This is a genomic window from Paraburkholderia sediminicola, assembly GCF_902859805.1.
GTDB classification, from domain to species: Bacteria; Pseudomonadota; Gammaproteobacteria; order Burkholderiales; family Burkholderiaceae; genus Paraburkholderia; species Paraburkholderia sediminicola.
Map to the genome: position 1 here is coordinate 1,549,750 of NZ_CADIKC010000001.1, position 115,343 is coordinate 1,665,092.

At 61.5% G+C, this 115,343-nt stretch carries 87 protein-coding genes and 2 pseudogenes (2 of these 89 only partly in view); 59 read left to right on the forward strand and 30 right to left on the reverse strand.

What is annotated here, in order from left to right; translation table 11 throughout:
• Window positions 1-1,048 carry the 5' portion of an MFS transporter gene (locus R8871_RS06970; RefSeq protein ID WP_175049650.1) on the reverse strand. It extends 374 nt beyond the left edge of the window, so the window shows 1,048 of its 1,422 coding nt (coding positions 1-1,048); it begins with the start codon at window positions 1,046-1,048; its stop codon lies off the left edge, out of view.
• 127 nt (window positions 1,049-1,175) lie between these two features.
• Here R8871_RS06970 and R8871_RS06975 point away from each other — a divergent pair, with 127 nt between their 5' ends.
• Window positions 1,176-2,045, forward strand: a complete 870-nt coding sequence (locus R8871_RS06975) for a LysR family transcriptional regulator (protein WP_175050026.1) — start codon at window positions 1,176-1,178, stop codon at window positions 2,043-2,045.
• 43 nt (window positions 2,046-2,088) lie between these two features.
• On the opposite strand, the gene R8871_RS06980 is transcribed toward R8871_RS06975, so the two are convergent.
• Together R8871_RS06980 and R8871_RS06985 are read right to left on the reverse strand one after the other, a co-directional pair.
• The gene (locus R8871_RS06980) at window positions 2,089-3,081 is read right to left on the reverse strand and encodes a LysR family transcriptional regulator (protein ID WP_175049651.1); all 993 of its coding nucleotides are present in this window, start codon (window positions 3,079-3,081) and stop codon (window positions 2,089-2,091) included.
• Window positions 3,078-4,505 carry an MFS transporter gene (locus R8871_RS06985; RefSeq protein ID WP_175049652.1) on the reverse strand — a complete coding sequence of 476 codons (1,428 nt, stop codon included), beginning with the start codon at window positions 4,503-4,505 and terminating at the stop codon, window positions 3,078-3,080. Before R8871_RS06985 ends, R8871_RS06980 begins: the two co-directional genes overlap by 4 nt.
• Window positions 4,506-4,570: 65 nt before the next feature.
• Here R8871_RS06985 and R8871_RS06990 point away from each other — a divergent pair, with 65 nt between their 5' ends.
• The 4 genes from R8871_RS06990 (at window position 4,571) to R8871_RS07005 (ending at window position 8,840) form a co-directional block, all read left to right on the forward strand.
• Entirely contained in the window at window positions 4,571-5,257 is a 687-nt protein-coding gene (locus R8871_RS06990) for a helix-turn-helix transcriptional regulator (RefSeq protein WP_175049653.1), read from the forward strand.
• A gap of 217 nt (window positions 5,258-5,474) precedes the next feature.
• Window positions 5,475-7,658 (forward strand): NHL repeat-containing protein, encoded by a 2,184-nt coding sequence (locus R8871_RS06995; RefSeq protein WP_175049654.1) that lies wholly within the window; start codon window positions 5,475-5,477, stop codon window positions 7,656-7,658.
• Window positions 7,659-7,863: 205 nt separating this feature from the next.
• Window positions 7,864-8,121 (forward strand): hypothetical protein, encoded by a 258-nt coding sequence (locus R8871_RS07000; RefSeq protein WP_175049655.1) that lies wholly within the window; start codon window positions 7,864-7,866, stop codon window positions 8,119-8,121.
• 119 nt (window positions 8,122-8,240) lie between these two features.
• Window positions 8,241-8,840 (forward strand): LysE family translocator, encoded by a 600-nt coding sequence (locus R8871_RS07005; protein WP_175049656.1) that lies wholly within the window; start codon window positions 8,241-8,243, stop codon window positions 8,838-8,840.
• A 22-nt stretch (window positions 8,841-8,862) separates the two neighbouring features.
• On the opposite strand, the gene R8871_RS07010 is transcribed toward R8871_RS07005, so the two are convergent.
• The 6 genes from R8871_RS07010 to R8871_RS38695 all read right to left on the reverse strand — a co-directional run bounded on the left by R8871_RS07010 (window position 8,863) and on the right by R8871_RS38695 (window position 14,879).
• Entirely contained in the window at window positions 8,863-10,086 is a 1,224-nt protein-coding gene (locus R8871_RS07010; RefSeq protein WP_175049657.1) for a winged helix-turn-helix domain-containing protein, read from the reverse strand.
• A gap of 200 nt (window positions 10,087-10,286) precedes the next feature.
• Window positions 10,287-10,565, reverse strand: coding sequence for a hypothetical protein (locus R8871_RS07015; protein ID WP_175049658.1), 279 nt, complete (start codon window positions 10,563-10,565; stop codon window positions 10,287-10,289).
• A gap of 151 nt (window positions 10,566-10,716) precedes the next feature.
• Window positions 10,717-12,429 carry an FAD-dependent oxidoreductase gene (locus tag R8871_RS07020; RefSeq protein ID WP_175049659.1) on the reverse strand — a complete coding sequence of 571 codons (1,713 nt, stop codon included), beginning with the start codon at window positions 12,427-12,429 and terminating at the stop codon, window positions 10,717-10,719.
• 93 nt (window positions 12,430-12,522) lie between these two features.
• Complete coding sequence (locus R8871_RS07025; protein WP_175049660.1) at window positions 12,523-13,518, reverse strand: DedA family protein/thiosulfate sulfurtransferase GlpE; 996 nt, start codon at window positions 13,516-13,518, stop codon at window positions 12,523-12,525.
• Window positions 13,519-13,853: 335 nt separating this feature from the next.
• Window positions 13,854-14,105: a hypothetical protein gene (locus R8871_RS07030; RefSeq protein ID WP_035560791.1), complete on the reverse strand. Its 252-nt coding sequence runs from the start codon at window positions 14,103-14,105 to the stop codon at window positions 13,854-13,856.
• Window positions 14,106-14,576: 471 nt separating this feature from the next.
• Window positions 14,577-14,879 (reverse strand): methyl-accepting chemotaxis protein, encoded by a 303-nt coding sequence (locus tag R8871_RS38695; protein WP_281370222.1) that lies wholly within the window; start codon window positions 14,877-14,879, stop codon window positions 14,577-14,579.
• Between the two features lie 12 nt (window positions 14,880-14,891).
• Between R8871_RS38695 and R8871_RS07040 the strand changes: the two genes are divergently transcribed.
• Window positions 14,892-18,419 (forward strand): ATP-binding protein, encoded by a 3,528-nt coding sequence (locus R8871_RS07040; RefSeq protein WP_175049661.1) that lies wholly within the window; start codon window positions 14,892-14,894, stop codon window positions 18,417-18,419.
• Between the two features lie 40 nt (window positions 18,420-18,459).
• Here the strand turns inward: R8871_RS07040 and R8871_RS07045 are convergent, their stop codons facing one another.
• The 3 genes from R8871_RS07045 to R8871_RS07055 all read right to left on the reverse strand — a co-directional run bounded on the left by R8871_RS07045 (window position 18,460) and on the right by R8871_RS07055 (window position 21,470).
• The gene (locus R8871_RS07045; RefSeq protein ID WP_175049662.1) at window positions 18,460-18,861 is read right to left on the reverse strand and encodes a RidA family protein; all 402 of its coding nucleotides are present in this window, start codon (window positions 18,859-18,861) and stop codon (window positions 18,460-18,462) included.
• A 79-nt stretch (window positions 18,862-18,940) separates the two neighbouring features.
• On the reverse strand, window positions 18,941-19,912 hold the full coding sequence (locus R8871_RS07050; RefSeq protein ID WP_175049663.1) for an alpha/beta hydrolase family protein: 972 nt from the start codon (window positions 19,910-19,912) through the stop codon (window positions 18,941-18,943).
• Window positions 19,913-20,069: 157 nt separating this feature from the next.
• On the reverse strand, window positions 20,070-21,470 hold the full coding sequence (locus R8871_RS07055) for a GntP family permease (RefSeq protein WP_175049664.1): 1,401 nt from the start codon (window positions 21,468-21,470) through the stop codon (window positions 20,070-20,072).
• Window positions 21,471-21,783: 313 nt separating this feature from the next.
• Between R8871_RS07055 and R8871_RS07060 the strand changes: the two genes are divergently transcribed.
• Both R8871_RS07060 and R8871_RS07065 read left to right on the forward strand, forming a co-directional pair.
• Window positions 21,784-23,250 carry a sigma-54 interaction domain-containing protein gene (locus tag R8871_RS07060; protein ID WP_175049665.1) on the forward strand — a complete coding sequence of 489 codons (1,467 nt, stop codon included), beginning with the start codon at window positions 21,784-21,786 and terminating at the stop codon, window positions 23,248-23,250.
• An 87-nt stretch (window positions 23,251-23,337) separates the two neighbouring features.
• Window positions 23,338-23,598: a hypothetical protein gene (locus R8871_RS07065; protein ID WP_175049666.1), complete on the forward strand. Its 261-nt coding sequence runs from the start codon at window positions 23,338-23,340 to the stop codon at window positions 23,596-23,598.
• 252 nt (window positions 23,599-23,850) lie between these two features.
• Here R8871_RS07065 and R8871_RS07070 read toward each other — a convergent pair whose 3' ends face one another.
• The gene (locus tag R8871_RS07070; RefSeq protein WP_175049667.1) at window positions 23,851-24,099 is read right to left on the reverse strand and encodes a hypothetical protein; all 249 of its coding nucleotides are present in this window, start codon (window positions 24,097-24,099) and stop codon (window positions 23,851-23,853) included.
• A gap of 21 nt (window positions 24,100-24,120) precedes the next feature.
• Between R8871_RS07070 and R8871_RS07075 the strand changes: the two genes are divergently transcribed.
• The 12 genes from R8871_RS07075 (at window position 24,121) to R8871_RS07130 (ending at window position 38,961) form a co-directional block, all read left to right on the forward strand.
• Entirely contained in the window at window positions 24,121-24,324 is a 204-nt protein-coding gene (locus R8871_RS07075; RefSeq protein ID WP_175049668.1) for a hypothetical protein, read from the forward strand.
• Between the two features lie 93 nt (window positions 24,325-24,417).
• Window positions 24,418-25,617, forward strand: coding sequence for a serine hydrolase domain-containing protein (locus tag R8871_RS07080; RefSeq protein WP_175049669.1), 1,200 nt, complete (start codon window positions 24,418-24,420; stop codon window positions 25,615-25,617).
• 153 nt (window positions 25,618-25,770) lie between these two features.
• Complete coding sequence (locus R8871_RS07085) at window positions 25,771-26,061, forward strand: H-NS histone family protein (RefSeq protein WP_054034751.1); 291 nt, start codon at window positions 25,771-25,773, stop codon at window positions 26,059-26,061.
• 629 nt (window positions 26,062-26,690) lie between these two features.
• A complete protein-coding gene (gene fae, locus R8871_RS07090) occupies window positions 26,691-27,215 on the forward strand; it encodes a formaldehyde-activating enzyme (protein ID WP_175049670.1) in 525 nt (174 codons plus the stop codon).
• An 85-nt stretch (window positions 27,216-27,300) separates the two neighbouring features.
• Complete coding sequence (locus R8871_RS07095) at window positions 27,301-28,338, forward strand: aldo/keto reductase (protein ID WP_175049671.1); 1,038 nt, start codon at window positions 27,301-27,303, stop codon at window positions 28,336-28,338.
• Window positions 28,335-29,774, forward strand: a complete 1,440-nt coding sequence (locus tag R8871_RS07100) for an NAD-dependent succinate-semialdehyde dehydrogenase (protein ID WP_175049672.1) — start codon at window positions 28,335-28,337, stop codon at window positions 29,772-29,774. The genes R8871_RS07095 and R8871_RS07100 overlap by 4 nt, the downstream gene beginning before the upstream one ends.
• Window positions 29,775-29,960: 186 nt before the next feature.
• Window positions 29,961-31,346, forward strand: a complete 1,386-nt coding sequence (locus tag R8871_RS07105) for an MFS transporter (RefSeq protein ID WP_175049673.1) — start codon at window positions 29,961-29,963, stop codon at window positions 31,344-31,346.
• A 387-nt stretch (window positions 31,347-31,733) separates the two neighbouring features.
• Entirely contained in the window at window positions 31,734-32,318 is a 585-nt protein-coding gene (locus R8871_RS07110) for a fimbrial protein (protein ID WP_175049674.1), read from the forward strand.
• 75 nt (window positions 32,319-32,393) lie between these two features.
• Window positions 32,394-33,137, forward strand: coding sequence for a fimbria/pilus periplasmic chaperone (locus R8871_RS07115; RefSeq protein WP_175049675.1), 744 nt, complete (start codon window positions 32,394-32,396; stop codon window positions 33,135-33,137).
• Window positions 33,138-33,270: 133 nt separating this feature from the next.
• Complete coding sequence (locus R8871_RS07120) at window positions 33,271-35,973, forward strand: fimbria/pilus outer membrane usher protein (RefSeq protein ID WP_246287433.1); 2,703 nt, start codon at window positions 33,271-33,273, stop codon at window positions 35,971-35,973.
• A 146-nt stretch (window positions 35,974-36,119) separates the two neighbouring features.
• Window positions 36,120-36,986 (forward strand): fimbrial protein, encoded by an 867-nt coding sequence (locus R8871_RS07125; protein ID WP_175049676.1) that lies wholly within the window; start codon window positions 36,120-36,122, stop codon window positions 36,984-36,986.
• A 373-nt stretch (window positions 36,987-37,359) separates the two neighbouring features.
• Window positions 37,360-38,961 (forward strand): peptide chain release factor 3, encoded by a 1,602-nt coding sequence (locus tag R8871_RS07130; protein WP_175049677.1) that lies wholly within the window; start codon window positions 37,360-37,362, stop codon window positions 38,959-38,961.
• Between the two features lie 150 nt (window positions 38,962-39,111).
• Here R8871_RS07130 and R8871_RS07135 read toward each other — a convergent pair whose 3' ends face one another.
• Window positions 39,112-39,771: a fimbrial protein gene (locus tag R8871_RS07135; protein ID WP_175049678.1), complete on the reverse strand. Its 660-nt coding sequence runs from the start codon at window positions 39,769-39,771 to the stop codon at window positions 39,112-39,114.
• Between the two features lie 720 nt (window positions 39,772-40,491).
• Complete coding sequence (locus R8871_RS07140; RefSeq protein ID WP_175049679.1) at window positions 40,492-41,361, reverse strand: LysR family transcriptional regulator; 870 nt, start codon at window positions 41,359-41,361, stop codon at window positions 40,492-40,494.
• 353 nt (window positions 41,362-41,714) lie between these two features.
• Between R8871_RS07140 and R8871_RS07145 the strand changes: the two genes are divergently transcribed.
• Window positions 41,715-44,255 (forward strand): bifunctional acetate--CoA ligase family protein/GNAT family N-acetyltransferase, encoded by a 2,541-nt coding sequence (locus R8871_RS07145; RefSeq protein WP_175049680.1) that lies wholly within the window; start codon window positions 41,715-41,717, stop codon window positions 44,253-44,255.
• Between the two features lie 106 nt (window positions 44,256-44,361).
• Here the strand turns inward: R8871_RS07145 and R8871_RS07150 are convergent, their stop codons facing one another.
• Entirely contained in the window at window positions 44,362-44,907 is a 546-nt protein-coding gene (locus R8871_RS07150) for a hypothetical protein (protein ID WP_175049681.1), read from the reverse strand.
• A gap of 77 nt (window positions 44,908-44,984) precedes the next feature.
• A complete protein-coding gene (locus R8871_RS07155) occupies window positions 44,985-45,773 on the reverse strand; it encodes an IclR family transcriptional regulator (RefSeq protein ID WP_175049682.1) in 789 nt (262 codons plus the stop codon).
• A 310-nt stretch (window positions 45,774-46,083) separates the two neighbouring features.
• Between R8871_RS07155 and R8871_RS07160 the strand changes: the two genes are divergently transcribed.
• The 9 genes from R8871_RS07160 (at window position 46,084) to R8871_RS07200 (ending at window position 55,232) form a co-directional block, all read left to right on the forward strand.
• Window positions 46,084-47,133, forward strand: a complete 1,050-nt coding sequence (locus R8871_RS07160) for a sugar ABC transporter substrate-binding protein (RefSeq protein ID WP_175049683.1) — start codon at window positions 46,084-46,086, stop codon at window positions 47,131-47,133.
• Window positions 47,130-48,650 (forward strand): sugar ABC transporter ATP-binding protein, encoded by a 1,521-nt coding sequence (locus R8871_RS07165; RefSeq protein ID WP_175049684.1) that lies wholly within the window; start codon window positions 47,130-47,132, stop codon window positions 48,648-48,650. Before R8871_RS07160 ends, R8871_RS07165 begins: the two co-directional genes overlap by 4 nt.
• Complete coding sequence (locus tag R8871_RS07170; protein WP_175049685.1) at window positions 48,640-49,695, forward strand: ABC transporter permease; 1,056 nt, start codon at window positions 48,640-48,642, stop codon at window positions 49,693-49,695. Before R8871_RS07165 ends, R8871_RS07170 begins: the two co-directional genes overlap by 11 nt.
• Before the next feature lie 25 nt (window positions 49,696-49,720).
• Window positions 49,721-50,074, forward strand: coding sequence for a UxaA family hydrolase (locus tag R8871_RS07175; RefSeq protein WP_175049686.1), 354 nt, complete (start codon window positions 49,721-49,723; stop codon window positions 50,072-50,074).
• A 42-nt stretch (window positions 50,075-50,116) separates the two neighbouring features.
• Entirely contained in the window at window positions 50,117-51,433 is a 1,317-nt protein-coding gene (locus tag R8871_RS07180) for a UxaA family hydrolase (RefSeq protein ID WP_175049687.1), read from the forward strand.
• A gap of 223 nt (window positions 51,434-51,656) precedes the next feature.
• Window positions 51,657-52,697 (forward strand): aldo/keto reductase, encoded by a 1,041-nt coding sequence (locus R8871_RS07185; RefSeq protein WP_175049688.1) that lies wholly within the window; start codon window positions 51,657-51,659, stop codon window positions 52,695-52,697.
• 7 nt (window positions 52,698-52,704) lie between these two features.
• On the forward strand, window positions 52,705-53,535 hold the full coding sequence (locus tag R8871_RS07190; protein ID WP_175050029.1) for an amidohydrolase family protein: 831 nt from the start codon (window positions 52,705-52,707) through the stop codon (window positions 53,533-53,535).
• Window positions 53,536-53,577: 42 nt separating this feature from the next.
• Window positions 53,578-54,321 carry an SDR family oxidoreductase gene (locus R8871_RS07195; RefSeq protein WP_175049689.1) on the forward strand — a complete coding sequence of 248 codons (744 nt, stop codon included), beginning with the start codon at window positions 53,578-53,580 and terminating at the stop codon, window positions 54,319-54,321.
• A gap of 62 nt (window positions 54,322-54,383) precedes the next feature.
• The gene (locus tag R8871_RS07200) at window positions 54,384-55,232 is read left to right on the forward strand and encodes an ureidoglycolate lyase (protein ID WP_175049690.1); all 849 of its coding nucleotides are present in this window, start codon (window positions 54,384-54,386) and stop codon (window positions 55,230-55,232) included.
• Between the two features lie 163 nt (window positions 55,233-55,395).
• On the opposite strand, the gene R8871_RS07205 is transcribed toward R8871_RS07200, so the two are convergent.
• Window positions 55,396-55,830: a PaaI family thioesterase gene (locus R8871_RS07205; RefSeq protein WP_054034920.1), complete on the reverse strand. Its 435-nt coding sequence runs from the start codon at window positions 55,828-55,830 to the stop codon at window positions 55,396-55,398.
• Window positions 55,831-56,097: 267 nt separating this feature from the next.
• On the opposite strand from R8871_RS07205, the gene R8871_RS07210 reads away from it, so the two are divergent.
• A complete protein-coding gene (locus R8871_RS07210; RefSeq protein WP_175049691.1) occupies window positions 56,098-57,720 on the forward strand; it encodes a methyl-accepting chemotaxis protein in 1,623 nt (540 codons plus the stop codon).
• Between the two features lie 112 nt (window positions 57,721-57,832).
• Here the strand turns inward: R8871_RS07210 and R8871_RS07215 are convergent, their stop codons facing one another.
• Window positions 57,833-58,036 carry a cold-shock protein gene (locus tag R8871_RS07215; RefSeq protein WP_007178724.1) on the reverse strand — a complete coding sequence of 68 codons (204 nt, stop codon included), beginning with the start codon at window positions 58,034-58,036 and terminating at the stop codon, window positions 57,833-57,835.
• A 218-nt stretch (window positions 58,037-58,254) separates the two neighbouring features.
• Here R8871_RS07215 and R8871_RS07220 point away from each other — a divergent pair, with 218 nt between their 5' ends.
• The gene (locus R8871_RS07220; RefSeq protein WP_054034765.1) at window positions 58,255-58,530 is read left to right on the forward strand and encodes a hypothetical protein; all 276 of its coding nucleotides are present in this window, start codon (window positions 58,255-58,257) and stop codon (window positions 58,528-58,530) included.
• A 54-nt stretch (window positions 58,531-58,584) separates the two neighbouring features.
• On the opposite strand, the gene R8871_RS07225 is transcribed toward R8871_RS07220, so the two are convergent.
• On the reverse strand, window positions 58,585-59,694 hold the full coding sequence (locus R8871_RS07225; protein WP_175050030.1) for an AGE family epimerase/isomerase: 1,110 nt from the start codon (window positions 59,692-59,694) through the stop codon (window positions 58,585-58,587).
• 257 nt (window positions 59,695-59,951) lie between these two features.
• Here R8871_RS07225 and R8871_RS07230 point away from each other — a divergent pair, with 257 nt between their 5' ends.
• The 6 genes from R8871_RS07230 (at window position 59,952) to R8871_RS07255 (ending at window position 64,842) form a co-directional block, all read left to right on the forward strand.
• Window positions 59,952-60,638: an MgtC/SapB family protein gene (locus tag R8871_RS07230; RefSeq protein WP_175049692.1), complete on the forward strand. Its 687-nt coding sequence runs from the start codon at window positions 59,952-59,954 to the stop codon at window positions 60,636-60,638.
• A gap of 132 nt (window positions 60,639-60,770) precedes the next feature.
• Window positions 60,771-62,135 carry a hypothetical protein gene (locus R8871_RS07235; RefSeq protein WP_175049693.1) on the forward strand — a complete coding sequence of 455 codons (1,365 nt, stop codon included), beginning with the start codon at window positions 60,771-60,773 and terminating at the stop codon, window positions 62,133-62,135.
• A gap of 244 nt (window positions 62,136-62,379) precedes the next feature.
• Window positions 62,380-62,688: a hypothetical protein gene (locus tag R8871_RS07240; RefSeq protein ID WP_175049694.1), complete on the forward strand. Its 309-nt coding sequence runs from the start codon at window positions 62,380-62,382 to the stop codon at window positions 62,686-62,688.
• A 192-nt stretch (window positions 62,689-62,880) separates the two neighbouring features.
• Window positions 62,881-63,039 carry a hypothetical protein gene (locus R8871_RS07245; RefSeq protein ID WP_166618131.1) on the forward strand — a complete coding sequence of 53 codons (159 nt, stop codon included), beginning with the start codon at window positions 62,881-62,883 and terminating at the stop codon, window positions 63,037-63,039.
• Between the two features lie 437 nt (window positions 63,040-63,476).
• The gene (locus tag R8871_RS07250) at window positions 63,477-63,779 is read left to right on the forward strand and encodes a hypothetical protein (RefSeq protein WP_175049695.1); all 303 of its coding nucleotides are present in this window, start codon (window positions 63,477-63,479) and stop codon (window positions 63,777-63,779) included.
• Between the two features lie 109 nt (window positions 63,780-63,888).
• Entirely contained in the window at window positions 63,889-64,842 is a 954-nt protein-coding gene (locus R8871_RS07255) for a 3-hydroxyacyl-CoA dehydrogenase family protein (RefSeq protein WP_175049696.1), read from the forward strand.
• A gap of 76 nt (window positions 64,843-64,918) precedes the next feature.
• Here the strand turns inward: R8871_RS07255 and R8871_RS38405 are convergent, their stop codons facing one another.
• On the reverse strand, window positions 64,919-65,233 hold the full coding sequence (locus R8871_RS38405) for a hypothetical protein (protein WP_246287496.1): 315 nt from the start codon (window positions 65,231-65,233) through the stop codon (window positions 64,919-64,921).
• Here R8871_RS38405 and R8871_RS07260 point away from each other — a divergent pair.
• The 5 genes from R8871_RS07260 to R8871_RS07280 all read left to right on the forward strand — a co-directional run bounded on the left by R8871_RS07260 (window position 65,181) and on the right by R8871_RS07280 (window position 82,687).
• A complete protein-coding gene (locus R8871_RS07260; protein WP_246287489.1) occupies window positions 65,181-67,301 on the forward strand; it encodes a two-partner secretion domain-containing protein in 2,121 nt (706 codons plus the stop codon). The genes R8871_RS38405 and R8871_RS07260 overlap by 53 nt on opposite strands.
• Before the next feature lie 32 nt (window positions 67,302-67,333).
• The gene (locus tag R8871_RS07265) at window positions 67,334-69,163 is read left to right on the forward strand and encodes a ShlB/FhaC/HecB family hemolysin secretion/activation protein (protein WP_246287434.1); all 1,830 of its coding nucleotides are present in this window, start codon (window positions 67,334-67,336) and stop codon (window positions 69,161-69,163) included.
• A gap of 10 nt (window positions 69,164-69,173) precedes the next feature.
• The gene (locus tag R8871_RS07270; RefSeq protein ID WP_175049699.1) at window positions 69,174-70,082 is read left to right on the forward strand and encodes a peptidylprolyl isomerase; all 909 of its coding nucleotides are present in this window, start codon (window positions 69,174-69,176) and stop codon (window positions 70,080-70,082) included.
• Between the two features lie 129 nt (window positions 70,083-70,211).
• Window positions 70,212-82,124: a two-partner secretion domain-containing protein gene (locus R8871_RS07275; RefSeq protein ID WP_246287435.1), complete on the forward strand. Its 11,913-nt coding sequence runs from the start codon at window positions 70,212-70,214 to the stop codon at window positions 82,122-82,124.
• Entirely contained in the window at window positions 82,121-82,687 is a 567-nt protein-coding gene (locus tag R8871_RS07280) for a hypothetical protein (RefSeq protein WP_175049700.1), read from the forward strand. The genes R8871_RS07275 and R8871_RS07280 overlap by 4 nt, the downstream gene beginning before the upstream one ends.
• A gap of 48 nt (window positions 82,688-82,735) precedes the next feature.
• Here R8871_RS07280 and R8871_RS07285 read toward each other — a convergent pair.
• A pseudogene (locus R8871_RS07285) lies at window positions 82,736-82,930 on the reverse strand (IS110 family transposase); the annotation flags it as partial.
• Between R8871_RS07285 and R8871_RS38850 the strand changes: the two are divergent.
• The 3 genes and pseudogenes from R8871_RS38850 to R8871_RS07295 all read left to right on the forward strand — a co-directional run.
• A pseudogene (locus R8871_RS38850) lies at window positions 82,931-83,323 on the forward strand (DUF637 domain-containing protein); the annotation flags it as partial.
• A complete protein-coding gene (locus tag R8871_RS38410) occupies window positions 83,321-83,695 on the forward strand; it encodes a putative toxin (protein ID WP_407673125.1) in 375 nt (124 codons plus the stop codon). The pseudogene R8871_RS38850 and the gene R8871_RS38410, both read left to right, overlap by 3 nt.
• Before the next feature lie 10 nt (window positions 83,696-83,705).
• Entirely contained in the window at window positions 83,706-84,524 is an 819-nt protein-coding gene (locus tag R8871_RS07295) for a hypothetical protein (protein ID WP_175049701.1), read from the forward strand.
• Between the two features lie 281 nt (window positions 84,525-84,805).
• Here the strand turns inward: R8871_RS07295 and R8871_RS07300 are convergent, their stop codons facing one another.
• On the reverse strand, window positions 84,806-85,351 hold the full coding sequence (locus R8871_RS07300; RefSeq protein WP_175049702.1) for an RNA 2'-phosphotransferase: 546 nt from the start codon (window positions 85,349-85,351) through the stop codon (window positions 84,806-84,808).
• A 284-nt stretch (window positions 85,352-85,635) separates the two neighbouring features.
• Between R8871_RS07300 and R8871_RS07305 the strand changes: the two genes are divergently transcribed.
• Both R8871_RS07305 and R8871_RS07310 read left to right on the forward strand, forming a co-directional pair.
• Window positions 85,636-86,247 (forward strand): flavin reductase family protein, encoded by a 612-nt coding sequence (locus R8871_RS07305; protein WP_175049703.1) that lies wholly within the window; start codon window positions 85,636-85,638, stop codon window positions 86,245-86,247.
• Between the two features lie 182 nt (window positions 86,248-86,429).
• The gene (locus R8871_RS07310) at window positions 86,430-86,864 is read left to right on the forward strand and encodes a cupin domain-containing protein (RefSeq protein ID WP_175049704.1); all 435 of its coding nucleotides are present in this window, start codon (window positions 86,430-86,432) and stop codon (window positions 86,862-86,864) included.
• Between the two features lies 1 nt (window position 86,865).
• Here R8871_RS07310 and R8871_RS07315 read toward each other — a convergent pair whose 3' ends face one another.
• The gene (locus R8871_RS07315; protein WP_175049705.1) at window positions 86,866-88,323 is read right to left on the reverse strand and encodes a polyhydroxyalkanoate depolymerase; all 1,458 of its coding nucleotides are present in this window, start codon (window positions 88,321-88,323) and stop codon (window positions 86,866-86,868) included.
• Window positions 88,324-88,542: 219 nt separating this feature from the next.
• Between R8871_RS07315 and R8871_RS07320 the strand changes: the two genes are divergently transcribed.
• Window positions 88,543-89,196 (forward strand): glutathione S-transferase family protein, encoded by a 654-nt coding sequence (locus tag R8871_RS07320; protein WP_175049706.1) that lies wholly within the window; start codon window positions 88,543-88,545, stop codon window positions 89,194-89,196.
• A 67-nt stretch (window positions 89,197-89,263) separates the two neighbouring features.
• Here R8871_RS07320 and R8871_RS07325 read toward each other — a convergent pair whose 3' ends face one another.
• Window positions 89,264-91,237 carry a methyl-accepting chemotaxis protein gene (locus R8871_RS07325; protein ID WP_175049707.1) on the reverse strand — a complete coding sequence of 658 codons (1,974 nt, stop codon included), beginning with the start codon at window positions 91,235-91,237 and terminating at the stop codon, window positions 89,264-89,266.
• A 140-nt stretch (window positions 91,238-91,377) separates the two neighbouring features.
• Window positions 91,378-93,954, reverse strand: a complete 2,577-nt coding sequence (locus R8871_RS07330; RefSeq protein WP_175049708.1) for a heavy metal translocating P-type ATPase — start codon at window positions 93,952-93,954, stop codon at window positions 91,378-91,380.
• Between the two features lie 369 nt (window positions 93,955-94,323).
• Between R8871_RS07330 and R8871_RS07335 the strand changes: the two genes are divergently transcribed.
• Both R8871_RS07335 and R8871_RS07340 read left to right on the forward strand, forming a co-directional pair.
• Window positions 94,324-95,745, forward strand: coding sequence for a DUF1254 domain-containing protein (locus R8871_RS07335; RefSeq protein ID WP_175049709.1), 1,422 nt, complete (start codon window positions 94,324-94,326; stop codon window positions 95,743-95,745).
• 296 nt (window positions 95,746-96,041) lie between these two features.
• Entirely contained in the window at window positions 96,042-99,791 is a 3,750-nt protein-coding gene (locus tag R8871_RS07340; RefSeq protein ID WP_175049710.1) for a DUF748 domain-containing protein, read from the forward strand.
• 25 nt (window positions 99,792-99,816) lie between these two features.
• On the opposite strand, the gene pdxR is transcribed toward R8871_RS07340, so the two are convergent.
• Window positions 99,817-101,367, reverse strand: coding sequence for a MocR-like pyridoxine biosynthesis transcription factor PdxR (gene pdxR / locus R8871_RS07345; protein WP_175049711.1), 1,551 nt, complete (start codon window positions 101,365-101,367; stop codon window positions 99,817-99,819).
• Between the two features lie 130 nt (window positions 101,368-101,497).
• Here pdxR and R8871_RS07350 point away from each other — a divergent pair, with 130 nt between their 5' ends.
• The 8 genes from R8871_RS07350 (at window position 101,498) to R8871_RS07385 (ending at window position 110,830) form a co-directional block, all read left to right on the forward strand.
• Entirely contained in the window at window positions 101,498-102,595 is a 1,098-nt protein-coding gene (locus tag R8871_RS07350) for an ABC transporter ATP-binding protein (protein ID WP_175049712.1), read from the forward strand.
• 124 nt (window positions 102,596-102,719) lie between these two features.
• A complete protein-coding gene (locus R8871_RS07355; protein WP_175049713.1) occupies window positions 102,720-103,769 on the forward strand; it encodes an ABC transporter substrate-binding protein in 1,050 nt (349 codons plus the stop codon).
• Between the two features lie 274 nt (window positions 103,770-104,043).
• A complete protein-coding gene (locus tag R8871_RS07360; RefSeq protein ID WP_175050031.1) occupies window positions 104,044-105,312 on the forward strand; it encodes an ABC transporter permease in 1,269 nt (422 codons plus the stop codon).
• Window positions 105,313-105,336: 24 nt separating this feature from the next.
• Window positions 105,337-106,176 (forward strand): ABC transporter permease, encoded by an 840-nt coding sequence (locus tag R8871_RS07365; RefSeq protein WP_175049714.1) that lies wholly within the window; start codon window positions 105,337-105,339, stop codon window positions 106,174-106,176.
• 149 nt (window positions 106,177-106,325) lie between these two features.
• Window positions 106,326-107,381 carry an OmpA family protein gene (locus R8871_RS07370; protein WP_175049715.1) on the forward strand — a complete coding sequence of 352 codons (1,056 nt, stop codon included), beginning with the start codon at window positions 106,326-106,328 and terminating at the stop codon, window positions 107,379-107,381.
• A gap of 169 nt (window positions 107,382-107,550) precedes the next feature.
• Window positions 107,551-108,186, forward strand: coding sequence for a response regulator transcription factor (locus R8871_RS07375; RefSeq protein ID WP_175049716.1), 636 nt, complete (start codon window positions 107,551-107,553; stop codon window positions 108,184-108,186).
• Window positions 108,187-108,197: 11 nt separating this feature from the next.
• Entirely contained in the window at window positions 108,198-109,877 is a 1,680-nt protein-coding gene (locus tag R8871_RS07380) for a sensor histidine kinase (RefSeq protein ID WP_175049717.1), read from the forward strand.
• Window positions 109,874-110,830, forward strand: a complete 957-nt coding sequence (locus tag R8871_RS07385; protein WP_175049718.1) for a hypothetical protein — start codon at window positions 109,874-109,876, stop codon at window positions 110,828-110,830. The genes R8871_RS07380 and R8871_RS07385 overlap by 4 nt, the downstream gene beginning before the upstream one ends.
• 119 nt (window positions 110,831-110,949) lie before the next feature.
• Here R8871_RS07385 and acnA read toward each other — a convergent pair whose 3' ends face one another.
• The 3 genes in view from acnA to R8871_RS07400 are tightly spaced (at most 40 nt apart) and all read right to left on the reverse strand, a layout consistent with a single transcriptional unit that may run on beyond the window.
• Window positions 110,950-113,667 carry an aconitate hydratase AcnA gene (gene acnA, locus R8871_RS07390; RefSeq protein WP_175049719.1) on the reverse strand — a complete coding sequence of 906 codons (2,718 nt, stop codon included), beginning with the start codon at window positions 113,665-113,667 and terminating at the stop codon, window positions 110,950-110,952.
• A gap of 40 nt (window positions 113,668-113,707) precedes the next feature.
• Entirely contained in the window at window positions 113,708-115,159 is a 1,452-nt protein-coding gene (locus tag R8871_RS07395; protein WP_175049720.1) for a bifunctional 2-methylcitrate dehydratase/aconitate hydratase, read from the reverse strand.
• Window positions 115,160-115,184: 25 nt separating this feature from the next.
• A protein-coding gene (locus tag R8871_RS07400) for a hypothetical protein (RefSeq protein WP_175049721.1) crosses the window boundary here: on the reverse strand, window positions 115,185-115,343 show its end. Its footprint extends 342 nt past the window's final position; 159 of the gene's 501 nt are visible here — the last part of the coding sequence; its start codon lies beyond the right edge, outside the window — the gene reads right to left on this strand; the stop codon is at window positions 115,185-115,187.

The following is a 115,343-nucleotide window of genomic DNA, read 5'->3' on the forward strand; positions in this document are numbered from 1 at the left end:
TAAACTGCGTCGCAGTAAACCGCCCATGCAACCTGCCCACCACCACATTCCCGATCGACAAACTCCCTGCAAGCGGCAAAAGCGTAAGCCCAATCTCCCTCGCGTTAAACCCAAACTCGCCATGCAGATAAAGACTCAACTCAAACAACAATCCAAAGTAGCCAACATAAACGAGCGTCCCCATAGCGTTCATCGTCACGAACATCCGATTACGGAACCATTCAACCGGCACCATCGGATGCTGCGCACGCCGCTCGACAACAACAAGCGTCAGCGCAGCCAGTGCGGCAAGCAACGCCGCAACCCACACTTCGCGCGCAGCGATCCCACGTGACGGCAACTCAATCGCCGCATAACAGAGCGCGCCCAATGCGACGATGCTCGCCAACTGCCCACCCCAATCGAAATGACGCCCAACGCTACGCGTCGAATGACGCACCACGACCCATGCGCCCGCGAACGCAGCCAGCCCGGTCGGTACGTTGATCAGAAACGCACTGCGCCAGCCAAACCCCTGCACGAGGAGGCCGCCCAACACCGGCCCGATCGCCGCCGCGACCGACGCAATCCCTGCCCACGTCGCGATGGCGCGTCCACGCTCGACGGGGTCGTCGAACGTGCTGCGCACGATGGCGAGTGACGCCGGCAGGAACAACGCTGCACCGCTGCCCTGCACGAAGCGCGCGACCACCAGTGCGCCGACGTTCGGCGCCAGTCCGCAAGCCGCCGAGGCCGCGACGAACAATGCGAGGCCCCACAGATACACCGCCTTCGCGCCGAAACGGTCTGACGCGACGCCGCCCGCGAGGATCAACGCGGCAAAGCTCAGCGTGTACGCATCGACGATCCACGCGAGACCGCCCACGGACGCCCCCAGGCTGACGTGCATCGCAGGCAGGGCGACGTTGACGATGGTGGTGTCGAGCACGGCCATGAACATGCCGCTTGCCACCAGCGCGAGCGTCAGGCGCGGACGCTTGGCGATCCGCACCGTGTCGGCAAGCTCGAGCTCGGTGGGCAGCGATTGTTCAGCGGTGCATTCGGTCATTACACGTCCCTAGGCTAGAACCGAAATCGGTTTGATCGACGAAGTCTAGTCACATACGTGAATGCAATAAAGCAGTGATTGCGCATGTGTATGATGCAAATATGCATGACGGACGGCGCAGCCAATGATCAACTGGGACAACGCACGATTTTTTCTCGCCGTGGCGCGTACGGGCACGCTGCGCGGCGCAGCGGCGCAACTCGATGTCGATCAGGCGACGGTCGGCCGGCGGATCGCCGCGCTGGAAGAAACGCTTTCGGCGACGCTGTTTCTGCGCACCCCCGCCTTGTTCGTGCTGACGCCTGCCGGCGAAGCCCTTCTCGGGGCGGCCGAGACGATGGAGCTGGCCGCCTTGTCGATCGAACGGCGCATTGCGGGACTCGACGATCAACTGGCCGGCACGATCCGCGTCGCCACGACGGATTCACTCGGCAAACGCTTCGTGGTGCCGGCCATTGCCAAAGTGCGGCGTGCGCATCCGGGCATCGAGATTGTCTGTGTGACGTCCGCGCAGATCGCCAATCTGACGCGGCGCGAAGCCGATGTGGCAATCCGCACGCTGCGGCCCGATGCACCCGACCTGATCGCGCGCAAGCTCGCGCAACTGGAGATGGGTATTTACGCGTCGCACGAATACATCGCGGCACGCGGCGAGCCGCGCGAAGGCGAGGCGTTCGATGGACACGATCTGGTGATGTATCAACAGTCGGTCTCGCCGTCGATGCGGGCGGCGTTGTGCGGCGAGCCGACTTCGCGTGGGCGTCTCGTGTTCCAGACGCAATCTACCGCGATGCTGTTCGAGGCGGTCCTTGCCGGCTTCGGTATCGCCGAACTGCCGTGTTTCCGCGCGGATTACGAACCGGAGCTGATGCGCGTGATGCCGCATCGCACGGAGCCATTCGATGTCTGGTTGGTCGCGCACGCCGATCTCTACAAGACCGCGCGAATGCAGGTGCTGATTGCGGCGGTGGCGGAAGAATTCGCGCAAGCGCGTTGAGGCGCGCTAGTGCGCGTCAATCCGCATTCGCACGTCGCTGCGTTTAGTGCGACGCCGTATTGAGTTCGTTCAGACATTGCGTATCCAGCACCGGCCACAACGGCGGATCGGCCAGCGACGGCGCTGCCTTGACCATTCCCGGCGCGTTGTCGAACACATCGGCGAGCCAGTCGACAAAGGCTCGCACGCGCGGCGAAATCTGCCGGCTTTTCACATACGTCACTGAGACGGCGACCGGCGTCGGCTTGCATTTCGGCAGGACCTCGATCAACTGTCCGGATGCAAGGTACGGCGCAGCGGCGGCGCGTCCAGGCTGAATCAGTCCCAGGCCTTCGAGCCCGCACGCGAGATACGTGTGTTCGTCGCTCACCTGAATGAAGCCGTCTACTTTGACCTTGCTCGTCCGCGCCGCCACGCTGAAGTCGAAGTCCACGCGCCGGCTGGTTTGCGTCGACAGCCAGTTCACCGCGACGTGATCTGAGAGATCGTCCAGGTGACGCGGTTCGCCGTACCGCGCGAGATACGCCGGGCTGGCGCAGGTGACGCGTTCGAGCAACCCAAGGCCGCGCGCGAGCAGCCGGGAATCGGGCAACTCGCCGAGCTCGATGCTGCAATCCACGCTCTCGCCGACCAGATCGAGCGTGCGCTGACCCACGCCGAGCGCCAGTTCGACATGCGGATGCAGCGCACGAAACGAGGCCAGAGCCGGCACCACGATCGACGCGGCGATCATGCCCGGGATCGCGACGCGTAGGCGGCCGCGCAAATTCTCCGGGCGGTTGAACAGACCCGATTCGACTTCCTCGATCGCGGCGAGAATTTGCGCGCAGCGTTCGTAGTACGCGGCGCCTTCCGCGGTCAGCGTGACCTTGCGCGTGGTGCGCACCAGCAGCTGCACGCCAAGCAGGGATTCAAGCGCCTGCACGGTGGTGGTTGCGGTGGCGCGCGGAATCTCAAGCGATTCGGCGGCGCGCGTGAAGCTGCTGGCATCGACGATCCGCACGAAGATCCGCATAGCTTGCACTCGATCTATCACAATGCTTCTCCGATAAGGCGCGGGTTGTGGCGGGTCAGCCCGGCTGCGAGCAGGGGCGCGAACGCGAACGTCGCGAACAGCCAGAGCGCGGTATGTTGCGCGCCGGGCAACGGGGCGAGGGCCGTGAGGCCGGCGCCGTTCGCGACGAGCCCCGCGAGCGCCGAGCCGAACGCCATCGCGAACAGTTGAATGGTGGTGATCGAGAGCGACGCGAGATTTTCTTCGCCCGGCTGCGCGGCGGTGAACACGCGAGTAAGCAGATGCGGCCAGCCGATCCCGACACCCAGCCCGACGCTCGCGAGCGCTGCGCACAATGCGGCCGTGCCCGGCAAGCCGTCGAACAAACCTGCTATCGGCATCAGCCATGCGAGTGCGGCGAGTCCAAGCGCAGCCACCACCGGACCCGCGCGGCTCAAGCGCTGAGCAGCGATGGTAGAGCGGCCGGCGCTGAACATCGAGCCGACCGACCAACCGGCCGCCATCAATGCGGTGAGATAGCCGGCGGCGAGCGGCGAACGTCCGTGGATCGTCTGCAAGAAATATGGCACGAAGATTTCACTGGTCACACCGATGCCGAGCAGACTCATGCAGGCGTAGATGCGCCCGATCCGCGTGCGAATCGAAAACGAACCGCTCGGCAACAAGCGCGTGCGGGCGTCGCTGCGTTCGAGTCTCGCAAGCAGCCAGACGAAGCCGAGGCCGGCGATAACGCCGAGTGCGTTCCAGCGCATGTTGTCGGTTAGCGCGGCGAGCGAAATCACCAGGACTGACGCGCCGAGCAAGCTGACCTTGAGTAACGGGATCGGTTGAGCCGTTTCACCGTGGGTGCGTTTGTCATCGACCTCGCGATTCACGATCACGGCGAGCAGCAGCACGACCGGCAGCAACACCCAGAACGCCAACCGCCAGTCGCCGAGCTGCGCAAAGATGCCGCCGACCGCCGGCCCGCATAACGTCGCAACGCCCCACATGCCCGACACCAGTCCCATCGCGCGTGGCCACAGGCGCTCTTCGAACACCACGCGAATCAGCGCGTAGCTCAGCGCGAGCAGAATGCCGCCGCCGAAACCTTGCAACGTGCGACCGGCCAGCATCCATAGCATGGAAGGTGCAGTCGCGCACACGACGGTGCCGAGCGCGAACACCGCCAGCGCGCTGAAGTACGCGGAGCGCGCGCCGAGCACCGCAAGCAGGCGCACCGATAACACGGAGCCGAGAATCGACGCGACCACGAACAAGGTGGTGTTCCACGCATACAGTTCGAGCCCGCCGATGTCATGCACGACCGACGGCAGAATCGTCGTCGCCACATACACGTTGGTGGCATGCAGCGCGACCCCGCCCGCGAGACCCAACGCCCGCCAGCCGTTACTGCCGCTGAGCAGATCGCTCCATGCCGGTACATCCGATTGCAGATTTTTCATGTCATGGACAGCCGTGCGAGGCTGGCTTATTATGCAAGTATTGGCTTGGATAATAATGCGCTCCGATGAGATATGCAAATGAAAGCTTGGAAAATTCACCGGCTCTTACGCAAGCCGCGTCAGCGGCTGCGCCGGTGGATCGCATACTGAATCTGTTGAAGACGCAGGGGTCTTTGTCGACGGCGTCGATTGCGGGCGAACTCGGCATCACGGTCGAGGCCGCGCGGCAGCAGATCCAGAAGCTGCTGACAGGTGGCTTGATCGAAGGGCGCCAGGCGTCGCAAGCGGGGCCTGGGCGGCCGGGTCAAAGCTGGGGTTTGACGGAAGCGGGCAACGCACGCTTTCCGGATACGCATCCGCAATTGACCGTGCAATTGCTTGGCTCGATCCGTCAGCTATTCGGCGAAGAGGGGCTCGACAAATTGATCGATCAGCGCGCAGTTGAAACGCGCGCGAACTATCTCGCGGCGCTCAAGCCGATCAAGAGCCTCAAGGCGCGGCTGACCAGGCTCGCGGAGATTCGCAGCGCCGAAGGCTATATGGCCGAGTTGCAGAAAGACGGGCGCGACTGGCTTCTGCTCGAGAACCACTGTCCGATCTGCGCGGCGGCGCGCACTTGCCAGGGCTTTTGCCGCACAGAGTTGCAACTGTTTGCGGAGATCGTCGGCGAGGAAGGATCGATTGAGCGAGAGGAGCATGTGCTCGCCGGCGCGCGACGGTGTGCCTATCGCGTGAGGCTCAAAAGCAAATAGCGCTGTATTGTGCAGTGCATGTTTATGCGCTTCGAATTGTTTAGGCGATTAACTGCTTATCGCGAATTTTTTGCGAATAAATTTCCGCTTTTTCCGTGCGAGGATAAAACGCCAACAACGTTCACGTATGTGCGATCGCTAGTCGATCCGCATACACGCGATAGCGCGCCGGACACGCCGGCCGGGCGTGCTTCGCATCTCGCAAGGAAAACCCGTCGTGAAATTCTCGTCTCGCCTTGGCGTGGCAGTTCTTGTCGTCCATAGTCTCCTTCCTCTCAGCGCATCCGCGCAATCGCAACTCACCTACACCACGTCGTGGATCGGCAATAGCTTTGGTTTCGGCGATGGCAAGTGGATGCAGCAGGACATTCAGGCCATCAGCGTCGGTGCCGATGGCACCGTTTATACCAACGCCCCCTGGGATGAAAGCGGTAGCGAAATCGCCGCGTACCGTGCGGGCGACAAGATCGCCGTGGCCGGTTCGACGCATGGCTGGGGCGCCGCCGGCGGCGATGCGGTCGCGACGAACCACACCTACCTGTACGCGGCGATGTCGATCGGCAACGAGAACAATGGACTTGTCGGCGCGGACTATCCGCCAGCCAATCAGACATGGTTCGGTGTGACGCGCCGCACGCTCGCGAATCTGGCAAACGGCGCGCCTTTCACGGGCGGCATCGGCAATAGCGCCAACGCGACGAAGAACAGCTTCCTGCCGCTGAACACGGTGACGACCGGTACCGATGCGGGCGTTCGCGGCATGGCTGCCACTGATACGGAACTGTATGTCGCGGATACCATCAACAGCCGCATCCTTGTGTTCGACGCGGCCTCGATGCAGCGTTTGCGCTCGTGGAATGTGCCTTCGCCAGGACGCATCGCTATCGACACGGATTCGACGTTGTGGGTGATGAGCGGTGTTTCGTCCGGAAACCTAAGCATTCTTCACTACGCCGCCAACGGCACCGCGCTTTCCGGTACCTTGACGCTGCCTGCCGGCGCAGTGCCAACCGACGTTGCGATTACACCTTCCGGACAAATCCTTGTCGCCGACAACGGACCGTCGCAGCAGATCCTCGTCTACAACAAGGACGCCAACGGTCAGCCGCAAGCTGCCGCTTCGATCGGCACACGTAACGGCATCTTTCACGCGGTTAAGGGCGTGCCGGGCAACTGGCGCTTCAACGGCATCACGGGCATCGGTCTCGATCCGGCGGGCAACCTGTACGTCGCGCAGAACGGCGAAGGGCCGCGGCCACTCGGCTCGGCATCGGTCGGTCAAGGTGCGGTGCTCGAGAGCTATGGGTACAGCACGCATGCACTCAACTGGCGCCTGTATGGACTGACTTTCGTCGATAGCGCCGCCTTCGATCCGGCAACGCCGAATTCCGTCTACACGGGCTCGAAGCGCTTCACGCTCGATTACAGCCAACCGGTCGGCCACGAATGGTCGTATGCGGGCTTCACGCTCGACCGCTTCGACTATCCCGACGACCCCGCCTTTCACGAACCGCGCGGTGTACGCGGCGAGCCGATGGTGCGGCGAATCAACGGGCTGCCGTTTCTCTATACGCTCGATTCTGGCGCGCATTATCTGAACGTTTATCGCTTCGATGCTGCGCACGCGGAGATGGCGATTCCGTCCGGCTTGCTGGCGCAAAATCCACTGCCGGGCACGTGGCCCGCAGCGCAGCCCACCTACGGCGAATGGTTATGGCGCGATAGCAATGGCAACGGCACTGTCGACGCCAGCGAGATCAGCAGCAATCCATCAACGGGCAGCACGGTCGGCAACGGTTTCTGGTGGGTCGATACGCCCGGCAACGTGTGGCTCGCCACACCGACGAGCGGCATTCGCGAGATGCCGCTGCAAGGTCTAGACTCGGCCGGCAATCCGATCTACACGTATGCGAGCTCGAAGATGTTCGCGATGCCGCAACCGTTCACGCGGATCGCGCGGATCGTCTACATCGCCGAGACCGACACGATGTATATATCGGGCTTTACCAGCGCGATCCCGTGGGATTCGACGCACTGGAAAGAGGCCGGCCCGGTGCTTGCGCGCTATGACAACTGGAGTTCCGGCACACCGACACAGCAATACACGGTCTCCTTGCCGTGGAACACGCAAACCAGTCCGCAGACGACGACGGTCGGCGTCGCGGTGGCGGGCAACTATGTCTTCATCGCCGAGTTGTACACCGCGAAGGTGGACGTGTACGACGCGCGCACGGGCCAGGCGGTCGGTTATATGACGCCGGGCGCGAGCGTCGGCAATACCACCGGCTGGGTGGATGTCTATCTCGGCATCAGCGCGGTGCAGCGCGCCAATGGCGAATACGTCGTTCTGCTGGAAGACGACGCGCGCGCAAAAATCCTGATGTATCGGTGGACGCCTTGACATGAATCACGCGGATCGCGCTGAGTCCGAGCACGAATAGACGCCAGCGCACGATCGGTATATAACAACGTGAAAGGATGACTTTGTTCAATGACGTGTGGGGCTGGAGTAAGAGCTTTGCATGGGACCGGAGTAAGAGCTGCAGCGCGAACTCCGGATCGACAGCTAAAGCGCTAACTCCGGATCGACAGGGAGAAGTTTGATCATGACGCAAGACGTAACGCCTCAGCCGCCCTCGGGCGACCGGCCTGATCTGGAACACCTCGACGCAGCGCTGAGTCACGTGGACCAGCAGGTGTCGTCCGGCAGCATTGCTTCCGGTGCCGCAAAGGGCATTCTGTATAGCCTGATCGAAACGCTTGGCGCGTTCGTCGGCGATCCCGATTTGCCGGAGCACGCGCGTTCGGGTTACGAGGGGCTGCTGGAAGCCGCTCGCGAATTGCGCGCGAAGCTGGACCACTGAAGGGGAATTGCGCGCCGCCTGCGGGCGGTGTGGTTCGCCCTTACGAATCGCCGTTGTATTTCGGCGGCGCGGATCTCTGTGATAAAAAGGCGCATTGTTTTCAACATTGCGCCTTTTTTATGCTTTCCACGTCCGCTATCGCGTTGCTGGCCATCGGCATTATCGTTGTGCTGATTACGCCGGGTCCGACCAATACGTTGCTTGCGGCTGCTGGTTTGCGTCAGGGCGTGCGTCGTTCTTTGCCGCTGATAGCCGCCGAACTCGCCGGCTATCTTCTGTCGATTTCTGTGTGGGGACATTTTCTCGCACAAGCCGCGCACGCGCTGCCGTGGTTGCCGTCGCTGCTACGCGTGGCGGCCGGCGTGTACATCGCATATCTCGCCGTCGATATGTGGCGCGCGGCAGTGGCTTTGCCCGATTCGACGCAGCGGGCGAGCGGCATGCGCACGCTATTCGTGGCGACGCTGCTCAATCCGAAAGGCCTGTTGTTCGCCGGTACGATCTTTCCCGCCGTCGCGTTCGCGCATCTACCTGCGTATGCCACGGCGATGCTGATGTTCGCCTGTCTGCTGGTGCCGATCGCGCTTGCATGGATCGCGTTCGGCGCGGCGCTCGGCAGCGGCAAACTCACCTGGCTGAATCCGGTGAAAATGCAGCGCGGCGCGTCGATCGTGCTGGGCGTGTTTTCCTTGTCGCTTGCGTGGGCGGCGTTGCATTAATTTCGCCCCGTGTGCCGCGAGCTTAAGCTTCCATGCGGCTGTCTACGCTCAACGCCTCGAGCCATTCCGGCGGCGCGGAGGTGATGTCTAGTTGCGGTGTGCCGTGCCAGTCCGCACAGCGTTGCAGAGCACGGCGCAGATCGCCGGCAAGCCTCGCACTCAGCCGCACGCCGGGTTCGATGTGCAGCGATTTCAGTTCGAACACGCCTGTGGTCCGATGCGCTTTCGCATCCACGCGGCCGACCAGGCGCCCCCGGCTCAACAGCGGCAACACAAAATAACCGTATTTGCGCTTCGCCGCCGGCGTATAGCATTCGATCGCATAGTCGAAGTCGAAGAGCGCGGCGGCGCGCTTGCGGTCCCACACTACCGGATCGAACGGCGACAGCACCGTGGTGACGGTTGACGCGAGCTTGCCGTTCGCTGCGTCGTCGATCATCGGAGCAAATTCGTGATGGACGAAGGTGTCCTGCTTCCAGCCTTCCACCTGAACCGGGATCAGCTCACCGCGATCGGCGAGCGCATGCAGTTCGTCGCGATAGGGGCGGCGCGGCAGCCGGTAGTAATCGGCGACCCAATCGGCCCGCACGACGCCGAGTGCGCGGCAGGTGCGCCGCAAGGCTTCCTCGGCGGCGGTTTCCCGCGGCGGCAGGTCGCGCGCGTCGTCCCAGTCCGGCAACACGCGTTCGGTCAGATCGTAGACGCGATGAAAATTGCGCCGCTCGGCCACCATCAATTGCCCGATGGCGAACAGCACTTCCAGATGGCGCTTTTCCGGCTTCCAGTCCCACCAGCCGTTGCCCTTGCCCGCCTCGCGTGCGAAGTCCGCTGAACGCACGGGGCCCGTTGCACGGATATGCGCGAGGAGTTTCTCGATGTCTTTGCGGTACTTCTTGTGCCATTCCGCCGCATATTTCCAGCCCATATCGCTCGGGTCGAGCATGCGATGGCGCAGCAGGCCGTAGTCTTCGATCGGGACGAAACAGGCTTCATGCGACCAGTATTCGAACAGCTTACCTTCGGCAAGATGCTCGTCGAGCCATTGCTGCGGATACGCGCCGAGCCGGCTGAACAGCACGAGATACGGACTGCGCGCAACGACGTGGATCGTGTCGATCTGCAATTGCGCCATGCGGCGAATCGCGTCGAGCACGTCGGCTTTGACGGCCTTGCGGCGCGGCGGTGTCAACAAACCTTGCGCGGCCAGATGCAGGGTGCGCGCGGCGGATAGCGGAAGAGTCTTCACGCGGGCGTCGGTCACGGGATTAGGAGCGGAAGCGAGGTCCGGTCTGGATCAGCAGCCGCTACTTTAGCGCGAATGCGGCAGACGAATCGGCGTGGGATGCAACCGGAGAATGGCAGCGCGGGAGGCGCGGTGGGTGTAATGACAACGGCGCCGCAACTCCGCAACGTGGCCCAACGGACACCAGCGGATACCAACGGACATTACCAGTCGCGCCTGTGGTGCTTATCCCAGCCGCGATGGCGGCCATGGTCATGCCGCTCGCGATACCCGCGGTAGTAATCGCCGCGATACCCATAGCCATACACCGGTTGCACCGGCGCATAGACGACCGGAGGGGGCGCATAGACCACGGGCGGCTGGGCGTAAATGGGGCCGGGGGTGTTGACGAACACGCCGACGTCTACCCGAGCCGAGGCAGAGGTCGATGCGCAGGCGGCGGCAAGGCTGAAGGCGGCGAAAACCATCGCACGTTGGATCATGCTTGTCTCCTCTGGTCACATGCAAGATTGCGGTCGAAAGAGTCAGCCATTCGCTGTCGAATAGCTGACGACAATCTTACGAGACAGAAAGAAAAGCAGGTGCAACCAGTTGAAGGCGTGTGTAACAGCAGATTACCCAAGGGAAAGGGGCTCAGGCCCCCAAAGCGACCGCCTCCCCCGCCGAAACGGCCAGCAGCTGATGGATCTGCGCAACTACCGCCGCACCTTCTCCAACCGCCGCCGCGACGCGTTTCGTCGACCCGGCGCGCGCGTCGCCGATCGCATACACGCCTTCGACCGTTGTAGCGAGATCGCAGACGGAGGCGCCGTCCACGCCGGCCCCGGTCAGCACAAAGCCCTTGTCGTCCAGTTGCACGCCGCAGGTGCGCAGCCAGTCGGTATTCGGATCAGCGCCGGTGAACAGGAACAGATGCCGCGTATCGAGGCTTGCGGTGCCATCCGGTAACGGCTTCTTCAACACGACCGATGACAACCCGATGTCGTCCGCCTCGAGCCGGCCGACCTCCGAATGCGGATGCACGAATACATTCGGCAGTGAACGGATGCGGTCGATCAGATAGCGCGACATGGTGGCTTCAAAGCCGCCCCGGCGGATCAGCACATGGACCTTGGCCGCGTGGGTCGCCAGATAGACGATCGCCTGGCCCGCCGAATTGCCGCCGCCCACCAGCACGATCTCCTGGCGTTTGCACAGCTTGGCCTCGACCGGCGACGCCCAGTAATACACGCCGCGCCCATCGAAACGGTCGAGCCCTTCGAGCGCGGGGCGCCGGTAGACCGCGCCGCTCGCGATCACGATGGTGCGGGCCGTGATCTTGCCGCCGCACTTGAGTTCCAGCCGGTACGGCGATTCCGCGCAATGCAACGCCTTGACGTGGACCGGAATCGCCACGTGCGCGCCGAATTTCTGCGCCTGCACGAACGCGCGGCCCGCCAGCGCCTGGCCGGAGATACCGGTCGGAAAGCCGAGATAGTTTTCGATCCGCGAACTGGCGCCTGCCTGGCCGCCTGGCGCACGGCTGTCGAGCACGATGACCGAGAGGCCTTCGGACGCCGCGTACACCGCGGTAGCGAGGCCGGCCGGACCTGCGCCGACGATCGCGACGTCGTACACATGCGAATCGTCGAGATCGGGCAGCAAGCCGAGGCAGGTGGCGAGTTCCGGCATGCTCGGATGACGCAGCACCGAGCCGTCCGGGCAGATCACCAGCGGCATGTCTTCTTTCTGCGCGGCGAATTGCTCGATCAGACGCAGCGCGTCTTCGTCGCGTTCGTCGATGACCGAGTGAGGATGGCCGTTGCGCGACAGGAAGCCTTGCAGCATGACGAGCCGTGCGTCGCTGCTGTTGCCGATCAGGATCGGACCACCCGCGCCCTTTTCGATCAGCGATACGCGCCGCAGGATCAGCGCCCGCATGATGCGCTCGCCCAGTTCGGCCTCGGCGACGATCAACGCGCGCAGCTTGTCCGGCGGAATCAGCAAAGCGTCGACCGGGGTGACGGCCATGCCGTTGACCAGCGCGGGCCGTCCGGACAACTGACCGACTTCAGCGAGAAAATGCTTGGCGCCGTGTTCCGCAATCAGAACCTCGCGCCCGATGCCATCGCGCTGATAAACCTTCACGCGCCCTTCCAGCAGCACGAACATGCCTGGGCCGGTGTAGCCGGTCTCGAACAGCAGCTCACCGGCTTCCCAGTGGCCCACTTCGCCGAACCGGCGCAGACGTTCGATTTCTGCGCACGTCAGTTCGGGGAACATCTGATGCATGCGCGTCGCAAGCGACGAAAACGGCGCGTCGGCGACGACGGCCTGTTGCCCTTCAACTTCTTGAGTCGACAGCATTGAACCGCTCCTTCTGTGTTCATCCTGAATGATCGACACGGGGGGCGAAGCGGCGCGGGCGCGCAAGGGCGCCGATATGAATGCGCTGCTGCGCTACACGGCCTTTGGCGCGATTTCGTCGCCGACCGCCACGTCGGGCGGCGGCATGCCGGGCAGCGCGTCCACCGCTTTGCCCGAGTCGCGCCAGGCTTCCATGCCGCCGCGTAACGGCAGCACGTCGGCGAAGCCGGCTTCGTTCATCTGTTTAGCCATCCATGCCGCGGATATTTCATTCGGGCACGAACAGTAAATCACTACCTTCTGATCGTGCGGGTATGTTGCGACGATCTCGTCGAGCTGCCGCTCGTCGGCGAATTGCGAGCCCGGAATCACGAACGGGTCGAGCGCGCGCTTTTCCTGCGAGCGGATATCGAACAGTACCGGCGTTTTGCCGGACGCGACCAGCGCCGCCAGCTCCTCGACTTCCATCCGCTGGGTTGCGAGCTTGGAAATCAGCTGGCGCCGGCGAATCCACCGATAGGTCGCATAAAGCAGCAGCAACGCGACGGCCACCAGCGCGGCCGTGCGCCCCAGGCGTCCGGCCATGGCGAACAGCATGTCGATCTGCCTGGCGAACAGCGCACCGATGATCAAACCGGTACCTGACCACAAGGCGGCGCCGATGCTGTCGTAAGTGAGAAACGTGCGGTAGCGCGTGCCCATTGCGCCGGCCATCGGAATCGACACGATCGACAGGCCCGGCACGAACTTCGCCACTGCCAGCACCCGCACACCCCAGCGGCCGAAAAAGCGTTCGGTCTTTTTTACACAGGTGTCGCGCGACAGCGAAAGACGGCAGATCGTTTTCAGCGTGTTGCCGCCGTACATACGGCCGGCGAGATACCAGGCGCTGTCGCCGATCAGGGTGGCGAAGATCGACAACACGAGGACCGGCATCAGTTGCGTACCCACGGAGCCGGGATGCATGGCCGCCATCGCTCCGAACAGCACGAGCGACGGCATCGCCGGCACCGGCAGCCCGATTGAGGCGGCCAGCACGTTGACGAAGACGAGCGCCGGTCCATATTGCTCGACGAGATCATGTAGCATCGGCTTACATCCGCAGCCCTTTCGGGCGCGGCGCAGGTAGGGAAAGCAACGGGGTATGTAAGGATTATGGACGCATTTTCAAGACGTGCAAATGTCGGAAATGCGGCCGGTTATTAGCGTGTTAAATGCGCGACTGTGGCTTGCCCGCGGGTTTAGGGCGCGGATAGAGGCGCGAATAGAACAAAGCGAACGGATTAATGCTTTCGCGGCAAGCGAGTGACGAATAACGGCCTACGGATGCCCGTAGGCCGTTATTGCTGTACGCAAACCAAAGGCGGCGGTGCAGAAACGGCGCACGGCATTCGCGCGTAAGCGCAATACCGTGTGCGACAGCTTTATTGACGATGGTTGTGCTGTTCGCCCGGCAATTCCGCGCCATGCGCGCGAATCGCCGCAATCAGTTCGGCAGGCGTGATTTCGTAGCGCACTTCGCGGTGAATGCCTGGCTTGCGCTCATCGACCTCGACCAGAAGAATGCCTTTGCCGTCTTCTGTCGATTCGAGGCGCAGCGAGCGGAGTTCGCGCGCCGTTGCGTCGTCGTATTCGGTGAGCAGGGCCATTGACCCGGAGGACCCGGTAGTGCGCATCGAGGTTGTCCTTGTTCCGTTGTTGATCGAACCATTGTACGGGCAGGTTGGCGCGCCGTCTGTCACACAGCGCTCACACGTGGGGAACCCGCCCGCCACCTATCTGCATGCCGGGACGCCGCGCTGCGCCGCATTGGCCAATGGCTGGCGAGGCCCGCCGGGCAATGCGAGCCTAGACGCCCGACTGTGACAACCAGTTTAACGCGACTCTCCGCGCCGACGGCTGCATTTTTCGTGCCCCGTGACGGTGCAGTCATTCTCTCCCGCCTGTCACGGTGCTGACGCGCGCGTCGGTTAGGGCGGCGCGACGAGAGAAACACGCGGTGAAAAAAATAGCCCGTCCTTTGGGAGGACGGGCTGCTAAACGCCGTTGTTACTCGGGTCAGCCTGCCCTTGCAACTAATTGGGCGCTGACGTTTGCATCGTGATGCGCCAATTCCGGGCTGTCGAGGTGGGAGTAACGCCGATCTATCAGATTAATGTCAAATCTTCCGGCTCAAGTTCGTGCGCCTCGTGCTCGAATCCGCGCGCAGCGTCGCGCCAGCATCCCGCGACGACCGCGAACGAGCCGCCCGCTTCGCCTGCGCGCGCCGTTTCGACTGTGGCATTCAGCGTGAGGATGTTGATCCGGAACGCAATGCCGTCGATGACGCCGATGATGTCCCCGATGCGTTTCGCCGTGCCTTCAAAAGCGTTACACTGCGCCGGACAAGGCCTGCAGACGCATTTCGTCACCTCGACACCCGCAGCGGTCTGCCTGCGCGAATCCGCCACTCGAGCGAGACGATGCAGAAGATCCTCGACCGTACTCAGGAGTCACTGGCTCACGCGTTTGCTTCGCTCGCGCAAAACGCGAAACGTCAACAGCGGGTGTACCTGGCGACGATCGCTTTGCTGATGCTGATCATCGTCTTGTCCGCGCTGTTGCTTGCGGCTCTTGCTGTGGGTAAGGAACTCGACTACCGGCGCGCCATCGCCGTCCAGAACGCCGCTGATATCTCTCTGGCGCTGCACCGTGAAGAGTCGGTTCTACGTCGCGCCGAATTCACTCTCGACTACTATCAAGACACGCATAGCGTGCTCAGTGTGCCGGACAGCGTCGAGCAATCGGTATTGCAGACCGGCGTCGGGCGCGGCACGGTGGACAGGGGCAGCGAGCAGTTCGACGTGCTGGTTAGCGAAGCAACGCGCAAGGCGTGGGGTCCGGCGTTCAGCGTGAAGCTATGGCGCCTGTACGACGCGGCCGAGTCCACACTGGTGACCCAGTTAGCCTTCGAATTGCGGCAACGCGCGGTGCTGATCGGGTTGAACGAAGACTATGCCGCGATCCTGCCGTCACTCGTGCCACCGGCGACAGGCGCGACCGCCCATGCCGCGATTCCGCCGGTGTTGCAGCCGACGCTCGTCAGCGTCCTGCGCGACGCACTCGAACGCGAGTTGCAGGCGCGAACCGGCAAGCGTGTGCCTGGCAAGGGTGAGCTTATCTGGATTGGTCCGTATCGCGATCCGCTGCAAGGCATCCCGGTGATCTCAGCGGTGGGTGTCCACTACAACGGCGATACACCGACCACGCTGATCGTGATGAGCATCCCTCTCGACGCGCTTTCTGCCCTTCTCGCCCGCCCCACCAATGAAGGAAGCTTGATGCTGATGGGGGTGGATCGCCGCTTGATCGTTGCATCGCCGCCAGTCGATGAGTCCACGGCGAAAATGCTGCAGGCCGCTTTCGCCGGCGTGACGCCCAACACCTATCACTACATTCGAAACGGCGTATTTCTGAGCAAGCCGCTTATATCGGGTCTCGGCTCGCTGGTCGGTTATATGTCGTGGTATGCACTGGCTGCCGCGCTCAGCTGGCATCTGGTGACGCTAGCCGCTCTCACGCTGCTGGTCCTGCTGGCGATCGCGTTGACGGCGCGTTTCTGGGGTCTGCGTCTGTTGCGCAATAGTGTCGCGGAAACAACGCGCGCTCTGGAAAGCGAAACAATCAATCACATTCTGGTTAGCGCGACGCCGATCGGGTTGTGCATCGTCCGGCAAAACGACTATTCGATCATCAACGCCAACGCCATAGCCGCCGAATTGCTGCATATCGAACCGGGCAGCAACCGCTTGCCGCCGCACATCGTCGGTGAGTTCTCGGCGCAGGCGCCAGACAAGCCTTCGGTGACCGCATTTGCGAAGGTCGCCGCTTTTGTCGTGCCTGCCCGATCCAATCGGCCGCAACCAGATGGGTCGCAACCGCAACCAGACGCGGGCGCGCCCGGGCAGTTCCTGCAGCTCACCTACGCCGCCGCGCGTTACGCCGGCGAAAACGTGCTGTTCTGCGCGATTCTCGATGTGACCACGCAGCATGCACTCGAACAGCAGCTGCGGCTCGCGCAGCAGAGTACGGAAACCATGATGCGGGCGCGCTCGAATTTCTTCGCGGCGATGAGCCACGAAATCCGCACGCCGTTGAATGCCTTGCTCGGCAACCTCGAACTGCTTGCGCGCACACCTGGACTCGATGCGCATGCGCAACGGCTCACCGCGCTGAACGTGGCGGCCGAGGCGTTGCGCCGCATCGTCAACGACATTCTCGACTTTTCGAAGATCGACGCCGGCGAGATGAAGCTCGCAAGCGAATTGTTCCGTCCGATCGACGACTTCGAAAACATCGCGCTCTCCTACGCACCGATGAAGGCGGATCGTGCGATTCGCTTTTATTCGCATCTGTCGCCGACACTCGACCAGATGGTGCTTGGCGACCGCACGCGCATCGCGCAGATCGTCAACAATCTTCTGAGCAATGCGTTCAAATTCACGTCGAGCGGCAAGATCACGCTGAACGGCGAAGTGCAGGACGATCTGCAAGGCCGCCCGATTCTGACCTTCCGGGTCTGCGATTCCGGTATCGGCATGGATCAGGCACTGGTAGCGCGCATTTTCAATCCGTTCGAACAGGGCGAGGCGAGTACCTCGAGCCGCTACGGTGGCACCGGGCTCGGTCTGTCGATCTGCGCGCGGCTGTGCGAACTCATGGGCGGGCATATTTCGGTTGAGAGCGTGCTGGGCGTGGGGAGCGCGTTTAGCGTTTCGATACCGCTTGCACCACCGCCTGGTGCATTGCGTGCGCCGGTTGTCGAGCCGGCGCGTCGAGGCAATGGGCTCGTTCTGTGCCAGGAGCGAGAGTCGGGCCAGATGCTCGAGCGCTGGTTCCACCGCGTTGGGCGGGTGGTGCAAACGGTGACATCGATGCACAGCGCGCAAGCATGGCTGCGAGTGAACCGGCCCGATGTGCTGGTGGTGACCGGTGAGTACGGCCTCGACGCGATCGCTGAGTTGCGCGCGACGCAGCCTGTCGGCGTGGTGTGGATCACCCGCAGCGGACCGCATCGTCCGGCTGTGCGTGCCGACGGTGTGATCGAAGCCAGTGAGTTCAGCCGTACGGCGATTCTGTCGGCAGTCGATCTGTCGACGGATAGCGCGGACGGTGCTGGCAATAGGGCGACGCTGTCCAGCGACGCCCCGGTGGCGCCGCAACCAACGGTCAATCCGGCGCTGCGTGATCTGACGATTCTGGTTGCAGAAGACAATCCGCTGATCCAGACCCTGATCGTCGAGCAGCTCGAGGCTCTCGGCTGCGTGCCGACGGTCGCCGGCGACGGTCGGCAAGCGCTGGCGGCATTCGAGCAGGGACACTTCGAGGTCGTGCTGACCGATATCCACATGCCGGTCATGGACGGCTACGAACTACTGGCGTCGTTGCGCAAAGCGCATACGGACTTGCCGGTGCTGGCCTTTAGCGCGGTCACCGACAATCAGCAGCAGGAAGGCTGGCGCGAACGCGGTTTTAGCGGCTATGTCGCGAAGCCGGCGTCGTTGAGCGAGCTGGAAACGGCGTTGCTCGCGGTGAGACCGGCGGGGTCGCGGGCGGCAACGTCACGGCCAACCGTGACGGCAGATGCGGCGGTGGCGCCGGTGACTTCGGCTGCGGCTGCGGCCGGCGCAACCGCCGATCCGGCCAATTCGCTCAGCGCGGACGACAAGACGCGTTACACGGCCTTGCTGAAGCAGCACTTGCAGAGCGATCTACCCAGGTTGATGGCGATTGTCGAGCAGGAAGACCGGGAAGCATTGGGCGGCTGGGCGCATAGCGCAGCCGGCGGGTTCCTCGTGGTGCAGGAACGGCAGTTCGCGCGGCAATGTCGCGAGCTGCAGCGGCTATGCGAGAGCAGCGAAAGTTGGACGACCGAAATGGACGAACGTGCGATCTCGCTGCACGAGGCGATGTGCGATCACTTCGGGCTGGATGAAGCGTCGATGCATTGATCCAGGCGCCGTTGCCAACGGCGTTTCGGTCGTGGCCGGATCAATCCGGCCGCTTCGCGATGAAGTCGATCTCGACCAGTGCCTCGCGCGCGAGCGCGGTGACGCCGATGCAGGTTCGGGCAGGTAGCGCGTCGGCGGGGAAATAGGCGCGGTAGGTCTCGTTCATCGCCGCGTAGTCGCGCTTGAACTCCGTCAGAAAGATGCGCACGGCGACCACGTGTTGCAGTCCTAGACCGACACCTTCTAGGACGAGTACGAGGTTATCCATCACCCGTTGAGTCTGCGCGACGACGCCGTCCGGAAGCGGCGCGCTGTCGTCGGTGGGCGAAGTCGGCATCTGACCGGTTAGGAAGACCCAGCCGTCGGCTTCGGTGGCATGTGAGAAGGGTCCGACGGGCGTCGGGGCGGACGGGATCATCCAGAAGGCGGGGCTTGAGCTCATGAGGGTAGTGGCCTGGCGAACTTCGAGTGGTGAAGCCCTAAACTAACTGACCAAAATCTGGAGCGTGGCGCGTCGTCGACTAGGGTGACGCGGCCGCACCGTCGGCGTGTGATGAAGGCACAAGGGCGGTTTGTTTCGCCTTAACGATCGGCGTGACGAATTGCTCGACATGCGGCAGCCAGATGGGTATGGCAGCGTCCACCGCGAACATGCCGTGACCGTCCCGGCCGAACGGCGGTTCGACAATCAGTTCGCCATGCCCACCGGCCGACTCGAACGCACTGAACCAGGTCTTGACGACCTCCGGTGCGAAGTACTGATCGTTTTCGACGTAATGCCATAGCTCGGGGACTTGTGTGGTCGAGGCGAAGTGCGCCATCGTCTTCGCCATCTGTTCCGGGGCGCAGGGCTGCCCCGGATGCCGGCTTGGGTCCCCACCGCGGCCACCGGAGAAGTTGACCACCGCGATGAGCCCTTTGGGGGCATAGCTCGCCGCTGCCAATGATGCAAAGCCGCCAGCGGATTGACCAACGAGTATCACTTTGTTGCGATCGACTTGCGGCAGCGTGTCCGCAAATTCGATGGTGGCGAGCAGGTCTTGAGCGGCCTCCCGTCCGGCGCTTTCGAAGTCCGGGTTCTTGCATGAACCGGTGTCCTCGGCGAACGAGCCGCCGGTCGCGCCATAGCCGCGCCGGATCGGCACGATCACCGCAAAGCCCATGCGGACGAACTCGCGAATCTGCGCGAGCTTACGGTAACGGCCGACCTTGAAGCGGTCGCGAGCATTCGGCGGATTGCCGTGGCTCAGGACGATCAGTGGAAATGGGCCGGTACCGTCGGGCATATAGGTTGTTGCGACGATGTCCCGCGTATGTTCGCCGAAGATGCCGTGCTCGGTCATCGGAACCTGAACGACGGTCTCGTGCAGATCGGCAGCAACGGGGTCCCGTTCGTCCGGCCAGGCGGCAGTGGCGTAGCCGGCGAACAGGACGGCAGCGAATAGACTGTGCGCCAGTGCGAGGACAGCGGTCGCTTTCGTTTTGTTGGACATTCGGATGCCCCGATTATGGGTCGCTATTTCTTGTGATTTATTTCACGCGTCCAAATCAAAACATTGAAATACTGCGGGGTCAAGCGTAGCGGATGTTCCGGACGCGCCGCTGTTTTGGCGCGTCCGGTTTGGAATCGGTTTTCCTCGTAAGGCGCTATTAAACCAACCCAGTCATGTAATACACCGAGATCACAAAGAAAACGGCCAGCGTCTTGATCACCGTCACCGCGAAGATATCGCGGTACGACTGGCGGTGCGTCAAACCCGTCACCGCCAGCAGCGTGATCACCGCGCCGTTATGCGGCAGCGTGTCCATGCCGCCGCTCGCCATCGCGACGACCCGGTGCAGCACTTCCATCGGAATATGCGCCGCTTCCGCGCCCTTGATGAACGTGTCGGACATGGCCGCGAGCGCGATGCTCATGCCACCCGATGCCGAACCCGTGATACCCGCCAGCGAGCTCACCGAAACCGCGGCATTGACGAGCGGATTCGGAATGCTCTTCAGTGCGTCGCTCACCACCAGGAAACCCGGCAAAGCCGCGATCACGCCACCGAAACCATACTCCGACGCCGTATTCAACGAAGCCAGCAGTGCGCCCGCAACCGCCGCCTTGGTGCCCACCGCGAAGCGTTCGCGCACGCGGCCGAACGCCGTCACCACGACCATCACGATACCCAGCAGGAGTGCGCCTTCCACCGCCCAGATCGCGACAACGCTCTTGATCGTCGTCGTGACCGGCGCATGGATGCCCGGCAGGATGTCCGGTGCGATGGTGTACGTCGCGCCGTACCAGTTCGGAATCCAGCGGGTGAGCAGGAAGTTCGCCACGCCGACCAGCACCAGCGGCGCGACAGCCAGCAGCGGATGGGGCAGTTGCTTCGACTCGACGCGCTCCGGTTCGTTGACGAGTTCCGTGCCGTAGCCTTCACCCGTCGCCATTGCCGCGCGGCGGCGCCATTCCAGATACGTGAGGCCAACCACGATGATGAACAGCGAGCCGATCACGCCGAGCGTGGGCGCGGCCCAGGACGTCGTCTTGAAGAAAGTGGTCGGGATGATGTTCTGGATCTGCGGCGTGCCCGGCAGCGAATCCATGGTGAACGAGAACGCGCCGAGCGCGATCGCGCCAGGCATCAGGCGTTTCGGAATATTGCTCTGGCGATACAGCTCGGCGGCGAACGGATACACCGCGAACACCACCACGAACAGCGACACGCCGCCGTAGGTGAGCAGCGCGCACACCGCGACGATCACCGCATTGGCGCGCGAGCGGCCAATGTAGCGGATGGCCGCGGCCACGATCGACTCAGAAAAGCCGGACAGTTCGATGACTTTACCGAACACCGCGCCCAGCAGAAACACGGGGAAGTAAAGTTTCACGAAGCCGACCATCTTCTCCATGAAGATGCCGGAAAAGACGGGTGCGACGGCGCCCGGGTCGGTCAGCAGCACCGCGCCGAGGGCGGCGATCGGCGCGAACAGAATGACGCTGTAGCCGCGATACGCGGCAAACATCAGAAACGCCAGCGCGGCGAGGACGATAACAAAGGACATTGAGTCTCCAAAGCTTGGTTGTTCTACGTGTACGCCGTCCCGATGAGTGCGGCGGCCCGGCGCCCGCAAATGCAGATTCCATGCCACGCACGCCGCAACGGCCTGTCCGTTGATTTCACAGGCCGAAGTTCGAAACGTGATGCGGCCGATTGTACCCAAACGTCTCTAAAACGGGACGCAAATCAGCTGAACATAGGCCTAACCGAGGTTAAACCCTTATGGAATCGGCTTGCTGGCGATCTCGCTGATGAGATAAGCTTGTCCACGAAATGAGATATGCATAAATAGAACGATAGCCGGAGACAGCGACACCATGATGAACGACTGGGCGGGGCTTCCTGCTACCTACGGCGACGTACTCCGCCGGGCGATGGATTCGCTCTTCCGCACGTTCGAAAACTTCAGCGAAGGCACCTTCATTGTTGACGCCGAGGCGCGCGTCGTCTGGATCAACAAGCGTTATGCGGCGCGCTTTGGGTTTTCTGACCCGGAACAGGCGATTGGCCGGGATTGCGAGGAGGTGATTCCCAACAGCCTGATGCGCGAGGTGGTGAAAACCGGCAAACCGATTTTGCTCGACATCCTCGAAACCGGACGCGAGCCGCTTGTCGTGACGCGGCTGCCGTTGAAAGACGATGCGGGTGAAACGGTCGGCGCGGTGGGTTTCGCGTTGTTCGATGAGCTGAAAGCGCTTACGCCGCTTTTTTCCCACTACTCGCGTGTGCAGGAAGAGTTGATCGCGACGCGTCAGTCGCTCGCGCAGGCAAGACGGGCGAAATACACATTCGGCAGTTTTGTCGGGACGAGCGCAGCCAGTCTCGAAGTGAAGCGCCAGGCGCGCCGTGCCGCGCAGCTCGAGTCGCCGGTGCTGTTGCTCGGCGAAACCGGCACGGGCAAGGAACTGCTGGCGCATGCCATTCACGGCGGATCGGCGCGGGCAAACTGGCCGCTCGTGACCGTCAACGTGGCGGCGATTCCTGACACGTTGCTCGAAGTCGAATTCTTCGGCGCCGCGCCGGGTGCCTATACCGGCGCCGACCGGAAAGGACGAGTCGGCAAGTTCGAACTGGCGAACGGCGGCACGCTGTTTCTCGATGAAATCGGCGACATGCCGCTGCCTTTGCAGGGCAAGCTGTTGCGCGTGCTGCAGGACAAGGAGTTCGAGCCACTGGGTTCGAACCGGATCGTGCGCGCGGATGTGCGGATCATCGCCGCGACCTCGGCCGATTTGCCGGCGCTGGTCGCGGCAGGACGCTTCCGCGCGGACCTGTTCTATCGGCTGAACGTGTTGACGATCCAGGCGCCGGCGCTGCGCGAGCGTTCGTCCGATATCGAAGCGCTTGCTTACGCCATGCTCGAGGACCTGTCGGCGCAAGCGCGCGGCGCCAGTCACTTCGAATTGCAGGACGATGCCCTGCGGCTGCTGTGTTCGTATGGGTGGCCCGGCAATGTGCGCGAGTTGCGTAACACGCTGGAGCGGGCGGTGGTGCTCTCGGACAACGAGCGCATCGATGCGCGTGCGTTGGCGCCGTTCATCGGCCCGGCGCGAAGCGGACTTCGTCCGTCCGTGTCCGCGGGTTCTGAAGCGCACGCTTCAGACGCTGCTTCGGAGACGACCGAAGCCACGTCGTGGAGCGACGCCATGGCTGCGTTCGAAAAACGCTTCCTGGGCGACGCTTTGCGCGCCAACGGCGGTCGTGTGATCGAGACGGCCATGCAGATCGGTATGGGCCGCGCGACGCTCTATAAGAAGATCGCGGCATACGGCATCGAGGTGTGACGAAGTCCCGCTACATCACGTGGCGTAGTGTAATTGCCGCGTGGCACAATCGCGTGATCGAAAAACAAGACGTGATCGGGGTTTCAAATGAAACGCAGTCTCTCCTCTTTCGCGCGCGGTGCCTGTGCCGCGCTGGCGCTTCCCGCAATCGCCATGCTGAGCAGTTGCAGCAGTAGCGCGCCGCTGTTTCTGTCGGACGGCCGCCCAACTACGCTGGTCCAATGTCCGGCGGGCTCGGACTCCTGCTCGCAGCAGGCAAGCGCTGCCTGCGGCGGCGCCTTCGACGTCGTGCGCCAGTCCCGCGACAACGGCACGCTCAGTCTGATTTACGCCTGCCGGGCGAAATGACGCCACGCCGGCCGATGGCTGGCGCGATGCGTGCGATTAACCCTTTCTTCCTTCCGTGCTCCCGCCGCCCGGCCACGACGGCGTCTGTCTTGTCTCCCTCTCTTCGCGGATACCGTTTAACCGGGACAAACCGGCGCATACGGCGAGCGCTGCCATGCGAAAAGCATATGACCGTCATAAATATCTGGCTCTAATGTGCGTTCGCCGAAATGGTTATCATGCACGATGAATATTGATCGAACTGCTTCGAGATTATTGGTTTAGTTGTTTGCTCTGACGAAAAAGCGCCCGGTTTTCGCCGTCAAGCCAAGTCGGTGCGGCATCTAACGGAACGCGAAGTTTCGCCGCAGTATCCTCATCTGGCCGGCTCACAATCAAAAAACAATGCGCAGGTTTTGCCGGTTTTGCGGCGGTCCACATTATCTGCTTCAGAAAAATTTTCCGTTTCAGCGGAGTTTCTGGAGTAATCAGGGCACGCTTTATGCTTTTAAACTGGCTCAATGAGTAATTCCGGGGAAAGCAATGAATCACCTCCAAATCGAGAAAGATATCCAACACCTTGAAAATGTAATCACGCATATTTCCGCTGAAGACCGCATCCCGCTGTCGTATTGGCGTAACCGCATTAACTCGGTGTCTGGAGCGGCACTGGTGCCGGCACAGGCCAATCGCGTCAAACGGCTCAATGCGGCCCTCGCCGCATTGGAGGACCGGCAGAAAGCGTAACTGTCCATAGCTGGAGGGTGACGTGTACCGTCTGATCGGGTAACGTTTCCGGCAGAAATTAGGGAACGTAACACCTAAGAATTCAGGAGGAGCATGCAACCAGCAGGACTTTCAGCCACGCGGCTGACGGCGCTCACGAACGCCATGCAGGGCTATGTGGAACGCGGCGAAGTAGCGGGGGTCGTTTCGCTGGTCTGGCGGCGCGGCGAAATCGGTTACTTCGAGCCGCTCGGCCTGCGCGACGAAGCGGCTCAATTGCCCATGGAGCGCGATACGCTGTTTCGCATTGCGTCAATGACCAAACCGGTGACGAGCGCGGCGATCCTGATGCTGATCGAAGAGGATCGACTCGCGCTCGACACGCCGATCTCATTGTGGCTGCCGGAGCTGGCTGCGCCATCCGTGCTGCGCGACCCCACCGGGCCGCTCGATGAAACCGACCCGGTCAGAGCGCCACTTACCGTGCTCGATCTGCTCACGCATCGCGCCGGCTTTGCTTATCACTTCACTGCCACTGGACCGTTGGCCGAAGCTTACGCGGCGGCCTTCAACGGCATTGAAGCGCGCGGAGATGCCAGCGCGTGGCTCGCGCGCATAGCCAGCTTGCCGTTGATGTTTCAGCCCGGTTCGCGCTGGCATTACGGCATCGCAACCGATGTCCTCGGCGTGCTGATCGAGCGCGTGAGCGGCATGCGGCTCGGTGACTTCTTCCGAACGCGGATTTTCGAACCGCTCGGCATGCGCGATACAGCGTTCTGGGTGCCCGACGCGCAACTCGCGCGTTTGGCGACGGCGTACGGCGTCGAGGCGGGCACACGGCGGCGCGTGGTGGAAGATCATCCGTCGGCGAGCCGCTGGGCGAATCCCGACCGCTTCCAGAGCGGCGGCGGCGGCCTTGTCTCGACAGCGCAGGATTATCTGCAGTTCGCGCAACTGTTGCTCGGGCGCGGACGCGTCGGCTCGACACGTCTGCTGTCGCATCGCTCGGTCGATTTGATGCGCTCGAATTTTCTGACCCGCGACCAGCGGCGCGTGCCGGCGTTCGGTCATGTGCTGTGGGCAGGCCAGGGCTTTGGCCTCGGCTTGTCCGTCGTCGACGACCCGGCGCAACAGTTGCCGCTTGGCTATCGCTCAATGGGTTCGTTCGGCTGGCCGGGTGCGTATGGCACGAGCTGGTTTGCTGATCCGGTGGAGGACTTGATCGGTCTCATGCTGATTCAGCGGCGTGCTGTCGAACCCTTCCCAATGTCGGTTGATTTCGAGCGCCGCGTGTACGATGCAATTGACGATTGAGTGCGTAGCCGGCAGCAGTTGAGCGGGCGGCCGTGAACGGCGGACAGTCATGGCGCACTCTGAGCGGGCCGCTCTATCCGGCACTTTATTCGTCTGATAGTGTCCGCAAGTGTCCGTACCGCGCAGTTCGTCAAATCGATCGGAGTACCCGCCATGGCCTCATATAAACAGTTAACTGCTCAGCTTGAAAAGCTCCATAAGGAAGTTGCGGTGGCGCGCGAAAAGGAAATCGCGCAGGCGATTGCCGAGATCAAGCAGAAGGTTGCCGAGTACGATCTGACCGCGGAAGAGCTGGGTTTTACGAGTAAGCGTGCCGCGGTGCGCAAAGCGCCTTCGGTAGCCAAGTACCGAAACCCGAAAACCGGCGAGACGTGGAGCGGGCGTGGTCGCTCGCCGGGCTGGCTCGCGGGCAAGAATCGCGAGCGCTTTCTGATCGAAGGCTAAAGTACGTTTCGACCATGGCGCTTGCGCTCGCAACGCGCCGAATTTTTCTGAAGTGAAGTCGCGTCGGGTTTTTCTCGCACCGCTGAGAGGGTCCCGAAAACGCTCACCTTTCGCGTGAGCTTGCAACGCGCGCCGTGGGTTTCGCGAGACGCCCCGCACCAGGATTCGTTGTTTCGGTGAGCCTGGTTTTGTCGGATGACGCACCTTGCGGTGCGATCATCCCGGCTGTGCCTCGTGGTGTCGCAACCTTGCTCGAAACCCGCGCCAGCCTTTGCTGGTGGGCGTTCCCTGGCTATGCGAAGAATCGCTTAACCCATCGCTCGACTCTCACACTGTCTTTTCCTCGGACTTTGCCTAGCTGCTGAGCCTTGCGCCGCTGGTGCGTGCGCGGCCTTCGATGCGTTCACCTTTCGTCTCGATTCGAGGCTTGTCATTGCGAGTCCCGAAAAGTCTCACCTTTGCGTTCGTCCGGGTGTGCGAGTCGATGCGCCATTCAATGTGCCGCCTGGTGTGCACGGGGCAAACCCGGAGATGAGTTCGCCTCATACCCCGGATCAAAACTCATCGATACATGGTCGCGCAGGCCGCGCAGCACAATCGGTCATCCACTCAACCTCGACGGAAAGACCATGAGCGTATCGACGGACAAACAACTCTTTATCGGCGAAGGATTCGAAGGTCCTGGCGTCAATCTCGCGCATATCAACGTGCTGGTCGGCCCGCGCAACGGCCCCGCAGGCCAGGCCTTCGCTACGGCATTGGCGACGCCTTCAGCAGGGCACGCGCCGTTTGTCGTGATCGCACGGCCGGGTGTGCCGACCAAGCCGCTGACGCTCTATGTGAACAAGGCGCAGATCGGCAGTGATTTTCATGGCAACGCGACATGGGGCGCTTCGCAAGCCGGCATCGCGAGAGCCGTGGCCGAATCGTTGGAGAACGGCACGTTGCCGCCCGAAGCGGAGAACGATTGGGTGGTGGTGTCCGCGAACTGGGTCAATCCGGCCACCGACGATCTCGACGCCGTCTTCGAGAACAACTACCGCGCGTGCAAGAACGCGATTCTCGCGGCGATGAAGGGCCTGCCGCATCGCGATGAGGTGTTTGCCGCCGCGCGCGACGTATCGAATCCGTTCTACACCCCGAAACAACGTTAATCACACGCAACGCGGTTCGCGCGCCGTGAGAGGCGTGGTGCTGCTGCGTGCGCTACTGAATGTGATCAGGAAGGAGACAAGCACTATGGAATACATTCGCCTCGGCCAATCAGGTCTGAAGGTGTCGCGTCTGTGTCTCGGCACGATGAACATGGGCACGCCGCAATGGAAGCCGTGGATCTTCGACGAAGCGCAAAGCGAACCGATCGTGCGCCACGCGCTGGAAGCCGGCGTCAATTTTATCGACCTCGCCGATTTCTATTCGACTGGTGTGGGCGAAGAAGTGGTGGGTCGCATTCTGAAGCGCATTGCGCGGCGTGAAGAGATTGTCGTGACGACCAAGGTCGGCTACGACATGGGCACGTATCAGAACGCCGGCGGCCATTCGCGCAAGCACATCATGGACGGCATCGACGCGTCGCTCACGCGCCTGGGAATGGATTACGTCGATATCTACATGCTGCATTTCTTCGACGTGAACACGCCGGTCGAGGAAACGATGGGCGCGCTGAACGATATCGTGTGTGCCGGCAAGGCTCGCTATATCGGCGTATCGACGATGTACACGTGGCAGTTCGCGAAGATCATGCAGGTCTGCGAGCGCAATGGCTGGCACAAACCCATCAACATGCAACTGCAGTTGAACCTTGCGTATCGCGAGGAAGAACGCGAAATGATCCCGTATTGCCAGGATCAGGGTGTCGGAGTGTCGGTGTTCAGTCCGCTGGCGCGTGGTCTGCTGACCTGCGATCCGAACTCGACGCGAAACCAGACCGACTTCTTCACTGCGCAAATGTATGGCGATACGGCCTCTCGCGAGATTGCTGCTTCGGTGGCGCGCGTGGCGGCGCGGCGCGGCGTGTCGGCTGCGCAGATCGCGCAGGCGTGGGTGCTGAACCATGGCGGCGTTGTCAGCATGCTGGTCGGTGCGGATACGCCGGCGCAATTCGACAGCGCGCTGGCCGCGCTTGGTACGAAGCTCTCCGCCGACGAACTGTTCGAGCTCGAACGCAACTACACCCCGTGCGATCTGATCAACGACTACACCGCGGGCAAACGCATCGCTCGTGACGCGCGGCTTGCGCAAGGCACGTTCGTCGAGAACCTGGAGAAGGCAGCATGAACGAGTTTCTCCGAACCGGACACTACATTGGCGGTGAATGGTACGAAAGCGCGAGCACGTACCCCGTTCTGAACCCTGCGACGGGCGAGGTAATCGCTCAAGTCGCCAAGGGCGGCGCGGCGGAAACGACGCAGGCCGTTGCCGAGGCTGAACGCGCTTTTCCGGCGTGGCGCGCGTTGACTGCAAAAGAACGTGGCGCGCGCGTCAGGCGCTGGGGCGAGTTGATGCTCGAGAACCGCGACGCGCTCGCTGAACTGCTGACGCGCGAGCAAGGCAAACCGCTTGCCGAAGCACGCGGCGAAGTCGGCTACGCGGCGAGCTTCTTCGAATGGTTCGCTGAGGAAGCCAAACGCAGTTATGGCGACGTGATCCCGAGCCCGAATCCGAACGCGAAGATCATCGTGACGCGCGAACCGGTCGGCGTGGTCGCGGCCATCACGCCGTGGAATTTCCCGCTTGCGATGATTACGCGCAAGGCTGGGCCGGCGCTCGCGGCGGGCTGCACGATGGTGCTGAAGCCTTCCGAAGAAACGCCGTTGTCCGCTTTGGCATTGGCAGTGTTGGCAGAGAAAGCTGGCATCCCCCCGGGCGTGTTCAACATTGTCTCCGGAGATGCAGTGGCAATTGGCGGCGTGCTGACTGAGTCGGAGGTGGTGCGTAAGCTGTCGTTCACCGGCTCGACGCGCGTCGGTAAACTGCTCGCGAAGCAGTCGGCGGATACGCTGAAGAAGCTGTCTTTGGAGCTTGGCGGCAACGCCCCGTTCATTGTGTTCGACGATGCGGATATCGATGCGGCCGTACAGGGCGCGATGGCTTCGAAATTCCGCAACACCGGGCAGACCTGCGTGTGCGTGAATCGCTTTTACGTGCAGGACGGTATCTACGATGCGTTCACGCAGGCGCTGACACAAGCGGTGCGGAAGATGCGTGTCGGCAATGCGCTGCAAGGTGAGGTCGAACAAGGTCCGCTGATCAACCAGGCGGCGCTGAAGAAGGTGGAAGCGCATGTCGCCGACGCATTGCAGAAAGGCGCAAAGGTTTTAACAGGCGGCAAGCCGCACGCGCTCGGCGGCACATTTTATGAGCCGACCGTGCTGATCGATGCATCGAAGTCGATGCTGATCGCCGCGGAAGAAACCTTCGGCCCGGTGGCAGCGTGCTTTCGCTTCAAGACGGAAGACGAAGCCATCGCGGCGGCCAACGACACACCGTTCGGCCTCTCCGCCTATTTCTATACGCGTGACCTGGCGCGTGCATGGCGCGTCGCGGAAGCGCTGGAGAGCGGCATGGTCGGCATCAACGAAGGTATTTTGTCGACCGAAGTCGCGCCGTTTGGCGGCGTCAAACAATCGGGGCTTGGCCGCGAAGGTTCGAAGTACGGGCTCGACGAATACACCGAACTGAAGTACACGATGATGGGCGGCCTCGGGCGCTGATCTTCATTTAGCGCATTCATCCCACGTGTTCGCCTGACGTATCGCGCGCCGAAGCATGCGGCGAACAGCGAAGCGAATGACGAGATGAACAGCGAAGCGAATCATGTGCCGAACCGCGTGGGTTGGCGCGGCCTCGGCATCGCGCCGGCGCCGCGCCAACTGCACACATACATACAAGGAGACAGCGTGAGCAATCAGGATACCCAGGCCGCCACTCTCGGCCTCGCCCCTACCATGCCGCCCGCGGCTACTGCGACCGCGCGCGGCCGCATTTCTCTCGATGACGTTCCGCTGAACGCGTTCCACGTCAAGATCGCCGGTTTGACGTTCGGCGCGCACTTTACCGAAGGCTATGCACTCGGCACGATCGGCTATGCGCTGGCGTCGCTGAATCGCCAGATGCCGCTCGACGCGTTCTGGATGGGCATGATCGGCAGTTCCGCGCTCATGGGGATCTTTGTTGGCAGTCTCATGTTTGGCTGGTTGTCGGATCGCCTTGGACGGCAGAAGATTTTCCTGCTGAGTTTCCTGATCATCACCGCGGCAGCGTTTGCACAGTTTTACGTGACTTCGCCATTTGAATTGTGCTTGCTGCGCGTGTTGATCGGCTTTGGCATGGGCGGTGACTTTGCAGTTGGGCACGCAATCCTTGCTGAATTCTCGCCCCGAAAACATCGGGGGACATTGCTCGGTTCGTTCAGCGTGGTGTGGACCATCGGCTACGTGGTGGCCAACGTGCTCGGCATGCACTATGCCGACGCGTCGCCGGATGCGTGGCGGTGGTTGCTTGCGTCGGCAGGTATTCCGGCCTTGATCGTGCTGCTGTTGCGTATGGGCACACCGGAGTCGCCGCGCTGGCTGTACGGCAAGGGACGTATTGCTGAAGCCAAAGCGATCGTACTCAGGCATTTCGGTCCCAACGTGACGCTCGACGCGGGTGAAGACGGCCACGCCCAAACTCGCGGTGGCTTCATGCGCCTGTTCAAGCAGGACCTGATCCGTCGAACGTTCTTTAACTGCGCATTTTTCGTCTGCCTCGTGATTCCGTATTTCGCGATCTACACGTTCCTGCCGACCATTCTCAAAGTCATTCATCTGAACGACGGGTCGGGTGCGGATTTTCTGCTGAACGGCTTTCTCGTTCTGGGCGCGCTGATTGGCATCTGGCTCACGATCAAGTTATCGCGCCGCGTGTTCCTGATCGGTTCGTTTGCGGTGACGTGCTTGTCGCTGATCGCGTTGAGCTTGTTGCCAGAGTCTGCGACGCTGGCGATGATCGTTGCATTCGCAATCTTCACGCTGACGATGTCCGCTTTTTCGAATCTGGTCGGCGTGTTTCCGCCGGAGTGTTTTCCAACAGAAGTGCGCGCGTGCGGCGTCGGGCTGGCGATCGCGTGCAGTCGCCTCGGCTCGGCTGTTGGCACTTTTTTGTTGCCGCTCGGCATCGTCCATCTGGGTTTCCACATGACGATGATGGTGCTCGCAGCCGTTCTGTTGATCGGCATGGCGGTGTCGATCGCCTGGGCACCTGAGACGAAACACCTGACGCTGAACGAAGCAAGCGGCGCGTAGGCCGTCTGAGCACTTCAAGAAAACCCGCCGCATCGGCAACGATGCGGCGGGTTTTGCTTTTGTGGCGCCGAATTTCAATTGAGCCGTCTCTTTTCCTAGATTTTTAGGAAAAGTCCTAGCGACTTGCTTCGTGTGAGGGCGCAGTTGTCGGACGAAGTCGCGCGCTGTGTAGGGTAGTTCCTACATAAATCGGAATTCTCCTAGGTACTTAGGAATCTCGAAAATTTAGCATTGATTTGTGCCTGAACGAGAGACCAATAGTTCGAACCAAAGACCGCCATTTCCCCGGCGAAGAACGTTGGACCACCCAAGGGCAAATGGTGGATCTCACTCAATATCGATTCGCCGTTGATTCACCAATCTTCTTAACATACTGGAGCAGCAAACATGAAATCGATCCTTCCCGCAATCGCAATCGCAATCGCAATCGCAACCGCAACCGGTGGTCTGTTGGGTCTCGCATCGTTCGGCGCTAATGCCGCGGACGGCACGATCACTTTTACCGGCACGGTGTCGGACACCACTTGCTCGATCAACGGCACAACATCGGGCGCGTCCGCCAACCTGGCTGTCACCCTGCCGACGGTTTCCGCAGGCTCGCTCGCCACACAAGGCGCCGTTGCCGGTACGTCAGGACCCACCGACATGACACTCGCGCTGAGCGGATGTTCGGGTGCGGCCACCAAGGCAATCGCCAAGTTTGAGAACGGCCCGACCGTCGACCAGGGCACCGGCTATCTGGCCAACCAGGCCGCTTCGGGTCCGGCGTCGAACGTCGAAGTGCGTCTGCTGAACGCCTCGCTGCAACCTATCAACATCACGACCGGTTTGAACAACGACATCGATGGTAACGGTGCAACGATCAGCGGCGGCAGCGCGAACGTGAAGTACTTCGCGCAGTACTACGCCACGGGCAAGGCAACGCCTGGCGCAGTGAGCACGTCGGTGCAATACACGATGCAGTATCAGTAAGCGATGACCGGGGCGTTCGCTCAAGTGAACGCTTTTTTTCGGCCTTATTTCAAGATTACTTTCAAAGGTGCTGTGATGAAGTTGCTCAGAAAAATGACGATGGGAATCGGTTTTGCCTGTGCGCTGCTAGCAGGCAGCGCACAGGCAAGCGTGACGGTTGGCGGTACGCGAGTGGTGTATCCGCTGGAGCAGCGCGAAGTCACGGTCAAGCTGGATAACGATAGTCACAATCCCTCGCTCGTACAGGTGTGGATGGACGACGGTAATGCGGACACCAAACCCGGCGACGTCAAGGTGCCATTCGTGATTACGCCGCCGATCTTCCGGATGGATCCGAAGAAAGCACAGACGCTGCGGGTGATGTACACCGGCGAAGCGCTGCCGCAGGATCGTGAGTCGGTCTATTGGCTCAACGTACTGGATATTCCGCCGAAAGCCGACGCGGCCGCTAACGTGAATTCTTTGCAGTTGGCCTATCGCACCCGCATCAAGGTGTTTGTGCGTCCGGCCAAACTGCCGGGCAAGCCGGGAGAAGCGCCCGCGCAGTTGAACTGGAAGATTGCCGCGTCGCCAGATGGCAAGGGCCAGGCGGTGAGTGTAACGAATCCAACGCCTTACTACGTTTCGTTTAGCGAAGTCGACGTCGAAAGCGGCGGTCACACATTCAAGAATGAACAGGGCGGCATGGTTGCGCCGCGCGCGTCGGTTGTCTTGCCGATTCCAAAGATGAATGGCGTACCGGCAGGTGCAAAGGTTCACTACACCGCGATCAGCGATTTCGGTGGCGCCCTTAACGGCGACGCGACGCTCGGCCAATAGAGCGCAGCAGCTTGCCGGCCGGGCGACCGCCTTTCGCCCATAGCTAAACCCCTTCTCGACCACGGCGTGCGTTGCACAGGCAACGCACAGGGACGACGTACGCCTGTCGCGAACATTGGAATTGAGTTAGATCGTGAAACTTTCACCTCGTCATCAGTCGCATGCTCGTACCAGTGAATCCCCTGGTTCGTTCGGCCTGAGCCCCGTAGCCGCAGTAGTCATGTCGGTGTTCGCGGCGCTGGGCGGCGTCCAGTCGACGAGCGTGCATGCAACAGAAACCAGTGACGCCAGCGCTGCAGTCCAGTTCGACACGACGTTTCTGCGTACCGACCCGAAGCAAACCGTGGACGTCGCGCGTTTTGCGCGCGGCAACATGGTGCAACCGGGTGTGTACTCTGTCGACCTTTGGGTCAACGACATTCGTGTGGCGCGCCAGGACATGCGCTTCGTGGCGACTCGCGACGGACAAAGCGCGCGTGCGTGCTTCAGTCGTCAGATGCTGGAAGCACTCGGTGTTGATTTCGCGAAGGTTGGTGCGGCTGCCGGTGCGAAGCTGCCGGAACATTTATCTGCCGAAGCAGCGGAGGTCGTGGGTAAAGACACGCACGCAGCTGCCGGCGCAAGCGCTGATGCCAGCAAGCAATCCGGTGAAACCGTCAACGCCGACGAATGCGTTGACCTTGCGGCAACGGTGCCTGACGCAACCGTCGACTTCGACTTCGCCGAACAGAAGCTCATATTGAGCGTGCCGCAGAAATACATGCGCAACGCCGCGCGCGGCTACGTGCCGCCTGACATGTGGCAAACCGGTGTGAACGCGGGCTTCGTGAGCTACAACGCGAATACCTATCACACCGCAGGTGCGGGTACGCAGTCGACACAAAGTTATTTGGGCCTGAACGCCGGCGTGAACATCGACGCGTGGCATTTCCGTCATCAATCGTCGGTGTCGCAGCAGACCGGCCAAGCCACGCATTTTGACAACATCGCGACCTATGTGCAGCACGACGTTGCCGCACTGAAGTCGCAAGTGACGTTGGGCGATGGTTACACGACGGGCGACGTGTTCGACAGCGTGCAGTTCCGCGGTGCGCAGATCGCCACCGACGACCGCATGTTGCCGGAATCGCTGCGTGGCTACGCGCCCGCGGTGCGTGGCACGGCGGAATCGAATGCGCGTGTGATGATCCGTCAGAACAACCAGGTGATTTATGAAACTAGCGTGTCGCCGGGGCCATTCGAAATCAACGACCTCTACGCGACCGGCTACGGCGGTAATCTCGACGTGACGGTGACCGAGGCGGACGGCCGCACGAAGACTTTTACGGTGCCTTACGCCTCGGTCGCACAATCGCTTCGACCGGGTACGACGCGTTTCTCGGTGACCGCTGGGCAATTGCGTAACGACACGCTCGAAACGAAGCCGAACTTTGCACAGTTCACGCTGCAGCGCGGCCTCACGAATCTGGTGACTGCATATGGTGGCGGCGTGGCTGCGAACGGCTACGTGGCGGCTGACGTGGGCGCGGCGCTAAACACGAAGTTCGGTGCGTTCTCGGCGGATGTGGCCGCTGCACAGACTCAGGTGCCAAACCAGAGCACGATGCGCGGCACCAGCTTGCGCATCGGCTACAGCAAGTTCATCGATCCGACGGGTACCAACATTTCGGTTGCCGCCTACCGTTATTCGACTGCTGGCTTCATGAATCTGACGGATGCGGCCTCGGTGCGCGATCTTGCGATGCACGGCGGCGATACGAACGCTGTTTATCGCCAACGCAACCGCTTCCAGTTGTCGGTCAACCAGAATTTCAAGGATCACGGAACCGTGTTCCTGAGCGCATCAGCGCAGCAGTACTGGAATCACGACGGCAGCGATATGTTCTATCAGGCCGGTTACATGAACAGTTTCAAGTACGGCACTTACAACATCACCGCGGGACGCACTCGCAATGCGGACGGTTCGATGTCCAACCAGTTCATGCTCAGCACGACATTGCCGCTCGGCCACAGCCAGCGTGCACCGTTGCTGTCGACGAACCTGTCGAGCTCGGGTGGCAGCACCAACCTGCAGGCCAACGTGAGTGGCTCGCTCGGCGATGCGAACCAGTACTCGTACAACGCGTACGGCACGTATGGCAGTGGCAACAGCAGCACCTCCGTCAACACGGGCGTGAGCGGTGCGTGGCGCGCGCCGTATGCGCAGATGACGGCGTCCGCAAGCGCGGGCTCGAGTTCGAGCCAGGTGTCGGCCGGTATCAGCGGGTCGGTCGTCGCGCATCCGGGCGGCGTGACGTTCTCGCAGACGGTCGGCGATACGTTCGGCATCGTCGAAGCACCAGGCGCTGCGGGCGCTAGCGTGACGAGCTCGCCTGGCGTCAAGCTCAATGGTCATGGTTACGCGGTGATTCCTTACCTCACACCGTATGGCATGAACACCGTCGACATCGACCCGAAGGGCACATCGGCCGACGTTGAGTTCGAATCGACTTCGGAGCAAGCGGTACCGCGTCTGGGTTCGGTGGTGATGATCAAGTACAAGACAGTGAGCGGGCGTGCTGCGTTGATCCGCGCGCCGCGATTGGGCGACAAGGCGTTGCCGTTCGGTGCGGATGTGGTTGACGGTAGCGGACACAACGTGGGTGTTGTGGCGCAAGACAGCCGTATTTTTGCGCGCGGTTTAGAAGACAAGGGCTCGTTGTTCGTGAAGTGGGGTTCGTCGGCAGCCGAACAGTGCCGAATTGATTACGTGTTACCAAAATCGACGGGCAAAGCTGGGGCGGCGTACATGTCGGTGGAAGGGCACTGCGTGGCTGGCCAGGAAGGCTCCAACTAAACAGAGATGGGCAAATCGAAAAGGTGGGCATGATGTTTCAAGTTAAATTTGTACGGCGTTCGTTGTTGCGTGCTCTTGTTCTGATTGTGTTCGCGATCGGTTGGACTGCGAATGCGCGCGCGGATTGTCCGACGGCGGCGTTGCCGATGACTTTCACCTACGGGACGATAGGAGTCTCCAATAGTCTCGCGATCGGCGACGTCATTCCAGGGACCGTAAAATCATTTACGCTTGCTGGAAAATGCGTTGCTACGACGCTTGCAAGCAAGCCTGTGGTCGCGTGCCCGCAGACACAAAGCGCGGTGGCGGGCATGACCGGTGTTTACACGACTGGCCTGCCCGGTGTGGGGATGCGGATGCGTGACGTCAACGGAAAACCGCTCGTGGGCACGGGTGCCTGCTCCACTGACTCGTCGTTAGGCAATACCGGAACTGACGGGAGTTTCAACCTATCCGGGACGTTCGAACTCGTCAAAACAGGGGCGATCACCGCCGGCGCGATTTCGAGTTCCTCGGCATACTACGCAACCGGTGTTCTGAACACGAGTGTGACGCTCAACGACGGCAACTACAAGATGTCTGTTGCAAGCGGTACTGCGGTTCGGCCCGTTACCTGTTCGGTTACTTCCGAGACGGCAAACCAGACTGTCGCCTTGTCGCCTGTGAGTACGTCGGCGCTCAATAGCGCAGGGGCGGTCGCCGGAAGTACGCCGTTTTCCATCGGGCTCAATTGCGATGCGGGCGTCAAGGTCGCGGTGACCTATAGTTCGACGTCGGGCAACTCGGGAGTCGCCTCGGTATTGGCTTCGACTGGCACGGCAACGGACGTCGGCGTGCAACTGCTCGATTCAGCGATGAAACCGATCGTTCTGGACAATCCGCTTCAGATCAGCTCGGGTACAACCGGTAACGCATCGTTTCAGTTCCATGCTCGGTACTACCGGCTCGGAGCCGCGTCGGTGAAGTCGGGCACGGTCAACTCGACGGCAATCTTCACCATGAGCTATCAATAGCCGTGTCACGCCGACGCTCGCGATTCGGCCAGCTTTACTTCATATGATTGTGAGGGGATCCGGTGCCCGACGGTCCCGGTCTCGCACCTGATCGTGCAATTTCCCGACGGTCCGGTCGCGTCGATCCCGCAAGCCCCATTTCCCGCCTCCTCGCCATGACGTGTATCATTCGCACCTTGCGCTGTTCTGCGCTGGCGATTCCCGTATTGTCGAACGCTCGTTCGTGACCTGTTTCCAACGCGGTCGAGTTGCCTTGTGACGCGGGTCCCCGACCCAGCTCCCGCAGCCCGACGCCGCCGCGCCTAACGTGGCAGACCAGAGGCCACAAGCCTCTGGGGATCGCCCGAACCCCTATCCGTGACCGCCAGACCCGATGTCAGTCTCCGAACTCAAACGCCGCCGCACGTTCGCGGTCATTTCCCACCCGGACGCGGGCAAGACCACGCTTACCGAAAAGCTGCTGCTGTTCTCGGGCGCGATTCAGATCGCCGGTACCGTGAAGGGCCGCAAGAGCAACCGCTACGCGACGTCCGACTGGATGGAGATCGAGAAGCAGCGGGGCATTTCGGTGGCCAGCTCGGTCATGCAGTTCGAGTATGGCGACGCCGTCATCAATCTGCTCGACACCCCAGGCCACGAAGACTTCTCTGAAGACACATACCGTGTGCTGACCGCTGTCGACGCCGCCGTGATGGTGATCGACGGCGCGAACGGTGTCGAAGCGCAAACACTGAAGCTGCTCGAAGTGTGCCGTAGTCGCAAGACGCCGATCGTCACCTTCATCAACAAGCTCGACCGTGAGGTGCGCGAGCCGCTCGAACTGCTCGACGAAATCGAACAGCACCTGGGTGTCGCCGCTGTGCCATTCACGTGGCCGATCGGCATGGGCAAGGAATTCCAGGGTGTATACGACATCCAGCGCGATCAGGTGCGCCTGTTCCGTGCCGGCCAGGATAAAGCGGGCGGCGAAGTCGAAACGCTGCAAGCGCTCGGCGACGAAGAAGGCGAACGCCGCTTCGGTCACAGCTGGGTCAAGGCGAAGGAAGAGATCGATCTGATCACCGGCGCATCGCCTGATTTCGATCGCGAGCAGTTCCTCGCGGGTCAGCAATCGCCGGTGCTGTTCGGCTCGGCGATCAATAACTTCGGCGTGAAGGAAATTCTCGACGCGCTGGTCGATCTGGCGCCGCCGCCGTCGATGCGTATGACCGTTCAGCGTCCGGTGATGCCGGACGAACCCAAGTTCACCGGCGTCGTGTTCAAGGTGCAGGCGAACATGGATCTGGCGCACCGCGACCGCGTGGCGTTCATTCGCGTGTGCTCGGGGCATTTCGAACGCGGCATGGCCGTGAAAGTGACGCGCACGAACAAGACGTTCCGCGCGAATAACGTGGTGACGTTCCTGTCGCAGCGTCGTGAGACGGTGAGCGAGGCGTATCCCGGCGACATCATCGGTATTCCGAATCACGGCACGTTGAGTCTCGGCGATACGCTGACCGAAGGCGAGCAGTTGCAGTTCGTTGGGTTGCCGTTCTTCGCACCGGAAATTTTTCAGACGGTGGAAGTGGTCGATCCGATGCGCGCAAAGCAACTTGGCGAAGCACTGAAGCAGCTCGGTGAGGAAGGCGCGATTCAGGTGTTCCGTCCGGAAGTCGGCGGCTTGATGATTCTTGGCGCGGTCGGTCAACTGCAGTTCGAAGTGGTGTCGCACCGTTTGTCGACGGAATACAAGGTCGACGTGCGGATGGCGCCGGCGCGCTATCGCATGTCGCGTTGGGTGACCTGTGACGATGCCGCCGAGCTACGCCGTTTCACCGATTCGTACGCGGCACGGATCGCACTTGACGCGTCCGATGCGCCGACGTATCTGGCGTCGCACGTGGGGGAAATCGAAGTCGCGCAGAAGGCGTGGCCGAAGATCGTGTTCAATGAGTTGCGCGAGCATTCGGGCGCGCCGTTCAAGAAGGTCATGTAGGCGAATAGGAATTTGTTGGCGCGGCTTGCAGTCGTGCCAGCAAATGGCCGGCTCGTGACGAGTGGCCCATGCCACTGCAGGAGGAGCCGGCTCGGCGCTTTCCTTGCGGTCACTCGTATCGCTGGCCGCATCCGGCGTTTCACAAGCTTGTTATTGATAGCTCATCGTGAAGATTGCAGACGCATTGACGGTCCCTGCCGTTACCGTCGGCCCACCTAGCCGGTAGTATTGTCCGTAAAACTGGAACGACATGTTTCCGGTAGTGCCTGAGCTCAGCTGAAGCGCCGTGTCGAGACTGATTGGCGTTCGCGAAGAGTTGAGCAGTTGCACTCCCACGCCTTTGGCGGTGCCATTCGACGCGATGACTGACGGAATTCCCGAGTTGCCCGACGCGGAGCTAAACGTCACTGCTACTTTCACGCCGGCCTCGCAGTTAAGGCCAATCGAGAAAGGTGTCGTCGCGGCCGTTGCGCCGGCGCTGTTAAGCACCGAAGGGCTTACTGCCGCGAGAGGGATTGTCTGATTTGCAGTCGCAGACGTAACGGAGCAACCGACGGAGCGAACCGCGCCAGTGAGTGGCACTTGACCGCTATCGTTGATTGAGGACGCGTTAATCTGGGCAAGGAGGTAGGTGTTAAACGCCCCCGTCGCTGCTGAGCTGATCTTCACTAGTTCGACCGAACCGGAAACCATGAAACTTCCATCCGCGGCGGTATAGCCCAATGGTGAAGTGCGCGGTAGGGGTTTTCCTTGGCTGTCACGCACACGCAAACCCACGTTGACGGACGGAATTCCATAGACTGCAGTCATACCGCCGACTTCCTGTCCAGGTGCCACAAGAGCAACGGGCAGGTTTGCGCTAGGGATTTGTATGGATTTCATGCATGTACCTGAGAGCGTAAATGACTTTACCGTGCCAGGAATCACTGCGCCAACTGGGAGCGAATTGGCTATACCTATGTCTCCATAGGAGAAGGCGGGCAAATTACTCGACGTACACAACTGCGCATGGGCGCCTGCTGCCCAGCCGAATCCTATCGTTACGAAAGCGAGTGCGTGCAAGAGCCAACGCTGGACTAATTTTGAATTGAACATCGTATTCACCTTTCAAATTGAGCTGGGCCCAGTCAGTGAGCATTGCTACCGTTGCAAATGATTCAACTGGCGCTAGCGGGAAGGCAGGTGGCAGATGCATGTCGGCCGCACGTCGATGCAAAGCGCGTGTGGTCACAATGAGAGTCGCAGAAGATCCCGGTCGAGACACGACCTCGAAGGAGCTGGGGTCACAGGGAGATAGTGCAAGTCGCGGTCACCAGGGCTGGTTTCGGCAACGCGCCGCACGCACGCCAGACTCAATATTCGCCGGATGTCATCTCGCAATACATAGGATCATTCTTAGTTGCGTAATAACATTCCTACGTGCGTGCGGATAAATCGGGCGTCGGAGCGAGTGACATTGATGTTCGCCATTTGAGCGCATGGCGCGAAAGAGCGGCATGATCGACGATCGCCAGCCTGACTCGGCTCGCTTCACCCCATCTTCAAAACCTCTTCCCGCATCCATCCGGCAAACGCTTGCACATGCTCAAGCGCCGCGTGGCGTTGCGCCACGTCGAGCCAGTAGCCGAAGGGTCCATTCACTTCGGCATCGGAAAACTGCGCGAGACTGCGGTCCGCCAGTTCCTCGACGATCATGTTCCGATCGACCACCGCCAGCCCCACTCCCTTTCGAGCGGCGTGGATCGCCTGCTCCAGCGTCGAGAACTCGATGCCGTTTTCCGCGTAGCGTGCCGGCAAGCCCGCCGTCGCCAGCCAATTCGGCCACAGGTCGAGGCGGGCGTCGTTATGCAGCACATGTAGCGCCGGCATGTGTTCGAGCAGCATATCGAGCGATTCGCCGAGCAGACGCGGTGCGCCAACGAGTACATGGCGTTCGATCATCAGCAATTCGGAATGCGCACCTGTCAGCGCGTCGCGGCCGAAGCGAATATTGCAGTGACAGTCTTCGGTGGGCGACGTGCGGACAGACAGCTCGACGTCGGGTAACTCGTCTGCCAGCGAACCGAGCCGAGGCGAGAACCATTGCGTCGCGAAAGTGGGCGGCACGGAGAGTACGAGGCGGCGTCGGCCTTTGGCCGCGGTGATTTGCCGGAAGCCGCGTTCGATGGTGTCGAAGGCGTCCGAGAGACAGGGTAGCAACTGCAGTCCGGCGGGCGTCAAACGGATACCCTTGTGATCTCGCTCGAACAGTTTCTCGCCAAGTGAGTCTTCCAGCAGCTTGATTTGGCGGCTCACGGCACCTTGCGTCACGCACAGGGCGGTGGCGGCACGATTGAAACTCATATGACGGGCGGTTTCTTCGAAGAAGCGCAACGCAATCAGCGATGGCAAGCGCCGCATAAATCACCTTCTGTGTCTCTGTTCATCCGGTGCAGGTGGGCTAGCGTCACACCTGCGCCGCGGAATATATGTTCGTGCCGTGCGCGTTGTCTCCGACGCGCTTTGCAGGCCATCAGTCAGCCTGCGGATCTGGAGGCTGGCGTGTCGTCTGGCAGCGCTACGATTGTCGCATTTCGGCTTGATATTTTGCTTGAGCACGCTAAAAAAATTCTGATGCGCGCTGGCTTGGATCAACCTGACCGTCGTGCGCCAAGCGGCTTACGCAGAAGCGCCGCGCAAATCGTCGACTTCGCCTATCCTGACGAAGACGCGCGCCTTGCTGCCGGCGCGCCCTCCCACTCAACGGAGCGCCCGTGACCGTTCGCAATCTCGACGCCTTGTTCCGACCCAAATCCGTCGCCGTGATCGGCGCCTCCGAGCGGCCGGGCAGCACGGGTGCGATGGTGTGGGCGCGCGTGCTGGAAGGCGGTTTTGAAGGCCCTGTGTGGCCGGTCAATCCGAAATACGACACGCTCGGCGGTCGCGCGGTGATCGGCGATGCGGGTGATCTGCCCGAGGCACCTACTGTCGCGCTGATCTGCACGCCGCCCGATACGTGGCCAGGCATCATTCATAAACTTGGCGGTTTGGGCACGCGCGCGGCGATCATCGTCGGCGAAGTGCGGTGCGATGAGGATCGCCTGGCGCTGCGGCACGCGCTGTCGGCGGCGCGGCCGCATCTGTTGCGCATCGTCGGGCCGGGGAGTCTCGGCGTGGTGACGCCAGCGCTGCACGCACATTTTGGTGCGCCGTCGTGCACGGTGAAGGCAGGGGGCGTTGCGTGGGTCTCGCAGTCGAACGCGCTAACTAACGCCGTGCTCGGCTGGGCGCACGCGCGTGGGCTTGGGTTTTCGCACGCGGTGGCGCTGGGCGGTGAGGCTGACGTCGATGCCGGCGACGTGCTCGACTATCTGGCGAGCGATCCCGGCACGCGTGCCATCCTGCTCGAACTGGATACGGTGCGCGCGGCGCGCAAGTTCATGTCGGCGGCTCGCGCGGCGGCGCGCAACAAGCCTGTGCTGGCGTTGCGCTCGGGCCGCTCCGATCCCGCCGATGGGCTCTACACCGCCGCGTTCCGTCGCGCGGGCATGGTGCGCGTCGATTCGCTCGACGATCTGCTCGACGAAATCGAAACGCTCGGCGTGGGCCGCGTGGCGGCGGGCGCGACGGCGACGCTGATCACAAGTGACAGCGGCCTCGCGACGCTCGCCTGCGATGCTTTCGCTGCCGCCGGCGACACGCTCGCGCCGTGGCCCGCCGAGGCGGACGCGGCGCTAAGCGAAGCGCTGCCGCGCGCGATGGCCGGTAACCCGCTAAGACTCGGCGACGACGCCCGTCCCGAGCACTTTGGCACCGCGCTCAAGCTACTCGCCGAGCATCGGAGCACCGGCACGGCCTTCGTGGTCCACGCGTCGACGCATGGCGCGCCGGTCGGCGAGGTCGCGCAGGCGTTGATTGCGAATCAGCGCTTCGCGTATCGTGGCTTGCTGGCGTGTTTCTTTGGCGGCGTGGATGCGGCCACGCGCGACGCACTGCACGCGCAGGGCATTCCAGTTCATACGACGCCACAGCGGCTCGCTCGCGCGTTTGCACGGCTGGTCGACTACCGGATGGGTCGCGAACTGCTGATGCAGACGCCGGAAGGTTTGCCGGCACAGGTTCCCGAAGCCATCGACGCGGCTCAAGCGCAAGCGCGTGCCGCTATCGCCGCAGGTGAGCACCGACTAACCGGCAAAGCGGCAACGCAGTTTCTTGAGCGCTTCGGGCTGCGTGTCGAACCGCAAGCGGACGACCTGAACTTGGACGCAGCACATGCAGCGGTACCGAAGTCGACGCAAGAGCAAGTGCAGGGATCGACGCGAGGGCTGGCGCAAGGGTCAACGGAAGGGCTGACGCTAGCGCCGATGCCCGCAGCAGTACGACCAGGCACGGCAACGGGAGACTGCGCGGACCAGACTGCCGCGGCGCTTCAAAAACCCGTTGTCGACATCGCCGTCGAGCTTCACGACGACGACAACTTCGGCCCCGTTTTCCGATTTACTGCGCCGCCGGTGGATGGAGTGTCCGAGCCACTGCATGTTTACGGCCTGCCACCGCTCAACCCGATGCTGGCGCGCGACATCGTCACGCGCTCACGTTACGCGAGGCTCATTGACCCGGAGCCGGCATTGGCTGCGTTGACGGCGCTCTCGCAGGCGGTCTGCGACGTCAAGGAGATCGTCGGTCTCAATCTGATACTGCGGGTGTTCAGCGACCATGTCGTGCTCGTCGAGCCGACCCTCAGCATCGCGTCAACGCGCAGCCGGCTCGCGATCGTGCCGTACCCGCGCCGTTTCGAAGAGACGATCGACTGGCAGGGCCTACGCGTAACAGTCCGGCCGATCCGTCCGGAAGACGAAGCCGCGCATCACGATTTCGTCGAATCAATGACGCCGGAAGATCTACGTCTGCGGTTTTTCGGCGCGGTTGGCAGTTTCGACCACTCGCAGCTCGCGCGGATGACGCAGATCGACTACGACCGCGAAATGGCACTGATTGCGACGGTAACGAGCGAAGACGGTTTCACCCGCACACTCGGCGTGGTGCGTGCCGTAGCCGATCCCGACAACGAGACAGCCGAGTTCGCCGCCGCGGTGCGCTCCGACCAGAAAGGCCGGCGCCTTGGACAATTGCTGATGGACCGGATCATCAAGTACGCGCGGGCGCGCGGCATACATTGGCTGGTCGGCGAGGCGCTGCGGGAGAACGCGCCGATGATCGCGCTCGCCAGGTCCTGCGGTTTCACCATCACACCGACGGAAGATCCCGGCGTGGTCGGCTTCAGGATGGCGCTGGATGAACCGGAGCAAACTTAAGTTGGCGGGGACGGCGCTTGCCGAAGCTCACAGACGCAAGACCGCCCACTATGACTATGACGCCAGGCAGCGGCGATTCGCGACCCAGGCGTTGTGATTTCAGTCTTTAGGCCGGCAGCTTTGCCGCCGCTTCGTCGACTTGCGTACGCGTCACGGCCAATTCTTCCAGCAGCGCTTCAGCGTACACAGCGCCGGTTTCGCGTTCCAGACGCGCGATGGTCGCCGCGCAACGGTTCGCGTCCTTCAGCGTCGCGATGAACGACTTCACCGATTCACCCGCCTTGAAGGCGTCGAACAGCGGCACGCGGATGTCGTCCGGCAGCGGACGCGCCGTCCATTGATACGGCTTGCCGTTGAACGTGAACTGCGGCGGCAGCACGCGCTCTTTCTTCGCGGCCGGAATCAGACCGAAGGTGCGCGCGGCGTCGCCGATCTGCTCGGCCGAAAACAGCTCGTCCGGGCTGATGTCGAATTGCTGAATGAAGGTCTCGATGCTGTGCATCGCTGCAGCGCGGTCGTCACGGCGCTTTTGCGCATGAGCGACGATGTCGCGCAGTTCGTCGGCTTCTTCGGGCGTGATCGTGAAGCTCGACTGCTTCTGCTGAAGTTCGGAAAAACGCTGGAATTCGGAATCGGTCAGAAGTTTCGCCATTGCTTGATCGTTGGGCGCGCATGAGGAGACCCCTGCGGCGTGATTTTTGAAAGGGTCGCCATTCTAAACCATGTGCGTTAAACGGCTTCTTCCCGAAACATCGATAGCGCCTGCACGGTCTCACGCAGCAGCGCTGTTGCCGCCTCCAGAGTCGGCGCGACGTATTCGTCGATGCGCCGCAAGTACGGGCACGTGAGCACCGCGATCGCCTGACCGGACGGTCCCTGGATTGGAACCGTGACGTCCGTGACACCGAACGTCTGCTGACTGTCCTTCTGCGAAAAACCCGCCGCGCGAATCCGCTCGCATGCCTGTTCCAGGGCTTCGCGATCGATCGTGACTTCGCCTTTCACCTTGGTGTGTTCGGCCAGCATCTGGTCGCGCTGCTCGACGCTTTGAAACGCGAGCATCACACGGCCCGAACCCGTATCGATCAGGCCGACCCGCGAGCCGAGCCGCACCGACATGCCCCACGTGCCCGGTCCGTCCACCTGCGCGATCACCAGCAGATTGCCGCGGTCGTACACCACGAGGTGACACGATTGCTCGGCGGCATCGGCAAAGCGCTGCATCAGCGGCAGCGCTTCGGAGATCAGGCGGTTCATCGGCGGATGACGATGCGCGAGCGCATACAGCTTCAGACTCAACGAATAACGGTCGCCCGCCGCCGAGCGCACCACGTACTGCCGTGCGACCAGTCGCTCCAGCATCCGGTACATCTCGCTCGCGTTGCGTCCCAGCCGCTTGGTGATCTCGGCGCGCGTCAGCCCTTCTTTCTGCTCGGCGAGCAATTCCAGGATGTCGAGGCCCTTGTCCAACGCGGGGGCGCGGTAACGGTCGGCGTCGTCTTTGTCGTCTGCGTCCATGGTTAGCGAGGTTCCGTGTGTTGTTCTCATTATCTGGCGCGTGAGTGTAAGTGCGTGGGGAATCTCGTGCGAGGTGGCCCGCGCCAGGGGAAACACCGAGGGATGATGCAGTGCACATCGCTTGACTTCGAAAAGTCCGTATATGAATAATACGTTCATTGGTGAATGAACGTACACCAATACTTCATAAGAAAGCGCAGGACCAGGTGCCCGCCACTCGCATGGCGGGTTCACGCAGTTCCCACAACGCATTGCATGAGGCCGGAGTAAGTGCTGTAGCGCTAACTCCGGACCGACATAGGAGACAACCATGTCGTTCGCGAAAGGGCCGCACGCGGCTCGCCGTTTGTTCCAGAGTTCGTTGTTCGCCGTTGCGGCGGCAGCTTGCGTCGCCAGCCTCGCCGTCAGCGGCGCGGCACACGCCGCTGATGCGGGCAAGGTCGGCCTCGGTCTGCCGCTTCTCACGTCGCCGTTCTGGCAGTCGTACAACAACTATCTGCCCAAGTACGCGAAGGACATGGGCATCGATATCCTCGCGCCGGTCAATTCGAACGGCGATCCGGCCCAGCAGATCACCGACATGAACAACCTGCTGAACCTCGGTGCGAAAGGCATAGTGGTCGGCCCGCTGGATTCGGCGGCGATCAGTCGCGCGCTCGATGCAGCATCGGCGAAGAACGTGCCGGTGGTCGCCGTAGACGTTGCGCCGACGCAAGGCAAGGTGGCGATGGTGGTGCGCGCCGACAATCACGCCTATGGCGAGAAAGCGTGCAAGTACATCGGCGAGCACGTGAAGTCGGGCAAGGTCGTGCAGATCATGGGCGACCTGGCGTCGGTGAACGGGCGCGACCGCTCCGAAGCGTTCCGCTCGTGTCTGAAGGGCTTCCCGGGTTTGTCGCTGCTGGAAATTCCGGCAAGTTGGAAGGGTGACGTCGCGGCTACCGCGCTCGACAGTCTGCTCACCGCGAATCCCGACGTGAAGGCAATCTACATGCAGGCCGGCGGCGTCTATCTGTCGCCCACGCTGCAAACGTTGCGCCGCAAGCAGATGCTGTTTCCGGCCGGCGATGCGAAGCACGTCGTGATTGTCAGCAACGATGGCATTCCGCAGGAGTTCGAGGCCATCCGCCGCGGTGATATCGACGCGACCATTTCGCAGCCTGCCGATTCCTACGCGAAATACGGTCTCTTCTACATCAAGGCCGCATTGGCCGGACAGACCTTCAAGCCGGGCCCGACGGATCACGGCAGCAACATCGTCCAACTGGCGCCTGGCATTCTCGAAGATCAATTGCCCGCACCGCTCGTCACGAAGGCGAACGTCGACGACAAAGCCTTGTGGGGCAATACCGTTAAATGAGCGAGCCGACGCCCTCCGTGCCGGTCGTCGAAGCGTTTGAGGTCACCAAACGCTTCGGCTCCACGGCCGCGCTGAAAGACGTGAGCATCCGCGTGATGCCCGGCGAGTCGCATGCGCTCGTCGGGCGTAACGGTGCGGGCAAATCGACGCTGGTGTCGATCCTCACCGGCCTGCGCAAGCCCGATACCGGCGAGGTGCGTTTCGGCGGCGCGGCCGCGCCGTCGATCGCGGATCGCGATGCGTGGCGCGAGCGTGTGGCCTGCGTTTATCAGCATTCCACGATCATTCGCGATCTGAGCGTCGCGGAGAATCTGTTCATCAACCGGCAGCCGTCACGCGGGGGCGTGATCGATTGGCGCGCCATGCGCCGCGACGCGCGTGAGTTGCTCGATCACTGGAAGATCGACGTACGCGAAGATGCGCGTGCTGGCGATCTGAGTGTGGAAGCCCGGCAACTCGTGGAGATTGCGCGGGCGTTGTCGTACGGCGCGCGCTTCATCATTCTCGACGAACCGACCGCGCAGCTCGACGGCGACGAAATCAAGCGCCTGTTCCGCCGCATCAGCGAGTTGCAGCGCGAGGGCGTGACGTTCCTCTTTATTTCTCATCATCTGCAAGAGGTCTATGAGATCTGCCAGGCGGTGACGGTGCTGCGCGACGCGCGGCATATCGTCAGCGCGCCGGTTTCCGCGTTGCCGCGTGAGCAATTGATTGAAGCGATGACTGGCGAGCGCGGCGGCCTGGCCGTTGCCGATGCGGCGGCGCGCGCTGCGTTGCCGGCGGACACCGCCATTGCGCTGGAAGTCAAAGATCTGGTGGGTCCCGATTACGAAGGCGTGTCGTTCACGGTGAAGCGTGGCGAAGTAGTCGGGCTGACCGGCGCAACGAGCAGCGGCCGCACCAGTGTGGCCGAAGCGATTGCCGGTTTGCGCGCGGCCAAGAGCGGCGCGATCAGCGTGGATGGCGTAAAGCTGCCACCTGGCGATGTCCCCGCTGCGCTGGCTCACGGCATCGGCTGCGTGCCGAAGGATCGCCATCACGAAGGCCTGGTCCTGACGCAATCGGTTGCCGAAAACGCCTCGATGACGATCACGCGCCTGCTTGGCAAATTCGGCATCGCGCCGCCTGCAAAAAAGAACGCCTTCGGTCAGAAGATGATCGATGCGCTCGGCATCGTCGCACAAGGCCCCGAGCATGTCGTGTCAGGGCTGTCGGGCGGCAATCAGCAGAAGGTCGTGATGGCGCGCGCACTCGCCACCGATCCGAACGTACTTGTATTGATCGACCCTACGGCAGGCGTCGACGTGAAATCGAAAGAAGCGTTGCTGTCAGTCGTGGATCGCGTGCGAGAGGAGGGCAAGGCCGTGCTGGTCGTGTCCGGCGAACTCGACGATCTGCGCACCTGTGACCGTGTGCTGGTCATGTTCCGTGGCCGTGTCGCGGCCGAATTTCCCGCGGGTTGGCAAGACCACGACCTGATCGCATCCGTTGAAGGAGTCAGTCTCCATGAAGAATAGTGTGCCCAGCCCTGCATTCGGCACCCCACAAGGTCAAGCACAGCCGCAGCCCGTCGCACAGGCGAGGCGCGGCAAACGGGCTCGCAACGAACTCGCCCGGCTGCGCGAACTGGCCTTGTTGCCTGCGCTTGCGTTGCTGCTCGTGATCGGCGCGTTTGTGAGCCCGAGCTTTCTGACCAAAGCGAATCTGATCAGCGTGCTGGGGGCCTCAGCGGCATTGGCGCTGGTCGTGCTCGCCGAATCGCTGATCGTGTTGACCGGCAAGTTCGATCTGTCGCTCGAATCGACGGTGGGCATTGCGCCGGCCATCGGTGCGATGCTGGTGATGCCGGCTGCATCAGCGGGCTTCGGTTTGCAATGGCCGGCGGCGGTGGGTTTGCTGGCTATCCTCGTGGTCGGCGCGGTGATCGGTTTCGTCAACGGTTTCCTGGTGGTGCGTTTGCGGCTGAACGCCTTCATCGTTACGCTGGCGATGCTGATCGTGTTGCGCGGCATGCTGGTCGGCGCGACCAAAGGCGGCACGCTGTTCGATATGCCGCCGTCGTTCTTCTCGCTCGCCACCACGATCGTGCTTGGCTTGCCGTTGTCGGTGTGGCTCGCGGCGGCAGCGTTTGCCATCGCTGCGTTCGTGCTGCGCTATCACCGCGTGGGTCGCGCGTTGTACGCGATCGGCGGCAATCCGGAAGCGGCGCGCGCGGCGGGGATTCGCGTCGAGCGCATTACGTGGGGCGTGTTCGTGCTCGGCAGCATGCTGGCCTCCGTGGGCGGTCTGATCGTGACCGGGTACGTCGGCGCGATCAACGCGAACCAAGGTAACGGTATGATTTTTACGGTGTTCGCGGCAGCGGTGATCGGCGGAATTTCGCTCGACGGCGGCAAGGGCTCGATGCTCGGTGCGCTCACCGGCGTGTTGCTGCTCGGCGTCGTGCAGAACCTGCTGACGCTGGCCCAGGTGCCGTCGTTCTGGATTCAGGCGATCTACGGCGCGATCATCCTCGGCTCGCTGATGGTGGCACGGCTCGCCAGCGGCGAAGGCCAGAACTAATGCACACGCATCACGGAGAACGCACTTGACCAGCCGCTCGTTGGAAACATCGCAAACGTCTCAAACATTGCAAACCGATCCACGCCTGATCCTGCTCAGCCCCGCGGACAACTGCCTGATCGCGGCGGCGCGTCTCGATGCGGGCACGCAAGTCGAGATCGAAGGCGAGCGCGTGACGCTCACCAAAACCATCGACCTCGGCCATAAGGTCGCGCGCCATGAACTCGCGAAAGACGACAAAGTGCTGCGTTATGGCGCGGTGATCGGTCATGTGACCGAGGCGGTGGCGCGCGGTGCGCATCTGCATACGCACAACCTGGAAAGCGATTACCTGCCCACGTATACGCACGACGCGGGCCACGAGTTCGTCCATCATTGAATTGAGCACATTGACGTGGCCTTGCGCCGCGCTGGAATGATCATGACTGACACTTCCGTAGCATCCGCCGCCGGGCAGCATCAGCCCTTGTTGCAGGGCTATCCGCGCAAGGATGGCCGCAAGGGCATCCGCAATGTGGTTGCGGTGGCGTATCTGGTCGAGTGCGCGCATCACGTCGCGCGCGAGATCGTCACGCAGTTCCGCGAACCGCTCGATGCGTTCGACGATCCTTCAGCCGAACGCGAGCCGCCTGTGCATCTGATCGGCTTTCCCGGTTGCTATCCGAATGGGTACGCCGAAAAGATGCTCGAGCGCCTCACCACGCATCCCAATGTAGGCGCGGTGCTGTTCGTGTCGCTCGGGTGTGAGAGCATGAACAAGCATTACCTCGTGGACGTAGTGCGCGCGAGCGGCCGTCCCGTCGAAGTCCTGACGATCCAGGAAAAAGGCGGCACACGCAGTACGATTCAATACGGCGTCGACTGGATTCGCGACGCACGCAAGCAACTTGCCGCGCAGCAGAAAGTGCCGATGGCACTGAGCGAACTGGTAATCGGCACGATTTGCGGCGGCTCGGACGGAACCAGCGGCATCACCGCAAACCCGGCCGTGGGCCGTGCGTTCGATCACCTGATCGACGCGGGCGCGACCTGCATCTTCGAAGAAACCGGCGAGCTGGTGGGCTGCGAGTTTCATATGAAAACGCGTGCTGCGAGGCCGGAACTCGGGGAGGAAATTGTTGCGTGTGTTGCGAAGGCGGCGCGCTACTACTCGATCCTTGGGCATGGCAGTTTTGCGGTTGGCAATGCGGACGGTGGCCTCACCACGCAGGAAGAGAAATCGTTGGGCGCGTATGCGAAAAGCGGCGCGTCGCCGATTGTCGGGATTATCAAACCCGGAGACGTTCCGCCGACCGGTGGCCTCTATCTTCTCGATGTCGTACCTGACGGCGAACCGCGTTTCGGTTTTCCGAACATCAGCGACAACGCGGAAATCGGCGAACTGATCGCATGCGGCGCGCATGTGATTCTGTTCACGACCGGACGCGGATCGGTGGTCGGCTCGGCGATTTCGCCGGTCATCAAGGTGTGCGCGAATCCTGCGACCTACCGTAATCTCGCCGGCGATATGGACGTCGATGCAGGGCGCATTCTCGAAGGCCGCGGCACACTCGACGACGTTGGCCGCGAAGTATTCGAGCAAACGGTGGCGGTGTCGCTCGGTGCGGCGTCGAAATCGGAAATGCTCGGTCATCAGGAATTCATCCTGACGTACAAGACTTTCGAACCAGTGGGCCCGGCCTGTTTGCCGTCGAGCGCTGCACCGCCGCATCGGGTTGTGACGATCGAACCGCACTGAGCGGTCCATTTGTAACGAGTCCGAGGCCATGCAGCGGGCAAACATCGTCGGCGCGTGCTAAAACATAAACGGGATCGGAGTAAGAGCTTTGCATGGGGCCGGAATAAGCGCTAAAGCGCTAACTCCGGCCGACAGCTGAAGCGCCAACTCTGGTCGACAGCTTTGCATGGGACCAGAGTAAGCGCTAAAGCGCTAACTCTGGTCGACAGAGGAGACGTGGTCCATGGCGGCAAATGTCGGTTCGAAGATCGAACAGCGGCGCAACGTCGGCCGTCGTGCGTTGCAGGTGAGCGGATTGGGGCTCGGTACGGCGCCGTTGGCCGGCCTCTACCGCGATTTGTCCGAAGAGGAAGCACACGCGACCATCGCGGCCGCGTGGGACGCCGGCGTACGCTACTTCGATACTGCGCCGCATTACGGCCACACCAAAGCTGAGCATCGGCTTGGCGACGCGTTGCGCCGCTATCCACGCGGCGAATACGTGCTCTCAACCAAAGTCGGGCGCCGCTTCGTACCGCGCACCACGCCCTACGACGGCAGCGAAGGTTGGCAAGACCCGCTGCCGTTCCAGGCGATTTTCGACTACACACACGACGGCATTCTGCGTTCATTCGAAGACAGCCAGCAGCGTCTCGGCATGATCGATATCGACATTCTGCTGGTGCACGACATCGGCGTGGTCACGCATGGCGACAAGAACCCTCATTATTGGCGGCAATTGACTGAAGGCGGCGGCTTTCGCGCGCTCGATGATCTGCGCTCCTCGGGCGCGGTCAAGGCGGTCGGGCTCGGCGTCAACGAAGGCGCGGCAATACTCAACGTGATGGCCGAATTCGATATCGATTGCGCGTTGCTCGCGGGCCGTTATACGCTGCTCGAGCAGACCACGCTCGACGACCTGCTTCCAGCATGCGAACAACGCGGCGTCAGCATTCTGTTAGGCGGCGCGTTTAATTCAGGCATTCTGGCGCGCGGTGTCGCGGGCGATCTGAAATTCAATTACGGCGACGCGCCGAGCGAAATTATCGAACGCGTCGCGCGGCTGGAAGCGGTGTGCTGGGTGCATGGCGTGCCGCTTGCCGCCGCAGCTTTGCAGTTTCCGTATGCGCATCCGGCGGTCGCAACTGTGTTGACCGGCGCGCGCAGTGCCGACGAACTGCGCGAGAACGCCGCGTCGTTCGAGCAGCCTATCCCCGCGGAACTGTGGTCCGCGTTGCGTGACAAAGGCTTGCTCGACAGCCGCGCGCCCGCGCCGGAGGATTGATTTGACGATACGTATCGACGCCCACCAGCACTTCTGGGACCCCGCTCGTGGTGACTACGAGTGGCTCACGCCGGAACTGAAAATCCTGTACCGGCTGTTCGGTCCCGACGATCTCAAGCCACTGCGAGAAGCAGCGGGCGTCGAAAGGACGGTGGTGGTCCAGGCAGCGCCGACTATCGATGAAACGCGCTACTTGCTGGACATCGCGCGGCATGAGCCATCGATTGCCGGTGTAGTCGGCTGGGTGCCGTTGCTGTTACCCACGGCGCCGGCCGTGATTGGAGCGCTGGCGCATGAACCGAAGTTCAAAGGCGTGCGGCCGATGCTGCAGGATCTGCCCGACGATACGTGGATTGCGAATCCCGATCTCGCGCCCGCAATCGAAGCACTGATCGAGCACGACCTCGCGTTCGACGCGTTGATTTACGCACGGCACGTCGAGCCTTTCGAAACCTTCGCGAAGCGTTTCCCCGAACTGCGCATCGTTGTCGATCACGGCGCGAAGCCGCCGATCCGCTACGGTCGCGCGGGTTGGCAAACATGGGCCGACGCAATCACGCGGCTCGCGCAGTTACCGCAAGTGCATTGCAAGCTGTCGGGACTCGTCACCGAAGCGTCGCCTGGCTGGAGCGAAGAAACGCTTCATCCGTATGTCGAGCATCTGCTGACGTCATTCGGCCCCTCGCGTTTGATGTGGGGCAGCGATTGGCCGGTGCTCGATCTGAACGGCGACTATCAGGTCTGGCACTCGATGGCGAACACCTTGCTCGCGTCCTTGAGCGACGCCGAGCGTGACGCGGTTTTCGGCGGCAACGCCGCTGCGTTTTATCGACTGTGATGTGACGAAGACAAGAGAAAGCCCATTCAACTGGAGTCGTAGATGACACAAAGACTGGCCGGCAAGACGGCCCTGATCACCGCCGCAGGACAAGGTATCGGTCTCGCCACCGCGGAAATGTTCGCGCGCGAAGGCGCGCGCGTGATCGCCACCGATATCCGTATTGACGGACTCGCCGGCAAGCCTGTCGAAGCGCGCAAGCTCGACGTGCGAGACAACGCGGCGATCCAAGCGCTGGCCGCCGAGCTCGGCCCGATCGACGTGCTGTTCAACTGCGCGGGCTTCGTGCACGCCGGCTCGATTCTCGAATGCAGCGAAGAAGATTGGGACTTCGCCTTCGATCTGAACGCGAAGGCGATGTACCGTATGATCCGCGCGTTTTTGCCGGCGATGCTGGAGAAGGGCGGCGGCTCGATCATCAATATGTCGTCGGCGGCCTCGAGCGTGAAGGGCGTGCCGAACCGCTTTGCGTACAGCGCGTCGAAAGCCGCGGTGATCGGGCTGACCAAGTCCGTCGCTGCAGATTTCATCACACGTGGTGTACGCTGTAACGCGATCTGCCCGGGCACGGTGCATTCGCCGTCGCTCGAACAGCGGATCGTTGAGCAGGCCAAGGCGCAGGGCGCGACGCTCGACGCCGTGCAGGCGGCTTTTGTGGCGCGTCAACCGATGGGCCGCATTGGCAAGCCGGAAGAGATCGCCGCATTGGCGCTGTATCTCGCGTCCGACGAATCGTCGTTCACCACTGGCCACGCGCATGTGATCGACGGCGGCTGGTCGAACTGACGCGGTCCGATCAACGCTGAAACACGAACCGAATACCACTGAACGGAAAGGGAAGTGCAACGATGAAACTGCTTCGTTATGGGCCGAAAGGCCAGGAAAAGCCGGGCCTGCTCGACGCGCAAGGCAAGATTCGCGATCTGTCGAAGGTGGTTGGCGATATCGACGGCGCCGCGCTGAGCGACGAAAGTCTCGCCAAACTGCGTGCGCTCGATCCGGCTTCGCTGCCGTTGGTCGAGGGCAATCCGCGCATGGGACCGTGCGTCGGCACGATCGGCAAGTTCATCTGCATCGGGCTCAACTATGCGGACCACGCGGCTGAATCGAATCTGCCGGTGCCGGCGGAGCCGGTGATTTTCAACAAGTGGACGAGCGCGATCAGCGGCCCGAACGACGACGTCGAAATTCCGCGCGGCTCGAAGAAGACCGACTGGGAAGTCGAACTCGGCGTGGTGATCGGCAAGCCGGCGAAATATATCGACGAAGCCAACGCGCTCGACTACGTCGCCGGTTACTGCGTGATTAACGACGTGTCGGAACGCGAATGGCAGATCGAACGCGGCGGCACGTGGGACAAGGGCAAGGGCTTCGATACCTTCGGTCCGATCGGCCCGTGGGTTGTGACGCGCGACGAAGTCGCCGATCCGCAGAACCTGAGCTTGTGGCTCGAAGTGGATGGCCACCGCTATCAGAACGGCAGCACGAAGACGATGGTTTTCGGCGTCGCCAAGCTGGTGTCGTATGTGTCGCAGTGCATGAGCCTGCAACCGGGCGATGTGATTTCGACCGGCACGCCGCCGGGCGTCGGCATGGGCGTGAAGCCGAACCCGGTGTACCTGAAGCCGGGCCAGACGATCCGTCTCGGTATTGAAGGTCTCGGCGAGCAGACGCAGAAGACTTACGCGGCGGAATAAGTGGTGGAACAAGCGGTGCAATAGAAGGCGCAGTAAGCCGCGCAATCGACACCGTTGATTCAGAATGAAAAACCGCGCCTGCTTCACAGCAGGCGCGGTTTTTTTATGTACCCCGGAGCGAGCCGTATGACTCGCCCATCCCATCTCAAGCGCACCGTTCCGATCAACCCGCCGGTTCGTGCTCGCCGTTTTCGCTGATGCGATTGATCGTGCCTTGCGCAACGGCGACGAGTTTCTCGCGTTGCCCGTCCATCACGTACACGTTGCACTGGCAGGTCGCCTGATGCCGCCCTGCGTAGACCACCTTCGCCCGCGCGATCAGCGTGCCGTTCATCACCGGCCGCAGATAGTTGATCTTGTACTCGCCGGTCACGACCTTCGGCCCCAGCGACAGCGCGCCGGCGAACGTCAGCGCATTGTCGGCGAGATAACTGATGACACCGCCATGCACGAAGCCATGTTGTTGCCGCAACTCGTCGCGGATCGGCAGACACAGCGTCAGTTCGTTGGTGCCGGTGTGCATCAGTTCGGTGCCTAGCAGCATGCTGAACGGCTGGGCATGCAGTGCGCCGCGCGCCCGGTCGAGGATGTCGGTCATCGTGAGTCCTTCGGGCGTGGCCCGCAGTGGCATCTGCACCGGCGTCCATTGTGCAGTCCCTACCCACTCTAGGAAGCGCTGACGCATCGCGTCAAGGTGAATCCAAAATATCTGCGGGGCATTGTTGCGAAAAATGACGGGAATGGCGAAGTTGGCCGATGAAACGGGGACGTAAGACGATTTTTGACGACATTGATCTCAAGCAAAGTTTGGCGTTGCCGTTAACCCTGACGTAGCTCCCGTCATTCTTTGCTTTAGGTGTTCACGATGTTCAGCAAGATCAAGGTCGCATCCGGCCTGTTGTGTGTTCTGGCCGCGTTCTGCGTTTTCCAGCTTGTCACGGTGGGATTGGGGTTCTGGTCGCTCACGCGCACGCATGACGACGTGGGCGATCTGTCGAATGTCGCCTTGAAGCAGGTCGACGCGGTCAATGAAACGACCCAGCGTTTGATGGATGCGCGCATCAACCTGTCGCGCGCCGGTACGCGCATGGTGCGCGGCGGCGCCGAGCCGTCCGATATCGTGCAGCATGCCCGCGAACAGCTGACGGCGGCCGACCAGTCGTTCGGCGCGTTCATGAGCGCGCAGAAGACCAGCGACGAAAACAGCACCCGCGCTGCCGCGCTCGCCGAGCGCTACAAAAAGCTCCACGACGCGCTCGCGGAACTGGTGCAGTTTCTCGATGCGAACAACATTCAGGCCTTCCTCGACCAGCCGACTCAAGGCTTCCAGGATGCCTATCTCGCCGAGTCGCACAACTTCGTGCAATTCGGCGCTGCTGCTAGCCAGGCATCGATTGATTCGATCGACGCCCGCATGGCGACGTTCCGAGCCGTCAGCATCGCGATCCTGTTGGTATTGGTGTTGGGCACATTCGGCGTGTACGCGGCGCTGCGTAAGGGCGTGGTGGCGCCGCTGGAAGAAGCCGGCCGTCACTTCGACCGCATCGCGCAAGGGCGTCTCGACCAGCCGATCGCTTCGCGCGGCACCAATGAGATCGGCCGCCTGTTCTCGGGCCTCGCGAAAATGCAGGCGAGTGTGGCGCGCACCGTGCAAACCGTGCGCGAATCTGCCGACTCGATTCACCTCGGCGCCGATGAAATCGCCACCGGTAACGCCGATCTGTCGGCACGCACGGAAAACCAGGCGGCATCACTCGAAGAAACCGCGTCGAGCATGGAGGAGCTGACCGCCACGGTGCGCCAGAACGCCGATCACGCCCGTGAGGCCAATGCGCTCGCCGAAACCGCGCTCGAGGCGACCTCGCGCGGCAGCGAGGTAGTCAACGAGGTGGTCGACAAGATGCGCGGCATCGCCCAAAGCTCGGACAAGATCGCCGAGATCATTTCGGTGATCGACGGCATCGCGTTCCAGACCAATATCCTCGCGCTGAACGCGGCCGTCGAAGCGGCGCGTGCGGGCGAACAGGGCCGTGGTTTCGCCGTGGTAGCGGGCGAGGTACGCGGGCTTGCCCAGCGCAGCGCGCAGTCGGCGAAGGAAATCAAAACGCTGATCAGCGAATCGGTCGCCGAGATTCAGGGCGGTTCGGCGCTGGTCGAGCATGCCGGTGAGGCGATGAGCAACGTTTCCGCGTCGATCTCGCGGGTCACGCAGATGATGGCGGAGATCAGCGCGTCGTCGCTCGAACAGAGCACGGGCATCGAGCAGGTCAACCAGGCGGTGGTGCAGATGGACGAGATGACGCAGCAGAACGCGGCGCTCGTCGAGGAAGCCGCCGCAGCGGCAGCATCGCTGCATCAGCAGACGCAGCAATTGAAGGACGCTGTTTCCGTGTTCGAAATTTCTGAAACTGTGTTGCGAATGCAACAAATGGACGACCTGCGCGGGCAAACGGCGGCGTTTGCGCTGTCAGGAATGCGGGCGATCTAGACCGCGAACGTGCCCAAAAAGAGGGCATCTACAATAGAAAATGGCCCGCCAAAGCGGGCCATTTTGCATTAGACGCAAGCGCCTAAGGGTGCCTCAACGTACCTGAAGGTACTTAGGCCGGCTGGATGTTCGCAGCTTGCTTGCCCTTCGGGCCTTGCTTGACTTCGAACGTCACTTTCTGGTTTTCCTGCAGGGACTTGAAGCCGCTGCCTTGAACTTCCGAAAAGTGTGCAAACAGGTCTTCGCCGCCGTCGTCCGGGGTGATGAAGCCAAAGCCCTTTGCATCGTTAAACCACTTCACAGTACCTGTTGCCATTTTTAATCCAGTAAATGTTGTGTGTTGCATTCGCGACCGCTATTTCTCAACACGAGATCGAGCGCGAAGTACGAGTTGTATCACGTCTTTATGATGGACGCCAATCAACAAGTATTCGGGTATTCCCCTGATTGGACCCTTTTGAGGTCCGGAAACCATTTTCCAGGGGGCCCCAGCCGGTAGGGTAAACTGCTTGTATTACTCTTCCAGGAAAAACATTGACACATTATTTGCAAGATGAACTTACCTCATTCTGGAGTCGTTTGACCCCCTATCTCGCGATATTGGAGTCGAAATCACCTCAAGAAGGCGCCCCGGATCCGGTCGGCCGAATCACGGTCGATACCGAAGAGCACCAGGCTTTCGCCCTTCACACCACCGATAAAAAGCCGCACGGCGACACATCGGATACCCCCACCGGACACAGCGCGACCTACACGCGATTCAAAACTGCCGACGCCGATTGGGGACCCTGGCAACGCGAAGAATATTGATTGACCGGTCAGTCGGCTTTTGACGCCGATGTACGGAAAGACGGCAGCCGGCGCTTAGCCCGGCAAGGCGTCATAGGCGGTCGCGAGGTGATAGGGGGTGGTCGACGGCATGTCGGCGCGCACCACGTCACCGGCGGCCGTTTTGCATTCGAACCAGCCTTGCGGGCGCAGAAAGCGTTGCTGGAAGAGTTCGATTTGCCGCGGCAGCGCGGCGTGCGCAGCGGGGTCGTCATGGCTTGCCAGTGCGCGCAGATACTCGGTTTGCGCCCAGATCCGCTGGGTGGCGTCCTTGATTCGTCCGGTTTCGTCGAGCGAGGCGCACACGCCGCCCGTTTGCGGGTCCACGCCATATTGCTGCGCGAAGCTGAACGCGCGCGTCAGCGATTCGTTGAGACCTGAGGCTTCGAACAACGCGCCCGCCTGCTTGACCAGCCAGAACCATTCGAACTGGTGGCCCGGTTCCAGACGGTTGTCGTCCGCGCCAATCGGCAATTCGGCGACGCAACCGGTCGGCGCATGCACGAAGTGATGCGCGATGGCGCCGGCAAGACGGCCCAACGCGGCGTCGAAGGCGTTATCGCGGGTGACTTCACGGGCGGCCAGCCACGCTTCGGTGAGATGCATCAGCGGATTCTGGATCGGCGTGCCGGTCACGCCGGCGAAGTCCGCGGTGAGTGCGGCGTTGAACAGATCGCCATCGGCCGCGAAGTGCGACTGGACCAGTGCCGACGTGCGATGCACGACTTCCAGCGCGTCGCGGTTGCCGGAACGGCCGGCATATTCAGCACAGGCGAACACGACGAACGCGTGCGTGTATAGGTCTTTGGTCGTGTCGAGCGGCGCGCCTTGCGCATCCACGCTATAGAACCATCCGCCGTGGCGCGTGTCCCGAAAGGTGTGCATCAGCGAATCGAACAACACCTGGGCATGCGCTGCATCGCCTGCTTGCGAGAACACGAACAATTGTCGCGCGCACGCCATTGCCCGGTAACGCTCCGCGGGCAACGGTTCAGGGCCCTCGGCGCTGACCGCTTCGTAGGGCAGCTTCAGCACGGGGTTGAAACCGGGCCCGCGCCACAGCGGCAGGACCACGTGAGTGAAATGGTTACGCAGTGTGGCGGCGAGAGTAATCGTCGAAGCGGGAGAAGAGGTCGTGCTCTGCATGGTTCGGTTGGTCAAACGGGTCATTCGAAGCGACTGCGGAATTGGGCTCTCGTCGCGACGAGGTTGTTGTCGATCGTGTTGCGCAGGTAATTGCGGATACTCATTGACCTGCAACGGGACGGTTCGGAAACAGCATGACGACCGTCCTGGCAACCCGCGCAGCGGCGTGCGGCCAAGCTTAAAGCAAACGGCAGTTGTTGACACTCCATCGCGGGCGCGGGACACGCTTCAAATAATTTCAGATAAGGAGGAAAACAATGTTGGGGAACCTCGAACTCATTTCCCGTCTGATGCTGGCCGCTGCGCTCGGCAGCGTCATCGGCTTCGAGCGCGAACGGCTGTCATGGGCCGCGGGCTTGCGCACGCATATGCTGGTCTGTGTCGGTTCGACGCTCATCATGATTGTGTCGGCCTATGGTTTTGCCGAAGTCCTGTCGGGCGATCACGTCGTGCTCGATCCGTCGCGGATGGCCGCGCAGGTGGTCTCCGGCATCGGCTTTCTCGGCGCCGGTTCGATCCTGCTGCGCGGCGAAATCGTGCGCGGGCTGACGACGGCGGCCAGCCTCTGGTCGGTCGCGGCGATCGGGCTGGCGGTCGGCGGTGGGTTGTACACCGCGTCGATCGCCGCCACCATCATCATTCTGATCATCCTCGCCGGGATCAAGCCGCTCGAGCGCCGCTTCATCACGGTGAAGCAACGCCGACAACTGACGATGATCGTCGAGCGCGGAGCTATGACATTCCATTCGCTGCACGACGAACTCGGCGCCGCCAGCCCGCGCGTCAAGCAATTCGTGATGCAGCAAAGCGATGACGCGCCGGAGTGCGACGAAGTCATGATCACGTTGCACCGCGTGTCGAATACCGAATATGAGGCGATCTGCGCGCGCTTGCGTCAGTTGCACGGCGTGAAGCAGTTCCGGCAGGACGAGGCGTCGTCTTAAAAACGGAAAAACCTCGGCGAATGGCTTCGGCAGGGGCGGGCGGCCATGCGACAATGCGGTCTCGAAAAATTCCAATGGCATTGACGAGCGGTGCTCGGCGCCCGCTTTCCGGCGACGACCGCTTTTTTCTCTATGGCAGATTCCGCAGCATCCACGCAGTCCCGGCCTCAGCGCGCCGCTTCGAAGAAGCGGCGGCAGGCCACCGTCTCGACCGAAACTGAAAACAAGCTGGCGCGCGCCGCGCGCTCGGCACAACGTCTCGCGCAACTGAGCGATGCCTCACGCGACGACAGCACGCTCGACCTGTTCCCCGACGATCCCACGCGCGCCACGCTGGAAGCGATGAATATCGACGTCCGGCAAGGCACGTTGCATGGTTTTGAATTACCCGACGTCGTGCTGGCCGCGGTCGGTGCGATCGACGCCGATGGCATGTCGTCCGAGGCAAGGGCGGCGCGCCGTGCGCCTCGCGCTGCGAAATCCGATGAACAGGTGCCGATGAATGCGCAACTGAGCGGGCTGGAGACGGAGGCCGTGGAGGCCACGGTGTCGCCGGTCGGCGAGTTGGCTTTCGGGGATCTGAAGGCGACGGCCGATGAGAAGCCGGCGGCGTCGGCGCGTGACGCGGTTGCGCCGCTCACGTCTGCGATGGCGGCTGCGACAGTGGCGCGTAGTGTGACCGCGCTGCGCCAGGCTGCTGAGCCGGGTGCAGCGACTGCAGATGCAGCGGTTGCGTCGACCTCGGGCGGTGCCAAACCGCCTATGCCGCCGCAGCGTTTCGCGGCGACTTTTGCCAAGGCGGCGACGGCTTCGAGAGAAGCGGCCGGCGTGGAAGGCGCGAATGCGGGAGCGGAGCGTGCTTCGTCTTCTTCGGAGTCTGGGGACGGGGCTGATTCCGCTGCGGTGGTTGCTGAGCCGACGCCGGCCGCGAAGCCGTCGGGCGATGTGTCGGCATCTGCGCCCGCCTCGGCATCGGCATCCTCCGCGCACGCAAACGCGTCTTTCTCTGCGCCTTCCTTCCGTGAAGCCCAGCGTGCCGAAGCGGCCTCAGCAGCGTTGCGCGCCGCGCCTGAACTCGACCGCGCGCGCGCGACGGCCTTCGCCGATACCGTCGACGCCCTGTACGGCGTGATCGCCGATCAACGCCTCGCCGCGACGGATCATTCGCGCCGCATGAAATGGATGTTGTCGATCGTGGTGGGCGCGTTGCTGATGACAGTCGCGATCGGCATCACGCAGACGGTGCTCCTGATGCGCCTGACGCGTGAAACTACCGCCCAGCAACACCGCATCGAACAGATGATGCAGAACCAGCAGGCCGCCATGGCCAGCTTGCTCGACACGCACATCGCGATGGCCAACGCGGCTGCAGCCAATGTAGCTTCTGACGCAGCCGCAACTGCGGCGCCTCAGCCAGCCGCGGCCACGCCCGCTCACAGCAAACGCGGCGTGCGCGCACAGCACGCGCACAAGCCGAAAGCTGCCAATTCGCACTGATCTTCAGCGACTGCCGCGCCGGCGTTAGCAGGCCGCGGCAGCTCGTTTTGTCGTGTATTCAGCCGAGCGCCTACCTCCGCTCCCAGCTTCCCCAGCCCCACTCTCGTCCCTTGCCTCCCAGGATAGGCGCCGTAAGGAACCACCCGCCGCCAACGTCTCGCAAGCCAAACTTCACGTTTTAAACTCTCGTTGCTGTTGCGAAGCCGGACCGGATACGCCAGCGCATCTTCTGACGGGAGCCACCATGCCGACCAGCACGCACAAATATTCGATCGAGGAACTGCTAGCCGCGCTTCTGCGCGATCAGGGCATCCACGAGGGGCACTGGGCGTTGAACGTTGAGTTTTCGGCGACGGGCGCTTCCGTCAAGCCGCAAGAGAACCCCGCGCGGACCTTGCCGGGGCTGATCGTCTCCGTCAACAGCGCGACGCTGATGCGGGCGGACAGCACGGCGGAGGGTGCCGTCGATGCCGCTGCAGTGAACCCCCGCAAAAACACGACAAGCGCGAAACCCACGCGCAGCAGGAAGCCACAGTCGACCACGCTTCAGTAGACGGACGCTTTTGACCCTGAAATATAAAAAACGGGGACGTTGTCATGGTGCGACGCACCATGGATAAAAACCCTGTGACAACACACCACACCCGAGAAATTGCTGCATTGCACTAGCTTTTGCCTAGGGAAAACCCTATAATTCTTCTTAAGGGAAAACCCTAGCTAATGCAGTAACCAACCGGGAGTCGCCATGAGCTTCATTTTTGCACTGTTCCAAAAGGTCAGCGACCTCTTTGCGTCGCCCCATCTGCCGCTGGATTCGGACTACTCGTACGCAGCACGTAGCCGCGAAGCAGAGCGCATGCGCAAAGCGCAATCCACGTTGTTCGGCATCAAGCTGAGCGACTAATAAAGCAAAGCTGTACGGCCTGAGCGCGGACCATCGCGCATGGGCGCGCACGTCGAGTGCGCCTCGCATCATTGAAGCCACCGCCCGCGAAACGCGCGCTGTGGCTTTTGTTTTTTTGTGCGGTTACCGCCCAATTCCCCGTTTTTCCGAATATTTCCTGGCCGAAATGAATGTAACGGCGCCTCACACGGCACCGTCGTGTCATTCAGTTGATTCACCGCGCATGCGTTGTAGACGGGCGGCGAAGGTCCAAGAGAGTGCCATTCATCAGTCCCTTTCATTGAAATGTGCGCTTACAAGTGCTCACGTCTTCATGCGGTTTGCACCGCTAAAGTTGGTCTCAAGCGTACGGCGTCTGGTCCGAATCCCAAATCGCGGTTCGATGTTGGCCGAACACGGGCGCTGGCTTGATACAAAACTTTGCATGGGAGGTCACTATGAAAACCTTTAACAAGACGTCGCGTTCGATCGTTGCAACCTTGCTGGCGGGCGGCGCGTTGCTCGCAGCCGGCAGTGCTTTCGCTCAGGAACGGGTGGTTGTCGAGAATGGTCCGGGACCGGCGGTTTACGGTCAGCCGCACATGACGCCGGTGGGCGTGTCGATCAACATCGGCTGGCATGGCGATCGTTACTACGACGGCCATCGTTATTGGGCTCATGACGACTGGATGCGCCATCATCCGCACGACTACGATCCGCATCACCACGACGACCGTCGCCCGCCGCCGCCGCGCTACTAATGCGCGCATGACGGCGCCGCGTGACGCGGCGTGAAGTCCGCAAAGCCGGTCCTTCCTCACGGAAGACCGGCTTTGTCGCATTCGGTCTTGGAAAACGGCCTGCTGCGCTATGCTTGAATGCTTTCATCGAAGGCAGCAGGAGAGCGGCGTGGACAAGGCAGTCATAGGCGTAGTGGGCACGGGATTGATGGGCGTCGGCATTGCGACGCAAAGCGCGTTGCATGGACATCGAACGATCGTTCACGACGTCGACCCGGCGCGCCTCGCGAGCGTCGCGCCCAAGGCAGAGGCGGTGCTCGACGAACTGATCGACGCCGGACGCATCGACCAAGCCGCCAAACAGGCAGCCCTCGCGCGCATCGAGACGCATGCGCAACTCGACGTCATGGCGTCGGCGCAATTCGTGATCGAGGCGATTCCCGAGGTGCTCGAACTTAAGCATCGCCTGTATGCGGCGCTGACCGAGTTGATGGCAGACGACGCGATTCTCGCGAGCAACACCAGCGGTTTCCCGCCCGATCAGCTGGTTGCTCCGTTGCGCGCAAAGGAGCGTTTTCTGATCGCGCATTTCTGGAATCCGCCGCACATGATCCCGCTCGTCGAAGTCGTGCCGGGTACCGCGACCTTGCCGGAAGTCACCGAACGAACCACCGCGCTGATGAGCGCGATCGGCATGGAGCCGGTGGTGCTGGCGAAGGCGATTCCGGGTTTTGTCGGCAACCGGCTGCAGTTCGCCGTGCTGCGCGAGGCGTTGAACATTGTGCGCTCGGGAGCGGCGACGCCTGACGTGGTCGATCGGGTCATGAAGGCGTCGCTCGGGCGCCGGTGGGGGATCGTCGGGCCGCTCGAGGGTGCGGACATGGGCGGCCTCGACACCTTCCTCGACATCTCCACGCATCTGATGCCGGAGCTCGCTAAGGACGAAGACGTGCTCGATCTGCTGCGTGCCCAGGTCAATGCGGGCCGTGTTGGCGTACGCAGCGGTGCTGGTTTCTATGAGTGGGACGACGCCCATTTGGCGCGCGTCAAAGCGGGCCGCAAGCAGGTGATTAGTCGCGGTTAATGACGTTGCATGCGCGTAGCGTGAATCCGAATATGCAATCGGAATAATCAGGCATTTGAAATGAACAATATGGAATTCAAATAATTTCAAATGCCTTTCTGCAATAATAAAAATGTAATGTTTCGGCGATAAAAAACTCCTGAAAAACCCTAAAGAACTCTCGATACTCGCCGTTATTGATCATACGAAAGACGCGGTTCCCTAAAGCCGCGCGAGAAAGACCAAACTGATCGAGAGAGCCCGCAACGAAAAGTTGCGTGAAAACAAGAATGTTTCGGAGCGCACGGGGTAGGAGTGCGGGCCGTGGGAAGCCGCGTCCGCATCGCCAACGAGTCAAGCTGATCGTTGTATTGCTGGCTGCCGCGCCTTTAGGCGCGAGTGCGGCGGGCATTGCTATTGACGGCGGAACTGCAACAACAGTTTCAACCGCAGCGAATGGCCATCAGACAGTCAATATCGCGCCGACAGTAGCCGGGGTTTCAAATAACACCTATAGCAGTTTCAACGTAGACGCAACCGGCGCTTCACTTAATAACGTCGGTATCAATGCTCGAACGATTGTCAATCAGGTAACGAGTACCAATCCCAGCGTTATTAGCGGTCGAATCGATGTGCTCGGCTCGCGTGCGAACGTGGTATTGGCCAATCCGAACGGCATTACGGTTAATGGCGGTTCATTCGTCAATACCGGCCGTGTCGCACTGACCACTGGGCACGTCAGTTTCAAGGACACCATTCCTGTCGCGGGAATTCCGGAACGCGACATCGTGCTCGACACCAGCACCGGGACGATCGTCGTCGGGCCGCAAGGATTGGCGAGCGCGTTGATCGGGCTCGATCTGATCGCGAAGAATGTGCAGATCAACGGGCCGCTCACCAACGGCTTCACGTCGCCGACCGCCTACGTGCGCGCGGTGGCCGGCAACAGCAATGTCACGCTGAACACGGCGGTTTCGCCGAACGACAACAGCAACGACTGGCTCACGCTGAGTCCCTCCACCAGCGCAGCCACGGCTAGCTCATTCGCCATCGACATCACCGCTGCCGGCAGTCTGACGAGCGGCCGTGTGCAACTGATCGTCACCGATAAAGGCCCGGGCGTGCGCAGCGCCGGGCCGATGAACGCATCGCTCGGCGATTTCACGCTGTCGTCGAACGGGTCGGTGCAGTTCTCCAATACCACGCTGACGGCGCAGAACAATCTCGATCTGCAAGTGCAGGACAGCGTGACGTTGTCAGATACAAAGCTGAAGGCGAACAGTGGTTCGGCGACCTTGAGCGCGAGCGGCGCAGTCAGCCTGACGGGAAGCAGCCTGCTCGCCGATGCCGGTATCGACGTGAGCGGTGCGGGCATCGCGCTGGCGCAGGACGCCACGGCGCAATCGGTAATCGCCTCGACCACCAGCGGCGTGGTGCTGACCAGCACCGGCGACATCACGAATGTCGGTTCGCTGATACAGGGCCAGCAGAAGAACACCGCTGATACCGCATCGTTCGGCGCGGTCACGTTGAACGCCACCGGCAACATACTGAATCAGTCGACACCCACCGGCCTGCTTGGCGTCGTGTACGGTGCGGCGGGCGATGTGTCCGTGACGGCTGGCGGCTCCGTGACGAATCAGAACGCACGCATTCTGTCGAACCAGAACCTGACGATCACTGCCGGCGGCGATGTCGACAACATCGTCGATCATTCGAGCGGTGTGAACGGCGGCGCGCCGGTCAGCTATTCGGACCGCAGCTGGCGCCTGATTTTCGTAGAACATCGTGACGACGGCTTCAATGTCGACTACGGCACGCTCGCCGATCCGGACAAACTCTCCTACCTGAGCGCCAACGTTGGCAACGTGACGATTGCCGCGCAGAACGTTCACAACATCGGCGGCACGATTCTCGCGCAAATCGACCCGAAAAATCCGACCGTCGGCGGCACGATTTCGATCACCGCGCGCGACCAGCTGCTGACGCAGGCGATCTTCACCGGCCAGGCGTCGTTTCATCAAACGTGTTTCTTCTTTTGCAGTTCGAGTTCGTCGAGCAACGTGCAGGGCTACGGAGGCGTGATCCAGGCGAACAATAACATCACGCTGAAGGCCGGCACGCAGATCACCAACACGGGCGGTCTCGTATCGGCGGAAGGTACGCTCAAGCTCGACGCGCCCAAGACTCTCGCACAAGCTGTTCTCGGCTACACCGCGATCAACCGTACGCACGACCTCAAAGCGTGGTTCGGCAACGCGTGGTCGGCGATTTTCGCGGCCGACACGGGCGGCCTGTTCCTTGGTGGCAGCGGCCAGGTCGAGCTGACCGGCGAGGCGGATATTGAAGGTGGCGCGTTCAACGCGCCCAGCGGCATCAAAGCCGCGGGCGGCGTGAACACGATTAGCGCGCCGTATCGCGCGCCGGTCACGATCGGCAATCACAACCATCTCGGCCTCGTGTCGTGGTTCGGGCTATGAGCCGGGCTATGCACCAGGCTATGAAGCGCGCCATGACCCGGACCACGAAGCGCCGCGCGCCCCGGCTCGCGCGTTGCACGCTGGCAATCCTCGCCGGCGCGGCAGCGGTGCGCGGATTCGCGCAAACGCCGCCGGGATTGCCGAATGCGGCGGCATTGGGCGGCGTGCCCTTCGGTGCGCCCGTGCGCGCCGAGCAGGACCCGGCGCAACGTCTCCTGCAGGAGCAACGCGATCGCCAGCGGCGCGACGAAATCCAGCAACCGCCTCCACAGATCGAAGTGCCGCAGCCGACGGTGGTCAACCTGCCTGAAGGTGCGGATGTCGAAACGCTGCCTGACGTCGAGCCGCTGTTCAAGATCGACCACATCGATTTCATCGGCGACACCGCGCTCGGCGCGAGCGAACTCGAGAGAATTGCCGCGCCATTCATCGGCAAGCAGCTCGGCCGCAATCGCATCAACCTGCTGCTGCGCCGCGTGACCGAAGCGTTCATCGCACGCGGCTACATCACGACGCGTGCGTATCTCGGCGCGCAGAATCTCGCCTCCGGTACGCTGAAGATCAACATCGTCGACGGCAAGGTGTCGGCCTTTACGCTGAACGGCAAACCGCTGCGTCCGCGCGATCCGAACGAGCCGTGGTACAGGACACACGGCGGCGGCCTGCTGACCGATGCAGGCACCGCATGGGCTTTCGGCGACAGCACGGGTGACGTGCTGCGCTTGCCTGACCTCGAACAAGGCGTCGACCAGATTAACCGGCTGCGTCGCAATCAGGCTGAGATCCAGATCATGCCGGGCGAGACACCGGGCGATTCGGTGGTGGCGATCACGAACCACTACGGCGACCGTGTTTTCTACGACCTCGGGATCGACAACTACGGCAGCTCGCAAACCGGCACGCTGCGCTATCGCGCCGGTGTCGAAGCGGACAACCTGATCGGTTTGCAGGAGTCGCTGTCGTTCAGCTACGTCGGCACGCAGGACAGCAACGCAGTGGTGTTTTCCGCAGCGGCGCCGTACGGCTATCAGACCTTCAGCTACACGACGTCGCTGTCCGAATACCAGCAGACCATCAGCGATGTCGCGCTGCTCCAGGGCCGCACATTCAGCCAGATTCTCGGCTGGAACGACGTGCTGACACGCTCGCGCACCGGACGCACCAGCGTCGATGTCACGCTCACCAAAATGCGCACGGAACGCAGCCTGAACGGCATCGACCTGGCGCCGCAGGACCTCACGGTGTTGCGCGTCGGCCTGAATGGTTTGCGCCGCTTCGTCGCGCAAGATCAGGCGGCGGCCGCGACATGGGACGTCGGCGTGTCGCAAGGTTTGCCGTGGCTCTCCGCAAGCCATGACGCCCCCGATATCGACGAAGTCGATGCGCACAGCCAGTTCACCAAACTCGATGCAACCGCCACGCTGCAGATCGCGCTCGGTACGCTGGCCGGCACGCAATGGACCTATCGCGGCACGTTGCGCGGGCAGTACAGCCACGTCGCGATGTTCGGCAACGAGCAGATCTTCCTCGGCGGCATGGATTCCGTGCGCGGCTTTACCGAAGGCGGTATCGCCGGCGACAGCGGCTTCTATCTGCGCAACGAGGCCGCATGGCAGAACGTCCCGGTCCGGCACGACGCGCATCTCGAACCGTACGTCTTTCTCGACGGCGGCAAATCGCATCTGGTCGCGCAGGGCGGTTGGCCGACGCTCATGGGCACCGGCATCGGCGCGCGCGCGCAATGGCGCTACAAAACACAAACCGTCACTAGCGAGGTGCTGCTTGGTCAGGCCTTGCTCCAACCCGCCGCACTGGGGAAAAAAGCCACCGTGCTGCTTGCCACACTCAACTGGTCACTCTGAAGAGGTTCATATGAAACATCGTCCGATCGCAGTCAGGATTCGCAACGCCACGTTGATCGCCACGCTCGGTCTTGCCGCCGGTCTGCTGCCCGCAGCGCACGCGGCCAACAAGCCCACGGCAAAACCTTCGGCCGACAAGCCAGCGGATGCCGCCAGCGGCGCGTTGCCTGCAAACGGCGTGGCGCGCGTCAACAACGTCGTGATTACGCAGGACCAACTCGACCAGGCCGTGCGTGCGCTGAACGTGCCGGATACGCCTGCGTTGCGTGCGTCGGTGAAGAATCAGCTGATCGCGCGTGAACTGTTCCGCCAGGCTGCCGAGAAGCAGCACTACGAATCGCGCCCGCAAGTCGTGGCCGCGGTGGAGCAAGCCAAGACGGCTGCGATGACCGCTGCGTATCTGCGCGATCAGGTCAAACCCGCGCCCGTCACCGACGCCGATGTGAAGGCGAAATACGACGCCATCGTCGCGACCCTTGGCGAGAACGAATACAAGCCGAGCGCAATCGCCGTGAAAGATGCCGACACCGCGCAAACGGTGCTCACGCAACTGAAGAAGGGCACCGACTTCGCGCAACTCGCGAAGCAGTACAGCCAGGGTCCGGGCGCGGCGCAAGGCGGCGCGATGAACTGGATTTCGTTCAAGACGCCGATCCAGCCGGGTAACACACAGAACTGGCCGCAGCCGCTCGCCGAAGCGCTCGTCAAGTTGCCGCAAGGCGGCGTGTCGAGCACGCCGGTGCAAATCGGCGACGCGTACTGGATTCTGCGTGTCGACGAAAAGCGTCCGACGCAGATTCCCCAGTACGACCAGATCAAGGACGCGCTGCGCAAGCAGCTCGAACAGGTTGCGCTGGAGAAAGCCACGGCACAGGTCGTAGTCGATCTGATGAAGAACGCGCGCATTCAGCAGCAGTAAGAAGCCTCGCTTTCGCAGAGGTGCAGCGGACGGGGTGAAACCGCTGCAACGCCGTTTCGGGTTGGTCGCCCGGAACGGCGAGGAAGAAGTGCCGGAAGTACAAGAAGAACCAAAAAAGACGAGAGCACCATGAACGCGTCCACACGTAACGCTTTACGACAACTCGAGCAAACCCGTCACGCACATGACGAGCGGCACGATCGCGGCATGCAGTCCGCGCGGCTGCGCTGGTCGGTGCCGATGCCTGCGCGTCCGTATCGCGTGTGGCAGCGCGTGGTGTCGGCGCTCGTCGCGTTGACGCTGTTCGCCGGACCGCTCTCGATCACGTTCGAGCAAAGCCGCGACGCTGCAGGGGTGCTGGCTTCCGGCAGTCATCGTCTGGATGACGAAGCATGGCAACGCATCATTGACCTGAGCGCCGTGCGTATCCGCTTTGCGATGCAGATGGCGCAGGCCGCGCCGATTGTCGATCCGACGGCGCCGATCACGTTTCAACCGAAGATCACGCAGACCACCGGCGCGGGTGGCGGCGTGCCTGTCGTGAACATCACCGCGCCGAACGCGGCAGGGATTTCACTCAACAAGTATCAGAGCTTCAACATCGATCCGGTCGGGCTGATTCTGAATAACAGCCTGATGGCCGGCACATCGCTCGCCGGCGGCGATCTGCAGGCAAATCCGAATCTCGTGGGCCGTACGGCGAGCGTGATCGTCAACCAGGTGACGTCGACGGGCGCCGCGTATGCGAGTTTGCTCAACGGGCCGCTCGAAGTGTTCGGTGCGCCTGCCACCGTCATCATCGCGAACCCCAACGGCATCACGACTAACGGCACGGGATTTACGAATACGATCGGCGTTACCTTGTCGACCGGTACGCCCCAATTTTTGAGCGACCTCAAGGGTACGGCTACTAACTTCGATAACGCTCAGGCGATCGGTTATAGCGTGACCGGTGGCCATATTCAGATCGAAGGCAACGCGGGCGTGAATGGCCCCGGCGCGGGTATTGAAGGCACGGTCGGCACGATCGACCTGATCGGCGAAACCATCGGCATCAACGCACCTTTGTATGCCGGCTCGCGGATCAACGCGATTGCCGGACGGCAGTTCGTGCTGCCGTCGGCGGTCAGCAGTAACGGCACGACGTATGCGACGTCCGCGAACGGTTCGGATAACTCCGCCAGCGCGATCAATAGCGCCAACGGCCGCGCCAACAACGGTCTCGCTATTGACGCCACCGCGTTCGGCGCGATGACTGCCGGCCAGATCCAGGTGATCGGCACCGCAGCCGGCATGGGCGTGCGCACCGATGCGCAGATGGCCGCGAACACCGGCGATCTGCTGCTGTCGTCGAACGGCGATCTGACGGTGAATGGCTCTGCCGCGCAACAACAAGCCACGCTCCAGGCAAGCGGCAATCTGTCGATGACCGGCGCGCACGTCGGCATCAGCGGCTACACGATCAATGCGAACGGCGATGTCACATCGACCGGCACGATTCAGACCGGCGGCAAGCTCGCGGTGACCGCGGGCGGCAACGTCAACGTCGCCAATGCGCAATCGAACGGCGACACGGCGGTCACGGGTGGCGCGAGCGTCACGCTCGGCGACGTGCAGACCGGCGGCGCGCTCGCGGTGACGGCGCAAGGCAACGACGGCACGGGCGACATCAACCTGAACGGCACCTCCGTGATGAGCGGCGCCACAAGCTTGCAAGCCGCGCGCGACATCAACGTGAACGTACAGACCAACGGCAGTACGTTGCAGGCGACCGCGCAACGCAACGTCAATGTGAATGGCGCGCTGCAAACCTCGAGCGATCTCGGCCTGACCGCGACGCAAGGCAGCGTGACGAACAATGGAACCGTCAAAAGCGGCAACAATCTCGCGCTGACATCCGGTCAGGACACAAGTGTGGTTGGGCAGGCCACCGCGCAGAATGCCGTCACGGTGACGGCAGGCCAGGACTTCTCGGTGAGCGGATCGCTCGCCAGCGGCACGACGCTCGCCGCCACTGTCGCGCGCGATATCTCGGTCGCGGGTTCGCTGCTCGTCGGTACCGATGCGCAGGTGAGCGCGGGGCGCAACCTCGACGTTCCGGGCGTGGTCATCGTGCAGCAGGATGGCGTGTTCAATGCGCAGAACAATCTCACCGGCAGCGGCTCGGTGGCGTTCGGCCAGAACGGCACGTTGACGACAGGCCAGGACGTCGCTTTCACCGGCAAGCTGCTCGCCAATGGCCTGCAGGTGACGGCGGGCAACAATGCGAGTCTCGCCGATGTGCAGGCGGGCGGCGCGTTCAACGTGGCGGCGAACGGCATCACCAGCAACCCGGCCGGCGGTGGTGACGTGACGTTCAACGGCAACGCGGCTTCGGTCGGTGCTGCGAATGTGCAGGCGGCGCGCGATGTTGTCGTCAATGGCACGCTGGCGGGCGGCTCGCAGGTCACGCTGACGGCGCAGCGCAATGTTGCGGTGGCCGCAGCGGGCACTGTGCAGGCGGTCGGCGATCTGTCGGTCGCGGCGGTGAATGGCAGCGTGAATTCGAGCGGCACGTTGAACGGCGCGGCGAACCTTGTCGTCAATGGCGCGCAGGATGTCGCATTGACGGGCGCGACGAGCGTAACCGGCGATACGACGCTGACGGCGGGGCATGACCTGACCATCGGCGGCACGCTGGCGGGGCAGGGGGCGGCGACGCTCAGCGCGGGCCACGACGTGATCGCCGGCGGCAGCAGCGGCTTCGTCAAGGATGCGAACGTCACCGCCGCGAACGATTTGTCGGTGACCGGTGCGTTGCAAGGCGCCGCCGTCTCGCTGACTGCAGGTCATTCGGTCGCGTTGAACAACGTGCAAGCGAACTCCGCGCTGCAAGTCGCCGCGAACGGCGGCACGCTGGCGGTCAACGGCCTGGTTGCATCGCTGTCAACGGCGTCGCTGACTTCCAGCGGCGATACGTCGATCAATGGCGCGTTGCAGAGTGCAAACGCATTAAACGTGACGAGCGGCGGCAACACATCGATCGCGGGCAGCGTCGCGTCGAATGGCAACGTCACGCTGACGAATGCGGCGGGCTCGCTGACGAGTACCGGCAACATTCAGTCCGGCGACAACCTGCTGATCAATGCGGCGCAATCGGTCGACCTCGGCACGCAGGGTACGTCCGCGCTGGGCGATCTGACTGTCAACGCCGGCCAGAATCTGACGATGAACGGCTCGGTGGTTGCGCAAGGCAACGGCATGTTGACTGCCGGCGGTGCGATTGCTGGCGCGGCGACCAGCGCGTTTGGCCTCGCGGCGAACGTGAGCTCCGGCGGCGACACGAATCTGACCGGTTCGCTGCGCGGCGGCACAGTGCAGACGAATGTGGGTGGCTCAGCGACGCTGCATGACGTGCAGGCGGCGTCGAGCCTCGCGCTTGCGGCGACTCAGGATCTGAACATCACTGGTGCGGTGACGGGCGGTGCCGCGGTTACGCTGAACGCCGGTCAGAACATCGGCATCAGCGGATCGATTCAATCGGCTAATGACACCACGCTGACCGCGCAGAACGGCAATGTCGGTTCGACGGGCACGATCGCGAGCAATGGCGCGTTCAACGTGCAGGCTGGCACCGACATCAACCTCGGCGGCACGACCACCGCTGCACTCGATACGACGCTCAACGCAGCGCGCGACGTCAACGTGGCCGGCATGCTTGCCGGTCAGGGGCAAGGCATCGTTACTTCGGGTCGTGACATAGGCGGCGCGGGCACGATGACCTTTACGCAGGCGGCCACGCTGAATGCGGGCCGCGACGTGGCGCAAGGCGGGCTGATCCAGGGTCAGGCGGTTCAGGTGACCGCGGCGGGCAATATCAGCGTGAACAACGTTGAATCGGCCAGCACCGTCACGCTGAACGCGAACGGCACGAACACGGCTAATGGCCCGGGCAATCTCACGGTCAACGGTTCCGTTGCCGCGGCGGGCGCTGTGACGGCGACGGCGCAGAACGATGTGACTGTGGCTGCGACGGGCAAGATTGCCAGTGGTACGACAGTTGGCATTAACGCGCAACACGACATCAACGTCGCAGGCGCGGTCGAGTCGGTCGGCGATGCGGTGCTCAATGCGCAACAAGGCAGTTTGAACGCGACGGGCGGCATCAACAGCGGCGGCAAACTGAACATCACGACGGGTCTCGATCTGTCGCTCGGCGCGAGCACGAGTGCGGTTGGCGACGCAACGTTGAATGCGGGCCGCGATGCGCTGTTGAACGGCTTGCTGATCGGCCAGGCGAACGGCTTTGTGACAGCGGGTCGCGATATCGGCGGTGCCGGCACGCAGGCGTTTACACAGGCAGCGAACTACACGGCGCAACGCGATATCGGGCTGACCGGTAGCGTCCAGGCGAACGTTATCAATGCGCTGGGTGGCGACAGCGCCACGCTGCACGACGTCAATTCGGCGACGACCTTGACGCTCACCGCAAACGGCAACGCAGGCGGTGGCGATGCGGCGATCACAGGCACGGCAACGGCGCCTGGTCTTGTCACGTTAAGCGGTGCGCGCGACGTGCTGGTCAGCGGCTCGTTGACCACCGGCGATTCGTTGACGCTTGCTGCACAACGCAACGTGTCGGTGAGCGGCACGGTGCAGACTACGGCCGGAGATCTCACGGCTACGGCGGCGACCGGCAGCATTGCGCTGACCGGAACCACGACCACGTCTGGCGCTTTGAACCTCACGTCCGCGCTCGATACGCAACTCGGTGGCACGATCAACGCGGCCAAGGCTGTGACCGTGCAGGCGGGCCGAGACATCATGCTGACCGGTGCGCTTGCAGGTCAACTCGGCGGCACGTTGACGGCATCGCACGATATCAACGGTGCGGGCACGGCGGCGTTTGCTCAGGCGGCGACGCTGAATGCTTCGCACGACCTCGCATTGACCGGCGCACTGCAAGGCGCGAGCGTCACGGTGACGGGTGGCAACAACGCGGGCCTGGGCAGCGTGGAGGCGGTGACCGGCAACCTTGCCGTGACCGCGAACGGAAACGCGGGCGGCGGCGATGTGACACTCGGCGGCACGGCTACGGCACTCGGTACGCTGGTGCTGCAGGCGGCACGCGATGTCGGCGTGGGCGGTGCGATCAACACAGGCGGCACGACGACGATCGATGCCGCGCGCAATATCACGCTCGCCGACGTTAACTCGGCAGGCGATCTGACGCTCACTGCGATCAGCGGCAACGCGAGTGCGGCGAATGTCACGACGCAGGGCAATCTGAATGCGAACGCGGGCCAGGCGTTGACGTTCTCCGGCGCGACGACGGTGGGCGGCAATGCGCAACTCACGTCGGGCGGCGACATGACGCTGACAGGCGGCATCGGTGCGCAGAACGTCGGCACGTTGACGGCGGGCGGTTCGATTAGTGCGGGCTCCGTGGCTTTTGGCCAGCAAGCTACGTTGAACGCGGGCGGCAGCATCGGCGTGACCGGCGGTGTCTTAACGAACGGCACATTGAATGCGACTGCCGGCAATGACCTCTCGATGGGTTCCGCGCAAGCTGGCGGTGCGATTGCGTTGCAGGCGCAAGGACACAACGGTGCGGGCGACGTGAATGTGGGCGGCATGCTCGCGTCCGGCTCGGCTGTTAGCGTGACGGCCGCGCGCGATGCGACGATTGTCGGCAACGCTTCGGCGACCGACAAGCTCACCGTGACGGCGGGCCGTGACCTGACAGCAAGCGGTACTGTCGGTGCGAATTCCGATGTGACGCTGACTGCGACGGGCGGGAATCTGAGCGTCGGCGGCGCGGTGACTAGTCAGGGAAACCTGAAGGCCACTTCGGGCGGCACGCTAGCGCTGAATGGTGAACTCGTCAACGGCGATACGACGCTCACCTCGGGCGGAACCACGACGTTGACCGGCTCGTTCCTCGGCCTCGGTCTCGCGACGATCAACGCGGGCGGTTCGGTGAACGGCGGCGGCGAGCTGACGTTCGGCAAGGACATCACGATTGGCGCGGGCGCAGGCATCACGCTCGGCGGGATTCAGGGTGCGGGACTGTTTACGGCGACCTCGGTCGGCGACATGTCGCTCGGGGCGACCACGGCGGTGGGTAATGTCACGGCTAAGTCTACGAATGGCAGTGTGACCTTTGGCGGTGACTTGCAGTCCGGCGGCAACGTGGCGATTCAGGCCGCGCAGGATATGAAGGTGACGGGCGCGGTGTCGTCGATGGGTACGGTGAATGTCACGGGGACGGCGGGCAACGTGACAGTGGCGGGCGTGTCGTCGAACGGCGATACGACGATGAGCGCCGGACAGACGCTCACGTTGAGCGGCACGAGCACGGTGGCGGGGCAGTTTACGTTGAGCGGCGGCAATGTCACGTTGAGTGGCTCGCAAGGTGGGTCGAAGAACGTCTCGGTGACCGCGCAAGGGACGCTCGACGCGAGTAAGGCGTCGATGGTGTCGACGGGGAACATGCAGTTCAGCGGCGCGAATGTGACGCTGGGGACGGCGATTGTTGGCGGGGCGTTGACGGCGACGGCTTCGAATCAGCTGTCGTTGGTGGGGTCGGCGGTGGATGTGGTTGGGGCTGCGACGCTGACTTCGGGGAATGGGTTTTATAACGCTAGCCAGGTGCTTTCGGGTGGGGCGTTGTATGTGTCCGCGCCGAATCTGACCAATGCGGCGAACGCGTCCTTGGCGTCAACTACTACAACGACGATCAACGCGAGCAGCTTTACCAACGCAGGGTTGGTGAATGGCGCGACGACCAATGTCACGGTTGCGGGCGGGTTGAACAATACGGGCGGTTCGTTGATGGCGGTGAACAGCCTGTCGATCAACACAGGCTCGCTGAACAACCAGAACGGGATCATCTTTGCGGGTAATCCGAACACGCCGAACGGGCCGACGACTGGTGACGTCTCGCTGACGATCAACGGTGGCGACGGTTCGTTCAATAACGCCAATGGGCAGTTGCTCGCGCAACGCAATATGGGCATCACTGCCACGAACATGGCGTTCGATCCGTCGCAGGGGACGATTAGCCAGGGCGGTCAGCTTTCGATAACCGCAGCCTTGATCAATAACACCGGGACGTGGAATTACGGTGGTCAGGGCGTGACGTTGACGGGTCTGAACGGGATCAATAACTACGGGACGATGACCGGATCGGCGGCGCTGACGCTTTCAACCAATGGCACCTTCACGAATTTCGGGCAGGTCACGGGTAGCAATGTGACCTTCAACGGGACCTTGAACAACGTCGCCGGCGCGGTGATGCATGCGGACGGGACGCTGGCGTTGAACGGCAACACGACGAATCGCGGGACGGTTGAAGCCGGCAGCGTGCTGTCGGTGACGGGTGGGAATTACGACAATCAGGGTGCGACGACGCAGTCGAAGGGGGACGCTAACTTCAATATCGGCGGGACGCTGACTAATACCGGCGGGTCGATATTTGCGGGGAATAACGTCAACATTAACGCTGGGGCGGTGGTGAATGATCAGACGGCGCCGAGCGGATCCAGCACGTCGACGACTACGGTCGTTACAAACCCGTCTCTTCTTTGGTCGGCTGTCGCGGGAACACAGACCAACTGGTACGACCAAAGTTACGGTGGAGAAAATGGCTTTCTTGAAGTCGCGTCCAGTACAACGAGTGCCACGCTCGGTGACCTTCTCTCGCCAACGGGGACGCAGGCCACGGGTGCGAACGCATCTGCTTACAACGCATCCCAACCGGTGACTGGATCGGGCACGGTTACTTTCTATGAGCACAGAGTCCAGGTTGGCGAAAGCGGCAATAACAATACGCCTGTCTATCAGAATTTCTGGTTCATCGGAACGGGTCCCGACCCAACGGCACTGGCGTCGGTCACGCTGAATCTGCCGACGATCTATCAGACGACACTCACGCAGCAAGCCGGCACGTCAGGCGTTATTTCGGCCGGCAATTCGATTTCGCTTACGGCCAACTCCCTGTCCAATCGGGGTGGTCAGATTGCTGCTCAGGGCAATGTGACGCTGAACGTGCAGTCGCTCAGCAATGGATCCGTTGCGCCTGCTTCGTTGAATCAGTCGACCCAGACGATAGATCAGGGTCAGTACTCCGCGTTCTTCGCGCAACTCAAATCGCTCGGGACGATTGGCGTGCAGGGCACGGGTAACTCGACCGGCACTAGTTGCGACAGTCAGAACTACTGCGCCATTGTCGATTTTCTTTCGCCGAATGTGTTCAATATTGCGGCGGGCGCAGCGCCGACCGCAAGTGGATACACGACATCCGCATTCCCAACCGGGATGATCGCCGCAGGCAGCAACCTGAGCGTCTATGGCGGCAATCTGGTCAATGAGGGGCTGTTGTACGCCGGTAATAACGTGCAGGTGGGCGCTGCAAGTCTGACGAACCAGGGCGGCAACCAGCAGAATTACTCGACCCAGACGGGTTGCGCGGCAGGGGTGCCGAATTCGGCGTGCGGTACTGCTGGCTACACGCGTGGTTCCAATCCGACCACGACGACATTTGGCTACAACCAGAACGATGCAACGATATACGCGGGCAACGACCTCGTTATCGCCGCAGGCCAGATCAACAACACGTTCGGCAATCTGCTTGCTGGTCACGACATCGTGATCGGCGGAGTCGGTACGACAGCGAATTCCACGACACCTGCTGGCAGCCTGAACAACACGTCGGGCAACATCGTCGCGGGCAATAACATCACGTTGAACGTCTCTGGCGCAATCACGAACAACTTGCCGCCGCCTGTGCCTGTGCATGAAAACTATGGCTCGAAGGAACAGTATTCGGGCTGTATGACCGCGGGTGGCTACAAGGAAAGCTACTGCGAAGGCTACGTCGATCAGCAATCGGGCAGTTCGTCGGTCATTAGCGCCGGTAACAACCTGCAGATCAACGCGGGTAGCCTCACCAACATCGGCAGCCTGATTGCAGCGGGCAATTCGGCGACGATTTCGGTTGCAGGTCCGGTGGTCAATGAAGCGCAAACACTGAACGCCTACTGGCACTCGCATTGGGTGCAAGAGACGGGCATGTTTAGCAGCGACAAGCGCCACGATGTGTGGGCATGCGGATCGCCGGCGGAATGTACGGCACTCTACGGCAGCGCTTATACGAACACGGGCGGCACGATCGATCCGCCGCAACCCGTGGGCAATATTGCTGCCACGATTCAGGCGCCGAATCTGTCGATCACGTCGGGCGGTCAGATTCAGAACGTGGGTAACGTGATCGGTACGTCGGTGACGTTGACTGGTCAGAAGCTCATCAACGGCATCACGACCGCGAATACGTATACGCCGCGCGTGAATGCGCCGTCGCAGGTCATTTCGCTAAGTCCGGTGGATTTGCCGGGGTTGAATCTGTCGATGCCGCGAGCGGTTGGCGGGACGATTCCGACTCCGGTCGCGGGTAAAGCTTCGTATGTCGACAACTCGCTAGGTGGGTCGGCAATTGGCAATCTGGGCCCGCAGGATTTGCTGACTGCACTGCCACCTAGCCTTCAGCCGAGTTCCACGCTGTTCTATTACAACCCGCAGGAAGAGGATCTGATGCTGCAGCAGGCAGCATTGCAGCAAACAGGCAAGGCGAGTTTCATTGATGGGCTGACGTACGACAGCAAGACCGGCACATCCGTGACGGAGCAGGAGAAGGGCTATCTGTATCAGAACGCGCTTGACTATGCGACGACGAACAATCTGCAGCTTGGCGATGCGCTGACGCAAACGCAGATCAACGCACTCGACAAGCCGATGCTTTGGTATGTCGAGCAGACTGTGCCGGATCCATCGTGTACGGCGACTGGCACGGCTACGTGCCCGACTATTACTGCATTGATGCCGCAGGTTTACCTGCCGAGTAATACGAGCGCAATGACGGCGGGTGGCAACATCTCAGGTCAGAACGTCACGCTCAATTTCGACAAGGGTAGCGGCGGCAGCATTCTGAATACCGGAAGCATTACTGCTTCCGACACGCTGACGGTCAATACCGACACGTTGACCAATCAGGCTAATCAGGTCGACGTCGGCCAGATATGGGCCAAGGTCAAGGGCGGTTACGTCGATACCACGGGTACGACGGTTCAGCCGGGCGGCTTCATGAGCGCGGCGAACATGGATCTCAACGTGCAGACGTTGGATCAGATCGGCGGTGCACTGCAGAAGCTCAACGCGGACGGCACGGTCGATCAGGCTGGTACGCAGCAGGTGCTGGCTGCGCTTCAGCAGCAGCTTGGTACGAACTTCACACAGACAGCGGTTAGCGACAATCTGCATACAGATTTCGTGAAGGACGGCGGCGGGCTGCCGACGTTCGTGGTGGCAGCCATTGCGATTGCGGCGTCGATTGTGACGGCGGGGGCGGCTGCGGCCGCAATGGGTGTTGCGATGGCGAGCATGACACTTGGCGAATCCATGGTCGTTGGCGCCTTGTCGTCCATGGCGGGGAGTGCGGCAAGCCAGCTGGCCTCCGGGCAGGGTTTGAACTTCGGTTCGCTCCTGGAGGCGGGGGCCGTAGGTGCGCTCACAGCAGGAATTACCAACGGAATTACCTACGACAGCACGACAGGTAGTTTTGGATTAAACGACCTGAGTCAGGGCCTCAATACGCTTCCGAAGGGTGTCAGCACACTGGGACAACTGGCGGGGATCAGCAACATTGGCAACTCGCTGGGGCAGGTGGCGCAGGCTGGGTCGGTGGCCGCGACCAACCTGCCTGGCCAGTTGGCTGCATTGGGCGCGACGGCAACCATCAATGCGAGTGTCGAGACGGCGATCGAGGGAGGGAGTTTCCTCAACAACCTGCGTAGCAGCGCAGTCAGCGATCTGGCTGCCGCTGGGGCGTATGCGATTGGCGAGCTGAACGGGGCAAATTTCTTCGGGACGGGGGCCGCAGGCGAGCTGGGCTATGTGGCGGCACACGCGGCTCTTGGATGCGTGAGTTCGGCGGCGCTTGGGACGGGATGCGGTGGTGGAGCCATTGGCGGGGCGGCCAGTGCGGCGTTCTCTCCAGACTTCATCAAGGCGATTGATCCAACTGGCGTGGCTCTTGATTCGGGACAACAGGCCGCACTTGCAGGCTTTTCGACGTTGCTGGGTGGTGGCTTGGGGTCGCTGGCAGGCGTGAACGCCGGCGGTGCGGCGACAGCGGCGCAGAATGAGGCGCTGAACAATGATGACGGAAGTCCCGAGCATACGGCCAAGGCTGCTCAGGATGGTGGCTTGGGGACACGTCTAGGGGATGCCGCGAATGCTCTCATCGACAGGGTGATATGGACCTATAGCAATCCTAGTAGTACGTTGCAGAACTGGGGCAATCAGATCGTCGGCCACATGAAACAGGACTACGGCGGCCAGACACCTCAGACCGATGCGAACAACCAGATTCCCGGGACCGACGGAGGCAACACGCCACATACGGGGGCCGCGCCTGTGACGTCCTTCACGATGGCGCTGTGTATGGCGCTCACGGAGGGGCTTGGCTGCGGTGCAACGCTCGCACCCATACCGGGTACGCCCGGCGGTAATATACCGAGCAATGCGAGCCTGTCGAGCAGTAACAGCAATAGCGGCTCAGGTAACGGCACGAGCGGACAGGGTGCCACCGGCGATTCAAGCGGGTCTTCATTTACCGACAAATATCTGTCAGGTTCAGGTGGGCGCTGGGGAGGCTCGGCCACGCGGCAGCTAAACTTCGATGTTGGTCAGACGTTGGATGAGTATGGCTATAGAGTTTCCGAAGGAGGTGGCATTGGGTCAGAAGAGTACATCGCTGGAGCCGGGCCAGGCACGAATGGCGGTACATACGTGGACGTTACGGCCAAACCTGCAAATGGAAATGGACCTTTCGTGCGTGTACAGACTATATCTACTCAGGCGGATGGCGTAACGCCGACTCCCGCGGAGGCCGCGGCTGCGTCCAGAATACAGGCAGCTTACCCTGGAGATAAGCTGATCTTGATTCCAAAGGGCGCGACGCAATCACAGATTAACCAAGCGATTCGGAGTGCATTGGGAAAATGAAGCGTATTTACTTGTTTGCATCGAAAAACGATATCCTTTTGATTACCGACATGGTGGAGAACAAGGGGGCGATCAAGTACATTCTTGCGCAACATGATTTGCACCCGAAATATGGGGCGGTTGCGCCAGTCTACGAAACAGCTCGCTCCATTCCTGATCTTGGTGCCGCAGCAGGAAGCCAAACCGGTTCGTGTGAAAGATATTTAGTCGTGGAGCGCTCGACGGAAGTCCTTCCGGTGACTAGGTTGATCGGTGGGAAATTACCGGGTGGCGGAAAATTGATTACCGCCTATGAGATGGGAAACTGTAGCGAGTGTGTTGAGTTCAATGCAGGGGGGTGGTCGAGCGGTGTGCTGCTTAACGGATTGATTCAAACTTGGTCTGAAGGTCTGGCTGCTCAGCGGTTGATGAGAAGATTTGCTTCCGCTTTGAAACAACAATTCAAAACTAAGATTAATGCTTATTGGATTGGCCCTGAAGCCTACGAATTTCTGAAGAATGGAGGTCGTCTGACGCTCAATGTCGATGCAGCACCGTCGTTTGACGTAAAGATTTCTCAGTGACACGTTGAGCTAACACTGGGGGGCCTCTATGTGTTTTGTCAAGCATTAGGGGCTGATTTCGGGTGGTAGGCCGCGAATGCGGTTGCTGTTCTGCGTGATCTGTGCGGCGAGATCATCGTCGAAACCGCACAACATGGTGAGTTCGGCGAGCGGTTCGTCAGTCAGCCGAAGCGAGCGCAGCGAGTGCGGCATCGAGCGGGCAGCTTCAGCAATGATGGTTGCATCGCGGGCGTTGGTCTCGGCTCGGCGATTGGCAATCAGGGCCCGCAGGATTTGCTGACCGCGCTTCCAGCTAGTCTTCAGCCGAGTTCGATGCGGTTTTATTACAACCCGCAGGAAGAAGACCTGAGGCTGCAGCAGGCTGCATTGTAGCAAACAGGTAAAGCGAGCTTTGTCGACGGGCTGACATACGACAGCAAAACGAATAGGTCGGTGCGGGAGCAGGAGAAGGCCTACCTGTACCAGAACGCGCTCGACTATGCGACGACGAACAATTTGCAGCTTGGCGATGCATTGACGCAGACGCAGATCAACGCGCTCGACAAGCCGATGCTCTGGTACGTCGAACAGACCGTGCCGGATCCGTCGTGTACGGCGACGGGCACGGCTACGTTTCCGACTATTACTGCATTGATGGTGGCGCTGGCCAGTTCCTTTACAGGAGCATTCCAGAGAGGTTTGCACTTCCAAAGTGCTGCCTTGAGCGCTTTGGAAGTTCCTGAGAATAAGACCCGCATTCCGGTAACACTTGAAGATGGAACAGAGACGATTGTTGTGCCCGATGGAATCAAGGGGCAGACATTCATCGAAGTCAAGGACGTGAAAGACATATACAACGCGAAGCAGTTCCGAGGTTACTTCGCATCGGGTAACGCAATTCAATTGATTGTTAGTCCCAACACGCAGACCATCTCCGGGCCGCTTCAGGCGCTTATCAATAGGTCTGGAGGATCGATTCGAGTGTACGATCCCGGAACCGGTAAGTTCACGCCGTGGGGCACGTCATGAGGAACCTCGAATGAAATTTAAAGAGCGGGTCTGCGTCAACGTGTTAAGTCCATTGTCGCTACGTTCGCCAATGGATTTTCTCAGGGCCGTGCGCACCTATGAGGAGGTGTTTCCGAATGTTCTCCCAGAAAAATGGGGATGGTGGGAACCGCTCGATCAAGCGTTCGATGCACAAAATGTCGAGGCTCTCGTTCCTGCCACAGGAACATGTGAAACGGTTTTCTGGCAACGTAAGAAGTATCCGAAAGCCGAGGGGGCATTCTCTGTCCGATGGCGTAGCAAGTCGCCTATGGTCAAAGATACACACTCAAACATTGACTTGACCTTGGAATTGGCGGACGTAGAGCAGGACTTACTTGTTCACGCCTTGGAAACATTGAGCGTACGTACGGAAGCAGACATCGCTATTCTTGATGTTGCGAATGCACGGTACAAGGACTTTGCATTCGACAGTGCGTCTGCCCCATTTGGCGAACACTTTATGCTTGTGACTCACGTACTGCGTCATTGGCTGCCGGACGTGTTTTGGGGAACCGTCTTCGGCCCTCCCTATGTTCAGCTATTTGGCAAGGATCGACTGATGAGTGCACCAGCAGCGGTCGTAAAGGAACTCGGAGAGGAAATGATCTATCTTCAGTTGACCGACAAGCTAGCCGATACAATTTACAATTTTGATGCGGTGCTAGCCAGTCGTTCAGCGGTCAAGGCGCATCTGGCTGTTGATGCCTTTTTTCAATCCGAACGTGCCTACGACCGGGCCGAAAAAGGACCGACGGGCGACCTTTTCGTCACTCCCGAGTTTCAGTTGCGTGTAGACGAGAAAGACTAGAAATAGTCAGCATGCATGCCATCCGATTTGCTTCCCTTGTCGTCGAGAGCGAGTTGACGCGGGGTTGTTAGAAAATCCTCCCCGCGACTTCGCGGCGTGTGTCTTCGTCCATAGGAAGGATCTTGGAAGATTACATTTTTCGCGAGACGGCAGGCCAATGGCGAGCACGGAGCAGATAATGATTGTTCGAAAATCCTTGCTGCCCGCTGCACTCTTCTCTGCAGGATGTGCTGCGCTCTCTGCATGTATCTGGACTTCAGAAACCGACTTCCCCGCGCACACTAAAAAAACCTGGTCGGAACGCTGTCGGTGAGCCAGACACCGTTCTCCGCCAGAAAAAATTTGAAGCCTTCCCGATACATGCGCAGGGCTTGAATCTCAAGGATCACAGGACTGCCGTATCGCTTTCCTACCGCAAGTGCAATCGATTTATCCGGCGAGAGATGCACGTGGTGACGAGCGCCCGCTTTCAACCCCTGCTCACGAATCGATTCAAGAAAACGTGTTGCGGTTCCGTGATAAAGAGTTTCGGGCGGCTCTGTCTCGACATACTCGCGTTGTACGGCAGGCGTCGAATGTCCCTGTACCGCACGAATAAATGCACCATCTTCGGATATGGCAAAACGTTTCTTGTCGTTAGTCGACACGACCGCACGAATGATGGTCCGATCGAGTGTTCGGCCCTGTTTGGCCGCGCCGGCAATGAGGCCCTCGATATCGGCCCAGCCTTCAGTGTCGAGTTGCAGGCCGATGCTCTGCGGTTCATGACGGAGTACGTAGCTTAAAAATTTGCTGATCTCGTTGAGTTGCTTATTGTCTGTGCCCATTCTTGTAGATTCCGTGAGTTCGGTCCGGGCGACGATCGGATGTGCGCGGAGTCGTTGCAAACTGGCGTAGATCGATACAGCCTACAGCCTGTAAATGAAATATACAGGCTTAAGCCTGTAAATCGTATCGACAGGCTCGCCTCTAGTTAGCAGGCTTCCGGAGGCTGAACCTAGGATCCAGAATCAGCACGTGGTGACGCGAGCATCCTGCATCCGCGCCGAGCGGCGTCACGCACCCTGCTGTATAACCACCTGTCTCGACCAAAAAACCCCCAACACAACCCATGCCCCACTACTTCTACAACCCCGCCACCGGTCACGGCCTCCCGCACGACCCGTTCAAAGCCATCGTCGCTCCGCGCCTGATCGGCTGGATTTCTTCACGCGCCACCGATGGCACCCTGAACCTCGCGCCCTACAGTTTCTTCGGCGCGTTCGCGAGCTTCCCGCCGATCATTGGCTTCTGCAGCGAAGGCCGTAAAGACAGCATCGCCAACATCGAGGCCACCGGCGAATTCGTCTGGAATCTGTCCAGCAAGCCGCTCGCCGAGCAGATGAACCGCTCCTCCGCACCCGTCCCGCCCCACGTCGACGAATTCGAACTCGCAGGCCTTACCCCCGCGGCTGGCCGCAACGTAGCCGTACCGCACGTCGCCGAATCGCCGGCCGCGCTCGAATGCAAGTTGCTGCAAGTGGTTCGTCTGCATACCCTCGACGGCAAGCCGATGGACAACTATCTGTCGCTAGGCCAAGTAGTCGGCGTCCACATCAACGAGGCCTATCTGAAAGACGGCCTGTTCGACACCCACGCCGCGCAGCCAATCATGCGAGCAGGCTACCGCGCCGACTACGCGGAAATCGGGGAAATGTTCCAGATGTTCCGCCCAACCGCGTAAGTACCCAAAGCGGCACCCAAAGCGTTTGAAGCACCTCGCGCCGCGCAATGCGGCGCGGCACTCACCCGATCGTCTCCGCAAAACGCAAAGCCAGCGCCCAGCAAACTGGCCCGCTTGATGCTTGCAACCGACGCTCCAACGCGTCGTTTTCAACTGCCGGCTCACTCAAGAGGAGCGCGATCATGTCCACCGAATTCGCTACGCAGTTCAGCCATGTCCGTCCGCAAGACACGTCCTACGTGGATCAGGGCCTACGCGACTTTTTTCTCTACCGCGATTTAGGCATCGCGCAGGCAACCGGCGGCAAGGTGCTCGCGCAACTCGTCAAGGCGAATCACGCACCAGAGCAAGGCACCGGCTGGCACCGTCATGAGGCCGATTTCCACATTGTGATCATGTTGAAGGGCTGGGCGCGCTTCATGTACGGCGACAAGGAGACGCTCGTCGCCGCCGGCGATTGCGTGCATCAGGCGCCGGGCATCGTCCACTATCTGTTCGATTACTCCGAAGATATGGAGTACATCGAGATCGTGTCGCCGGCCGATTTCAAGTCGATTGAAGTCGACGGTCCATGCGAAGTACCGGCGGTGCAGCCATGGAAGAGCGCCGTGGCCTGACTCACGATTGCGTCGCGGGTGGCCGTCGTCGCGGTGCCCGTGACGCCTGCTGAGTCTTGGTGGCAGAGCCGGAACCAACCCCGTTAGGCGAGGCAGTTGCTGCCGCCGCCGAATCGACCTCGACGTCGACCACCGCCGCAGCAGCCGGAGCCGCCGCGATCGCTTCCGAAGCCGCAGCCATCGACACCGGCTGAATCGTCCGCACCCGCGAACTCACCACCACTGCGCGCGGTTCGTTGTCGTAAATCACGGCCCGCACACGCGGATAAATCTGCCGCTCCCACCGATGTCCATTGAACACGCCATAGTGCCCCACACCGGTCTGCACGTGATGCGTCTTCAGATAAGGCCTTAACTTGTCGCACATATCCTGCGCAGCGAGTGTCTGCCCAACCGCGCAGATATCGTCCTTCTCGCCCTCTACGGTCAGCAGCGCAGTACGTCGAATCTTCGAAGGCTCCACAAGCCGTCCTTCCACCTCGAGTTCATGCAACGGCAGCGCGTGCCGCTGAAAAACCGTATCGACGGTCTCCAGATAAAAATCGGCCGTCAGGTCCATCGTCGCGAAGTATTCTTCGTAGAAAGTGCGGATCGTATCGGCCTTCGCCGGATCGCCCTTGGCGCGCTCGTAATGCATGGTCTCGAACGAGTCGAGATGGCGGTTGAGGTTCATCGCCATGAACGCGGTCAACTGCACGAAGCCTGGATACACGCGACGGTGCGCGCCCGCAAAACCGAACGGCACCGCGCTGATCAGGTTCTGCTCGAACCACTCGATCGGCTTGCTTTTAGCCAGTTCGTTGACGCGCGTCGGATTGATGCGCGTGTCGAGCGGGCCAGCCATCAGCGTCATGCTGGCGGGTTGCGCGGGGTTGTCGTCGGCGGCCATTAGCGCGACCGCGGCCAAAGCGGCGACCGTCGGCTGACACACCGCCAGCAGATGCGTGCCCGGCCCGATCGTTTCGATGAAATCGATCACGTGGCGTACGTATTCGTCGAAGCCGAAACGGCCCTGGCTCAGCGGCACGTCACGCGGATTGTGCCAATCGGTGATGTAAACGTCGTGCTCGGCCAGCATCGTGCGCACCGTGCCACGCAGCAGCGTCGCGAAGTGGCCGGACATGGGCGCTATCACCAGCACGCGCGGTTGCGGATGAGAAGGCGCGGTGTCTTTACGGAAATGCAACAGCGAACAGAACGGCGTGTGCGCCGCGACTTCCTCGACGATCTGTACGGGGTTGCCTTCCGTCACCACGCTGTCGATGCCGAACGGCGGCCTGACAGGCGTGAGTCCGGCGAGCGTCAACAACTCGCACGCCGCGCGTATCGAGCGACCATGCGAGGTATCGCCAAACGCGGGCCACGCGTCGAGCGAGTGATTCACCAGCGCTGCGCCGTGCCGCATCGGCAGCATCATGTCGGCGAAAGCCTGGTATGTGGGATATGCGAACGGGTTCATAACCTTCGCACGAGTGCAGGAAAGGAAGGAACCCGAATAGAGGCAAGTCATGTGCCAATCGTGCAGTCGCACTGGCACGACCGTCACTGCACGTTGGCATAGCATTTGCGCCGGTCATGGGAACGGGCCGAATTTGCCGCGCTTTGGTGCGCCCGCGCACGACAACGTGCATGCGCATCGTCAGGCGTCGGACGAACGCCTCATCTGGAGGAGAATCGTATGGCGAATACCACGCTCACCATCAGCAGCAAGAACTATTCGTCGTGGTCGCTGCGCGGTTGGCTGCTGACCAAATTTAGCGGTCTGCCGTTTGAAGAGATCGTGATGCCTATCGACGATCCCGCCGCGCGCGCCGAATTGTTGCTGCTGTCGCCGTCGATTCTGGTGCCATGTCTCTTTCATGACGGCATCAAGGTCTGGGACACTCTCGCGATTGCCGAATATCTGAACGAACTCAAGCCGGAAGCGGCGCTATTGCCCCAAGACATCCGTGCGCGCGCGCATTGCCGCTCGATCTGCGGCGAGATGCATTCGGGTTTTGGCTCGCTGCGCTCGGCGCTGCCGATGAATCTGAAAGCGCATTTCCCAGGCTTCAAGGTGTGGGCGCGGGCGCAATCGGATATTGACCGCATCGTGACGATCTGGAGCGAGTGCCTGAAGCAGTATGGCGGGCCGTTTCTGTTCGGCGAGCGCAGTGCGGCGGATGCGATGTACGCGCCCGTCGTGACGCGTTTCGTGACTTACGACGTCAAGCTGGATCCGGAGATTGTCGACTATGGGCAGCGCATCATGGCGCTGCCTGAAATGCAGCAATGGATCGCGGACGCGCAGCAGGAAGTGGAGGAGATCGACGAACTGGACGTCGAGTTTTGATTACGGCGCATGTGGCGCACGGCGGCGCCGCAAAGCGCCGCGCCGTTACATGGACATAGGCAACGCTTTAATCCCGCCCAGCCCCCAGCTTGAACACACTCACCACCTGTGCAAGCCGCGCAGCCTGATCGCGCAACTCAGCCGCCGCGTGTTCGGCCTCGCCGACGATCGTCGCATTCTGCTGGGTTGCCTCGCCGATCTGCGTGACAGCGAGATTGACCTGCTCGATGCCGCCGGATTGCTCGCGTGACGCAACGCTGATCTCCGCCATGATCGCGCGCACCTGGCCGACCTGTTGAACGATGCCCTGCATCGTCGAGCTCGCTTCCTCCGCGATCCGAAAACCGCTTTGAACGGTCGCCGTGGAGGCGGCGATCAGCCCGTCGATCTCTTTCACCGAAGCCGCGCTGCGCTGCGCCAGCGCGCGCACTTCCGACGCCACCACCGCAAAGCCCCGGCCGTGTTCGCCGGCGCGCGCCGCTTCCACGGCCGCGTTCAGTGCAAGGATATTGGTCTGGAACGCGATGCCTTCGATCACGCTGGTGATCTCGGCGATCTTCTGCGACGAGCGGCTGATTTCGCCCATCGTCGAGACCACGCGTTCGACGGCGCGGCCGCCTTCGACGGCGGCATCGGCGGCATTCGTGACGAGCGTGTTGGCCTGCGCGGCATGGTCGGCGTTCTGCTGCACGGTCGATGTGATCTGTTCCATACTGGCCGCCGTTTCTTCAAGGCTGCTGGCCTGCGTGGCAATACGCGCGGCGATGTTGCCGCTGCCGGTAGCGATCTTTTCAGTCCCTCCCGATATATCCGTCGACGCATTGCGTACTTGCGAAACGATGCGCGCAAGGCCTTCGCCGATGCCGTCGATCGACTGCATGAGGCGGCCGATTTCGTCGGCGCGCGCGTTCGCACCGTTGCCCACGCGCACGCTCAGATCGCCCGACGCGAAGCGCTCGGACGCTTTCGCGGCTTCATCGAGCGGACGGCTCACGAGGCGGCGCACGGCGATCAGGAACACGATCGCGAACACGCCGACCAGCGCGAAGCCGATCAGCAGGAATTTATCGCGTGTCGCGACGACGTCCGCCATTACTTCGTCGCGCGGTGCTACACCGCCCACCAGCCATTGCCATTCCGGCACGGTGACGAACGACACGAATTTGTCGCGCACGTTGCGCTCACCGAGCGTCGCGTCGGCGGAACTGAATTCGAGTTGACCTTCTTTCAGGTCGAGCATCTGCTGATACGGCGCGTTCGCGTTGTCCGCGTTCTGGCCGACGGCGGCCGGGTGCACGATCAGCTTGCCGCGATCCGCGCCCTTCGAGGCATTGACCACGAAGTAGTAGCCGCTGTCGCCGATTTTCAGTTTGCTGATGCCGTCCTGGACCGACTGGATTTCCTTGTCCACGTTCACGCCGACAAACAGCGCGCCGATCACGCGACCGCTCGCATCGGTAATCGGGCGATATTGCGTGATCAACCGTTTGCCGAACAGCGCGGCAAGTCCCGTATAGGACTTGTTCGCCATGATCAGCGCGTACGCCGGTGCCTTGCGGTCGAGCAACGTGCCGATCGCGCGCGAGCCGTCCTGTTTCTTCAGCGAAGTCGTCACGCGGACGAAATCATCGCCGCTGCGGGCGAATACGGTGGCCACCGCGCCGCTGCGTTCGAGAAACTGGTCGGGAATCGAGAAGTCCATGTTCAGGACTTTGTCGCCGGCCTTGATGGTCGGGGTGGCGACGCCGTTGATGTCGACTTTCTGGGTGTCGTCGAGCGTGTAGGCGGTGGGCAGGAAGCTCGCGAATAGCGACATCGAGCGATCGACTTCGGCGGACAGCGCCTTGTCGAACAGCGTGATCATTGCGGCGATCGAGCGATCTTTATCGGCAATGCGTTCGAGCACCTGATCGCTGACCTGCTTGCCGGCGCTACGCGTGAGCGCCCATGTAAAGGCGGCAAAAATCAATGCCACCAGCGCGCACGACAGCACGGCAAGCCGGGCGCCGACGCTGGCGCGGCGCAAAGAGAAAAATTCCATGGGCGTTCGGAGTAAGGAGTGACATGAGGTGCGCAAACCATGCGAACGCATGGTTTACACCTATGTCAGGATTACGGCCGATTTGCCCGTATCTTTAGTGATTTCGAAAGCTTTGCGTAATGTTTTGCTTGCGTTGCCTTTCAACGCGCCGACGCGCCGCGCCAGGTGCGCAGCAGCAGCGCGTTGGTCACAACGCTCACGCTCGAAAATGCCATCGCCGCGCCGGCCAGCATCGGATTCAACAAGCCGAAGGCGGCAAGCGGAATGCCGATCAGGTTGTAGACGAATGCCCAGAACAGGTTCTGCTGGATCTTGCGCCAGGTCCTGCGCGAAATGTCGAAGGCGTCGGCCACCAGCGCCGGATCGCCGCGCATCAGCGTGATGCCGGCCGCCTGCATGGCGACGTCGGTGCCGGTTGCCATTGCGATGCCGATGTCGGCGGCAGCGAGTGCGGGGGCGTCGTTGATGCCGTCACCCACCATCGCGACGATGCCTGCGCTGCGGATCTTCAGGTCGCGGATCACACGGGCTTTGTCGTCGGGCAGGACTTCGGCGTGGAATTCGTCGATACCGAGTGCCTGGGCAACGCTCGCCGCGCTGCCGTGGTTGTCGCCGGTCACGAGCACGCTTTTGATGCCCATCTGGGCAAGCCGTTCGACGGCCGCGCGGGCGGTCGGCTTGACGGTGTCGCCGAAGGCGATCAGGGCGAGCGCGGCGGGCGCAAGCGGCGCGCGCACCATCAGCCAGGAGACCGTGTTGCCGGCGGCTTCGAGCTGTTTTGCGCGCTCGGCGAGTTGCGGCGGCAACTGGATGCCGAGTTCGTTGAGCCAGCGCGTGCTGCCGAGCGCGAGGGTGCGGCCTTCGACGTCCGCTTCCACGCCGCGTCCGGGCACCGCGCGTGCCGCGCTGGCCGTGAGTGCCGGAACTTGCAACGCCGCCGTAATCGGTGCTGCGGTGTCGTCGCGCAGACTGCCCGCCTGAGCCGCTTCATACGCCTTCACCACCGCTCGCGCCAACGGATGATCGCTATGCCGCTGCACAGCCGCGGCGAGCGCCAGCGCCTCGTCGCGGCCAATGCCGCCGATCTCCTCGAACGCCGTCACCGACGGTTGCCCGAGCGTCAGCGTGCCGGTTTTATCGAACGCGACGATATTCACCCGATGCGCGGTCTCCAGCGCCTCGGCGTCCTTGATCAGCACGCCGCGCCGCGCAGCGACGCCGGTGCCGGCCATGATGGCCGCGGGCGTCGCCAGTCCGAGCGCGCACGGGCAGGCGATCACCAGCACGGCGACGGCATTCAGAATCGCGGTTTCGCCACCCGCGCCGGCGATCAGCCAACCCACCAGTGTGAGCGCCGCAATCGCCAGAATCGCCGGCACGAAAACCTCGCTGACGCGGTCGACCAGCCTTTGGATCGGCGCCTTTTCAGCTTGTGCGCTTTCCACGAGGCGGATGATTCGCGCGAGCGTCGTTTCCGCGCCGATCGCGGTGGTCGTCACAGCAATCGCGCCTTCGCCGTTGATCGATCCGGCGGTCACCGGATCGGCTGCCTGCTTCGGCACCGGCAGGCTTTCGCCGGTAATCAGCGATTCATCGATATGAGTGCGGCCTTCGAGCACCGCGCCGTCGACCGGCACGCGTTCGCCCGGGCGCACGATCACCACCGTGCCTACCCGGACTTGCGTGAGCGGTACTTCGCGTTCGTCCGTACCGACGCGGATCCGCGCGCGGTCGGGGCGCAGTGCGTTGAGCGCGCGGATCGCATCCGTCGTCTGGCGCTTGGCGCGCGCTTCGAGCCATTTGCCGAAACGCACCAGCGTAATCACGACCGCCGACGCTTCGAAATACAGATGCGTCATGTCGCCCGGATGGGTCGCCAGTTCGTAGACGCTGATCCCGTAGGCCGCCGATGTGCCGAGCGCCACCAGCAAGTCCATGTTCCCGGCGCCGGCCCGCACCGCACGGTAGGCCGCGCGATAGAAGCGCGCGCCGAACACGAACTGCACAATCGAGGCGAGGGCGAACTGCAGCCACGGGGAAAGCATTGCGTGCAAACCGAACCATTCGCCGACCATCGGCAGGACGAGTGGGAGCGTCAGCACGGCGGAGGCGAGCACGGCGGCCAGTTCGCGGCGCGTCTGGCTGCGTTTGCTGTCGGCTGATGAGGCAAGCGCGGCATTCCCGGCAGCCGACGCCGGTGCGTCCGGCGGCGCGACCAACGTTGCCTCGTAGCCGGCTTTCTTGACCGCTGCAATTAATGCGTCGGAGGCAGCATTGGCATCCAACGCCACGTCGCTGAGATTGACGGTTGCCGTTTCGGTCGCCAGATTCACTGACACGCCCGCGACGCCCGGCACTTTGGCCAGCGCCTTTTCAACGCGCATCGCGCATGAGGCGCAGGTCATCCCGCCGATCGCCAGTTCCGTCGCGTGCGCGGTTTGAGTCGGCGCAACGTCGGGAGGCGTCGACGGCGTCGCCTCGTAGCCCGCTTTACGCACGGCGCCGGCGAGCGTTTCGGGATCGACTGCAGCGTCGCTGTCGATGCTGGCTTTTTCTGTGGCGAGATTCACCGACGCGCGCGTGACCCCCGGCACCTTGGCGAGCGCCTTTTCCACGCGCATCGCGCACGAAGCGCAGGTCATCCCGCCGATGTCGAGTTCGGTGGTTCTGGAAGGTGTAGCGTCCGCGGGACGCAGCGGCGTGGCAAGTTCGGTCATGGCAGGCAAGGCTCGTCGCGGCATTGGGCCGCATCATGAACCCAGTATTGACCTTCCCATGATGGGAAGGTCAAGGATGTTTTTGCGGCGCGCCTTGCCAACCCAGCGCGTGTGAGGTGATCAGCAGGGCAATAACCAGCGAGGGAGTGACAAAAATCGTCAACCGTATGCTAAACGGTGCCCACGCGTCCATTTCCAGGCGCTATTCCTGCCTTTGCGCTTGCCTGGTGAGCAAGGATACGATACAACCCGATGTTGTCGGAATCGCGAGCCGTGGCCCGGCTGCGCTGGGCTTGGGGAGGCCACGCAAACTGGTTTCGCTGCGCCCCGACGTCTCCCTTAGGACCGCACGTTCTGCCACCTGAACGAATGATAAAAAATCGCCGAGCACTGTTTTCGCTTCACTGGACCTGCGCATCGCTCGCAGGCCTCGCATTTCTGGCTGGTTGTGCGTCGACTCCGTCTACAACGCAAAAAGCCAACAGCTGGATCAAGGACGAAGTCGCCGATTCGTATGTATTCGGCTATCCGCTGGTGCTGATGGGCGTCGCGCGCGATGCGGCGGTCGGCACCGATCCGGGCCAGGCGCCGATCAATACGCTGCGTCACGCGCAGGCGTTGCCGCCGATAGGCGCCTCCAATCCGCTGCAGCCGAGTCTCGACACGCTCGACTCGACCGGTTGGCTGGACGTCGGCACCGAGCCGGTAATCGTGTCGCTGCCCGACTCGCGCGGCCGCTACGTGGACGCCCGCGTGCTCGACATGTGGACCAACGTGGTGTGGTCGACCAGCTCACAGTTTGCTACCCGCGCCGCAGGCATCAAGGCGCAAACGATTGCCTTCGTCGGCCCGGGCTGGCAGGGCGATCTGCCCAAGGGCGTGACGCGCGTCGACGTGCCGACCCGCAACGCCTGGGTGAGCGTGCGCATCCAGTCGAACGGCACCCGCGACCTGACGGCGGTGCGCAAGCTACAGCGCGCCATCCGCGTCGCGCCGCTGAGCGTCTACGCGGGCGACACGCGCTCGGCATCGATTACGCCGTCCAGTAGCAATGCCGCCGATGCCGCAGCCGCAGCCGCTTCCGGCACGCCGGCCGCGCAAGTTGCCGCGCTCGACGCGAACGGCTTCTTCAGCCGGCTCGCGCAGGCGTTGCCGGACAACCCACCGGCGCCGGCCGATCCGCACGCGCTGAAAATCCTTTCGGATCTCGGTGTGACGCCTGGCGATCCGGTGAAGCTGCCGAGTCCGCCTGAGGCGATTGCCGCGGGCTTGGCCGACGGTCACCTGCGTGTCGTCACGCCGCCCTCCAATCTGCTGATCGCCAACGGCTGGAACTGGTTCGGCGACGGCGTGGGCAATTACGGCCCCGACTATGCAATGCGTGCTTACGCTGCGGCGATCCAGCCGGGCATCGGCACAAAGGACGATGAAGTGCGCGCGGTCGTCACCCAGGACAGCGACGGCCATGCCCTCAACGGCGCAAATCGGTACGTGATCCACTTCGCGCCCAACCAGTTGCCGCCGGTGCGCGGCTTCTGGTCGATCACCGCCTATACGAAGGACGGCGCGTTAGGGGAAAGCGCGCCGGCGCGTCTCGCAGTCGGCGATCGCAACGGCGCACGCCGTAATCGCGACGGCTCGCTCGACGTGACGGTGTCGTCCACGCGCGGCAAGAGCGGCAACTGGTTGCCGGCGCCGCGCGCCGATCTGCAATTGATGCTGCGTTTGTACGCACCGAAGCCGCAGGCGACCGATGGCAGCTGGCAACCGCCGGCCGTCGTGCGTCAGTGAAATGCGCGGACGTCGATGAAGTTCGCCCGTGCCATGTCTCGGCGAAGCGGGGCGGCGAAGTGTGGGTGCGAAGTCCATGAATGTTATGCGTCACTGCCGTGACAGTCAGGCATGAGTGACGCATAAACCAGCGCATGTCCGCCGCTTCGTGCCGGCGGACATGCGCTGCTGTAGCGTGCAACAATGTGTAAGCCACGGCTTACATTTCTATGCCGCGTAAGATTCACCACTTATACTGCCGCTTGCGGGATTTTCGTTTCGCGGCGGGCTTGCCGCCGCATTACCCAAGACCGAGCATGGCAAGCCTCAATAAAGCATCACTCGCCTCTTCCATGCAGACCGTGCGCGATGTCGCGCAGTCACGCCGCACCCGGCGTGTCATCACGGGTTTGCTGATCTTCCTCGTATTGTTCGGTCTGCTGGGCTTTTTCGCGGCGCCGCCGTTGATTCGCCACATTGCCGAGCAGCAACTCAGCAAGCAACTCGACAGGCCGGCTACGATTGGCCGCATCGCACTCAATCCGTACACGCTCAAGCTCGAAGCCGATAGCGTGCATATCGGCGAGCGCGGCGGCGCGGGCGATTTTGTCGATATTGCGCGGCTTATCGTGAAACCGTCATGGAGCTCGCTGTTTCGTGGCGCGCCGATCGTCGATGAAGTGCAACTCGATTCACCACGCTTTCATATCGTTCGCTACGATGCGCAACGCTTCAATTTCACCGACCTGATCGAGAAATTCTCGAAGCAGCCGGCCAAGCCCGATAGCAAGCCGACGCTGTTCTCGGTGTCGAACATTCGCCTCGAAAACGGCCAGATTACGTTCGACGACAAATTGCTCGGCGCAACCCACGTAATCGATCAATGGAAGCTTGGCATTCCCTTCATCGCTACGCTGCCTTCGAAAACCGACATCTTTGTGGAGCCGTTGCTGCGTGCGCGTATCGACGGCAGTCCGCTTGCGATCGACGGCAAGACCAAACCGTTTGCGGCGTCGCGCGAATCGGAAGTGTCGCTGCGCTTCGACGGGCTCGACGTGCCGCAGCTCATTTCCTACGCACCGACCAAGCTGCCGGTGGTTGTGCAGAGCGGCAAGCTGTCCACCGATCTCAAGCTCAACTTCGTCGTCTCGAACGACGCACCCTCGTTACGCGTGGCAGGCACCGTCGACCTGAACGATGTGGACGTGCGCGATCAGAGTAAGGCGCCGTTCTTCGCGGCGCGCGCGGTGCATGTGGCTGCCGGGATGCTGGAGCCGTTGAAGAGCCTGTATCACATCGACGAGATCCGCATCGACGCGCCGAGCGCCAATCTTGCGCGTGATAAAGACGGCGTGTTGAGTGCCGAGCGGATGTTCGCGCCTGCGCCTGCGGGAGCTTCCGCATCGGCGGCAGCGTCTGCGCCTGTTGCGGCATCGGGTGCCGGCGCCGCGGAAAAGCCTGCACAGCCACTGGACTTGTCGATCAAGCGTTTCGTGCTCAACGACGGCACCGTGAACGTTCACGATGAAGCCGCCTCGCGTCCGGTCGACGTTGGCCTGCAGAAACTGGCTGTGACGCTGACCGATTTCTCGACGCTCGCCACCGCGCCCGCGCATTACACGCTCAATACCGACTTCAAAGATGGCGGTGGCTCGCTCGGCGTGGCCGGCGCGTTTGGACTTGTTGCGAAGACCGCCAGCGCGAAGCTCGATCTGAAGTCGTTGAAGCTGCCGTTGCTGCAACCGTATCTCGACACCGCGACCGCGGCGCAAGTGGTGGACGGCGCGCTGTCCGCCAACGCGAACGTCGGCGCGAACTGGTCGAAGTCGCCGGTCGCAGTCATGGTCACGGATACGCAACTCGATCTGCAGTCGCTCAAACTCGCGGCGCGTGGCAGCAAGGATCCGGTCGTCTCGCTCGCGCAAGGCCAGGTGACGGTCAAACAGGTGGACGTCGCAGGGCGTACCGCCGATATCACCGGCGTTGATACGACCGGCCTGGTGGTCAATGCCCAGCGCCTGAAGGACGGCAGCATCGACCTCGCCGCGCTCGCGGGTCCGCATCAGGTCGAGCAGAAGCGCACGGCGATCCACGCGGTGAAGAAGGCGGAGGCAGAAGGGCCCGCGTGGCACTACAAGATCGGCGAACTCAGCCTGAAAGACGCAACCGCCAATTTCACCGACAACACCACGCCGAATCCAGTAAAGCTGAGTGTGACGCCGCTGCAATTGAAGGTGCAGCAGATCAGCGACGATCTGAGTAAGCCGCTGCCGGTCGATCTGCAAGCCACGCTCAACAAGAAAGGCACGCTTGGCGTAAAGGGCGATGTCACGGCGACGCCGCTCAAGGTGGCCGTCAAGGTGAACGCGAATCGCCTGGATGCGGCGGCCTTCGAACCGTACTTCGGCGGCAAGCTGAATGCGCTGATCGCGAGCGCGTTGCTCAATGCAAACGGCGATCTCGCGCTGAGTCAGGCGAAAGCGCTCAAAGCGACGTACCGCGGCGACGTCGCGCTCGTCGACGTGCGGATGATCGACAAGGCGACTTCGGACCCATTCGCAGGATGGAGTTCACTCGCGCTGACAAACCTCAAGGCCGACTACGACGAACACGGCACCGTGGTCGACGCGGGCCGGGTCACGTTCACGAAGTTCTACGGGCGCGTGCTGCTCGACGCGCAAGGCAAGCTGAATCTCAAGGACGTGGTTGCGCACGAAAGCGGCGCCGCGCAATCGCTGACACGCGACAAGAACGGCGGCCACGAGCCGGTTCCGTTGACGCCGCAGGCTGCATCGGCGCCTGAGGTGGCTTCCGCGCCGGTACCGGCGTCGTCGGCAACGCCGGCCACAGTGACGGCCGCCACGCCGCCGCAGAGCCCCGTCAAACTTCACTTCGGCCAACTGGTGCTGCAACAGGGCCGCGTGACGTACACCGACAACTTCATCAAGCCGAACTTCACGGCAAACCTGGTCGGCATTCAAGGCACAGTCGGCGCGTTCGGCACGCAGTCGACTACGCCTGCGCCCGTGGACATCGCAGCGAAGCTAGCTGCCAATGGTCCGCTGTCGATTCGCGGCACGGTCAATCCGCTGATTGCGAAGCCGGCGCTCGATCTGACTGCGAGCGCGCACGATATCGAGCTCACCAATCTCACGCCGTATTCGGCGAAATACGCCGGCTATCCAATCACTAAAGGCAAGCTGAACGTCGATCTGCACTACAAGCTCGATAACGACCAGTTGAACGCGAACAATCACATTTTTATCGATCAACTCACGTTCGGCGATCACGTCGAGAACGATACGGCGACCAAGCTGCCGGTGCGTCTCGCGATTTCGCTGCTGAAAAATTCGCGCGGTGAAATCGATGTGAATCTGCCGGTGTCAGGTTCGTTGTCGAATCCGGAGTTCAGCATTGGCGGGCTCATCTGGCATGCGGTGCTCAATCTCCTGCAGAAGGCGGTGACCGCGCCGTTCTCGCTGATCGCCAATGCCTTCGGCGGCGGCGGTGAGGAGTTGGGCTATGTCGAGTTCGAGCCGGGTTCGGCGAAACTGTCCGACGCTGCGGACAAGAAACTCGACACTATCGTGAAGGCGCTGGCCGACAAGAGTTCGATCCGTATCGATCTGATTGGCCGTGTCGATCCGGCCGTTGACGGGCCGGGACTGCGCGCGCAATACGTCGAGCGCCAGGTCAAGCAGCAGAAGATCAAGGACGTGGTGGGCAATGGCGAAAGCGTCGATCTGTCGACCGTTACCGTGGATCCGAAGGAATACGACAAGTACTTGAGCAAGGCCTACAAGGCGGCCGACTTCAAGAAGCCGCGCAATTTTGTCGGCTTGACCAAGAGCTTGCCGGACGACGAGATGAAGGCGGCGATGGCCGCTAATGCGCCGATCGACGACGCCAGCTTGCGTCAGCTCGCCCAGCAGCGGGCGCAAGCTGTGCAGCAGTATTTCGAAGGCAAGATCGACAGCAGCCGCGTGTTTATCGTCGCGCCGAAACTGGACGCTGATGGCATCAAGGACAAGGGCGCCACGACGCGGGTGGACTTCGGGTTGAAGTGATACGTTGTGTTGCGACGCGAGCCGGTTAAGCGGCTCGTGTCGGCACTTTCTTCAACGCCGTCTGCTCGATCACGCGCGCGAGCGTGTCGAAAGCCGGACCGATCTTTTCGTTCGGCACGCAGGCGTAGCCCAGCAACAGTCCGCGTCGCGCGGGCGTCTCGCTGCTGTAGTAAGCGGCGAGGGGGCGCACGATCACGCCGGCATCGTAAGCCGCCGCTGTCACTGCGCGATCGTTCGCGTGATCGGGTAGCCCAAGCACCAGATGCAGGCCGGCCTCGTCGCCCATCACGGGTAGCTCGTTGCCGAAACGCGCGGTGATCGCATCGATCAGAATCTGCCGGCGTTCACCGTAGAGCGCACGCATACGGCGAACATGCGATGTGAGATGGCCGTCCATGATGAAGTCGGTCATCACGGCCTGCTGCATCAACTGTCCCTCGCGATACAGCTCTGCCACGCCCGTGCGGAATGTATCTACCAGATGTTCCGGTGCGATCATGTAGCCGATCCGCAAACCCGGAAACAGCATCTTTCCCAGGCTGCCCACGTAGATCACCTGACCTGCGTCGTCTAGCCCTTGCAACGACGCGAGTGGTCGGCTGCCGTAGCGGAACTCGCTGTCGTAGTCGTCCTCGATGATCCAGACGTTGTGCTGGCGCGCGTATTCGAGCAACGTGCGGCGGCGCGCGAGACTCATCACCATGCCGAGCGGATATTGATGCGATGGCGTGACGAGCGCCAACCGCGGTGGCTGTTGCAGATCCTGCTCGCGCGGGTTGAGACCCTCGTCATCCACCGGCACCGGCACTAGCGTAATCCCTGACGATTGCAGCACGCTGCGTGCACCCCAATAGCATGGCTCCTCTACCCACGCGCGATCGCCGACGTCGGTCAACAAGCGCACGGCCAGATCGATCGATTGATGAATACCCGTCGTGATGATGATCTGGTCCGGCGTGCAATTCACCGAACGCGCGACGCGCAGGTAATCGGACAACGCGCGCCTTAACGGCCGATAGCCGCCGCCTGGCGCATAGGTCAGCAGATCGGGATTGGCCTCCTTCCACAACCTTGCTTGCAAGCGGCTCCACGTGCGCGCCGGAAACTCAGCGACGTCGGGTACGCCCGGCATGAACGCGCCCCATTGTTTGGCGGACACGCCTGCCTGATCGATGAGCCTGCGCCCGCGCGTGGAGAGGTCGCCCAGATCGCGTTTGGGTGGTTTTATAGCCTCGGCTGTCGGAGTGCCTTGCGCGTCGACACTGGCCACCACCGGCTTCTTGCGCGCATTCACTGCCGCAGTATCCGGCCGCGTGTCGGCGACATAGGTGCCGCTGCCGGTGGTCGAGATCACATAGCCTTCGGCGGTCAACTGATCGTAGACGTGCAGCACCGTATTGCGCGCGATGCCGAGGTCCTCGGCGAGCACGCGCGAACTGGGCAGCTTGGTGCCAGGCGGCAGCTGGCCGGTCAGGATGGCCTGCTGCATCAGCCGCAACGTCTGTCTGTAGACCGGTTCGGCGGCGGCGCGGTCGAGCCGCGCGGCGAGCCAATCCGACAAGATCACGGTGTCCAAGTGGTTCTATCCGGAATAATGAAATGGTTCCATATTGTAGAACCGTAAGGGACTATAGTGAGCCACGCAATTAATGCAATCCCGCTGTTTTGCAGGGGGAGCCAGCCGGAGCGCAGAGGAGACTAGTGCGATGAAAACCGATGACGTGATCGTCAGCTTTCGAGGTGTGCGCAAGACATACGACGGCGAAACGCTGGTCGTCAAACAACTCGATCTGGATATCTATCAGGGCGAATTCCTGACGCTGCTTGGGCCGTCCGGATCAGGGAAAACCACATGTCTGATGATGCTGGCGGGCTTCGAATTCCCCACTGGCGGCGAGATCTGGCTCGACGGCACGCTGCTCAATACCGTGCCGCCGCACAAGCGCAACATCGGCATGGTGTTTCAGAACTACGCGCTGTTTCCGCATCTGACGGTCGAGCAGAACGTCGCGTATCCGCTCACTGTGCGCAAACTGTCGGCGGAAGAGCGTGCACATCGCACGAATAACGCGCTGAAGATGGTGCGCATGGAAAGCTTCGCAAAGCGTTATCCCGCGCAGCTTTCCGGTGGCCAGCAGCAACGTATCGCATTGGCGCGGGCGCTCGTGTTCGAGCCGAAGCTCGTGCTGATGGATGAACCGCTCGGCGCACTCGACAAGCAGTTGCGCGAACACATGCAGTACGAACTTAAATCATTGCACGAGAAGCTTGGCGTGACGTTCGTGTATGTCACGCACGATCAGGGCGAAGCGCTGACCATGTCCGATCGCGTTGCAGTGTTCGATAAAGGCATCGTGCAGCAACTCGATACCGTGGATCGTCTTTACGAATCGCCGTGCAACGAGTTCGTTGCGAACTTCATCGGCGACAGCAACAAGCTGCGCGGCACGATTGCGAACGTCGATGGCGAGTACTGCGAGTTCCATCTGATTGACGGCACGCGCCTCACCGGACGCAATATTGGCGGTGCGCGGGCGGGCACGCCGGCGGTTGCGTGTATCCGGCCTGAACGCATGAAACTCGCCAACGGCGTGTCACGGCCTGGCGCCAATGCACTAAGCGGCGAAGCGCGCGGCCTGATCTATTTCGGCGACCACGTGCGGATGCGCTGTGGTCTGCCGGAGCAGGACGAGTGCTTCGTTAAGGTGCCGCTCGGCACCGATGCACTCGAAACCTTCGCACCTGGCGCGCCCGTCGCGCTCGAGTTTGCGCCGGAGCATCTGCGAGTGTTTGCAGGCGCGTGAGCGTAGGCAATGCATGGTTCGCAGGTCGTTCGACGCAGATAAAAGAAGCAGTTCACCTAAGCAGCACATAACAAGTCGCACTGTACGTAGCTTGAAGCACACCACCAAAGGAGAGCAACACACCATGAGCAAGATCGGGAAATCGCGCTGCGCCATCGCTGTCGGTGCTGTGGCGCTCGCGCTGGGCGCCGCGCAAGTCAATGCAGCTGAACTGACGGTCGTCAATTTCGGCGGCGCGAATGGCGACGCGCAAAAGGTCGCATTTAACCAGCCGTTCGAAACGCAAACCAGCAATAAAGTGACCGCTGTTGAATACAACGGTGAGCAGGCCAAAGTGAAGGCGATGGTCGAAGCCAAGCACGTGAATTGGGACGTGGTGGAAGTTGAGTCGGGCGACATCGGCCGTGGTTGCGATGAAGGCCTGTACGAGAAGCTCGACTGGTCGAAGATCGGCAAGAAGTCGGATCTGATTCCGGAAGCGCCGCAAACCTGCGGCGTGGGCTTCTTCGTGTGGTCGACGGCACTCGCGTACAACGCCGACAAGCTGAAAACCGCGCCGGCCGGCTGGGCCGACTTCTGGGACGTGAAGAAATTCCCTGGCAAGCGCGCGATGCGCAAGGGCGCGCGTTACAACCTCGAATTCGCGCTGATGGCCGACGGCGTGCCGCCGAAGGACGTCTACAAGGTGCTCGCCACCAAGGAAGGCCAGGATCGCGCGTTCAAGAAGCTCGACGAACTGAAGCCGAATATCCAGTGGTGGGAAGCGGGCGCGCAGCCGCCGCAATTCCTGGTCGCGGGTGACGTGGTGATGTCCACTGCGTACAACGGCCGTATCGACGCCGCGCAGAAGGAAGGCAAGAACCTCAAGGTCGTGTGGAACGGCAGCATTTACGACCTCGACTACTGGGCGATTCCGAAGGGCACGCCGAACAAGGCGCTGGCTGAGAAATACATCGCCTATTCGCTTTCGTCGAAGCCGCAACAGGACTACGCGCACAACATCGCGTACGGTCCGGTGAACGTGGCGGCCATCAAGGCGCTCGATCCGAAGACGCTCGCGAATCTGCCGAACTCGCCGGCGAATGGCAAGAACGCAGTGCTGCAGAATCTCTCGTTCTGGACCGATCATGGCGATGAACTGGAGCAACGTTTTTCTTCGTGGGCTTCGAAGTAATTAGTTAAGCGTGAGAAGGCGCGGCCTTCTCGTTACCGAAGCCGCGCTGTATCGACGCGATGAAACGCAAACGCATGTCTTCGCGATGTGTGTGAATGGCCGGATGCATGGGTTCGGAGCAAGGGTTTTGCATGAGACCAGAGGAACGCGCCATGGCGCTGGAGTAAGCGCCATGGCGCCAATTCCAGCCGACATGCGAACTCTGGTCGATAGCTAAGACGCTCACTCCGGATTGACATGCGAGTGCGTGGGATAGGAGACGGGTGTGACTACGATGACGATCGCCGGCGATTCGACGCCTGAGTCGAATGTTCGGCTCAAGCGAGAACTGAAGGCCGCGGAAGCGAAGAAGCGCGCGATGGCGCTGCTGCTGATTGCCCCGCTCGCCATTTTTCTGCTGCTGATTTTCGTTGTGCCGATCGGTGCGCTGCTGACGCGCGCCGCGCAGAATCCGGAAGTGGTTAACGCCTTGCCGCATACGCTAAATGCATTGCGCGGTTGGGACCGCAAGACGCCGCCTCCTGATGCAGCGTATGCCGCATTGGCTGTGGACCTCGCTGCGGTTGCCGATAGCGATGGCATGGGTGCGCTGGCGCGCCGCCTGAATGTCGAAATTCCCGGCTACCGCTCTCTGGTAGCGAAATCGGCGCATGCGATGCCGTTCGTCGACGACAACAGCAAGCCATTGAATCTCACACCTGCGCAAGTTCACGCGAAGTTCGTCGAAATCGACGAGCGCTGGAATGACATCGCGTATTGGCAGGCGATTGCAAAGAATTCTGGTGCGTATTCGCCGTTTTATCTACTGGCTTCGTTGGACCACAAGCAGGACGCGTTCGGCCACATTATTCCGACCGATCCAGACCAACAGATTTATCTCGCCGTGTTTAGCCGTACGTTTGTGATCGGCGCTGCCGTGACCTTTTTTGCGCTGCTGCTCGGATACCCGCTCGCGTACTGGATCTCGACATTGTCCGATCGTCGCGCGAATCTGGTGATGATTCTCGTACTGATTCCGTTCTGGACGTCGATCCTCGTGCGTGTCGCCGCGTGGATTGTGATTCTGCAAAGCGAAGGGCTGGTGAACAAGGCGCTGATTGCGAGCGGGCTGTTGCATGATCCGCTGTCGCTGCTGTTCAACCGAACCGGTGTGTACATCTCGATGACGCACATTCTGCTGCCGTTCATGATCTTGCCTCTGTATAGCGTGATGAAGTCGATCCCGCCGACCTATCAGCGCGCCGCGATCTCGCTCGGCAGCCATCCGTTTGCCGCGTTCTGGCGCGTGTATGTGCCGCAGACCTATCCGGGCATTGGTGCGGGTGCACTGCTCGTGTTCATTCTGGCTATCGGTTACTACATTACGCCGGCATTGCTCGGAGGACCAGGCGACCAGATGGTCAGCTACTACGTCGCGTACTTCACCAACGTGACGATCAACTGGGGCATGGCGTGTGCACTCGGCGGTTTGCTGCTCGCCGCGACGCTCGTGCTGTATGTCATCTACGGACGCTTTACGCGTTCGTCACTGAGCCTCGGCTGATTGGCTGAACGGAACTTACTCGCGATGAAACTTGCCAAGCCCTTGTTTGCGCCGCATACGTCTTTGGTCGAACGCGTGTGGTACTTCACGTTGCGCGCGCTTGCTGTGTTGACACTGCTGTATCTGATCTTGCCGGTGCTGGCGATTGTGCCGCTGTCCTTTTCTTCAAGCACGTTTCTGGTGTATCCGATTCCGGGCTGGTCGCTGCGCTGGTATCAGAACCTGATCGCGTCCGATGAGTGGCGCATGGCGGCGAAGAACAGTTTTATCGTGGCGCCGTCTGCGACTGTGGTTGCGACGGTGCTTGGAACGTTGGCGGCGATCGGGCTGACCAAAGCGAACTTCCGCGGTAAGGCGCTGCTGATGGCAATCCTGATTTCGCCAATGATTGTGCCGGTGGTGGTGGTCGGCGTCGGCATGTATTTGTTCTTTGCGCCGCTTGGGCTGGCGAATACGTACATCGGGCTGATTCTGGCGCATGCGTCGCTTGGCGTGCCGTTTGTCGTGACAACGGTGGCAGCGACGTTGCAGGGCTTCAACTACAACCTGGTGCGTGCCAGTTTGTCGCTGGGTGCGAATCCGGTGAAGACGTTTTTCCGTATCACGTTGCCGGTGATTGCACCGGGTGTGATTTCGGGCGCGCTGTTCGCGTTCGCGACTTCGTTCGATGAAGTGGTAGTGACGCTGTTCCTTGCGGGCGCGGATCAGACAACATTGCCGCGACAAATGTTTACAGGCATTCGCGAGAACATCAGCCCGACGATTGCTGCATTGGCAACGATTCTGATCGTGTTTTCCACCTGCCTGTTGTTAGCGCTGGAATGGCTGCGGGGGAGAAATGCGGCTCGTGCGGTGAAGAGTTGAGTCTGAACGGTACGACACCTCTTATGCAAGACGAATGTCGGCATCGCAAGTTTCCGATGACATTCTAAGAATGTTCCCATTCCCGGCCCGTATGTGTCTCTTCATACTCAGAACCTTCTCAAAGAAGATGCGTTCGACGCAGAAGGTCAATGAAACTCCAACTAACGGTACTTGCGTTCGCGCTGGCCTTGTCAGGCTGCGCGGACCATGCCGCGCGTGAACGGCTCGGCATCGAAGATGCCACCGTGTTGAAAACGGGCGTCGGCGCCTCACAGGACGACGCAGCCGGCGCGGCGAATCAGCAATGGGTGGAGACCTACGCGTCGATCGTCAGCGGCCGCACCGCGCTCGTATCGTTGCAACAGCGGCTCGATCAATTGCCGGGCGACAAGAACAGCTATTTCCACGCGAAGGCTCAATGCTGGATCGATGCCGGGCAGCAAACCGACGATCACTGGGGCTTCGTTGAAGAAGCGATCGGCCAGGCCGCAATGATCACGATGGGTCTTGAAAATGGCACGCCATTGTCTGCGGCCAATCCGGCGTTGCGCACTATGTCAACAGTGCGGCCGGATTTGTGGAAGATTGTCAATGCAATCAAGGCTGATTCCGCCGTCGCCAGATGCCCCGAAGCGCAAAAACCGCTGGCATGTGCCGAAGTCGAGTTGATGCAGGCTGGACATGACGCATGGGCGCGGAATTTCTCGAGCGCCGAAAAACGCCTACCAAAGATTCAGGAAAGTTTGCGGAAATCGGCGGAAACGGCGTTGCAATGCTCGACTGTGACACCGGAACCGGCCGTGGTGGCGCCTGCGGCGTCTGTGCCACAGAAGATTACGCTGCGAGCGGACTCTTTGTTCCGTTTCAATGGTGGCGACGAGGCATCGATCCTGCCTGCTGGCAAGTCCCAACTCGATGCCGTAGCGACCGGCCTCAAACAGGCTCGCAATATTAGCGAGCTAAACATCGCTGGCTACACCGATTTGCTCGGCAGCGGTGTGCACAATCGGAATCTGTCTTTGCGCCGTGCACAAACCGTCAAGCAGTATCTGCGCGCACGCGGAGTGACATTGCCGATCACCGTGCAGGGCCGCGGCGACGCCGATCAATTGGTCAGCTGTAAGCCGACAAAGCGTGACGAACTGGTGCGCTGCCTTGCGCCGAACCGGCGCGTAGAGATTGAATTTGTGCGTGCCGCGCCTTAGCCAGTTGCATTGAAAAAGTGGCGGCAGGCGCCTAGGTATGCCATCACGCTCTCTATCTGCTGACCCGGCTATATCCCGATCTTTGTCCACGCCCATTAATCTTCTCTCTTTAGTTTTCCACCGTGGTTCGGTGTTGATGTGGAAAGAGAGTATTCGTAAGGAATAGAAAATGTCTACCATTCTGATTATCGACGATCATCCTGCATTTCGGCTGGTTATCAAAACGCAACTCGTGCAACTGCTCGGTATTGAGGAAATAATCGAGGCTGATAACGGGCAAACCGCTGTCGAATTGGCCAGGCAGTACACGCCAAAGCTCGCGATACTCGATCTCGACATTCCGCGCATTAGTGGGCTCGACGTGATTCCACGTCTCAAGCTGGCCCATCCATCGATTCGTGTAATGGTGCTGTCTGGCCAGGATCCGGCTACGTTCGCCCCGCGAGTGATGCGTGCCGGTGTTCACGGGTTTGTCGGCAAAGCGCAGGAAATAAAGGAAATCATGCGCGGCGTCGAGGCAGTGCTGGCAGGTTATACGGTGTTTCCCGTCACGGTTGGCGGTGCCGGTATGATGCAGAGCGCCGGCTCAGGCAGTGAAGAAGACAAGCTCACACTCTTATCCGACAAGGAGCTCGTGATTCTGCAGATGCTCTCCAAAGGCACGTCGAACAAAGCCATCGGCGACGCGTTGTTCATGAGCGACAAAACGGTGAGCACATACAAGAGCCGAATTCAGGAGAAGCTTGGGCTGTCGTCATTGGCGGCCCTGATTGAGTTTGCTTCATTGCACAGGCTGATCGACTAGGTTTGCGGGTTATGAAATTCTTGGGCCTGCCTGGTTCTTCGGCGGACGTACCTGGTCGTGCGTCGCGTTTCTCCCGTAATGCGGGAGCCACTTCAATACGCTTTGCGACGGTGTTGGGTTGTCTCTTTGCGTTTGTGCTGCTTTGCATGATCTCAATGCGCGCCAACGCTACACCTTTGTTCGACGATTTGCGTCCAGCCGCCGCGCGTCCCTCGCATGATGCAATGGGGCAACTCAGCGGGTCGGCATGTACCGCCCGATTGTTTGCTGAAACGGGTGCCAGCGCTTCGTCGGCATATGCCGGCGATGAGGGCTGCGCGGCCGGCGGCCCGTCGGGAAGGAACATACGTGCCGCCACCGCCGATGAATGGCAGACATGGCTTTGGGCGATTGCGGCCCCCGCAATCGTCGCACTAGGTAACGCATGTCTATTTCGCGGTGTGCCGACGAGCACTGCGGAGACACCACATCGTACCGACAACGAATGGTCACGCGGTCCCGACTCGACGGAAACCGTGGAGCGCGCGTCACGTCTGGCAGCGTCCGCTGAGGCCGGCGCCGCCTTGTCTCTTGAACCGGTCAGGCTGTCGGGCGCAATGAGCCGTTTCGTGGAGGCACCGGTCATCGCCGTGATGGGCATGATTGAATCGATTGAAACGGTGTCTATGTTGCCCACACAGCGCACGCAACTGGCGGTGGTCGAATCCGCACTGCGCACATGGTCTCAAACGCTTCACGATTTGCTGGATGCCTCACCTGTCCAATCGCGCAGTATTGTTCTCGACGAAAGCGTGACGAATCTACGTAATCTCATGCACGGCGCCGTCGCGCTGTTGTCGACGGGCGCCGCGCAGCGAGGTGTGCGTGTGAAGGTAACCGTTGATCCAACGGTGGCCACGACGATTCTCGTCGATAGGGCGCGGCTCGGCCAGATGGTCTTCCACATGCTGAGCCGCGCAATCCAGATTGGCGTGCATCAGGAGATTGCGGTTGACGTGCGGTCGGAGCCGTTGAATGCCGGGTCCCAGCGCATTTTTATCAGTGTGAAGGATATCGGTTTGGGAACCGCGCGCACGGCTCAACTGCAACTTTTCGAGTCGAGCGCTAATGAGCCGTTTGCGGACCAATGGCCCGGCGGTACTGACACGGGCATGGCGCTATGCCGAACAATTGCGCAGCGCATGCAAGGCGAACTCTTGATATCGAGTGGTTCGGACTGCGTCATCCATGCAAGCTTCAGCGCGCCGTTCGCCGTAGAGCAATGGGAGTCGGTGTCAGAAAGGGTTCGCAACACGCAGTTGCCTTCGGGCGTTGTGGCGCACTTGCAAGAAGCTTCGCCCGCCTTTCCCTCTGAACCCTTCGAGCGCCGCTATCTTGAGGCACTGTCTGACGAGGGCATCGATTTGCGCACGTTTTTGGCTGGCTGGCGCAATTCTATTGATGATGACCTTGCACGCCTAAACGATGTGAGCCAACAACACCACAGCGACGGCCTCTATTCCGTGCTCCACCGATTGAGCGGAGCAGTAGGTCTGGTCGGCGCACACAGTTTAATGGAAGCGCTGCAGCGCGCGAGCGCTGCGCCGATGGAACATGATGCCGACGCAATCGATACGCTTGCGGAGCGTACGAGGATCCTGGCCATGCAACTCGATGTTGCGATCGACCCACACGGGAGCGTAGTACGATGAATCAACCGCAGGCTTTGATCCAAGGCGATTTGGCGCTGCCGAAGCTGTGGCCGTTTGACGATGTGCCGCCTCCGTTCGGTTCGAAACGACGCGCTGCGCAACAGGCGGCGCAGGACGCGATTCGACGTATCGCGAATCCGGCGGTTCAGAACCGGCTTCCTCCGAGCGTGAAGCATATCTTGCTGTACAAATCGCCGCCGCGACGCGTAGATTCCCATCGTTTCGAAGCGGCGATGGCTGAGGCAAAGCACTATATCGATCTAGAGACGCGCAAGACGGGTGCGCGTTCTTCGCGGTCGGATCAAGTGTGCGGCGCGGCGATTTTCGTCGGCGGGAGCATTGCTCTGGCCTGGTTACTGGCCACGTGCGCGATGCGAGATTCCGGAGTCACTCAGGAACTCGCGAAGAAGCCGCCGGTTGTGTCGACGACTCGCAGTCCGGCCGCTGACCATCAGCAACGATCAGACAAGCTGGCGAAGCAAGCCGTCGGAGACATACAGCCGGCATCGGCGATTACCGTGCCTTCGATCGCAAGCGCATCGTCGTCGGGAACATTGGTGAGATCCAATGCGGCAGTTGTTTCGCAGCAGCAGACAGCACGGGTAATCAAGCATGAATCCAGCGGCCATGTGGCAAAACCGGAACGGAAACCCACGACCGGGCTCATGACTCAGGATCAGGTTGCCAAACGGCTTGAGTTGAACCGTACGGCTCGCGCGGTTAACCGTCCCTCCGTGTCACGACAACCGGAATGGAACGGCGTCCGTCGATCGGTAGAAGACGACACGGTGGGCCGTACGTCGTCGTGGCTCAACTGGTCAGCACAGCCGCCGCGCAGCCACGTCACAACGCGTATTGCTGTGCCAGTGGATACCGACTGGAATGCCCGCATGACTCAACGCCGGATCACCGACAACCCGGACGCGTTCCAGCTCGATCGCGGTCAACAGTAAAAACAAAGAGCCAAAAAAAAAGCCCGGCCAAAAGCCGGGCTTCCAAAGTCGGCTGCGTCCTCCACAGGACGCAGCCCCTGCAAAACAGCTCGCAGTTACTGCATACGTAAGCGAATACCTTAAGCAGCCAGCAGCGAACGCAGCACGAACGGCAGAATCCCGCCGTGCTTGTAGTAATCCACTTCGATCGGCGTATCGATACGCAGCAGAACCTGCACGCGCTTTTCCTTGCCGTCCTTGCCGTGAATCACCAGCGTCACTTCCTGTTGCGGCTTGAAGTCTGCGCCCAGGCCTTCCACGTCGAACGTTTCTTCGCCAGTAATACCGAGCGATTGCACGCTATCCGAGCCCTTGAATTGCAGCGGCAGCACGCCCATACCCACCAGGTTCGAGCGGTGAATCCGCTCGAAGCTGCGTGCAACCACAGCCTTCACGCCCAGCAGTTGCGTACCCTTCGCAGCCCAGTCACGCGACGAGCCCGTACCGTACTCTTCACCGGCAAACACAACCGTCGGCGTGCCCGCGTCGATGTACTTCATCGCTGCGTCATAGATCGACTCTTGTTCGCCGCTCGGCTGGTGAATCGTCAGGCCGCCTTCCACACGCGTACCGTCTGCCTTCGCCGGGATCATCAGGTTCTTGATCCGGACGTTCGCGAACGTACCGCGCATCATCACGTCGTGGTTGCCGCGGCGCGAGCCGTAGCTGTTGAAGTCGGCCTTCTGCACGCCGTTTGCCTTCAGCCACTTGCCTGCCGGCGAGTCTTCCTTGATCGAGCCTGCCGGGCTGATGTGGTCGGTCGTGACCGAGTCACCGAAGATGCCCAGTGCGCGCGCGCCCTTAACCGGAGCGATGCTGTCGGCCGGCGTCATCGAGAAGTCCTTGCCGAAGAACGGCGGCTCAGCGATGTAGGTCGACTTAGGCCAGTCGTAGACTTGACCTTCTTCGCCTTCGATCTTGCTCCACAGGTCGCCCTTCTTGGTCAGCGCCGAGTAGTTCTTGCGGAACGCATCTGCGTCCAGCGCGAACTTGAGCAGCTCGTTGACTTCTTCGCTGGTCGGCCAAATGTCGCCCAGGTAGATGTCCTTGCCGCCCTTGCCCTTGCCGACCGGTTCGGTCATCAGGTCGCGCGTGATGTTGCCGGCGATCGCGTAAGCCACAACCAGCGGCGGCGAGGCCAGGAAGTTCGCGCGGATGTTCGGGTGAATACGCGCTTCGAAGTTACGGTTGCCGGACAGAACCGCTGCCGCGACGATGTCGTTCTTCGTGATCGCTTCGTTCAGTTCCGGCGTCAGGTCGCCCGCGTTACCGATACAGGTCGTGCAACCGTAAGCGGCCAGCGTGAAACCGAGCTTGTCGAGGTACTTCATCAAGTCGGTCTTCGTCAGGTATTCCGTGACGATGCGCGATCCCGGCGCGAGCGACGTCTTGATATGCGGAGCGACCGTCAGGCCGGCTTCTACAGCCTTCTTCGCCAGCAGACCAGCCGCCAGCAGCACGCTCGGGTTCGACGTGTTCGTGCACGACGTGATCGCAGCGATCAGAATGTCGCCGTTCTTCACGTCGACGCCGTTGCTCGTCGTGTATTGCGCGTCCAGATCGGCTTCCTTCTTCGCAAAGCCGTTTTCTGCGACCGGCTTCGAGAACAGGTCGCTGAAGGTCGACTTCACGTGACCGATTTCGATACGGTCTTGCGGGCGCTTCGGACCTGCCAGCGACGGCGTCACCGTGCCGAGATCCAGCGTGACGACCTTGGTGTAGTCGATCTGGCCAGCCTTCGGAATACCGAACAGACCCTGCGCCTTGAAGTAGTTTTCGAAGGCGGAGATTTCTGCGTCGGTGCGGCCCGTGCCCTTGAAGTAGTCGATGGTTTTTTCGTCGACCGGGAAGAAGCCCATCGTTGCGCCGTATTCCGGCGCCATGTTGCCGATCGTTGCGCGGTCCGGCAGCGACAGCGACTTCGTGCCTTCGCCGAAGAACTCGACGAACTTGCCGACAACCTTTTCCTTACGCAGCAGTTCCGTCACGGTCAGGACCAGGTCGGTTGCCGTCAGGCCTTCGCGCAGCTTGCCCTTCAGTTCGACACCCACCACGTCCGGCGTCAGGAAGTACACCGGCTGGCCGAGCATGCCGGCTTCAGCTTCGATACCGCCCACGCCCCAGCCCACCACACCGATACCGTTGATCATGGTGGTGTGGCTGTCCGTGCCGACCAGCGAATCCGGGTAGTACACGGTGTCCGCGCCTTCGGCCTTCTTGTGCACGCCGCGTGCGAGGTATTCCAGGTTCACCTGGTGAACGATACCCACGCCCGGCGGCACGACCTTGAACGTGTCGAATGCCTGCATGCCCCACTTCATGAACTGGTAGCGCTCGTTGTTGCGCTGGAATTCCAGTTTCATGTTCAGATCAAGCGCGTTCTTTTCGCGGAAGTGATCGATCTGCACCGAGTGGTCGACCACCAGATCAACCGGGACCAGCGGTTCGATCGACTTCGGATCCTTGCCCATGTGTTTTGCGACACCGCGCATTGCAGCGATGTCAGCGAGCAGCGGCACGCCGGTAAAGTCCTGCAGCACGACGCGCGACACCACGAACGGGATTTCGTCGACGCGCGCAGCGGTCGGCTTCCAGTTCGCGAGTTGCTCGATGTGTTCTTCGGCGATCTTCTTGCCGTCGTAGTTACGCAGCACCGATTCCAGCACGATACGGATCGAAACCGGCAGGCGGTCGATCTTGATGTTCAGTGCCTTGCCGAGTTGCGGCAGGGAGTAGAACTTGCCTTTGCCGGAACCGCTGTCGAATTCCTTGAGCGTTTTGTGGAGGTTGTGGGCCATGGTGTTTTCCTTGGTTTGATCGCGGAACTACTGTACTTAACTAGATGACGTACAAATCGACGTATTCATTGACCGGCATGGCTTCGAGCCTTGCCTGATCGAGCGACACGTCGAGAATCGCCAGTTGTTGCCTGACCGGAAAGCGGCGCGCGAGATTGGTCTTGAACTTCTCGACCAGCAACGGAATCCCGTCTTCGCGACGACGCTTATGACCGATCGGGTATTCGACTACAACTTCGTCGAACGTCGACCCATCGTTGAATTCGACCGTCAGTGCATTGGCGATCGAACGCTTCTCCGGATCGTGGTAATCCTTCGTGAACTGCGCGTCTTCGACACACTCCATCCTGGCGCGCAGCACATCGATACGCGCGTCCTGCGCGATCGAATCTTCATAATCCGCGGCCGTCAGGCGGCCATGGATCAACGGCACGGCGATCATGTACTGAATGCAATGATCGCGGTCGGCCGGATTGTTCAGAGGGCCCTTCTTATCGATGATACGGATCGCGGCTTCGTGTGTGCGAATCGTGATCTTGTTGATGTCTTCCACTCGCTTGCCTGCCGCATTGAGTTGCGCATGCAGCGTCATGGCCGCTTCCACCGCCGTTTGCGCGTGGAATTCAGCCGGGAACGAGATCTTGAACAACACGTTTTCCATCACGTACGAGCCGTACGGGCGTTGGAACCTGAACGCATTGCCCTTGAACAGGACATCGTAAAAGCCCCATGTCTTCGCGGTCAGCACCGACGGATAGCCCATCTCGCCGGTCTTCGCGATCAGCGCGAGACGCACGGCGCGCGACGTCGCATCGCCCGCGGCCCACGATTTGCGTGAACCCGTGTTTGGCGCGTGGCGGTAAGTGCGTAACGCATGTCCATCGACAAACGCCTGCGATACCGCGTTGATCAACTCTTCCCGTGTCAAACCGATCAACTGGCCGACCACGGCGGTGGAAGCCAGCTTCACCAGCAATACATGATCGAGCCCGACCTTGTTGAACGAGTTTTCGAGCGCGATACAACCTTGAATTTCGTGCGCCTTGATCATGCCGATCAAAACGTCTTTCATCGTCAGCGGCTTTTTGCCCGCCGCGACGGCACTGCGCGACAGCCAGTCGGCCGTGGCCAGAATCCCGCCGAGGTTATCCGACGGATGGCCCCATTCGGCCGCCAGCCATGTGTCGTTGAAGTCCAGCCAGCGGATCATCGCGCCGATATTGAAGGCGGCCTGAACCGGATCCAGCTGGAACGACGTGCCCGGCACCTTCGCGCCGTTGGGGACGATCGTGCCTGGCACAATCGGTCCCATCAGCTTGGTGCAGGCAGGGTAGGTGAGCGCCTCGAGTCCGCAGCCGAGCGTATCGATCAGGCAGTTACGCGCGGTGTCCAGCGCGAGCGTGCTGTCGATCGGGAATTCCAGTACGTAATCGACGATATCGACCAGGACTGGGTCCGGGTCGGGTCGCACGTTGGAAATCGGAGCGGACATCGGGGAGCTTTCCTGATGTAACTGATTAGTTGCTGGTCTTGTCGATCGCGTTCGATTGCGTCGGAGCCGGTGCGCCTTGTTGCATGGCTACCGTCTTGCACTCGTCGGCCAGACGCGAGCTGTCCTTATCCGAGAACAGCATTGCCTTCGTCGGGATCACGACCAGGTCCATACCCGATGCTGC

Excerpts from the sequence above, each read along its gene's own strand:
- R8871_RS07325 (WP_175049707.1), bottom strand. The coding sequence starts at position 91,237 with ATGGAATTTTTCTCTTTGCGCCGCGCCAGCGTCGGCGCCCGGCTTGCC.
- R8871_RS07270 (WP_175049699.1), top strand. The coding sequence starts at position 69,174 with ATGAAACATCGTCCGATCGCAGTCAGGATTCGCAACGCCACGTTGATC.
- R8871_RS07075 (WP_175049668.1), top strand. The coding sequence starts at position 24,121 with ATGAATCACCTCCAAATCGAGAAAGATATCCAACACCTTGAAAATGTA.
- R8871_RS07295 (WP_175049701.1), top strand. The coding sequence starts at position 83,706 with ATGAAATTTAAAGAGCGGGTCTGCGTCAACGTGTTAAGTCCATTGTCG.
- R8871_RS07215 (WP_007178724.1), bottom strand. The coding sequence starts at position 58,036 with ATGGCAACAGGTACTGTGAAGTGGTTTAACGATGCAAAGGGCTTTGGC.
- R8871_RS07365 (WP_175049714.1), top strand. The coding sequence starts at position 105,337 with ATGAAACTTGCCAAGCCCTTGTTTGCGCCGCATACGTCTTTGGTCGAA.
- R8871_RS07235 (WP_175049693.1), top strand. The coding sequence starts at position 60,771 with ATGGCAGATTCCGCAGCATCCACGCAGTCCCGGCCTCAGCGCGCCGCT.
- R8871_RS07305 (WP_175049703.1), top strand. The coding sequence starts at position 85,636 with ATGCCCCACTACTTCTACAACCCCGCCACCGGTCACGGCCTCCCGCAC.
- R8871_RS07335 (WP_175049709.1), top strand. The coding sequence starts at position 94,324 with ATGATAAAAAATCGCCGAGCACTGTTTTCGCTTCACTGGACCTGCGCA.
- R8871_RS07265 (WP_246287434.1), top strand. The coding sequence starts at position 67,334 with ATGACCCGGACCACGAAGCGCCGCGCGCCCCGGCTCGCGCGTTGCACG.
- R8871_RS07080 (WP_175049669.1), top strand. The coding sequence starts at position 24,418 with ATGCAACCAGCAGGACTTTCAGCCACGCGGCTGACGGCGCTCACGAAC.
- R8871_RS07055 (WP_175049664.1), bottom strand. The coding sequence starts at position 21,470 with ATGTCCTTTGTTATCGTCCTCGCCGCGCTGGCGTTTCTGATGTTTGCC.
- R8871_RS07200 (WP_175049690.1), top strand. The coding sequence starts at position 54,384 with ATGAAACTGCTTCGTTATGGGCCGAAAGGCCAGGAAAAGCCGGGCCTG.
- R8871_RS07135 (WP_175049678.1), bottom strand. The coding sequence starts at position 39,771 with ATGACTGCAGTCTATGGAATTCCGTCCGTCAACGTGGGTTTGCGTGTG.
- R8871_RS06990 (WP_175049653.1), top strand. The coding sequence starts at position 4,571 with ATGAGATATGCAAATGAAAGCTTGGAAAATTCACCGGCTCTTACGCAA.
- R8871_RS07050 (WP_175049663.1), bottom strand. The coding sequence starts at position 19,912 with ATGTCCAACAAAACGAAAGCGACCGCTGTCCTCGCACTGGCGCACAGT.
- R8871_RS07165 (WP_175049684.1), top strand. The coding sequence starts at position 47,130 with ATGAGCGAGCCGACGCCCTCCGTGCCGGTCGTCGAAGCGTTTGAGGTC.
- R8871_RS07255 (WP_175049696.1), top strand. The coding sequence starts at position 63,889 with ATGCTTGAATGCTTTCATCGAAGGCAGCAGGAGAGCGGCGTGGACAAG.
- R8871_RS07095 (WP_175049671.1), top strand. The coding sequence starts at position 27,301 with ATGGAATACATTCGCCTCGGCCAATCAGGTCTGAAGGTGTCGCGTCTG.
- R8871_RS07360 (WP_175050031.1), top strand. The coding sequence starts at position 104,044 with ATGACGATCGCCGGCGATTCGACGCCTGAGTCGAATGTTCGGCTCAAG.
- R8871_RS07140 (WP_175049679.1), bottom strand. The coding sequence starts at position 41,361 with ATGCGGCGCTTGCCATCGCTGATTGCGTTGCGCTTCTTCGAAGAAACC.
- R8871_RS07045 (WP_175049662.1), bottom strand. The coding sequence starts at position 18,861 with ATGAGCTCAAGCCCCGCCTTCTGGATGATCCCGTCCGCCCCGACGCCC.
- R8871_RS07180 (WP_175049687.1), top strand. The coding sequence starts at position 50,117 with ATGACTGACACTTCCGTAGCATCCGCCGCCGGGCAGCATCAGCCCTTG.
- R8871_RS07350 (WP_175049712.1), top strand. The coding sequence starts at position 101,498 with ATGAAAACCGATGACGTGATCGTCAGCTTTCGAGGTGTGCGCAAGACA.
- R8871_RS07020 (WP_175049659.1), bottom strand. The coding sequence starts at position 12,429 with ATGCTGTCGACTCAAGAAGTTGAAGGGCAACAGGCCGTCGTCGCCGAC.
- R8871_RS07395 (WP_175049720.1), bottom strand. The coding sequence starts at position 115,159 with ATGTCCGCTCCGATTTCCAACGTGCGACCCGACCCGGACCCAGTCCTG.
- R8871_RS07125 (WP_175049676.1), top strand. The coding sequence starts at position 36,120 with ATGACTTTCACCTACGGGACGATAGGAGTCTCCAATAGTCTCGCGATC.
- R8871_RS07330 (WP_175049708.1), bottom strand. The coding sequence starts at position 93,954 with ATGACCGAACTTGCCACGCCGCTGCGTCCCGCGGACGCTACACCTTCC.
- R8871_RS07065 (WP_175049666.1), top strand. The coding sequence starts at position 23,338 with ATGAAACGCAGTCTCTCCTCTTTCGCGCGCGGTGCCTGTGCCGCGCTG.
- R8871_RS38410 (WP_407673125.1), top strand. The coding sequence starts at position 83,321 with ATGGTGGCGCTGGCCAGTTCCTTTACAGGAGCATTCCAGAGAGGTTTG.
- R8871_RS07030 (WP_035560791.1), bottom strand. The coding sequence starts at position 14,105 with ATGCGCACTACCGGGTCCTCCGGGTCAATGGCCCTGCTCACCGAATAC.
- R8871_RS07380 (WP_175049717.1), top strand. The coding sequence starts at position 108,198 with ATGAAATTCTTGGGCCTGCCTGGTTCTTCGGCGGACGTACCTGGTCGT.
- R8871_RS07385 (WP_175049718.1), top strand. The coding sequence starts at position 109,874 with ATGAATCAACCGCAGGCTTTGATCCAAGGCGATTTGGCGCTGCCGAAG.
- R8871_RS07250 (WP_175049695.1), top strand. The coding sequence starts at position 63,477 with ATGAAAACCTTTAACAAGACGTCGCGTTCGATCGTTGCAACCTTGCTG.
- R8871_RS07195 (WP_175049689.1), top strand. The coding sequence starts at position 53,578 with ATGACACAAAGACTGGCCGGCAAGACGGCCCTGATCACCGCCGCAGGA.
- R8871_RS07025 (WP_175049660.1), bottom strand. The coding sequence starts at position 13,518 with ATGCTACATGATCTCGTCGAGCAATATGGACCGGCGCTCGTCTTCGTC.
- R8871_RS07115 (WP_175049675.1), top strand. The coding sequence starts at position 32,394 with ATGAAGTTGCTCAGAAAAATGACGATGGGAATCGGTTTTGCCTGTGCG.
- R8871_RS07155 (WP_175049682.1), bottom strand. The coding sequence starts at position 45,773 with ATGGACGCAGACGACAAAGACGACGCCGACCGTTACCGCGCCCCCGCG.
- acnA (WP_175049719.1), bottom strand. The coding sequence starts at position 113,667 with ATGGCCCACAACCTCCACAAAACGCTCAAGGAATTCGACAGCGGTTCC.
- R8871_RS07280 (WP_175049700.1), top strand. The coding sequence starts at position 82,121 with ATGAAGCGTATTTACTTGTTTGCATCGAAAAACGATATCCTTTTGATT.
- R8871_RS38405 (WP_246287496.1), bottom strand. The coding sequence starts at position 65,233 with ATGCCCGCCGCACTCGCGCCTAAAGGCGCGGCAGCCAGCAATACAACG.
- R8871_RS07320 (WP_175049706.1), top strand. The coding sequence starts at position 88,543 with ATGGCGAATACCACGCTCACCATCAGCAGCAAGAACTATTCGTCGTGG.
- R8871_RS07315 (WP_175049705.1), bottom strand. The coding sequence starts at position 88,323 with ATGAACCCGTTCGCATATCCCACATACCAGGCTTTCGCCGACATGATG.
- R8871_RS07210 (WP_175049691.1), top strand. The coding sequence starts at position 56,098 with ATGTTCAGCAAGATCAAGGTCGCATCCGGCCTGTTGTGTGTTCTGGCC.
- R8871_RS07240 (WP_175049694.1), top strand. The coding sequence starts at position 62,380 with ATGCCGACCAGCACGCACAAATATTCGATCGAGGAACTGCTAGCCGCG.
- R8871_RS07130 (WP_175049677.1), top strand. The coding sequence starts at position 37,360 with ATGTCAGTCTCCGAACTCAAACGCCGCCGCACGTTCGCGGTCATTTCC.
- R8871_RS07005 (WP_175049656.1), top strand. The coding sequence starts at position 8,241 with ATGCTTTCCACGTCCGCTATCGCGTTGCTGGCCATCGGCATTATCGTT.
- R8871_RS07310 (WP_175049704.1), top strand. The coding sequence starts at position 86,430 with ATGTCCACCGAATTCGCTACGCAGTTCAGCCATGTCCGTCCGCAAGAC.
- R8871_RS07185 (WP_175049688.1), top strand. The coding sequence starts at position 51,657 with ATGGCGGCAAATGTCGGTTCGAAGATCGAACAGCGGCGCAACGTCGGC.
- R8871_RS07170 (WP_175049685.1), top strand. The coding sequence starts at position 48,640 with ATGAAGAATAGTGTGCCCAGCCCTGCATTCGGCACCCCACAAGGTCAA.
- R8871_RS07015 (WP_175049658.1), bottom strand. The coding sequence starts at position 10,565 with ATGATCCAACGTGCGATGGTTTTCGCCGCCTTCAGCCTTGCCGCCGCC.
- R8871_RS07370 (WP_175049715.1), top strand. The coding sequence starts at position 106,326 with ATGAAACTCCAACTAACGGTACTTGCGTTCGCGCTGGCCTTGTCAGGC.
- R8871_RS07275 (WP_246287435.1), top strand. The coding sequence starts at position 70,212 with ATGAACGCGTCCACACGTAACGCTTTACGACAACTCGAGCAAACCCGT.
- R8871_RS07060 (WP_175049665.1), top strand. The coding sequence starts at position 21,784 with ATGATGAACGACTGGGCGGGGCTTCCTGCTACCTACGGCGACGTACTC.
- R8871_RS07225 (WP_175050030.1), bottom strand. The coding sequence starts at position 59,694 with ATGCAGAGCACGACCTCTTCTCCCGCTTCGACGATTACTCTCGCCGCC.
- R8871_RS07160 (WP_175049683.1), top strand. The coding sequence starts at position 46,084 with ATGTCGTTCGCGAAAGGGCCGCACGCGGCTCGCCGTTTGTTCCAGAGT.
- R8871_RS07100 (WP_175049672.1), top strand. The coding sequence starts at position 28,335 with ATGAACGAGTTTCTCCGAACCGGACACTACATTGGCGGTGAATGGTAC.
- R8871_RS07300 (WP_175049702.1), bottom strand. The coding sequence starts at position 85,351 with ATGGGCACAGACAATAAGCAACTCAACGAGATCAGCAAATTTTTAAGC.
- R8871_RS07110 (WP_175049674.1), top strand. The coding sequence starts at position 31,734 with ATGAAATCGATCCTTCCCGCAATCGCAATCGCAATCGCAATCGCAACC.
- R8871_RS07340 (WP_175049710.1), top strand. The coding sequence starts at position 96,042 with ATGGCAAGCCTCAATAAAGCATCACTCGCCTCTTCCATGCAGACCGTG.
- R8871_RS07375 (WP_175049716.1), top strand. The coding sequence starts at position 107,551 with ATGTCTACCATTCTGATTATCGACGATCATCCTGCATTTCGGCTGGTT.
- R8871_RS07040 (WP_175049661.1), top strand. The coding sequence starts at position 14,892 with ATGCAGAAGATCCTCGACCGTACTCAGGAGTCACTGGCTCACGCGTTT.
- R8871_RS07355 (WP_175049713.1), top strand. The coding sequence starts at position 102,720 with ATGAGCAAGATCGGGAAATCGCGCTGCGCCATCGCTGTCGGTGCTGTG.
- R8871_RS06985 (WP_175049652.1), bottom strand. The coding sequence starts at position 4,505 with ATGAAAAATCTGCAATCGGATGTACCGGCATGGAGCGATCTGCTCAGC.
- R8871_RS07150 (WP_175049681.1), bottom strand. The coding sequence starts at position 44,907 with ATGGCGAAACTTCTGACCGATTCCGAATTCCAGCGTTTTTCCGAACTT.
- R8871_RS07000 (WP_175049655.1), top strand. The coding sequence starts at position 7,864 with ATGACGCAAGACGTAACGCCTCAGCCGCCCTCGGGCGACCGGCCTGAT.
- R8871_RS07245 (WP_166618131.1), top strand. The coding sequence starts at position 62,881 with ATGAGCTTCATTTTTGCACTGTTCCAAAAGGTCAGCGACCTCTTTGCG.
- fae (WP_175049670.1), top strand. The coding sequence starts at position 26,691 with ATGAGCGTATCGACGGACAAACAACTCTTTATCGGCGAAGGATTCGAA.
- R8871_RS07085 (WP_054034751.1), top strand. The coding sequence starts at position 25,771 with ATGGCCTCATATAAACAGTTAACTGCTCAGCTTGAAAAGCTCCATAAG.
- R8871_RS07230 (WP_175049692.1), top strand. The coding sequence starts at position 59,952 with ATGTTGGGGAACCTCGAACTCATTTCCCGTCTGATGCTGGCCGCTGCG.
- R8871_RS07205 (WP_054034920.1), bottom strand. The coding sequence starts at position 55,830 with ATGACCGACATCCTCGACCGGGCGCGCGGCGCACTGCATGCCCAGCCG.